Below are 86,771 nucleotides of genomic sequence, written 5' to 3' on the forward strand. Positions count from 1 at the left end.
TGAAATCTGCGAGGCCATGGCCGATGCTTGCATCATCAGCAAAAACTGGCTGGTCAGGGCCGGGTAGACCTTCTCGATCGACGGCTGCAGCATCACATGCCAGCCGATGCGCCACTTCGACAGGCCCAGGCATTCGGCCGCCTCAATCTGCCCCTTGGGCACCGATTCCAGCCCGGCGCGGATGATCTCGGCGGCGTAGGCGGCGATGTTGATCACCATGGCCAGCACCGCCGCCACAAAGGTCGGCATCCGGATGCCCACACTGGCCAGGCCAAAGTACAGCAGAAAGATTTGCACCAGAAACGGCGTGTTGCGCACCACCTCAATGTAGGCTGAGCAGATGCCAGACAAGGGCTGAACCCGGCTGCGCTTGGCAAACGCCACCAGCGTGCCCACCGCCACACCCACCACCACGGCCACCGCCGTCATCTTCAACGTCAGCCAGGCCCCATTCACAAACACCGGCCAGTAGGGCAGCAGGGTGCTGAAGTCGATCGCGTACTTCATGGGCGGGGCGCAGCTCGGGGAGGGTTGGGGTGCATAAAATTTGTTATCTGTTGTCGTACAACTTCCGAAGGAATTATGGGCGGCAGAACGGCCTGGGGGCCCGGGGGTTATCCCTTGATGCACCTGGCTTGCGCGCAGCCTGGTGTGTGCTATCAAAATAGCAATAAAAGTTAGATGAAAAAATAGCCTCTAGCGTATTTACTATCTACGCAAGAAGCTATTTATTTGATAGTGAAAATGCAGAAACTTTGCACACCCCCATGCTTAGCGCGTGCTGGTCACCTTCAACAAATGGCGCGGTTTGTCCGGGTCCTGACCGCGGGCGCGGGCCACGTCTTCGACCAGCAGGTAGAAGCTTTGGATGGCGGTGATCGAGTCCATGTCTTCGTGCGGGGCGGTGGCCGGGGTCAGGTCGCGGCTGGCGCCGGTTTTGCAGTTCGGTACGCCGCAATTTGCTATCGAGCTGAGGGATTTGCGGGGAGGGCTTATGTCGGCTTGGGGCAAAGGTGGAAGACCGCAGTGGGCCCGTTGCAGCCCTTCGCCTTGGAGAGCATGGTGCTTTAAAGCAGTCATCAGAACGCTTAGCGCCATCTTTCTCTGGCATGGGGTACGCTTGGTAAAGACATAGTGCCAAGAATTACGAATCGCTTCAGGTCTCAATTCCCGCTACCCTTACTCATACGATCAACCTTAACGCAGCAAATTCAATATCAATCATACCGATAACGCGATCCATCACCCTCCCGCGCCACGGAGCAGCCGACGAGAGGATTGCAACCGGTAGGAATTTGCTTTTTGTTGGTGCCAATGGCTCAGGCAAGACTCGCCTCGGTACCTGGCTAGACATGAGCTCGCCAGAACAAGCCCGCGTGTTCAGAATCTCCGCGCAGAAATCGCTGTCAATGCCTGACACGACGACACCGATCTCTATCGATCTGGCGGAACAAGATTTAGTGTTTGGTCACCCCAACGCGGGACAAAACAAGAACAATCGATGGCAAAACAAGCCCGCCACGTTTTTCCTAAACGACTTCCAGAAGCTGATGGTTTTTCTATTCTCGGACGAGACGGAGGAGAACGCCAAATTTAAGGCCGCCCAGCGGCAGTCAGCCATCAAGCTCGAGCCGCCGCCGACTAGGATGGACAAGGTGAAGCAAGCATGGGAGCGGATTCTTCCTCACCGCGAACTCGTGATCGGTGGGTTACGAATCCAGACCCAGGTGCGCGGCGACGCAAGCAAAATCTACAACTCGTCTGAGATGAGCGATGGCGAGCGCGTCATCTTCTATCTCATCGGACAGTGTCTCGCCGCGCCTAAAGACGGCATTATTGTCATCGACGAGCCCGAGCTGCACCTACACAAGTCGGTGCAGGCCCCTCTGTGGGCTGAGGTCGAGAGACTGCGCCCCGATTGCCTGTTTGTGTACCTCACCCACGATGTCGACTTCGCCGTTGCCCAGGAAGGCGCGCAGCGCATCTGGCTCAAGTCTTTCGATGGAACGTCTTGGGACTGGGAGCTTATCGAGGACAAGGATGATCTTCCAGATGATCTTTTGATTGAGGTGCTCGGCAGTCGAAAGCCTGTTGTTTTTGTTGAGGGTGTGAGCGGTAGTCACGACGTTTCGCTCTACCGCGAGATACTCAACGGATTCTTGGTCATCCCTCGCGGCAGCTGCGACCAGGTCATTCAAGCTGTCCGCGCTTTGCGTTCGAACACTCAGCTTCACCATCTGCAGGTCTATGGCCTTATTGACCGTGACCGGCGTACGGCACCAGAAATCGCAGCGCTACAAATCGACAACATTTACACACTTGACGTTGCAGAGGTTGAAAACCTCTTTTGCACACAGGAAGTGCTAGAAGTTGTCAGCACTCGCCTAGCTCGCGACACCAACAAAGACTTCAATCAGGCCGTCACCCAGGTTTTCAAACAACTGAAAACCGAACTCGACACCCAGGTCTCGTTGCGGGTCATCTCGGAAGTGAAGTTCCGGCTTAATTACTTCGATGCGTCAGCACGTGGAGTGCCCGCCCTTTCCACAGCTTTGCAACAACTAACCCAAGGCATCGACATTTCTGACCTATACGCTCAGTTTTCCGGAGAATTTCAGTCTTTGATCGATGCAGCAGACTACCGAGGGCTGCTACGTCTCTACAACCGCAAGTCTCTGCCGACCCAGATCGGAAACGCGCTAGGACTGAGGACGGGAGAACTCGTCGAGCTTGTGGTTCGCCTTGCGCGAACTGATGCGCGCGGCGCTGTCGTTACAGCCATCAAGCCCTACCTCGGTGCCTTTGCGCCCTTTGTGGCGTGAGGCTTCAGGCTCGGCATCCAACTGCACACTACACAACTGCGCTGCTACAGACACTCGTGATTCACCCGCGACGTGAGCGCAGATAAAAATGCAGTCCGAAATCCGCGTTCGCTTGTGGCCGAATGTAGCCTAACCACTGACAGCTTCAAGAGCAGCTACCGCCGTCACCACAGCCAGCATCGCCACTGTCGGCTCCTACGGCCCCGGTCGGGTCAGCCTGGAAGGGCACGGCCGGAAATGGCCGCATATGCTTTGCGTCTTGCGACGCCTTCCTGGAGAGTCGCCGGTGGTCCCACACAAGGAAAAGCACGACAGGAAGAACGAGGACCACGAAGACAGTGAGAAAGAAGTTCATCTTGACGAAACCCTTGTGGAAACTCGATGCTCTGCGGCCGCTCCTGGCCGAATTCTGCCGTAGTTTTCTACTCCGATACGTCCTTGACGCTCACCCAGATTCCGGTTTGCGCATTCGGTTTGGAATCGCTGAAGTCCATCGAAGCGCTCGACCGACCAGTTTCTCTAAGTCTGCACGCGGCATTTGCAAAAAATCCCGCCAGCGCATCCAACTCACCCGCTGTAGCGACGATGTCGATGTCTTGAACGTCGATAGGGATAAGACCGTCTGCTTCATTCCACTCGGTGGGTGTCGCAACGATGCGCATAATTTGAACTTTTGCATTGGATGACAGCTACTTGCCGTATTCTGCCTTTGTCCGATGCGTTGGCACAGTGCAATTCGCGTTGCCGTAGCCGCCGCTGGAGGCGCATGTTCAAGTTGCCTGAACTCCGCCGGCTTCCAGCAGTCTGCGCAACCGAGTTGCTACAAAAAAGTGACTAATTTTTATTGATAAAAATATCTGCTAACGTAAGTATTACCTGCGGTAGCAGCTATCAAATTTATACCAAATTCTTCTAAAACCAGACCCAACTCTCAGCGCGTACTAGTTACCTTGGACAAATGGCGGGGCCGGTCCGTATCTTGGCTGCGCGCCCGGGCCACGGCTTCGACCAGCAGGTAAAAGCTCTGGATGGCGGTGATCGGGAGCAGGTCTTCGTGCGGTGCGGTGGCTAGGGTCCGGTCGCGGCTGGCGCTGGTTTTTGCAGTCCGGTGCGCCGCAATTTGCTGTTGAGTCGGGGGCGATTTGCGGGGAGGGCTTATGTCGGTTTGTGGCGGTTGGTCATCGCGGATCAATGACATCGAACTCGAACTGCACCGGCGCGGAATTTTCGATGAACGCGCTGATCAGGTAGTGGCCAGGAGGATCGCCATTGGCCACGTCCCACGACTTTGAGATGGTGCCGTTGTAAATAGTCAAGGTCACATCCAGCGAAATTGTCTTGCGATCCGCTGAGGTGCCGTACGGCTGGCCACCGGTGCCCCACGTCTTCGGGGCTTCCGGTAATGTCATGCGTTCGAGAACCCGGACCTTGCCCGTCATCTGGTTGAGTTTCAGGATCCACCCGTAGCTTTGGTTGGCCACCCGAGGGACTGTGTTTGAAACCTTGAAGTCCAGCACGTCGTTGTTCGGGGCGAGTTTGAAGAGCCCGAAGACCGCATCTAGCGGACACGCTCCATTGGATGTCGAAGCGACCGCGCAAGCTTTGAACACGGCCGCATTGGATGCCGAAATGGATCCGTACGACGCAGCGGGAATCGGGGAATCATTGAAGCTGCGCGGCGACGCGCTCACCGTCTGCGCGTCAACGTAGTGGCACGCGACAGCTGCGAAAAGAACAAGAAGTTGGCGAAGATATTTCATGATGGATGCGGCTCGGCAAGAGACTGCCGTCACAGTGCTGAACGCAGCAAAGTCTATCTGCAGATCGACGGCTCCCAGCAGCCCAAGCAACCGAGTCACTACAAAAAAGTGACTAACTTTCAGTAATAAAAATAGCCGCTAACGCAAATATTACCTGCGGAAGTAGCTATCAAATTCATATCAATTTTTTATAAAGCCAAGCCGTGTTTCAGCGCGTGCTGGTCACCTTGGACAAATGCCGTGGCCGGTCCGGCTCTTGGCCGCGGGCCCGGGCTACGGCCTCTACCAGCAGGTAGAAGCTTTGGATGGCCGTGATGGGGTCCAGGTCTTCGTGGGGGGCGGTGGCCAGGGTCAGGTCGCGGGTGGGGATGTTGGCGGGGGCGGCCAGGAGCACATGGGCACCGCGCTGGCGCATGGCGGCGGCCAGGGCGACCAGGCCGGTCTGGGCCGGGCCGCGGGGCGCGAAGATCAGCATGGGGTAGGCGTCATCCACCAGGGCCATGGGGCCATGCTGCACTTCGGCACCGCTGAAAGCCTCTGCCTGGATGGCGCAGGTTTCCTTGAACTTCAGGGCTGCCTCATTCGCAACCGCCAGGCCGGGGCCACGGCCAATGACCATCAACCGTTCGGCCTGCAGCAGTGGCGCGATGGCGGCCGACCAGTCTTGCTGGCAGGCCTGGTCCAGTGCGGCGGGCAGGTCGGCCAGGCGGGCGGTGAAATCGGTGTTGTCGGCCCAGGCGGCGGCCAGACGGGCTCCGGCGACCAGGCTGCAGATGAAGCTTTTGGTGGCGGCCACGCTGTGCTCGGGGCCCGCATGCAGGGGCAGGGGCCAGCCCACCGCAGCGGCCAGGGGCGAGGCGACATCGTTGACCAGGGCGACGGTGGTGGCTCCGGCCTGCTGGAAGCGCTGCATGGGCTCCACCAGGTCCGGGCTGCGGCCCGACTGCGATACCGAGATGGCCAGTATCTCTGCCAGCGGCAGTGGGGCCTGGTACAGGGTGAGCAGTGACATGGGCAGCGATGTCACCAGTTGGCCGCTGCGCGCCATGATGAGATAGGCCATGTAGGCGGCGGCGTGGTCTGAGCTGCCACGGGCGATGGTGACGGTGCCACGCGGCGGGCGGGCGCGCAGGGTGGTACCCAAGGCGGCGTAGCGGTCTTGGTCGGCGGCCAGTTGCTGCTGGACGTGCTGGGGCGACGAGACGGCCTCTAGATACATATGGGTTTTCAAACGGGGCTCCTGGGGGAAAAATCGAGTTGCAAGGCACCGTCGAGTGCATCGCCCTGGGGCGTGACCAAGCTGGCCTGGAGGACGGGCGCCAGGCGGCTGGACAGGCGTTGGGCGATGCTGCCGCGCAGCACCAGGGGCAGGGCGTGGTCGGGGTCTACGGCCAGGGCCAGGCGCTCGATGTCATCGACGGCATCGCGCAGCAGTTGGGCGGCGGCGGGGTCATGCGCTTCGCAGTCAAACACCCAAGGCGCGAGGCTGGCGAAATCGCTTTGGTTGGCTTCGCAGCACCAGGCCAGCAGGGCACTTTCCGCATGCCCCACCGTTTGCTGCACCGCCAGGGTCAGCGGGCTGGGCGCGCGTCTGCCATCCGCGGCCTGCTGCGCCAAATTGACGGCCCGCAGGCCGAGTACCGCGCCACCGCCTTCGTCGCCTGACGGAAAGCCCCAGCCGCCTGCGGTCCTGCGGCTGCCATCGGCATGCAGGGCCAGTGCCACCGTGCCGGTGCCTGCAACCACCAGTGCACCGGGTTGGCCCCGGTGGGCTCCAAGTAAAGCGGTGAATGCATCAGTGTCTACCGCCAGGGTGGTGTAGCCCGGATTGGCAACCAAAAACGTAGCCCGCCAGGCGGCGTGGTTGTAGCCTGCGATGCCGATGCCCAGGGCGCAGTTGTGCAGGTTGGGCGGCGGTTGTCCGTCCAGCGCGCTGGCCTGTACAGCGTGGTCGATGGCCTGCAGGATGTTCCGCCAGGCCTGGGGAATGCCTTGCATCAGGCCCGAGGCTCCTGCCTGGCCTTCTCCCAGGACGCGGCCATCGGCCAGGGTGAGGCGGGCGCGGGTGCTGGTGCCGCCGCCGTCAATGCCGATGCGGTAGTGGATGGGGTTGGGCAAGCTCATAGCGCGTGGGCCGATCGCATATTGCCGGGGCGCAGGCGCGGGCAGGCGCTGCCATCGGCACGGAACAGGTACATGGCCTCGGGCACGGCGCGGATGATCACCGAGTCGCCCAGGCGCACGGCGGCATTGCCGTCGCCGCGCACGATGAGCTCTTGGCCGTCGTCGGTCTTCAGGTACAGCAGGTTGGATTCGCCCAGGTGTTCGACCAGGGTGATTTCGGCATCCAGCGCGGCATCGTCCAGGCCCGGTGCGCGTTCACCGGTGAGCACTTCGCAGTGCTCGGGGCGCAGGCCAATTTCCACCGATTCGCCGATTTGCAGGCCGGTCGGGTCCACGGTGGCCAGGAATTTGCAGCCGTTGCCCAGCTGCACACGCACGCCTTGCGCGGCCACTTCAGCCACCCGTGCGGGCAGCAGGTTGATGGTGGGCGAGCCGATGAAGGTGGCCACAAAGCGGTTGGCGGGCTGCTGGTACAAGGTGAGCGGCGTGCCCGCCTGCTGCACCCGGCCCTCGTGCAGCACCACGATCTTGTCGCCCAGGGTCATGGCCTCGATCTGGTCGTGCGTCACGTACACCATGGTGGCGGCTAGGTCGCGGTGCAGGCGGGCCAGCTCGATGCGGGTTTTGGCGCGCAGGGCTGCGTCCAGGTTGGACAGGGGTTCATCGAACAAAAACAGCCGCGGCTCGCGCACGATGGCCCGGCCAATCGCCACCCGCTGGCGCTGGCCGCCGGAGAGTTCGCGCGGCAGGCGCTGCAGCAGGTGGTCGATGTGCAGCACCTTGGCGGCCTCCACCACCCGGCGTTCTATTTCGGCCTTGTCGGCACCGTGGATCTTCAGGCCGAAGGCCATGTTGCGGTACACGCTCATGTGCGGGTACAGCGCATAGCTTTGGAACACCATGGCAATGCCGCGTTCGGCCGGGGGCATGCCGTTGACCACGTCGTCGCCGATGCGCAGCGTGCCGCTGTCGATATCTTCCAGCCCGCACAGCACCCGCAGCAGGGTGGACTTGCCGCAGCCGCTGGGGCCGACCAGCACAACCAGCTCGCCGTGCTCGATTTCCAGGCTCACGTCCTGCAGCACCGGTGTGCTGCCGAAGGATTTGGAGATGTTTTGGATGGATACTTTTGCCATGGTGGTGTTTTAGTGCTGACTTATGTGGTGCCCGAATGACCGGCCCAAAGGCCCGTCGTTCGGGCACCGCATAAGTCGTTGTTTATTTGACTGCGCCTGCGGTGATGCCGCGTATCAGTTGGCGTGAAAACAGGGCGTAGAGCACGACCACGGGGATGATGGCCAGCGCCAGGGCGGCGAGTACGGCGTTCCAGTCAGTGGCGTACTGGCCCACAAACTGCTGGATGCCGAGGGTGATGGTCTGGGTTTTTTCCGACGGCGCCAGTATCAGCGGAAACCACAGGTCGTTCCAGATCGGCACCATGGTGAACACAGCCACCGTGGCAATGGCGGGGCGGATCAGCGGTACCACCACCTGAAAGAAGATGCGGAACTCGTCAATTCCGTCGCAGCGCGCCGCGTCCTTCAACTCGCTGGGCACCTGGCCCATGAATTCCGACAGGATCATGATGGCCAGCGGCAGGCCCTGGGCCACGTAGACCAGCACCAAGGCAGTGAGGGTGTTGACCAGCCCCAGGCTGACCATGGTTTGCAGAATGGACACCGTGCCCAGGCGGATCGGCACCATGATGCCGAAGGCAAAGAACAACTTCAGCCAGCGGTTGCCCCGGAACTTGTATTCCGACAGCGCCCAGGCTGCCATGGCGCCAAACAGCAGAATGAAGAACAGCGAGGCTACGGTCACGGTGAAGCTGTTGCCAAAGTACAGCCACACATCGGAGCGGCCCAGCACCTTGTGGTAGCCGACCATCGAGAAAGTCTCGGGCGTGGGCCAGGCCAGCGGGTCGTCAAAGATGGCACCGCGCTCCTTGAACGAATTCATGAACACCAGCAGGATGGGTGCCATGGCCAGCACCAGATAGCCTAGCAGGACGGCGTGCACAAACAGGCGGCTGGGCGCGACTTTAGAGAGAGATTTGGCCATCATGTGCTCACAGGGCAAAGCGTTGCAGGCGGCGCTGCACCAGCAAAAAGTAGGCGGCGACACCCAGCAAAATCACCAGAAACATCAGCGTGGCCACTGCTGCGCCCATGGTCGGGCTGGCCACCTGCGACTGGTAGCCGAAGAAGGTGCGGTAGAACAGCGTGCCCAAAATGTCGGTGCTGTAGTTGGGCCCGGCCAGCCCGCCCTTGACGGTGTAGACCAGGTCAAAGGCGTTGAAATTGGCCACGAAGGTCAGGATGGTGACCAGGCCCAGGGTGGGCAAGATCAGCGGCAGGCGGATCTGCCAGAAGATGCGCCAGGGTGAGGCGCCTTCGACCACGGCGGCTTCGATCACGTCCTCGGGGATGGCAATCATGGCGGCATAGATCAGCATCATCGGGATGCCCACGTACTGCCATACCGACATCAGCGACAAGGTGATCAGCGCCGACGATTCCAGCCCTAGCCAGGGAGCGAACCAGCTCTCCAGCCCGACCCAGCCCATGATGCGTTCGGACACGCCCCACAAGGGCGACAGAATCAGCTGCCAGACAAAGCCCACAATCACCACCGACAACAGCGTGGGCAGAAAGAACACGGTCCGGTAGACCGCCGCAAAGCGCACATTGCGCAGCGACAGCAGGGCCGCCAGCAGAAGGCCCATAGGGTTTTGCGCCAACATGTGGATGCCAAAGAACTTCAGGTTGTTCAGCATCGCGTTCCAGAAGCTGGCCGACCATTGCGGGTCGTGCAGGATGGTGGCGTAGTTGGCCAGGCCGGAAAACGTGCGCACGCCCGTGTCATCGGTGCTGTAGAGGCCGAGCCGCAGGGTGTCCAGCAGCGGCAGGGCGCTGAACACCGCGTAAATCAGCAAGGCGGGCGTGATAAACACCAGCACCCGCCAGGAAAAACCTTGTCTCATAAGCTTTTTGCTCATCCCCAGGCTACAGCGCAAGCGCTTTCCGCCCACCCCCTTGCAGGGGGCAACACCAGCAGCTTGGCAAAGCCAGTTCTGCGGTGTTTCTGGGGGCGCGCGTTCTGGCTGAATGCTGGGTGGTTAATAGTTAATGGGGTGTGTGAGAAAACAGGCAAACCCCGCAGGATTTGCCTGGCAGTCTTATTTAGCTGCCGCGTACCACTTGGCAAACCCAGCCTGGATTTGCTGTGCGGCATCCTTGGGGGCCATTTTCAGGTTCATGACCTGCGAACTGACGTTCCAGAGTTCGTTCTCCATGCTGGGCGTGCCGCGGTTCATGATCTGCGCGTTCAGGCGAATCGTGCTCTTGCACTGGTTCCGCCAGCCGATCATTTCCTTGGCGACCGGGTTCTTCACCTCGATGGCATGGCTGGACAGCGAGAAGAAGCCGGTCGCCTTGTTGGTGTACAGGTCGGCAAATTCCTTGCTGGACAGCCAGGTCAGGAAGGTTTGCGCGTCGGCCTTGTTTTTACTCTTGCTGTTGATGCCCATGCCAATGTCGGTGTGGTCGGAGATGTAGCAAGGGTCACCGGCTTTTTGCACCGGTGGCTTGAAGGCACCGAAATCGACCTTGCTGTTGGCTTCAAAGTACGAGATATCCCACGAGCCAGTGGGGTAGATGGCGGCGCGGCCCGAGCCAAACAGGTTTTGCGAATCGCCATAGGTTTGCGCCTGGTAGCCTTTGGACAGGTAAGGTGCCCACTTGGCCATGGTTTCCCAGGTGCTGACGAAGGCCGGATCGGTGAACTTCTGCTTGCCGCTGATCAGGCCCTTGCGGCCTTCTTCGCCCTTCCAGTGGTTGGGGCCAATGCCGGTGAAGACGATCTGGTTGGTTTCCCATTGGTCGGCGGTGCCCAGTGCCAGCGGGGTGGCTTTACCCGCGGCTTTGATCTTTTCGAGAGCGGCGAAGAAGTCTGCCTCGGTCACGGGCACGGACAGGCCCAGGTCGGCGAAGATTTTCTTGTTGTAGAAAAAGCCATGGATCACCGAGGCCATGGGCATGCAGTGGGTGCTTTTGCCGTCGTCCGACTGCCAGGCCACCTGGGCTGATTCGGGAAAGTTTTTCAGGCCCGGGATGCCGTTGAGCTTTTCCAGGTAACCCTTTTTGGCCAGATCCAGCGACACATCAAAGGGGCGGCAGGTGATCAGGTCGCCTGCGGTGCCTGCGGTCAGGCGCGTGTTCAGGGCCGAGTCGTATTCGGGCGGTGAGGTGGGCGAGAACTTGACGGTGATGCCGGGGTTGGTCTTGTTGAAGGCGGGCAACAAAACCTCTTCCCACAGGGCTTTGTCGTCCACCCGCCAACTTTCAATGGTCAGGTTGCCCGCGTGGGCAAAGCCGCTGCAAACCAGGGCAAGGGCGGTAGCCGTAAGGTGGAATGGGATGCGCATGGACGGTGTTCTCCGAGGGGTGGCTTGAATCCTGCACGGGATGTGCAGGCCTTCAATAGGCCGGAGGTTATGCTGTGCCACCTGTAATATCAAACCACCACCAATTGGCTGCATTCATCTTCTAAGTGCTTGATTTTGTTGAACTTAACTCTACCGCTGGCACCTTGGCATTACGTTTCATTACGTTGTCCCTGCCGCACCAGGGCTGGTGCTAGTACAAGCCGTGGGTCCGTGATAGATAACATTACATTTCGATAGGAAATGAAAGCTCTCGCCGTCTTGTTACTGGGTTGGGCCGCGCTGGCAGTGCCCGCCTGGGCGCAAGCACCCGCCCAGCCGGTGGACGTGCTGCACTGGCTCACCTCGGCCAGCGAACGGCGCGCCGCCAACCAGCTCAGCACCATCCTGGCGGCCAACGGCGTGCAGTGGCGCGATGCGGCCATTCCCGGCGGTGGCGGCATGGCGGCGGTCAAGGTGTTGAAGAGCCGGGTGCTGATGGGCGACTCGCCCGACGTGGCGCAGCTAATAGGCACCACCCTAACCGAATGGGCCGATGTGGGCTTGGTGCTGCCGCTGAACGCCGTGGCCAACCGCCAGCGCTGGGCGCAAACTTTGTTTCCCACCGTGATGGACCTGGTCAGTTACAACGGCATGGTGATTGCCGCGCCGCTGGGTATCCACCGCATCAACACCTTGCTGTACAACCGCCGCCTGTTCGCGCGCATCGGCCTGCCGCCGCCCACCACCTGGGCCGAATTTGAAGTGGCGGTACACAAGCTGGCAGCGCAGGGAATCCAGCCGCTGGCCTGGAGCGACGAGCCCTGGCAGATTGCCACCGTGTTCGAGGCCGTGCTGCTCAGCGATGCCGGCCCGGCGCTGTACCGCGAGCTGATCGTGCAGCGCAAGAGCAACGCCTGGCTGGACCCGCGGGTGGAGCGTGCCCTGGCCCGGCTGCGCTGGCTGCGCAATACCAACGGAGAACCGCCGCGCGAAAAGCCCTGGACCGATGCCGCCCGCGAGCTGCTGGCGGGCAAAGCCGCCATGCTGGTGATGGGCGATTGGGCCAAGGGCGAGCTGATCGCCTGGGGGGCCAGCCCCAGCAAAGACTTTGGATGCGTGGTGCTGCCCGGCACCGAGAATGCGCACCTCTACAGCATCGACACCCTGGCCATGCTGGCCAACGGCCACCACCGCGAGGCCACGCAGGAGAAGGTGGCCGAGCTGGTGTTCAACGCGTCCACCCAGTTGGCCTACAACCGTATCAAAGGCTCGGTGCCGGTGCAGCGCGATATCGACGTGGCCAGCCTGGACAGTTGCGCCCGCGACTCCTGGGCCAGCTTTGCCGACCCGCGCACCGCCCGCGTGCCCAGCCTGGCCCACCGCATGGCCGCCGACGAATCCATCAAGGACGCCGTGGCCCAAACCCTGTGGCGCTACCTGACCGACCCGCGCATGGAGCCCGCCGAGGCGCAGCGCCGCCTGGCCGCCGTAATCCGCGCACCCAGCAACACGCCGTAAATCTATGAACCGCACCATCCTGGTCGTTGACGACGACCAAAAAACCCGCAACCTGCTCAAAACCTACCTGGAAAAGCACCAGTACGAGGTGCGCGTGGCGCACGATGGGGCCAGCTTTCTGGCCGAGTTCGAGCGCTTTCGCGACCTGCTCAGCCTGGTGATCCTGGACGTGATGCTGCCCGACACCGACGGCTTTACCCTGTGCCAGACCGTGCGCCGCCAGTCGCCCGTGCCCATCATCATGTTGACCGCCAGCGCCGACGACACCGACCGCATCGTCGGCCTGGAGCTGGGGGCCGACGACTACATCGCCAAGCCCTACAACCCGCGCGAGCTGCTGGCCCGCATCAAGGCCATCCACCGCCGCATGCAACTGGGTGGTGCCGGGGCGGCAGTGCGCTTTCTGCGCTTTGCCGGGTTCACCATGGATCTGCTGGAGCGCCAATTGACCGACGCAAGCGGCGCGGTGGTGGTGTTGACCAGCATGGACTTCAACCTGCTGCGCTTCTTGGCCGAGCACGCGGGCGAAACCCTGGACCGGGGCCGCCTGATGGAGCAAACCCGTGGCCGCGACCTGGGGCCGCTGGACCGCTCGCTAGACGTGCAGGTCAGCCGCCTGCGCCAGCGCCTGAGCGACGACGGCAAGCAGCCGCTGCTGATCAAGACCGTGCGCGGCAGCGGCTATGTGTTCTCTGCCGACGTGGTGGCTGCTGATGCCTAGACCCTCCGGCATATGGCGCTGGCTGCCCGACAGCCTGCTGGGCCGCATCGTGCTGGTGGTGGCGCTGGGCGTGGTCAGTGCGCAGCTGGTGGGCACCTTGCTGTGGGCGCGCCAGTTGCGCGAAAGCGCCCGCACCGAGGCCCTGGGCGCGGCGCACCACTTGGCGGTGAATGCGGCGGGCACACTGCGCTTTTTTCGTGACCTGCCGCCCAAATACCGGCCCATCCTGATCGAGCAACTGCGCACCATGGGCGGCACGCGGTTTTTTGTCAACGTGAACCGCGAGCGCGTGCCCATCACCCCGCTGGGCGGCAACGCTCTGGTGGACGCGGTGGTGAGCGTGGTGCGCGACGATCTGGTGGCCAATCTGCACCCGGCCCAGGCCCCCGATGTGGCCTTTGCCTGGCCCGATGGCCTGCGGGTGTCGGACGATGGCCGCACAGTGAACGACCTGCCCGAGTCCTGGGTCGAGGCCACCTTGTTGCTGCGCCCGCGCCCTGCGCCGGTGCTGGTGATCCAGTCTGAATTTGAGCCGGGGCGCTGGCTGTACCTGGCCGCGCCCATGCCCGATCCGTATTTTTTGGACAACGCCAATCCGCTCACCTGGGACCGCGTGGCTTTGCAACTGGTAACGCTACTGACCGTGCTGTTGCTGGCGGTGCTGCTGGTGCGCGGGCTGATCCGCCCGCTGAACCGCATCGCGTCCGCCGCCAACGCCTTTGGCAGCGACAGCGCGCCCGAACCCGTGCCCGAAACCGGCACCGCCGAGCTGCGGCGTACCGCACGCGCCTTCAACGAAATGCAGGCCCGTATCCAGCGCTACCTGGTGGACCGCGAGCGGCTGTTTCTGGGTATCTCGCATGGCCTGAAAACGCCCATCATGCGGCTCAAGCTGCGCACTGAGCTGCTGGACGACGAAGCCCTGCAGGCCGACTTCCACGAGGACCTGGACGACCTGGACGTGATGGTCAAGGCGGCGCTGCAAAGTGTCAAAGACACCGACATCCACGAAAACCTGACCCCGGTGCGGCTGGACACTCTGCTGGCCCGGCTGGCCAAGCGGCCCATCCACCCCAACGCCAGCATCGAATTTGTGTCCGAACCCGTGAGCGTGCAGGGCAAGCCGCTGGCGCTGGAGCGGGCTTTGAGCAACCTGCTGGACAACGCCGTGCTGTACGGCGAACGGGTGCAGTTGCGCCTGAGCGACCGGGGCGCGCTGGCGGTGGTGGAAGTGCGTGACTTTGGCCCCGGCATTGCGCAGGCATCGATGTCGGCAGCCTTTGAGCCGCACGTGCGCCTGGGCCACGGCCAGCAGAACAACCGCACCGGCACGGGCCTGGGCCTGGGCATCGCCCGCAACATCATCCAGGCGCATGGCGGCGAAATCCGGCTGCACAACCACGCGGAATGCGGGCTGGTGGTGACGGTGCTGCTACCTGCCGTAGCCCCGTTGGCCGACTAAAGAGGGACGGCTTCGCCTTCCACGTAGACTGCCCGCAAGGCCAGGTCGCGGTCCAGCACCACCACATCGGCCCAGGCACCGGCCACCAGTTGGCCCCGGTCGGTGAGGCCCAGGTGTTCGGCGGCAAAGCGCGAGACGCGGTTGGACGCATCCGCCAGGTCCAGCCCCACGCTGTCCACCAGGTTGCGCAAGGCCTGGTCCATGGCCAGCGAGGATCCGGCCAGCGTGCCGTCTTCCAGCCGCACGCCGCCCAGGCACTTGAACACCTTGTGGCGGCCCAGCGTGTATTGGCCGTCGGGCATGCCTGCAGCCGAGGTCGAATCGGTGACGCAATACAGGCAGGGAATGGCCCGTAGCGCGGCGCGGATGGCACCGGGGTGTACGTGCAGCAGGTCAGGGATGATTTCGGCAAACCGGGCGTGCGCCAGCGCCGCGCCCACCATGCCCGGCTCGCGGTGGTGCAGGGCGGACATGGCGTTGAACAAATGGGTGAAACCGGTGGCCCCTTGCTGCAGCGCGGCCACACCGTCTTCGTAGCTGCCGGTGGTGTGGCCGAGCTGCACCTTGTAGCCGTCGGCACACAGTCGGGCCACCATCTCCAGGTTGCCAGCCACCTCGGGGGCCAGGGTGATCAGGCGGATCGGGGCCAGGGCGTTCAGGCGGTGGATTTCCGCGTGGCTCACGGGCCGGGCAAACGGCGGCTGCGCGCCCAGCTTGGCTTCGCTGATGTACGGGCCTTCCAGGTGCACACCCAGTACGCGCGCCGCCCCCGCCGGGCGCTGCTGGTAGACGCTACCCAATGCGCTGAACGCGGCTTCCAGGTCGGCCATCGGCGCGGTCATGGTGGTGGCCAGCAGTGCGGTGGTGCCGTGCCGGGCGTGCAGCCGGGTCACGTGCAGCACGGCATCGCCGGCTTCCATGATGTCGTGGCCCGCACCGCCGTGCACATGCAGGTCGATAAAGCCGGGCAGCACCAGCGGCAGGCCCGCATCGCGCACGCTGGCCGTGGGGGCTGGGGTGCCGGTGATGTCGGCAATGCGGCCTTCAGGGGTGAAGGCGATGTCCCCGGTGATGAAGCCGCTGGGGGTCAGAATGTTGGCGTGCAGGGTGCGCATAGGACGGTTTTCAAAAGGCCGGGCCGCAGACCCGTAAGGTTAGAATCCTGAGCTCGCTACCCATAGCTCAGTTGGATAGAGCATCAGCCTTCTAAGCTGAGGGTCACAGGTTCGATCCCTGTTGGGTAGACCATAGCGCAACCCCGCTCCATGGAAGCATTTTAGGCATTAAATCGGCCTCTGGCGCATATTCAACATACGCAAGCAGCTATATATTTTATAGCATACGCCCTTGCGCCGTTTGGGCTGCTGCACACAGTAGCCCCCACAAAAGAAAGCAGGCGCGCATGCTCAAGCGCATTAAAAACTGGGTGGGTCGGGCGATGGGCTCGGCTGCCAACGCTGACGACCTGGAGGCCGTCAGCGGTTGGGCGGATTCGCAAGGGCTGGCGTTTGACCGCCTGGCCGACGGCACCGGCTTTGCCCTGATTGGCACAGTGGATGGGCGCCCCTGGCGGATGGAGCAGAGCCCGGCGGGCCGGGACTTTATCGTGGGTGCCGAGCTGCGCGCCCGTGCCGAACTGGGCCTGCCTGAGCACCTGGCCATCATGCTGATCAACCGCCCGCTCAAGGAGTCGTTGGAAAAACGCGTTTATGAGGAGGTGACCCACGGCGTGCAAACCACGGTGGATGTGGCCTTGCCCGAGGAAGCGCGTTGGCTGACGCTGTACGACCAGGTGGGCTGGAACACCGCGCCGCTGGCGTTCTGGGACTATTACGCCCTGGTGGCGGACAACCGCGCCCACGCCCAGCAGTGGCTGGACGGGCCGCTGATGGATCTGCTGCAGGCCTGGCCGACCAATGCGGTGCAGCAGGCCACGCCGTTCATCCTGCAGGTGCAGAGGGGCCGGGTCTACCTGCGCATGGAGTACCCGCAAACCGATGTGCCCACACTGCGGCATGCGGTGGCGGTGTTCACGCAGGCCTGTGTGTCGGCCCAGTTGCTGAACAACGGCTGAGCGCCTGGCGGCTCAGTGGTCTGCGTCCACGATGCGCAGCAGCGCCGTGCGGTCGCGGATCATCAGACCCGCGGTTTCGATGCCGATCACGTCGTCGCGCTCCATCGCTTTCAGTTCCTGGTTGACCCGCTGGCGCGAAGCCCCTAGCAGCTGTGCCAGCTCTTCCTGGGCCAGCTGCAGGCTGATGCGGATCTCGTTGGCGTTGGCCAGGTTGGGGATGCCGTAGCTGCGCGCCAGGTGCAACAGTTGCTTTGCCAGCCGGGCGCGCAAGGGCAGGGTGTTCAGGTCTTCCACCAGACCAAACAGTTGCCGGATGCGCCGTGCCTGCAGCCGCAACATGGCTTCGTACAGTTCTGTGTGCGTGGCGAGTATCTTTTTGAAGTCGGCCTTGGCCACGCACAACAAGGTGGTGTCGCCATGGGCGTAGGCATCGTGGGTGCGGCGGTCACCGTCAAAGATGGCGATATCGCCAAACCAGGTGCCGGGCTCCATGTAAGTCAGCGTGATTTGCTTGCCCGAGAGCGAGGTGGAGCTCACCCGTACCGCGCCTTTGGCGCAGGCCACCCATTCCTCGGGCGGCTCGCCACGGGCGGCAATCAGGCCATTGTCCTGGTAGCGCTTGACGTAGGCGCAACGCAGGATGTCGTGCCGCAACGACGGCGAAAGAGATGCAAACCAGTGCCCTGCATTGATGGCCGCGCGTTCTTCAATCGTTAGGATGGGTTCGTCCATGGGCTTTGTCTCATCTGTCTCTGGTGTGTCTAGGGTGTCTGGTGGGCTGCACATTGTCATCCCACGGTCATGCTTGCAACGCACAAACACACAAAGTATGTCACCTGGGTGTCTGGCCAGGCCAGTGGCTTCGTACCCACAATCTCTGCAGATAGCCCGATAATTGCCGTTGTTCAATTGATCACATGCTGAAATCCAATGGTATGGTGTGTCTGAACACCCTCAAACGTAATAAATTGCAGTGAAACTACGCAACACCCTTCTTGGCTCGACCCTCTTGGTCGCCGCATTTGGTAGCTCAGCCCTGTCTCTCGGACGCGCGAGGGGCGCTGTGGTGTTGGGCCAGCCTCTTGACTTGGCGGTCGATGTTCGTCTCGACTCCAGCGATGACACGGGCAGTGCCTGTTTTGAAGCCGACGTGTTCCATGGTGACGGCCAAGTGGCCCCCAATCGTGTGCGGGTCATCGTGGTGGGTGGTGGGCAAGGGCAAGACGCCGTGGTGCGGATCCGTTCTTCCGCCGTGGTGGACGAGCCTGTGGTGGGGGTGGTGCTGCGCTCCATATGCGGCCAGAAAACCTCGCGCCGGTACGATTTTTTAACCGACTTTCCCGTGGAAACGCGTGCCGCGGCCGTGCCCACCATCATTCCTGCCACCGTTACTGCGCAGAACGCAGCGCCCGTGGCGGACGCGCCGTCGGCGGCCCCTGCTCCAGCGCCCGTGGCGGCACCGCGTTCCGCACCGATTCGCAGTGCTGCCAATCCCGCTCCGGTGGTGCGTGCACCCCGGCCGGCCCCGGTGTCCAAGCCCATCGTGGCCAAAGAGCCCAAAGAGCCCAAAGAGCCCAAAGAAACCGTGGCCGTACCAAAACCGATAGTCGCCAAGGTCGAAACCAAAGCCGAGGCACCCGATAACAAACCCCGCTTGAAGCTGGAGTCGCCCGAGACGCCCGACGAGCGGCTGGTGCAGCTCAAACCTGCCAGCGATGTGGTGCTGGCCCCTACCGACGATCCGCAAAAGCGCGAAGCTGCTGCTGCTGCCTGGCGCGAACTGAACCACCTGCCGGTGGAAAACCCCCAGGAAAAACAGCGTTTGCTGGCCCTGGAGGCCGAGTCCAAAACACTCAAGGCCTTGTTGGCAAAAAGTGAAGCCGACTTCAAGTTGCGCCTCGACAAGCTGGAAAACAACCGCTACAGCGAGAGCTTTGTGTACAGCCTGCTGGGCTTGCTCTTGGCCGCGATTGCCGCAGCCGCTTTCTTTTGGAACCGTGCCCGCCAACGCATTCACACGGTAACCACCGACTGGTCGCACCATGGCGAGCCCAGTGCCGAAGAGCTGGGCCGCACCGCGCCTATGAGCCGCCCGGCATCGTTGGCATCGCAGTTGCCACCCAACACCTTGCCTGGCCCCAACCACGATGCCGATGTCGACGAGTCGCTGTTTGACGACCTGAAGAAGTTGACGGCGGTGACCATGCCCGCCAAGCCATTCCCGCCCGTGGCCCGCTCTGGTGTCACTGCGATGCCAGCACGCAGCATTTACCCAGAAGATTTTCTGGACGTGCAGCAGCATGCTGACTTTTTTGTCTCGCTGGGCCAATACGACCAGGCGATCGAGGTATTGAAAAAGAGCATCCAAGACAGCGCCGATGCCAGCCCCTTGGCCTATTTGGAGCTGCTCAAGATTTACCACACGCTGGGCCGCCAGGCGGAATACCAGCAGCAGCGTGATGTGTTCAACCGCATCTTCAATAGCCAAATACCCGAATTCCCCGCATTCACCCAAGAAGGTCAGAGCCTGGAAGGCTACCCTGCGGTGCTGCGCAGTATCGAGAGCCAGTGGGGCACGCCCAAGGTGCTGGAATTCATCGAAGCCTGCCTGTTCCGCGATACGGCTGTCAACGCTGCTAGTGCAGGCAAGCCATTTGACCTGGCCGCCTACCGCGAACTTCTGCTGCTCTACGCGATGGCCCTGGGCACAGTTCGCCAAGCGGATGGCTCTTTGTATGCGGCTGTGCCGAAGGTCCGCACCGCGCGCATCAGCCGCCCCCAAGAGTTGGAGTTGGACGTATCCAAGCCCGCGCCTTTGGAGGTTTCGGCTCCGCGCGAAACCTCGTTCACCCAACCGATGTTGTTGATGTCGGAGATGGCTCCGTTGGAAGCGCAAGACACCCATCCAGAGCCTTTGGTGCCGTCGTACCGCGCACCGCTGGATTTGGACCTGGACTTGAACCTGGACTTCTCGAATTCTGAGTTGATGGCGATGCAAGAGCTGCCAGCCGTGCCAGCCGTGGTGGCTCCCCCCGTACCTGCACGCTTGGACCTGGATCTTGACTTGGATCTGGATCTAGCAGCATCCCTGTCCAGCCCGGCCGCTGCACCTGCGCCTATCCCACCGGTGATTCCCGTCATCGACAGCAACATGCTGGAGTTCGACCTGTTCGATCCCAAGGTCGAAGCCAAGATTTCGCCTAAAAAAGGCTGACTCCCCAGGCTGCGCTGCGTTACGCCAACCCCCTTGAAGGGGGCGATACCAGTCGCTCGGCAAAGCCGATTCCACGGTACTTATGGAATGCTTGCGTTGTGGCTGTGGGTTGGTTTATAAAATTGAAAAAACGGCCAAAAAACCTGTGCTTTTTGGTCGTTTGCGTTTGAAGCGTCTGCGCAAGCTGCTATCAAATAATTTTCAAAATAGATAGCAATAGCTACGTGGCTTAACGCCGAACCTGCAAGGCCGCTGGATTGACGATGTTGGTCGGCGTGCCCTTGATAAAGTTCAGTACATTGTCAAAAGCCGCGTTGAAGTACAACTCGTAGCTGTTTTGCTCCACATAGCCGATATGCGGGGTGCAGATGCAATTCTCTAGCCGCAGCAGGGCGTGGCCTTGCAAAATCGGCTCGCTCTCGAATACGTCAATCGCCGCCATGCCGGGATGGCCCCGGTTCAGGCCGGCCAGCAGTGCGTCAGGCTCGATCAGCTCGGCCCGCGAGGTGTTGACCAGCAGGGAGGTGGGCTTCATGCGCGACAGGTCTTCCAGGGTGACGATGCCACGGGTTTCCTCGTTCAGCCGCAGGTGTAGCGACAGCACGTCCGATTGCGCAAACAGGGCTTCCTTGCTGTCCACCACTTCCACCCCGTCGGCCAACGCCCGGGTGCGCGAGGTGTCGCGGCCCCAGACCAACACCTTCATGCCGAAGGCGCGCGCGTAGGTGGTGACGATCTGGCCGATGCGGCCATAGCCCCAGATGCCCATGGTTTTGCCCTTGAGCACGGTACCCATGCCGAAGTTGGGCGGCATGGACGCAGTCTTCATGCCCGACTGCTGCCAGACCCCGTGCTTGAGGTTACTGATGTACTGTGGCAAGCGCCGGGACGCAGCCAAAATCAGTGCCCACGTCAGCTCGGCCGGGGCGGTAGGCGAGCCCACACCCTCGGCCACGGCAATACCGCGCTCGGTACAGGCGGTGACATCCACATGGGCACCGATACGCCCGGTTTGCGCGATCATCTTGAGGCGCGGCAGTTTTTCGATCACCGCGCGGTTGAGCTGGGTACGCTCGCGGATCAGCACGATGATGTCGGCATCCTTCAGCCGCACCGACAACTGGCCCAGCCCCTTGACGGTATTGGTGTAGACCTTGGCGGCGTAGGGTTCCAGCTTGGTGGCGCAGTCGAGTTTGCGCACGGCATCTTGGTAGTCGTCGAGGATCACAATGTTCATGCCCTGATTGTGCCTTGGTGCTGGAGACTGCTTGCGGTGGTCTTGTGGGCCGACAGCAGGTGGGGCTTGGTTTTATTGCAGCACTGCGCCGCCGCGGGGCGCGGATTCCAGGGCGGCCATCCGCTCTAGTTCAGCGCAGACATCGGCCATGCGGCCCGAGATGCGCATGCGCCCGGCACTGGCGTTCGACTGGGGCGTGTCGATGACCCGTAGCACCCGTACCGGGCGGCGAGCAACGGCCGGGGGCGGGGTGCTGCAGCTGGGACGGGCGGGCCAGGCGGGTGCCGGGCTGGGGTGGTTGGCACAGTGGGGTGGCCACACGGCAGCAGGGCGTGAAGCCTGGCTGGGGCGCTGGACGGGCTTGTGCGGTGCACTAGCGGTGAGCCAGCCCACCAGACCCTGGAACGAACCCAGTAAACCCGTAGGTGAAAACGATGCGATTCCCATAGGACCTTCCCAACAAGCGGTGTTGAATACGGACGAAACGGTGGCTGTAAACCTGGATTTACGCGGACAGTGGCGGCGGCGGGGCGCTCCCGCATGCTGCTGCGCTTTACACGAAATTACGTTTAGCGCAGTGGCACCATGGCGCAGGTGGCGCGGCTACATCAGCAAAGTGTTGCGGATGAGCCCGACCGCCAAGCCTTCGATGGCGAAGCTTTCTTCCGGGTCGACCACGATGGTGGGGTAGTCGGGGTTTTCGGGCAGCAGCTCGACCAGGTTTTTGGTGCGGCGGTAGCGTTTGACGGTGACATCGTCGCCCAGGCGGGCCACCACGATCTGGCCGTTTTTGGCGTCGGTGGCGGATTGCACGGCCAGCAGGTCGCCGTCGAGGATGCCGATGTCGCGCATGGACATACCGCGCACCTTGAGCAGGTAGTCGGGCTTGTGGCGGAACATGCTGGCTTCGACGTGGTAGGTTTGGTCTACATGTTCCTGCGCCAAAATCGGGGAGCCTGCGGCGACCCGGCCGATCAGGGGCAGGGCGAGCTGGCTCAGCACGTTGTGCAGGCGCGACTCGTTGATGGAGCGCAGGGCTTCGCTTTTGAGGCGGATGCCGCGTGAGGTGCCGCTGACCAGCTCGATGGCACCTTTGCGAGCCAGGGCCTGCAGGTGCTCTTCGGCGGCGTTGGCCGACTTGAAGCCCAAGGTGTTGGCGATTTCGGCCCGGGTGGGCGGCGCGCCGGTACGGGCGATAGCGGACTGGATCAGCTCCAGAATCTGCTGCTGGCGGGCGGTGAGTTTGGCGGGGAAAAATGGAAGAGGGGGCAGATCCATGGGTGACTCCTAGGCGGAAACGAAGTGGCGGGCTGTTTTAATATCCAGTGACTGTATTTTTAACCAGTTTTTGAAAGTTTGCAAGCATGGCGGTGAATTCAAGTTCTTCCAGGATCGTGGTGTTGGGCACGGGGGGCACGATTGCGGGCCGCGCCAGCCGCGCGGGCGACAACCTGGGCTACACCGCGGGCGAAGTGGGTGTGGCGCAGCTGTTGGAGTCGCTGGGCGGCTTTGCGGCCGGGGTGGATCTGGTGGCCGAGCAGGTGGCGCAGGTGGACAGCAAGGACATGGGCTTTGCCCTGTGGCAGCAGTTGGCGACATGCTGCGACCACTGGCTGGCGCAGGCCGACGTGGCGGGCATTGTCATCACCCACGGCACCGACACGCTGGAGGAAACCGCGTATTTTCTGCAGGCGGTGCTGAACCCGGCCAAGCCGGTGGTGCTGACCTGCGCCATGCGCCCGGCCACGGCCCTGGTGCCCGACGGGCCGCAGAACCTGCTGGATGCCGTGGCGGTGGCTGCCACCCCGGGCGCACGCGGCGTGGTGGCGGTGTGCGCGGGCAACATCCACAGCGCGCGCGATGTGCAAAAGGTACACAGCTACAAGGTGGATGCGTTTGCCTCGGGCGATGCGGGGCTGGTCGGGCTGGTGGAGGAGGGCCGGGTACGTCTGTTGCGGCCCTGGCCATCGGCGGTAGATTTTTATGAAGAAAATCGACCTCTAGCGCAGGTTCTATCTACACAAGTAGCTATCAAAAGTGTAGTTCTGGGTGGTACGTCTGCCAGCGGCTGGCCGCGGGTGGAGATCGTGCTGAACTATGCCGGGGCCAGCGGTTTGCTGGTGGATGCGCTGGTGGCCCAGGGCGTGCAGGGTATGGTGGTGGCCGGCACTGGCAACGGTACGCTGCATGTGGAGCTAGAGGCGGCTTTGCTGCGGGCCATGGCGCATGGGGTGCGGGTGCTGCGTTCTACGCGCTGCGTGTTCGGCCGGGTGCTGGGACTGGGCTCGGACGCGATCCCCGATGCGCAGGGCTTGTCGCCGGTCAAGGCGCGGATTGCCTTGCTGCTGGAGCTTTTGGCCCCGCAGGCGTAAAAAAGCCGCCTAGCATCACGCCGGGCGGCTTTTTAGAGGCGTTGAAGCTCAGGCTGCCAGTGCGGCAAAGGCCCTGGAGGTGATTTCGTCGACGCTACCGGTGCCGCTGATGGCGCGGTACTTGGGGGCAGCGTGGGGTTCGTTGCGGGCCCAGCTGGAGTAGTAATCGACCAAGGGGCGGGTCTGGGCGCTGTACACCTCGAGTCGCTTGCGCACGGTTTCTTCCTGGTCGTCGGGGCGCTGGACCAGGGGCTCGCCGGTGATGTCATCAATACCCTCGACTTTGGGCGGGTTGAACTTGACGTGGTAAGTGCGGCCCGATGCCGGGTGCGAGCGGCGGCCGCTCATGCGTTCGATGATGGCATCGAAGGGCACGTCGATTTCCAGCACGTAGTCGAGCTTGACACCGGCGGCCTTCATCGCGTCGGCCTGGGGCAGGGTACGGGGGAAGCCGTCGAACAGGCAGCCGTTGGCGCAGTCGGGCTGGGTCAGGCGCTCCTGGACCAGGTTGATGATCAGGTCGTCGCTGACCAAGCCGCCGGACTTCATCACCGCGTCGGCCTGCAGGCCCAGCGGTGTACCGGCCTTGACGGCTGCGCGCAGCATGTCACCGGTAGAGATTTGCGGGATGCCATATTTTTGGCAGATGAAGGTGGCTTGCGTGCCCTTGCCGGCGCCGGGTGCGCCCAACAAAATGAGTCTCATGGAAATATCCTCGAAGTGTTTAAAACTGCGCGGCGTTGCTGGCGGGCTTGTTGTATGCAGGACCGGCCGCAACGCTTCATTGCGCGTGAGGATACCAGAGGCTTTAGTACAGTTTGCTTACGCGTTCCAGGTCTTCGGGCGTGTCCACACCGGGGCCGGGCGCGTGCTCGGTAACGTGTACTGCGATGCGGTAGCCGTGCCATTGTGCGCGCAGCTGTTCCAGCGCCTCGCTGACCTCGATCGGGGCCTGTGGCAGGGTGGGAAACAGGCGCAAAAATCCGGCGCGGTAAGCGTAAATCCCTATGTGGCGCAGTGGTGCCGGGCTGGGCAGGCTTTGGAAGCTTTTGTCGGCTGTGGCCCCGTCGCGCCACCAGGGGATGGGCGCGCGGCTGAAGTACAGGGCGTGCTGCTGTATATCTAGCACCACTTTGACGACGTTGGGGTTGGTGAAGTCGGCCAGGCAGTCGATGGCGTGGGCGGCGGTGGCCATGCTGGCGCCGGGGCGCTGCTCCAGCAGGCGAGCTACGTCGTTGATCAGGGCGGGGTCGATCAGCGGCTCGTCACCTTGCACGTTGACCACCAGGTCGTCGCCGTCCAGGACCAGCAGGGCGCAGGCCTCGGCCAGGCGGTCGCTGCCGGAGGGGTGGTCGGCGCGGGTCAGCACGGCCTCGATGCCGTGGGCGGCGCAGGCCTCCAGGATGGACGGGCTGTCGGTCACCACCACGCTGCGTTGGGCCTGCGACAGCAGGGCGCGCTGGGCCGTGCGGACCACCATGGGCACGCCGCCTAGCAAAGCCAATGGCTTGTTGGGCAGGCGGGTGGAGGCCAGGCGGGCGGGGATCAGGACGGTGAAGCGCATGGGTTTACAGGCCGAGTTCTTCGTCGCTCAGGGTGCGGGCTTCGTTCTCCAGCAGCACGGGGATGCCGTCGCGCACCGGGTAGGCCAGGCGGGCGCTGCGTGAAGTCAGCTCTTGGCGTTCGCGGTCGTATTGCAGCGGGCCTTTGGTCACGGGGCAGACCAGCAGCTCCAGAAGTTTGCTATCCATGGGGAAATCTCAATCTGTGTGGGGTGTGGATGATATCCAGGGATCCACGCGTTGGTCCAGGGCTTGCCAGAAGCCAGCGTCGATCGCCAACACCAGGGGCACGGCCAGCGCGTCGGGCTGGTGTTGCCATAGTTTGAGCGCATCTTTTTCAGTGCAAATCATGGTCTGGCGCATATTCTGTATGCACTTCCAGCTATCAAAGTTGTAGTGATCGGGTAAGGCCTGTGTTGCCGCAAGCGTTAATCCTGCAGCGCGCAGCATGCTGAAAAAATGCGCTGGCTGGGCGATGGCGGCCACGGCCAGCAAAGATTTGCCTTCCAACGAAGCCAGCGGCACGCGCGTGCCATCGGCCTGCACAGCGTAATCGGCCAGCGTGCGCTGGCCGCGCCAGCCGGAAAATGCCGGGTTCGCGCCGCTGTGCAGCACCAGGTCCACCGGGCGCGGCCAGACTTCGCGCAGGGGGCCAGCGGGCAGCAAAAAACCGTTGCCCACGCCGCGGTCGTCAAAAATACAAATTTCCAGGTCGCGGTGCAGGGCGTAGTGCTGCAGGCCGTCGTCACACACAATGAGCTGGGTGGCTGGGTAGGCGGCCAGCAGGGCTTGTGCGGCCTGCAGGCGCTGGCTGGCTACGAACACCGGCACCTCGCAGCTGCGGTGCACCAGGGCGGGCTCGTCGCCCACCTCTGACGGTAGGCTATCGGGCCGCACTTCACGGCAGTCGGTGCTGCTGCGGCCATAGCCGCGTGAGACCACGCCAACGCGCACGCCACGTACCGTCCAGTGCTGCACCAAGGCCATCACCACCGGGGTTTTGCCCGAGCCACCCGCGACGACATTGCCGACGACGATGACCGGAACGGGCACGCGGCCCGATTTTTTGAGATGCAGGCGGTACAGCAGCCTGCGCAGTCGAACCAGTAGTCTGTAGAACAGCGACAAAGGCCACAGCAGCCAAGCCTGCCAGCCGCGCCGCTGCCAGATGCGCAGCAAGGCCTGCTCCATGCTATTTGGGCGTGGCCTGGGTGGCAAAGGTGATCTGGTTCAGGTTGGCACGGCGGGCGGCTTCCATCACGGTGATGACCGACTGGTGGGTGGCACTGGCATCGGCGCTGATGATGACGACCATGTCTTTGCTGCTACTGCCGTTGGTATTTGCCGCGTTGACCAGGGCCAGGGACAGGGCTTCAATGCTGCGGCCATCGACCGGGCCCTTGTTGATGGCGTAGCGGCCGTCGCTGCTGACAGCGACGATGATTTCCTTGGGGTAGTCGCGCTGGGCATCGGTGTTGGCCACGGGCAGGGTGATCTGCAGTTCGGTGAACTTGCTGTAGGTGGTGGACAGCATCAAAAAGATCAGCACCACCAGCAGCACGTCGATGAACGGGATGAGGTTGATCTCGGGCTCTTCCTGGCGGCGGTGGCGAAAGTTCATGGGGAGTGCCCTCGCGGTGTTACGGGCGCTTGCGCACGGCGTTCAGGTGGCGGGCAAACTGGTCGGCAGCCAGTTCCAGGGTCAGCAGGTATTCGTCTACCCGGGCCCGGAAGTAGCGCCAGAAGATCAGCGACGGAATCGCCACGATCAAACCAAAGGCGGTGTTGTACAGCGCCACCGAGATGCCGTGGGCCAGTTGCGCCGGGTTGCCACCCATGCCGCCGCCATTGCCCTGCGAGCCAAAGATGTCGATCATGCCGATTACCGTGCCCAGCAGGCCCAGCAAGGGGGCGGCCGAGGCGATGGTGGCCAGGGCGCTGAGGTATTTCTCCAGCTTGTGCGCCACCGCGCGACCGGCGCTTTCCATGGCGGCACGTACATCCTCGTCGCTGCACTTGGGGTGGGTGTTGAGCACCCGCAGGCCGCTGGCCAGCACTTCGCCCAGGCTGGAGTTTTGCGCCAGCTGGTTGACGATACCAGGGGCAGGAATGCTGGTTTGCGAGACCGTCAGCACCTCGTTGAGCAGCTTGGGCGGCACAATTTTGGAAGTTTTGAGGCTCAGAAAGCGCTCAATCACCAGGGCCATGGCCAGGATGGAGCAGGCAACCAAGGGCCAAATCGGCCAGCCTGCGGCTTGTATGATCGAAAACAATATAGCTTCTCCGCACGCACCTGCGGGCTTCGCCAGCGGGGTGCCAGCGGGGCCAACAAGTTGTTTCAAGTTGATAGATGCATGTCGATTATGGCTTAGCCGCCCCGGTGCCTGCCGCTTTGTTCCATCCGTTGTGCGGGCCCACAGTTCACCCACATTTCCTGTGGATAACTTTGTGAAGAACTTAGCCGTGACCGCTGCAAATCCAGCGCCCATGCGGGCTTATGACACTTCGATGAAAAATTAAGCAGAAAAATTAAGCAGAAAAATTCCAATTGAAATCAAGCACTTACCACAATAAATCAGCTTTCTTGAGAATGCCCTGGGTGTTTTTGGGCAGTTTGGAGACCAAGTCCGCGCCTGTGGAGCACTCCGTATCCGAATGTCGCTTTTGGGCGCGCCAACACTGATGGTCGGCCACCCAAACCCAGCATCGGTGCCGCAAATCTGGCCAGTTGGTGCGCTGTGCCGCGCCATTGCTGACACTTTGGAGGCGCGCTTCAATCCTGTCGCGGTGCGCGGGGAGATTTCGGGCTTCTCGCGCGCATCTAGCGGGCATTGCTACTTCAACCTCAAGGACGGACAAGGCCAAATCCGCTGTGCCATGTTCCGCCGCGCCGCCAGTTTGCTGGACTTTGCGCCGCGCGACGGCGAGCTGGTCGAGGTGCGGGGCCGTCTGGGCGTGTACGAGCCGCGGGGCGATTTACAACTGGTTGTGGAGAGCATGGGCCGGGCCGGGCAAGGGGCCTTGTTCGAACAGTTCTTGCGGCTCAAGGCGCAGCTGGAGGCCGAGGGCCTGTTCGACCCGGCCCGCAAGCGTCCGCTGCCGCTGCTGCCGCGTGGCATCGGCGTGGTTACGTCCCTGGGGGCCGCGGCTTTGCATGACGTGGTGGCGGCCTTGCAGCGCCGCGTGCCGCACATCCCGGTGGTGCTGGCCCCGGCCTTGGTGCAGGGTGCCGCGGCACCGGGCGAGCTGGTGAAGGCGCTATTAAATCTATACCAGTATGCGCAGGCAGAATCTACGCAAGAGGCCGATTTGATGCCTAAAAATGGCGTGCACATCGACCTGATCCTGCTGGTGCGCGGCGGCGGCTCACTGGAGGATTTGTGGGGCTTTAACGACGAGCAACTGGCCCGCACTATTCGCCGCAGCCCGGTACCCGTTGTTAGTGGGGTGGGGCACGAGACCGACTTCACGATTGCCGACTTTGTGGCCGACCTGCGCGCCCCTACGCCCACCGCAGCCGCCGAGCTGGCAGCCCAGCCGCGCGAGGTCTGGCTGGGAGCCTTGGGCCTGGCCGGGCAGCGCCTGCAAGATGCCGTGACGCGCCAGCTCGACACCCAGGCCCAGCGGCTGGACAGCGCGGCCCAGCGCCTGGGCCGTCCGTCTGGCCTGGTGGCGCGCCAGCAGTGGAAGCTGGGCCAGCAGGCGCAGCGGCTGCGGTACGCGGCGCTATCGAATATGCAGCGCAAGGCCATGGTGCTGTCTGCGCTAGAAGCTAATTTGCCTGTTAAATTAAAAACGGCGATGGAGCAGCAGCACGCGCGTCTGGACCGGGCAGGCCGCAGCCTGGCTTTGCTCGACCCGCTGCTGGTGCTGCAACGCGGCTACGCCTTGCTACGCACAGCCGAGGGCACACCCCTGACCAGCGTGCGGCAGGCGACGCCTGGACAGGCTGCAACGGCCGTCTTGGCCGATGGTGAGGTTGATCTCCATGTCCTACAGACGCGACGCAATTAGTTCCTACAATTGGTCCGTTAGACACACAACCACCACCCACCCACGAGGAAAAATATGGAACATACCCTGCCAGCACTGCCTTACGCGATCGACGCTTTGGCCCCTGCCTACTCGCAAGAAACCCTGGAGTTTCACCATGGCAAGCACCACAACGCGTACGTGGTCAACCTCAACAACCTGCAAAAGGGTACCGAGTTTGAAGCGCTGTCGTTGGAAGAAATCATCAAGAAGTCCAGCGGCGGCATCTATAACAATTCTGCCCAGATCTGGAACCACACCTTCTTCTGGAACTGCATGAAGCCCCAGGGCGGCGGCGAACCCACCGGCGCGCTGGCTGCCGCCATTAACGCCAAGTTCGGCTCCTACGCTGAATTCAAGGCCGCTTTCGTCAAGTCCGCCGTGGGCAACTTCGGTTCCGGCTGGACCTGGCTGGTGAAAAAGCCTGACGGCACGGTAGACATCGTCAACACGGGTGCTGCCGGTACACCCCTGACCACCGCCGACAAGGCCCTGCTGACCGTGGACGTGTGGGAGCACGCCTACTACATCGATTACCGCAATATGCGTCCCAAGTTTGTCGAAACCTTCCTCGACAAGCTGGTGAACTGGGAATTCGCGGAAAAGAACTTCGCTTAAGTTCCAGTCCCCACAAAAAAGCCCGTCTTGGACGGGCTTTTTTATTTGGCCGCGTCAAACGGCTTGCCGCCGAGCTTGCTGCCCGCCTTGATGCCTTTCTTGGCAAACCAGCCGACGTTCATCTCCAGCACGTAACGCACCGGTTTGGCCGAGCAATGCGAGTCGGTGGTTTGTGGCTTCATGTCGGCCAGGTTGACAATGACCCCATGATCATCTACGAAGGCTGCCGTTAACGGCAGGATGGTGTTTTTCATCCAGAAGCACTGGGTGCCTGGCTGCTCAAACACAAACAGCATGCCCTCTTGCTGCGGCATCTCGCGGCGAAACATCAGGCCGATTTCGCGCTGCTCGGGGGTCAGGGCCAACTGGGTGTCGATCTGGTAGATGCCCGCCGTCAGCGCGGTGCGGGGAAGGTTCATTTGCGGGCCTTCCTGGGCCAGAGCCAGGGTGGATGCCCCGACCAGCGATAGCACCAACACGGCGTGGGAGAGGTTTTTATGCATGGCTAGGCGTTTTGTGAAATAAAAGGATTTTGGCAGCACTGCGGCACCTATTCGCTTACTTTACGAGGGGTTGACGGATTGCCGGGTTACAAGCCTGCGACAGCACAAAGTTAAACTTGATTGGCTATCCATTTTTCGCCATCCCCCGGAGCTCCCATTTCCATGTACCAGCACATCACCATCCCCGCTGAAGGCACAAAAATCACTGTCAACGCGGATTTTTCCCTGAACGTGCCCGACCAGCCCATCATCCCCTTCATCGAAGGCGATGGCACGGGCCAGGACATCACGCCGGTGATGCTGAAGGTGGTGGACGCCGCCGTGGCAAAGGCCTATGGCGGCCAGAAAAAGATCCATTGGATGGAGGTTTTTGCCGGTGAAAAGTCCACCAAGGTCTACGGCCCCGACGAATGGCTGCCCAAGGAAACTCTGGATGCCATCAAAGACTATGTGGTGTCCATCAAGGGGCCGCTGACCACGCCTGTGGGTGGCGGCATCCGCTCGCTCAACGTGGCCCTGCGCCAGGAGCTGGACCTGTATGTCTGCCTGCGCCCGGTGCAGTACTTTGACGGCGTGCCCTCGCCGGTGAAAGAGCCGCACAAAACCGACATGGTGATCTTCCGCGAGAACTCCGAAGACATCTACGCCGGGATCGAGTTTGAAGCAGAGTCCGACAAGGCCAAGAAGCTGATCAAGTTTTTGCAAGAAGAAATGGGTGTCAAGAAAATCCGCTTCCCCAACACCTCCGGTATCGGCGTGAAGCCCGTGTCGCGTGAAGGCACCGAGCGCCTGGTACGCAAGGCCCTGCAATACACCATCGACAACGACAAGCCCAACCTGACCATCGTGCACAAGGGCAACATCATGAAGTTCACCGAAGGCGGCTTCCGGGACTGGGCCTACGCGCTGGCCCAAAAGGAGTTTGGTGCCGAGCTGATCGACGGCGGTCCGTGGATGCGTTTCAAGAACCCCAAGTCGGGCAAGGAAATCGTCGTCAAGGATGTAATTGCCGATGCGTTCTTGCAGCAAATCTTGCTGCGCCCGGCCGAATACAGTGTGATTGCCACGCTGAATTTGAACGGCGACTACATCTCTGACGCGCTGGCCGCCCAGGTGGGCGGCATCGGCATTGCACCGGGTGCCAATATGTCGGATTCTGTGGCCTGTTTTGAAGCCACCCACGGCACCGCGCCCAAGTATGCAGGCAAGGACTACGTGAACCCCGGTTCCGAAATTTTGTCGGCCGAAATGATGCTGCGCCACATGGGCTGGCTCGAAGCCGCCGACCTGATCATCGCGTCCATGAAGCGCTCCATCGCCAGCAAAAAGGTCACTTATGACTTTGCCCGGCTAATGGAGGGCGCGACGCAGGTGAGCTGCTCGGGCTTTGGTGAGGTGATGATCGAAAATATGTGATCGCGTACAAAGGCCGCTAAAGGCCTACAAAAAAGAGCCCCAAGTGATTGATTTACTTGGGGTTTTTTGTTGTCTACGTACAAGGGCTGCTAAGGACTGCTAAATCTTTTGGAGCCGTAAGTCAGCTTATACGGACATTACGGCACCCAGCAATGGTGTTCTGACAGGCTATTGGGTTAACCGTGAATTACCCGATGCACCAGCATATCGACCGTGCCGTCATGGATAAATCCTTGCGCCACCGCTTGCGGGGTTTGTAGTGGCGGATAGGATGCGAATAAGCGTTCAATGTGGGCATCGGGCGCGTACGCAATAAGCGCCTTGCGCCCATCCCCAAAACGCGCTGCCAGGGCGGCCACTACCTGCGCCACGGACAGATGCAGCGCTGGCATTTGGAAAACGCGGCGTGCGTCCAGTGGCAGAGTATCCATGCAGGCGGCATGCAGCAGGTTATCCACACAGGCCCCTACCGAGATCCACCAGGCCGTGCCCGCAGCCGGCACCGGCACGGTCAGCGACTCACCCGCCTGCATGCGCCAAAATACTTGGCTCATGAAAGCCGACAACAAGCCCGCACCGTCTCCTGGGCGTGCCACCACACCGGGCACACGCAGCGAGCAGCCTTCTATCCAGCCCAGCCGCGTGGCATCGGCTACCAGCGCTTCACCAATGAGTTTGTGGGTACCGTAGGTGAGTGCAGGAGTGGGCGCAGTGGCTTCATCCACCACGGACGGCAAATGGGCACCGTACACCGCCACCGTGCTGGCAAACACAAACCGGGGCGGCTGGGGCTGGCTGCGCAGGTCTTCCAGCAGGCTCAGAGTGGCATCCAGGTTGATGCTGCGGCCCAATGCGTAATCGCGCTCGGCCAGACCGCCAGGGCAACTGGCCAGGTGGAACACCACGTCCACCGGGGCGGTCAATGCTTTTGCGCGTGCGGCCGGGTCGGCAATGTTGCCCGGGAAATGGGCCACACGGGCATCGGTGGGCGGGGTGGAAAATACCAGGTCCATCAGACCCAACGAGGCTACCGGTTGGCCTCCCAGGCCGTCGTTTAACAGCCGTTGCACCAGTGCGTGGCCAATGAAACCGGCGGCCCCGGTTACGATTACGCGCATCAGCGGGCACTCCGGTCGGCCATGGGCACGATCTGCTGGTCGATGCTGCCGAACGGCCCGGCGCTGCCGTCGTCGAATAGGGCCTGCATGCGAACCCGTTCACCAAAACGCAGGAAGGGCGTGCTGGCAGCACCTCGGTCGATCATCTCGATCACGCGACGCTCGGCCAGGCAGGCCGAACCGGCAGCGCGGTCCACGTTCGAGACCGTGCCTGAGCCTACGATGCAGCCTGCGCTCAAGCGCCTGGTGCGTGCGGCATGCGCTACCAATTCGCCAAAGTTGAAGTGCATCTCGCGGCCATGCGGCTCGCCAAAACGCTCGCCGTTGCGTTCGACCTGCAGATGCATGTGCACACGCCCGTTTTGCCAGGCGGAGCCCAGCTCGTCCGGTGTCACCGCCACCGGTGCAAAGGCCGTGGAGGGCTTGGCCTGCAAAAATCCGAAGCCGGTTTTCATCTCGTGCGGCCCCAGTGCACGCAAGCTCCAGTCGTTGATCTGCACCACCAACCGCACCGCGGCCAGAGCCTGGGCAGGGGACGCGGCCATCGGTACAGGCCCGACCACCACGCCGAACTCGCCTTCAAAGTCGATGCCGTCAGCCTCGCTGGGCAGTGGTACGTCCGTGTACGGACCCAGAAAATCGTCGCTGGCCCCCTGGTACATCACGGGAACCGTGTCCATTTTTGGCATCGGCGGCGTGTTGAACGCACGCTCCATCAGCTGCATGTGGTTCAGGAAAGCCGAGCCGTCCAGCCACTGCGGACTGCGCGGCAATGGCGCCAGGCACTGCCGTGGATCGAAGTCAAATGCATCCGTAGTTGCACCCTGGTTGAGCGCATCGCTCAAGGCCTGTAGATCCGGCGCGACCTGGTCCCAGCGCTGCAAGGCCTCCAGCAAATTCGGAGCGATAGCCGTGGCATCCCGTGCGCGGGTATGGTCACGCGAAACGATGACAAGGCGGCCGTCCAGTTGTCCATTGGGGAGTGTGGCGAATTGCATATTGTTCCCGTTCAGCGCGGCAAAGCCATCAAGGCATCGTCAAAAATCGCCACGGCCCGCGTCCAGCCAGCGGAGCCACGACGCACCTTGTGCGGAAAGCAGCTGATGAAGAAGCCGTGGCCGGGCAAGGCTTCGAGGTTGTGCAGTTTTTCCAGATGGCAGTAGCCGATGTCGCGCCCGGCTTTGTGGCCTTCCCAGATCAGGGCCTTGTTGCCGGTTTCGGCTATCTTCTTAGCGGTGTAGGCAAACGGTGCGTCCCAGCTCCAGGCATCGGTGCCAGTCAGGCGCACACCGCGCTCCAGCAGGTACATGGTGGCCTCGTAGCCCATGCCGCAGCCGGCGGAAACGAAGTCACCGTAGCCATAGCGCGAACCCGCGCGGGTGTTGACTACCACGATGTCCAGTGGCGTAAGCGTATGGCCTATGCGTGTCAGCTCGTCGGCTACGTCGGCCGCAGTGGCGACGTAGCCGTCAGGGAAATGCCGAAAGTCTAGCTTTACGCCAGGCTGGAAGCACCATTGCAGCGGTACCTCGTCAATGGTGATAGAGGGTTTTTGTGCGCCATTTTTTGCATCCATCGTCGAATGGAAATGGTAGGGCGCATCGAGGTGAGTGCCGCTGTGGGTGGTCATGGTCACCCATTCGGCAGCAGCCGCTTCGCCGTCAGGGTAATCTTCAGCCGTGGTGCCGGGGATCATGGCCATGAATTCAGACAAGGTGTCCTGGTGTTTTTGGTAAGTGATCTTGGGGGCTAACGGGGGCGGATCGGAGAGGACCTCGTTTTCCAGGTAAATGGACAGGTCGATAAATTGTCGTGTCATATTTTTTAAGTCTCAGTTGCCGTCAGATACCAAAGTGCCACCATCCACCACCAGGTTTTGGCCGGTAATAAAGCCACCTGCGTTGCTGGCCAACATCACCGCCACGCCCGCAATTTCGTGTGCCTCACCTACCCGGCGCAGGGGGGTCTGCGCCAGGCGGCGCTGCATGAAGTCCGGATTGCCCATCAAGCCGGAGGACAGTGGTGTGCGGACCAGGCCTGGCGAAATGGCGTTCACACGTACCTGCTGCGGCCCCCATTCCACGGCCAGGTTGCGGGCCAGTTGGGCCAGTGCAGCTTTGCTCAGCCCGTACAAGCCAATCGCCTTGTTGCCGCGCAAACCTGCAATGCTGGACATCAAAACAATGCTGCCACCACCGCGCTCGGCCATCTGTGGCGCGAGTCCTGCAGTCAAGCCCATGGCGCTGCGCAGGTTGATGCCCATCACCCGTTCCCAATCGGCACCATCGCACTGGCCAATCGGACCGGCGGGCCCTTGTACACCGGCATTGCAGACCAGTACATCTACTGCACCGCAGCGTGTGATGGCCGTATTGGCCAGGCGGGTTGCCTCGGCGGGCTGTGACAGATCGGCAGCCAGCGCGATGCCGGATACATCTTCAGCCAAGGCCTCGCAGGCGGCCATATCTACATCGGACACGATGACGCAGGCACCCTGCGCCGCCATGGCCTGTGCGATGGCCCGGCCCAGTCCCCCGGTTGCACCAGTCACCAGAACTACTTTGCCCGTGAGATCAAACAACTTCTCAAAGGCCGGGATGTCTGGGGGGAGATCAGACGCTATCGACATCACACCGCATCCAACGTGCTGCGCACAGTGGGTTCATACCGACCATCGACTAGCACGAACAGCATGCGACAGACTTTGCTGGAGCGGTTGGCCCAGGCGTGGTTGGTGCCACGCTGGACGACGACACTGCCGGGCTTGAGTTGCACTTCAGAATCGTCGAGCACCAAGGTGAGTTCCCCCTGGATGACCACGCCGTAGTCCACCGACTCGGTACGGTGCATGAGAGGGTGCGGCGAGTTGCCCTTGACGGTGGAAGCCGCTGCATCGCCAATCTGGGTAAAGGCCGCCTCCATCTGGGACGCGCCATGGGCCAGAAACTCTGCCGTGTCGGGAGGAATATCCACAAAACGGATGCGCGTGCCATGCAGGGGGGGCGGCAGCTTCAGCGGGCCGACGGTGGGGTCAGGCCCGTTATCGACGCGCACAGGCGTGGTGTCGGTGCTCCAGACCTCATGGAATACGGTGCCGGGAATCGCCGCGATTTCGACGACGCTGGGCAGGGAACCTTCGCTGGTGACAACGGCTTTGCCGTATGCATCGTGGCCGGTGACCACGCGGTGGATAGGGGGAAAATTCATGGTGTGTCTAGAAATCAAGAGGTAACTGGTGTAGAAAGTGCCGACTCAGGCGATGGCCGTGCCAGGTACTACCAAGGGCCGTAGCCGCGAGAATGCGGCCACAGCACAGCTAGCAACCACTACGGCTGCAATACCCAGGCTGCTGTAGCTAAAAGTCTTTACCAGTGTCCCGCCCAGCAAAGGACCAATCGCTGCCCCTACCATCAACATGGCAGGTGTGGCGGCGACAGCGCGGCCACTGGCATCCAGCGCCGCCAGCAAGCCGAATGCAAAGGTATGGGTGAAGATCATGATGCTGACAAACATGGCCGTACCAATGGCGTAGGGAACAAAGCCCGAGCTCTGCGTAATCAGCAAGGCCAGGGCAGCCTGGGCAATCGGCCCGGCCATGACCACTTTGTGGGCCGGCAAGCGTTTTTGCAACAGCGCTGCCAGCGGCGAAGGCAGCAGATTGACGAATCCGAGCGCGATCAACACGCCAGTGACCGCTTCGAAACCGAAGCCCCGGTCGGTGCCAATGCGCTCGACGAAACTGAACATCATTGATTGCGTAAGCGCCAAACAGGCAACGCCGAACACCGTGAACCACACTGCGGGTTGGATGCGTGCGCCAGGTGTGCGCGCTGGCACCGCGTGGCCGGGTGCAACGGCATCAACCTCGGGAAACCCGAGCGAAGAAGCGACCATGGCTACCGCCATCACCCCACCGAACACCCGGAACAAGGCAAACCCGCCGAACGCGGCGACCATTTGCGGCGTGAGTGCCAGAAAGGCAACGGCGAAGAAGCCGATGCCGATGCCCACGACAGCGAACAGACGGTGCGGATTGGCGCTGCGGCCAATAGTGCCGTGGGTAAAGCTTAACGCACAGCCGGTCGATACACCGGTCAGTACGTGCAACAGCGCCATGGTCGCAAAATCGCTGGTAAACGACAGTAACAAAAACAACACCGCCGACACACCGAAACCCAGTACCGCCGCGACGCGCCCGCGAATCCGAGTGAAGCGCGGTGCAAAGAACAAGCTGCTGCCGACTGCGCCCACCAGGAATAGCGTGACCAGCCCTCCGGCTTGTTGGGGATCGAAGCCGTACCGCGAGATCAGCGTACCCACCCATACCGGCAATGCCACCAAATCCACCATGCCAGCGCAATGCGCCACGGTGAGAACGGCACGCCCGGTTTTACTGTCTGTTTTGACCATGTTTGTCTCCGATATTTTTTTGTTGTCGTCAGATGGGCTGGGCCAGCGCCATCATGGATTCGCGCATCAGGCGCGCGTGTTCTTCCTTGTCGCCGCCTTCAATCTCGATCTCGCCGAGGCGGCCAGAGTTCTCAACCACCATGCGGCAACGCTCCCAGCGGCGCGCCTGGAAGCCTTGCAGGCCAGACGCGACGCTGTTGGCGCGGGCCAGCTCATCCGCCAGCACCAGCCCGTCTTCGATGCCGATGCAGGCACCTGAGGCCAGGTGCGGCGTGGTGGCATGCACCGCATCACCGATCAGCACCACCCGGCCGGTGAACCAGGGCTGCGGCAGCAGCATGCTTTCCAGCGGGCGGTAGATGACCTGGGCGTTCTCGTCGATCTGTGCCCGGATCCGCTGCACCATCGGCGCGGGGAAAGGCGCCAGCATGTCGCGCAGGAAAGCCGGCTGCTCGGCCGGTGGCACATGGGCGTTCTCAGGGCGGTTTTCCGTCACGAACAGGTACATCAACTCGTGCGAAACGGGGTTGATGCCGGGCTTGACCTTGCCGCCCATCCACATCGTCGCCCGCACCAGCTCTGGCGGCCGCGGCAGCACCGCGCGCCAGACGCCCTGCCCGGTGTAGCGTGGCACTGGCGCAGCCGGAAACAGCAGACCCCGTACCTTGGAGTACAGGCCATCGGCGCCGATCACCACGTCATAACGGCGCGTGCTTCCATCGGTGAAACCCACGTCCACGCCTTCGGAGTCCTGCGTGATAGCACTGAAACTGCAGCCGAGTCGCACGTCTACGCCAGCGCGGCGTGTGGCCTCCGACATCAGCTTGGCCAGCGCCGGCCGCATGATGGCACCAGCGGCCGGCAGGTCCGGGCCTGCCAGGCGCGGTGTCGGCAGTTGACCCAGGTGCTGGCCGTGCGGCAGGTACAGGTCTAGGCCATCGCTGCCGTAGCCATGCTGAAAGAAGTCGTCCAAGATGCCGAGCGCGCGGAACGCCCGCAGTGTTGGGCTACCCAAGCTGATGCCGGCGCCGTAGGAGCGCCAGCCCGGATCTATCTCGACCAGGTCGACGGCCACGCCATGGCGGCGCAATTCGATAGCGGCCGACATGCCGGAAAAGCCACCGCCGATAACCAGTACTTTCTGCAAAGCGGGGGTGAATGTTGTTGTCATTGTTAAGTCTCCTGAGAAAAAATTTGTGGATCTTGTGGGTCTTTTGGAAAGGGGCGACAGGAGGTCGTTTCAATCTCTAGGAAGATGCAGCCATCGTCGGCCACCACCACGGGTACCCGGGTCAGTGATTGCCCTAGGCAAGGACCCAGAGTGCAAAGTCCGGAGCCGGGCTTGAACTGCGCGCCGTGGGCTGCGCAGACGATGCGGCTGCCATCGGCGTTGAGGTAGGCGTCGCGGCGCCAGGCCAGTGGCGTGTCGCCGTAGTGCGGACAGGCATCGCGCCAGGCATGCAGCCGACCCGCATAGCGCAACACGAAGACCTGCTCGGCGGCAAAGCCGATGGCCTGCCCTTCCTGCGGTTCGATGTCCAGGCGCAAACGCGTGACGGTTGACATGGCTTGCTCTTTTAATGCGGCTTGGCTGCGCCGACACCTGCGCCCGCTGGCGGACCGCCCGGCGCCCATTTCGCGGTCTGTTTAAACAGAAACAGCTGAGAGGCATCAGCACCCATCGGCACCTCGCGCGCCACCCAGGCATCGTCGTGCAGATCCATGTCTGCGTCGTATTCCACATGGCAGCCGAGCGGGCTGTTGAAGTACCAGAACCAGTTGGAACCGAACAGATGCCGCCCCGGCCCCCAGAATGACTGGTAGCCCTTCTCGACGAAACGTGTGCCGGCCCGCATCACGTCGGTCGGACCGCCCATGTGGAAGGTGAAGTGCTCGCAGCCCAACATGTGCGGCGGTGTCTTGATCAGAAACAGCGTGTGGTGGTCGGCGCTGCCGGCCGGCCGCAGGAAAGGCCCGGCATCGACGAAACGGTCGGTGCAGACAAAACCCAGCCGGGTGTAGAAGGCCTCGGCCTTGTCCACGTCGGGCACGAACAGTACGACGTGCGACAGGCTGCGCGGCAGCGGCGGTGCGCTGTCGTCGAAGGCCAGCACGTTGGCAGGCCGTTGGGTCAGTGCGCCGGGTGCGTTCACGGTCTCAGAAGGCAGCGAGATCGGGCGGCGCACGCTGACCTGGAAGCCCAGCATGAAGCCCATGTCGTCTTCGGCTTCGATCGAGCCGTCGTCAAGGCGGCGCACGATGCGGTCGCCGCGCAGTTCGGCGGCGATGCGGTCCAGGGTGGCCTGGTCGGCCACGCCGTAGACGGTCTTGCGCAGCATACTGGCGGTGGGCATCGCGGGCGGCAGGGAGGCATCGTCCTTGTGGGCGATGACGATGGAGGTACCGTCCAGCGCTTCGAAACGGCCGCCTCGGGCGGTCACGCCGACCGGCACCAGGCCATAGTCGGTGAGGTACTGGCAGCATGCGGCGACGTCGTCCACGCCGAAGACCAGGGAGTCGGGTCCGATGATTTTCATGGAATGTGTGGGGTTGAAAGTTGAAGAAAATGGGCTGAACCGCTGCGCTCAGCGCGGGCCGGCATGCAGTACGGCTTCATGGGCAAACAGGGTGAAGCTGCCGGCTTCTACAGCCAGGCCGTGTGCCACCATGTGTTGTTGGATGCTGGCCCGCCACAGTGGCAGCAGTGCCCAGGCCGCGGCCTCGTCGGCCAGCCAGAATTCGTCGATGCCGTCCACGGTGGCTGGCGCGCCGGGCTTGGGCAGCACCTCGTTCTGCACATGGCCTAGGATCGCGGCGGCAGCAGCTTGTTTCAGTGCTTCGGCGGCCGCGGTCCAGGCATGCGCAAACTGCGCGGCATCGGCACCGGGGGCCTTTTGAACGAAGCCGAACAGCTTGGTCGCGGCACTGCTGGAGAGCGGCTGCACTTCGCGCGGCCGAACCGGCATGAAGACCACGGTGGCCTGGTCGACGAAGTTGTCTTCGTCGCCCATCAGTTGCTCGCGGTAGAAGGCGGTTTCGCGCGACCGCGCCAGCGCGGCGAAGTCCTGCACCCAGACCTGGGTAACGAAGTCGCGGTTCAGTGCGAACGGATCGGAGCCCGGCGGCGTGGCGCGGTACACGCCGTCGAACACCTGGTGCTGCACGTAGCGCTGCGGCGCGTTGGTCGGATCAGTGGCGATGTAGCGCAGCACCAGTTCGCCGTGCACCTGGCGGATGTGGTGGCGGTGCTCGGCCAGCGTGGTGCCGGGCTTGCGGCGGCCGACGATTATCAGTTTCAGGCCGAGCGGATTGTTTGGTAAAGAGGTCATGAGGCTGTCGTTTTCAGAAAAGTGGTTTCAGGCCGTGTGGCCGCCGAGGGTTTCGGCGACCCAGTCGGCGATGAACATGCCGGCGTTGGCGCTGTTGTCGAAGCTGGAGTGCTGCACACCGCCTTCGCGGTCGGTGAAGATCTTCAGCTCGCGTTTCGGGCTGTTGACCAGTTGCTCGTAGGTGGCGTGGGCCCACTTGAGCGGAATCTGCGAATCCTTCTCACCGTGGGTCACGAGGAACGGCACCTTGATGCGGTCGAGGATGCCGTCGAGGTGCACGTCCTGCGCGATGCGCATGAAATCGTCCATGTCCTTCGCGCCCCAGACCCAGCAGACATGCGCCCAGTAATGCGGCACCGGCAGATCGCCTTCCTTGGCCAATCTGCGGGCCTGCACGTCACGCCAGTCGTGGTTCGCGCCCCAGACCACACCCATGGCGAAACGCGGCTCGAAGGCCACTGCGCGCGGGCAGTAATAGCCGCCGAGCGACACACCTTCCATGCCGATACGTTTCGGGTCCACATCGGCGCGGGTCTCCAGGTAGTCGACCACCGGGCTGGCCCAGTGCTCGCTGTCGAAACGGGCCGTTAGGCCGCGCTGGCGCAGGGCGTCCCCGGTGCCAGGCTGGTCCACGATCAGCGAAGCCACGCCGCGTTCGGCCAGCCAGCCGGGCAGGCCGACGAAGTACTTCAGCTCCTTGGTCGAATCCAGTCCGTTGACCTGCACCAGCAGCGGCGAGCGGCTGCCGGCCGCGGCACCAAGAGCCGGTACATAAAGGCCGGTCAGAAAGCTGTCGCCATACGGAATCTTCACGCGCTCGCAGGCCGCGCCGCTCAGAGTAATGCTCTTGTCGAACACGTCGATGGAGCGTTGGTACAACTCGGCGCGGCCGGGGCTGCCATGGCCTTGCAGGCGTTCGCAGGTCAGCAAGTAGATCGCAGCGCGGCGGTACTTCTGGCCGGCCGACAGTTTGCGGCCCAGGGCCTCGTCTTCCTCGGCCAGGCCGCAGAGCTTGTCGGCCATCTGCTGCCAGGTCTCGCGGAAGGCCTTGACGCCAGCGGCATCGGGTTGCTTGGCCGCCTCTTGCAAGGGTGCGCACATGGCCTGGATCTCGCCGATGCGGGCACCCATTTCGATGGCCAGGTTGATGGAAAGATCCCAGACGTAATTGGTAGGAAAGTAACGAAACATGGTAATGGCAGGTTGGGTGGATGAAATGGCTCAGGCTGTCTGGGGGCTGTCGAGCTGGTCTGTTTCCTGGTACTGCAGCGGTTTTTGCGTGGTGGCCGCCAACGATGCGGGCTTTAACAGGAAGTGCGCCAGCGCTGGCAGCAAAACCAGCGCGCCGAGCATGTTCCACAAGAACATGAAAGCCAGCAACAAGCCCATATCTGCCTGGAATTTGATCGGGCTGAAGCCCCAGGTAACCACGCCAATGGCCAGCGTCACGCCGGTCAGCATCACCACCTTGCCGGTGAACAGCAAGGCGCGGTAGTAGGCCTCGGACAGGCTTGCGCCTTCGCGCAGCCGGGCCAGGGTGATGCTCAGGATGTAGAGGGCATAGTCCACGCCGATGCCCACGCCGAGCGCGATCACCGGCAGCGTGGCCACCTTCACGCCCATGCCGAGCACCACCATCAGCGCCTCGGCCAGCACCGAGGTCAGCATCAGCGGCAACACCGCCACCAGTACCGCACGCCAGGAGCGAAAGGTGATGAAGCACAGCACGGTCACGGCCGCATACACCAGTACTAGCATCTGGCGCCAGGCCTCGTGCACCACGATGTTGGTCGCGGCCTCGATGCCCGCGCTGCCCGCGGCCAGCAGGAACTTCACGTCGGCACTGTCGTTATCGCGGGCGAAGGCCTCGACATGCTGCACCACCCGGGCTAGCGTGTCGGCCCGGTGGTCGGCCAGATAGACGTAGACGGTGAGCAGGCTGCAGCTGTCGTTGTACAGGCCGCGCGGCGCGCCGGCGGTCACGGTGTTGAGCATGTCCTGGTTGGGCAGGAACTCGTACCACTTGGGGTTGCCCTCGTTCAGGCCTGACAGCACGCGCCGGTTCAAGAGCGCCAGCGTGTTGGTGCCCTCCACGCCTTCGAGCTGGCGCAGCTGCCATTCGAGCGCATCGACCTTGTTCAGCGTAGCGTACTGAGAGCACTGGCCGTCCGCCGTCTGCACCATCACCGCCAGCACGTCGCTGGACGCACCGTAGGCCGCGCTCATGTAGGCCACGTCGCGGTTGTAGCGGCTGTCCGGGCGCAGTTCGGGCGCGCCGGGGTCAAGGTCGCCGATCTTCAGCTGCGTGCTGACCGCATAGCCACCCAGGCCCAGCAGCACGGCTAGCAGCACGGTGCCGGTGGCCCAGCTGCGCCGGGTGAAGCGGTCGAGCAATGCCCACAGCGGGTGTTTCGCGGCACCGGCAGCATCACCGGTCTCGGCCCGCAGGCTGCGTTCGGCGGCCTTGGCGCTGACGCCGGTGTAGCTGAGCAAAATCGGCAGCAAGATCAGGTTGGTGAAGATCAGCACGGCCACGCCCAGGCTGGCCGCGATGGCCAGCTCGCGGATTACCTGGATGTCGATCAGCAGCAGCACGGCAAAGCCCACGGCGTCGGCCAGCAGCGCCGTCAGCCCGGCCAGAAACAGGCGGCGGAAGGTGAAGCGCGCGGCCACCAGCTTGTGCATGCCGCGGCCCACGTCCTGCATGATGCCGTTCATCTTCTGCGCGCCATGGCTCATGCCGATGGCAAACACCAGGAACGGCACCAGGATCGAATACGGGTCGAGCACATAGCCGAGCATCGGCAGCATGCCGAGCTGCCAGACCACCGCCACCAAGGATGCGGCCACCACCAGCAGGGTCGAGCGGATGCAGCGCGTGTACCAGAACACCATGGCCGCGGCGATGGTCACCGCCAGCGCGAAGAAGGCCAGCACCGCGCGCACGCCGTCGATCAGGTCGCCGGTGAGTTTGGCGAAGCCGGTGATGTGAACCTGCACGCCTTGTTTTTCATAGGCGCTGCGTAGGACTTCCAGTTTTTCAGACAGAACGCGGTAATCGAGCGGCTTGCCGGCGCCGTCTTTGGCCAGCAGCGGCACATAGATTACGCTGGATTTCGCGTCGAGCGACACGGTCTGGCCGATCTCGCCGGAGCGGGCGATGTTGGTCGCCAGTTGCTGCAGCGATGCCGGTGAGCCGTCGTATCCATCCGGAATCACCGGGCCGCCTTCGAGTCCGTCTTCTGTCACGCCGACCCAGCGCGTGGTTGGCGTCCACAGCGATTTCATCTGCGTGCGGTTCACGCCCGGCAGCAAGAACACCTCGTCGCTGAATCTGCGCAGCGTCTCCAGGTAAGTCTTGTCATAGATTGTGCCGCCGTCCTGGTCGTTGGCCACTGCGATGCGCACGGCGTTGCCCAGGCCAGCCAGGTCGTTCTGGTGCGCCAGCAGGTTGCGGATGTAGGGGTGCTGGGCCGGAATCGTCTTCTCAAAACTGGCATTGAGCTCCAGCTTCGAGGCCTGCCAGCCGAGCAGCAAGGTGATCAGCGCGCACAGCACTACCACGGTGCGGCGGTGGTTGAACAGCAGGCGTTCGATGAACGAGCCTGAACGCGCATCGAAGTCGGCCAGGCGGCCGGACACTGTCGGCATGGAGGTCGTCGGCATCATGGCTGGGCTCCTGCGGGCAGCATGGCGGCGCCGTGGATGCCCAGGGCCAGCAGCGAGCCGTCGGCGCGCGCCAGCACGGCGTTCAGCGGCGGCAAGGCCGGGGTGTTGGGCGGCATTTTCAGCGGCGCAAGTTGGCCGTCGCGGCCCACCAGCACCATGCCGGCCTGGTTCACCAGTAGGAGGCTGCCGTCGGCACGCAGCGCCGAGCCAGTGATCGAAACGGGCACCGGCACCGGCAGTTGCGTCCAGGCATTGCCCGCGTCGGTGCTGCGCCAGACGTTGCCGCGCAGGCCTGCGACGACGATCTCGCCATCGGCGGGCAGTTCGAGCGTGAAGAAGCTGCCCTTGTAGGGCGTGGTGATGCGGCGGAAGCTGCGGCCGGCGTCGTCGGAGGCCAGCAGCAGCCCCTGCTCGCCAGCGATCACGATCTGCGCGCCGCGCGCGCGCAGCGCATACAGATGCAGGCCCTTGGGGTTGTCGAGCCGGGCCATCCACGGCGTCCACGTCTTGCCGCCGTCTTCGGTGCCGAAGGCCAAGCCGTAGGCGCCGACCACCAGGGCGCGTCGTTCGTCGAAGGCCAGCACGTCAAGGAACGGTTTGTCCGGGCCATCGCTCACCAATTGCTGTGCAGCCTTCAGCGCGGCGGGTTCACCGCTGGCCTGGGCCGCCTGCAGTGTGAGTTGCGCGGCCTGCACGCCATTCAGCCTTGGTTGCCAGGTGTCGCCGGCATCCTCGCTGGTCAGCACGCTGCCGCCATGGCCGACGGCGATGCCGCGGCTGCCGGTGAAGCGCACGGCGGTCAGGCCGACGCTGGTCGGTACGCTGGCCTGGCGCCAGTGGCGGCCATCGTCGTCCGACAGCACCACGATGCCACGCTCGCCCACGGCCACCAGGCGCTTGTCGGCCCGCGCCGCGCCGAGCAGCACCGAGGCCGCGGCCTGCCGCGTGGCGACGGCCGGCCGGGCCAGCGCGTCCGCTACTGGTGCGGCCTGGGCCAAGGCAAGCCAGGTCAGACCGCAACCCATTACAAGCAGAAATTTCATCAACGCACGCTCTCGCCGGCCATGGCTTCGGGGGTGAAGGTGGTGTCGGGGTAACGCGGCTGCAGGGTGTACTGCGCCGACTTGCTGTTGTACAGGTCGCCCACATAGGAGGTGCCGGACAGCAGGTCGTTGAAGCCGAACGCGCCGGTCACCGTGCCCGGCAGGTCGGGCGCCACGAAGGTGGCGGTCCAGATCGTTTTCCACAATTGCCCGTTGGCATCAAAGCGGTCAGCCAGCACGCAGGCCCAGGTGTCTTCGTCGCAGTAGTAGCGGCTCTTCACTGCCGGATGGCGCTGGCCAGCGCGCAGGGCGGCATCGACCACCCACACGCGGTGCAGTTCCCAACGCATGAAGTCGGGGTTGACGCCGGTCTTGCCCAGTACCTCGGCATCGGTCTTGGGCTGCAGCAGGCGGTTGCCGTTGTAGGGGATGTACATCTCCTTCTTTCCGACCAGCTTGAAGTCGAAGCGGTCCAGCTTGCCCGACCAGGTGGTCACTTCATCGAAGCTCATCAGCCCGGCCGTCACCGGCGAAGGGGTTTCGCAGCAGGGGTTGGGCAGCTTCCTCACGCGGCGCTGGCCGGTGAGGTAGACCCAGGCCTGTGTCTTGCTCGGGTCGAGCTGGTCGCGGCCGGTGATGGCCTCTCCCGCGCGAATCGGCGGGCCGACGTTGACCAGGCGGATCAACTGAATCTCGGGCGACTTGGCGAAGGATTCGAGCGTGACCTCGGGAAAGTAATACGGAATCTGGAAGTCGATGACGCCATCGGTGGTCATCACCGGTTTGCCTTCCGCTGTGATCTGGTATTGCGTTACCTTGGACTGGAAGGAGGTGCCGCGCCAGCGCAGCATATGGTTCCAAATTACCTCTGCGCCGAGCTTGGGCACCGGGAATGGAATGCCACCCACCACGTCGGCAGGCACGTCACCCACCAGCGTGCCGCGGGTAGCGTTTTTCAGCGTGTTGTCATAGACCCATTGCGGTGCAGCAGCGGTGCGATGCGTTTTATAGACATCGATCCGGTAGTCTGGATACTTTTTCAGCAGTGCTATAGCTCCATCGCTGAGCTTATCTGCGTATGTTTCGAGATTTTTTCCGGTAATAGTGATCAGAGGCTTCTCGTCTTTGAATGGATCACTGCGGCGACCGCCAACCTTGTCGCCGACGATGGCTGCGGTGATGCCGCCGGTCCAGGCCGGAATGCTGCCGTCTTTGTTGGCGGCGCGCTCGGCGCCCAGTGGCGTGAGCTCGGTCTTGAGTTTGGCGGCGTCTTCGGCACCAACAGCGGCCATTACCGGTGCGGCAACGGTACTGCAGATGAGCATGCCGCAAAAGGCTAATAAAGAATGGTGTGGGGTTTTCATCAATGTCTCCGAAGCTCTTATGTCACGGGTTTCAAAATGTGCGGCGCAGGTTCAACGAAACGTAGTCGCGGTCGCCCAGCGGATTGCCGTCACTGAACTGGCCCGCTGCATAGTCGTTGAAGGGTTTGCTGGTGCCGATGTAGCGGGTGTAGTTCAGGCCAAACTGCCAGCTATTGCGGACATTGCCCTCGATACCAATATTCGCGCTTCCGGTGCCCTTCGGCCCCCAGGCCGTCACGCTGGAGCGACCTGACAAGGTGTAGCGCACACCTACTGGCACGTTGATGTCCACGCCATCGAATACCTGCCGATAGCTTGGGGTATAGACCACTTGCAGGATGCTGGCATCGCGTGTGCGGCCCCGGTCCATTTCGTTATTCGGATCGTTCTTGCTCAACACACGGTTCCAGGCTATCTCAGCCACCACGCCACTTTCTTTGGCCAGAAAGTTCGGGCCAAAGCTCGCCAGAGTGGACAGGTTCAGGTGCGCGGTACGTCCCGTGGGATTGACTGGTCTGGAAGTGCCTGTGGGACCAAAATACACCGCGTTGTTGACGTTCAGCGGCATGTTGTCGCGCACCGAGGCTTCGGCCGCGACATTGAAGTCGCCCAGCGACCGGGAAATACTGGCACTGACCACGTCGATGTCGCTGCCAAAAACGTAGAACCAGTGGCTGTCGGTCGTAGGTGCAGCCGGGTTGAGCTGGGTGTAGAGCTGACCGTACTTGTCGTGGTAGCGGGCGTAATAAAAGCCCAGGTCGGTCTCGTCCAGGCGCCATTTCGCCTGCAGGCCAAACTGACCGCTATTGCTTGGTTTTACATCTGCACCGGGCTGGGCCACGTAATTGCCACCGACGAAGGGAACAGAAGTGGGAATGCCGACAAATTCAGGTCCCGTCGCCCCCCAAGGCACATTGGCGCTGGAGAAATAGCTGCCTGCAGCCGGCGCACGGCTCTCTTTCCAGCGGAACTGCAGATAACCGCCCAGGCTGAAATTGGGCGACAACTGCCACTGTGCTGACAACTGCGGTACCGGCGTGGCGATTTCCTTGAACTGCGCATTCGGCGAGGACAGCAGCTTGGAGATGTCCAGAGGCCCTTGCGCAGCGGCAACGCCGTTGTCGCCGAAGAACAAGCTTTCTCCGTACAGCAGCGTGTGCTGGCCCAAGCGGGCGCTTAGCTTGCTGCCGTTGGCAAACGTGGTCTTGCCGAAAATGAATGCATCTAGCAGGTCCGCTTTTTGACCAGAAATATCCTTGGTGTGATTGGCAAACTGGTTGTACGGTGTCTGGCCGTTGGTGGGGTCATTAGGCGCATCGGTGCTGCGATGGTAGGCACGGTCGTACCATCCGGCCGCACTGACACGCAGGCCCCAATTGCCCTGGTACACCGCATCGAACTCGGACAACAGGTCGACCCGTTGCGATACAAAGCCGCGCTTGCGAAAGTTCTGGTCGCCCGCATTCAGGTTCAGCGCCTGTGGGCCACCCTGTGCGTTGAAGGATTGCGTCAGCACCGGGTCCGCATCGTGCAGTCGGTACATGGCGCTGGCTTTGACGGTGTTGTCGAAGCGCAGTGTCAGGTCGGGGTTGCCGGTGTCCAGCTCCATGGCATGGGTATTGGAGGCCATACCCAGCACGGCACAGGCGATGGCCGTGCGCGCAGTCCATGGGGTTGAGGCAGCTGGTGGGGGGCTTGTGTCAGAACCGGCCTGTTTCGGATCCGTTGGGCTTTTTTGCATCGTTTGTCTCCGTGTAGATTTTTTATCAGTGGAGGCATAACTGTGTTTGCCGCCGACTTGGAGCACGAATGTAAATATGCGCAAAGCATTCGTAAAATGGATTCTTTAGATTCCAGAAATTGGTCCTGCCAATATCAAGGTTTACCCTAGACATGCGATTCAACAAACTGGACCTGAATTTATTGGTGGCGCTGAACGCTCTATTGACCGAGTGCAACATCAGCCGAGCCGCGGTGCGTGTGCATTTGAGCCAACCTGCGATGAGCAATGCGCTGGCACGCCTGCGGGTCTACTTTGAAGACGAATTGCTAGTGCCGTCGGGCCGAAAGTTGATCTTGACACCGCGTGCGGAATCCTTGGTGGAGCCGGTGCGCGAGGTATTGATGCGCATCGACAGCACCATTGCAGCCAAACCCCGGTTTGACCCTGCGACTGCTTCGCGCGCTTTCACATTGCTGGTGTCGGATTTCACCACCACGGTCTTCATGCCCGCTTTGCTGGAGCGCCTGTTTCACGAAGCGCCAGGGGTACGCATTGATCTACGGATGCAGCACGCCAATCCAAAAGAGTTGCTGGAGCAAGGCGATGCCGACCTGCTCATCATTCCCGCCCAGTACAACTCTCCCGATCACCCTTCGCAGCCCTTGTTTGAGGAGAGCTATGTGTGCGTTACCTGGGCGGGAAGCCAGCGCATCCAAGGCAGGTTGACGTTCGAAGACTATCTGGCTTGTGGCCATGTGCTGGCGAACTTCTCCGATGCCGGACGGGTGCCTGCATTTGACGGCTGGTTCATGGACCGCTTTGGCATCTCCCGCCGCGTCGAGGTCACGGCCCCCACGCTAGCCTCTTTGCCCAGCCTGGTCGTAGGCACTGACCGCATCGCCACTGTGCACCGCAGGCTGGCTGAACGCATGCGCCACCTGTTGCCTATCCACATCTGGGAGCCGCCGCTGGAGATTCCCAAGCTGGTTCAAATGCTGCAGTGGCACAAGTACCGCGACAATGATTTGGCGTTGATCTGGCTGAGAAATTGCGCAATCCAGGTGGGGCAAAGTATCTAAGACAAGCTCTAACTTGCCCAACCAAAGCACACCCGTACTGCGTTGAAACAGCCATTTCATCGAACGGGTCGGGAAATGGACTGGGCTACAGCTTTTGCGGCTTCTTGGGGAAGCGTTGCATCCAGGATTTACGCACCAAGTGCGGCACCAGCAGATGCATGGGCATGCGCAACGCGTGTGAGCGAACGTATAAAAGCCAGCGGGCCAGCCCGGTCCAGCGGCTATCACAACTAGGGTGGTCTGGGTGCAATGCCAAGCCCAGTATCCAAGCCATCAGCGCGCGGGCAAACTTGTTGGGCCCCATTTGGTCCACGCGGTCCATCAGTTGGAGTGGTGGACTGAAGTTAAAAAGTCGGCGCAAATGGAATAAAGCGTGGAACAAGGGTATTTGCAGACCCAGCTCATCTGCTCGGTCTAGCAAGAGGTTCCAAAACCCAACCTGGCTAGTGAAGTCTTTGAGCAGATCACGCAGATCCAGCAAGTCACGCAGACCGTGTCCAAATTCACCCTCTTGGAAGAGGTGGACCGCACTATGCAAAACCATGTCCATAGGCGCAAGTGTGTACAGCCCTGGGTAGCCTTGCAGTGGCTGGATGTTGCGCAGTAGTTTTCGACCATCTACCTTGAATCGCGAGGTCGGTGGCGTAATGGTGTGGTGCAAGTCAATATAGGAGTTGCGGTGCACATGCCGTAATGGCGGAATCTCATGCATCCACTGCCGGTAATAACGCTCGTTGTAGGTATCACGCTCATCGGAAATCCAACCCTCGGCAAACAATTTGCCTTCCACAGAGTCTATTTTTTCGCGTGCAACGAGGATGTCTATGTCAGCAAACAAGCGGCCACGCGCAGTAGAAAGATCGGCCATCAGATAGGCCGCACCTTTGAGCAAGACAATGGGTGTGTCGACACCGTGCAAAGCCCGGCGTATGCAGTCAATTTCCCAGCGAACCTCGTGCTGCTGTCGGTCTGCAAGCCTTAACGCTCCTTCTAAATGGGGGCGCGGGCCGTCTGGTACTTTGTCTAATAAGCCCGCATCAATATGGCGGTACGCCAGGCGCGATAAAAGACTTGCCTGGCGTGCTTGGCCAAACAACGACTCCCAATCGCGTACCGATAACTCTGGCTGCCAATCGGGATTGGCCCAGACATCTGTGAGCAGATTGGTACTCAATCGTTTCTCCTGGCGACCAGATCATCAAACACGGTTACTGCGTCGTCCAGTTGGCTGTATTGAAAGTCATAGCAATCGCTTGCATCAATAACTTTGGAGAGCACCTCAAACCCTTTAAGACCAAGCACCATGTAGTTGAATGAGTTGCGACCCAGTTCCAGCATGCTGTTAGCCTTGGAGCGAGGGGTCATTTGGGCAGATGAACCCGCCACGTATTTTGGAAAGATAACCCAGCGTGGATGGGCCGTTTCCTGGATGCGCTCTATATGCGCTGATGGCACTTTCATAAGTGAAACGCTGCCTTTGGAGGTGTCGTGTACCACTTTGCTGAATGTGGCTCCGGGAACGAACTTGCGCATCACATCAATCGACTGGTTCTTCAGGCTGATAGGCCGCCCTAAAGCTGTGATGGAAGTGTTTGTCAGGGAAATCAGTGCCAACTCGTCAGAAAGCAAACGCCAGCCGCGATGTACCAAACCAGCACACAGGGTACTTTTCCCAGATCCTGGCGGGGCCGGCATGACTACTGCGCAACCTTCTTTTTCGATCACCGCGGAATGGAGCAGAAGATAGTGGTGTGCATGCATGGAGATGCACCAGTTCATTGACCATTCCAGCAAAGGGAACGCATGGTCTTCTGGCAAAGGTACGAAGGGTTCTATGCCATCAAATATGAAATTAGCCTGGCGTCGCGCGCCCCGTCGCCAACCTGCACCTGAAGCAATCGTGACGGTGTAGTCTACGAAATGGCTTTCATCCAACACTATGTTGTGCGTGTACAAAGCGCAAATTCCATCTGCGACGGTACTGATAGGCGAAATGATTCGAAATGAAAATGGGCCGATTTTTAAAATCAGCCCATCTTTTTTGAGTTTATTTTGAACCGTGGAGTATGAGAGTTTTTCTAGTTTCACGCGTTAATAACTTCCACTAGGCTATTCATACAAAGTTCGTTCAAAATAGTTTCAACTAACACTATCAAGTTCGTATTTTCTGCCACTACGGCAGCGCTGACTAGCTCGATAGCCAGGCTGTGGGAATTATGCGCCTTGTCACAAAGACAATTGACCAAATATGCCCTAACTGAGTCTAGTTGATAGGTCTGGCCTGAACCTTGATCAAAAATTACGTACTCATCGTTCCATGCAGCCCAATGTAGATTGCTTGCTGGATTGACTTTGTAGTGGACTAAGTTATTGGAAATTTTTGAACTCTTTGAGGCTGGATTTTAGCCTTGCATATAGGTTGTGAAGAATTTAAACGCATCCGTTTTATTACTGCCGCTTGCTGTTTTGCAATAACTCACAACTTCTGTTGGGGAGTACGGATAATTTGCGAGTCCCGTTTTCGACATGCCCTTCGCTTGGCATACCGAATTCAATAGCGCGGTGGTCCAAACGCATTCAGGACTCGTGGGTGAAGTTTTTACCACGTCCTTCAATTTGGTTAAGCTGCCACAGCTGAATACATCTCTAAAAGTTGAATTTTCTGTACAGGTTGTTAAACCCACTTTAAATGAACAAGACCCAGTTCTGGAGTTGTAGCCTGGCCATGTGGAGCAATCGCTGTATCCACTTGGAGGGCATCCCGAGCAAATCGCTGAGCTTGTATCTCTGGAGTTTATGGCAGACGCCATGCTGGAGACAATACAGCGGGTGTTTTTATTGGTTTTGGTTAAGTTGGAACCGCCCGCCAATGTGTGCATGGGAAGTGCTGCGGCGGCAACGATGGAGGAGCCTTTGCCAAGGCTCTTCAGCAGCATGCGGCGGCGCGCGGTTACGTCCGACAAGTGCCCTGCATCGGTGTTTTCGGAGTTTGGCGTATTGAGGTTGTTTGACATAAGGTGTCCTGGGCGTTCTTTAAGCGGCTGCAAAATTCGGGCTTGTTACCACTCAGCAGCAAAATTTGTGCCTTGCTTGAATTATAAAAAAATCTTTAAACAATTCAACAGCTTAAAGGTGGCTTAGGAAGTTTTGTCCGCTTGTTTTGTGCAAAAGTTCCGACCATTGTAAGAAAAGTCGACAGTTCAATAATACTGATTTGAGCCTCAAGCCGTTTGCGCCAGTACGCCTTCTACCGCCATTTGGATGCCGCGTACAACGTCGCCCACGACCATTACGGACGGGCTGGTGAGTTGTTCACGCTCGATGGTTTCAAACAACGCGCCCAAGGTGGTTACGACGTGGCGTTGGGTGGCTAACGAAACGTTTTGCACCACCGCCACCGGCGTGCTGGCGGGCAGGCCGGTGAGCAGTTCGTCCTGGATGCGGCGGGCACCGCTGACACCCATGTAGATCACCAGGGTGAGCTTGGCACTGAAGGCGGTGGCGGCCAGGGCCTGCCAGTCGGTACCTTCGTCATTGGGTTTGGCGTGACCGGTGACGAAAACCACGCCGTGGGCGTGTTCTCGGTGGGTCAGGGGAATGTTCAGCGAGGTGACAGCGGCCAGGCCGGAGGTGATGCCGTTGATGACGCTGACTTGGATGCCTGCGGCCTGCAGGTGTTCGACTTCTTCGCCGCCGCGGCCAAAGATGAACGGGTCGCCGCCCTTGAGGCGGACCACGTTTTCGCCTTCGCGGGCGGCCATGACCATCAGTTTCTCGATAAAAGCCTGGGGGGTGGATTTGCAGCCACCGCGCTTGCCCACATGGACGATGCGGGCCGTGGGCGAGGCAAAGGCGGTGATTTCATCGCTCACCAAGTCATCCACCAGCAGCACCGTGGCGGCCTGGATGGCTTTCAGGGCTTTGAGCGTGAGCAGCTCGGGGTCGCCCGGGCCAGCACCGACCAGCGTGCACTGGCCGCCGTGCACGGCTTTGGCGGGGGTCAGCTGGTTCACGGTGCCAAAGCTGGTGGGGAAAGAGGTTTCGGTGGGCTTCATACGGTCGCCGTAGTGTTTTCGAGGATTTGTTGTGTCAACTGCAAGATGTGCGCCACTTGCTGGGCGATCGGGGTGGGCACGGGTTTGCGCCCGGCCAGCACGTCGCGGATGTAGGCAGCGGTGTTGTCGGCATCGATTTCCTTGGGCAGGTCGGGCACGGCCGCCAGCGGGCCGGACTGGGCTTCTTGCATTAGCTGGGGCTGGCCGCGCAGGTAGCCGGTCATTTGCGGGGCGCGGCGGGCATCGGCCACCACTTCGCCTTCGGTGCCACGCAGCAGCAGGGCGTTGGATTCCATCAGCGCGAAGGTGGCGGCCATGGACACGGCGTATTCGGGGTGGGTGTAGCTGCTGACCACCAGAGCCGGGCCGACACATGGGGCCATCAGCTTGACTAGGCTGTGCGCCGGGTTGCGCAGGCCGACCGCGCGGCGCACGTCCAGCAGCCGCTTGAGGCCAGGGCAGAGCAACTCGGTGGTGGTATAGGCCACTTCACCATTTGCTATTTTTCTAATAGCTGAAAGTGCAGGTATATCCAGCGCTAGAAGCACATTTTGTGCAGAAATTCGGGTGGATTCGGTGGCCGTGCCGTGTACCAGCACCGGCAGGCCTTCGCGGGCCAGCAGCAGGGCCAGCAGTGGTGTGAGTACTGGAAGCTTGCGGGCACCGTTGTAGCTGGGCAGCACGACCAGCGGGCGGTCGCAGGCGGGCACCATGTTCAACCGGGCGTAGGTGGCGTCCAGAAAGCCCGCCATTTCGGACTCGGTTTCACCCTTGATGCGCATGGCCAGGCAGAAGCCGCCCACTTCCAGGTCGGTGACGGTGCCGTCCAGCACCTGGCCGAACAGGTCGGCGGCTTGTGCGCGTGACAAGGCGCGTGCGCCATCTTTGCCACGGCCGATTTCTTTGATGTATTGGCTGATTCCCATGGCTCGATTGTCGTAGATGGCTGATAACAATAAGTTATTTACGCAATGAACTCGGGTGCGGCATCACGCGGCCTGCGCCGTGGGCATGCTGGCGCGCACCATTTTGCGCACTTCGGGCAGGCAGGAGCCGCAGTTGGTGCCGCACTTCAATGCCGTTTGCAACTGGCCCAGGCGCTCGTCTTCAAAGCCACGGCATTCCACCAGTGTGGCGCGGATGGCATCGTCGGTCACGTTGAAGCAGGTGCAGATTTGCTTGCCGCGCGTCTTCACCGCCACCGGGGCTTTGCTGCCGGGCACCAGTAGCAGGCGCCCGTAGGCGAGGGCGGGCAACTGGTTTTGCAGCAGGGTTTTGATCCAGACCTCGGCGCTGGTGTCGCCCGCCAGCACAAAGCCGGTGAGCTCTGCGTTGTCTGCCGTGCGCTCCAACCGGACGGCGCGGCGCTGGCCCCGCTTTTTGTCGGCGTAGCGCAGCACATCCAGGCCGCCAAGGCCCAGCAGGGTTTCGATCTGGGCGATGACCTCGTCGGGCACCGCCCCATGGCTGGCGGCGCGGAATAGCAGGCCAGTGCGCTCCCGGCCAAACGGCACCACGCTGGCAAACGGGAATTGCAACATCAGGCCCTTGAGCTTTTCGCGGGCGGCCAGTGCGTCTGCCTCGGGCAGCCAGGCCACGCCCAGCAGCGACCAGGGCATTTCGGCCTTCAGAATTTTGATAGCGGTGTGCTTGAGTTCGGGCTGCTTGGAGGTGGGGCAAAACGCCGAGTTGGTCAGTGCGTTCACGCCCATTAGGCGTTCGCCGGTAGCGCTCACGCCGCTTAAAAACTCTTCGCCCCAGTGCATGGCGATAAAGGTCTGGCCCATGGCGATTTCGGTGCTGGCCTGCAGCGGCACCAGGATGGAGCCGCGCTTGCTGGTCACGTGGACCAGGTCGCCGTCGGTGAGCTGGCGGCGCGCCATATCCTGCGGGTGCATCTGGATACTGGGCTCGGCCACGTGGCCGAACAGGCGGCCCAGCGTGCCAGTGCGGCTCATGCCGTGCCACTGGTCGCGCAGGCGGCCGGTGGTGAGCGAGAACGGGTAGCGGGCTTCACGCGGCTCGGCCACCGGTTTGTAGAGGGTATTGGCAAATTTGGCCTTGCCGTCGGCGGTGGGGAAGATACCGTTTTCGTACAGCCGCGCCTGGCCGATGGTTTCACCCGTGCGCAGCGGCCATTGCTGGGCACCTGCGTCCAGCATCGCGTAGCTCATGCCGGTGATGTCCAGGTCGCGGCCTCGGGTGGATTCGCGGTGCTCGTTCCAGATAGATTCGGGGGTAGGGTAGTTGAACAGCTTGGGCGGTTGGGCCAGTTCAGCCTCCAACAACTGGGCAAATTCCACCGCAATCGACCAGTCGTGCCGGGTCTCGCCGGGCGCGGCTACGGCGGGGCGCACGCGGCTGATGCGGCGCTCGGAATTGGTCACGGTGCCGACCTTTTCGCCCCAGGTGGTGGCGGGCAGCAGCAGGTCGGCGTATTCGCAGGTGGTGGTGGTGCTGAAGGCCTCTTGCACGATGACCAGCTCGGCGCGCTCTAGGGCGCGGCGCACGGTGGCCTGGTCGGGCATGCTCTGGGCGGGGTTGGTGCAGGCGATCCACAGGGCTTTGATTTCACCGTCGGCGGCGGCCTGGAACATCTCGATGGCGGTTTTGCCGGGCTTCGATGGCACATCGCGTCCCAAAAGGTCAAGGCCCCACAGCGCAGCCACTTCGGCCCGGTGCGAGGGGTTGGCCAGGTCGCGGTGGCCGCTGAGCAGATTAGCCATGCCACCCACTTCGCGCCCGCCCATGGCGTTGGGCTGGCCGGTGAGCGAGAACGGGCCCGCGCCGGGCTTGCCGATCTGCGCGGTGGCCAGGTGCAGGTTGATCAGCGCCGCGTTCTTGGCCGTGCCGCTGCTGGACTGGTTCATGCCCATGCAGTACAGGCTGAGCGTGGCAGGGCTGTTGGCAAACCACTTTGCGGCCTGGTGCAGCGCCTCTTTGGTGATGCCGCAGATTTCGGCCACCAGCTCGGGCGTGCAGTCGCGCACCGTGGCTTTCAGGGCATCGAAGTCGTTGGTGTGCTCGGCAATGTAGGCGGCATTCGTCCAGCCCTCCCACAGCATGGTGTGCAGCATGCCGTTGAACAGCATCACGTCGGTGCCGGGTTGGATGGGCAGGTGCAGGTCGGCGATCTCGGCGGTATCGGTACGGCGCGGGTCGGCCAGGATGATTTTCATCGCCGGGTTGGCACGTTTAGCGTCTTCGATGCGGCGGAACAGGATGGGGTGCGCCCAGGCGGTGTTGCTGCCGACGATGAAGATGCACTGCGTGTGGTTCACATCGTCGTAGCAGGCCGGGGGCGAATCCGCGCCCAGCGTGGTTTTGTAGCCTGCCACCGCGCTGCTCATGCACAGGCGGGAATTGGTGTCGACGTTGTTGGTGCCGATCAGCCCCTTGGCCAGCTTGTTGAAGACGTAGTAGTCCTCGGTGAGCAACTGGCCGGAGATGTAGAAACCCACTGCGTCCGGCCCATGGTCTTTGATCACTTGGGCGAATTTGCGGGTGGCCATGCCCAGGGCGTGGTCCCAGGACACACGCTGGGGTGCCTGGCCGCGCTGCAGGCGCTGCATGGGGTGCAGCAGGCGGGTCTGCATCGTCACCGCCGCCGTGGCGGTGTGGTGCAGGGTGGAGCCCTTGGTGCACAGGCGGCCAAAGTTGGCCGGGTGGTCGGGGTCGCCGCGCACGCCGGTGATCTGCGCGCCGGTGGATTCGATGATCACGCCGCAACCGACACCGCAGTACGGGCAGGTGGACTTTGTTTCTGTGGTCACGCAGATTCCTGTGTTGTCCGTGCCGGTCCGGCGGTCGCAGGCATAAATTCCAGCGCCAGCGTGGCCAGCTCTTCGGGCAGTAGGTGCACGTTGCCGTTGTCCACCTTGACGCTGAACTTGGGGGTGCAGCCCACGTCGGGCTCGCGTACGCAGCCGTCTTGGAGGTTGATATTCCAGTTGTGCAGCGGGCAGGCCACGCTGGTGCCAAAGACGATGCCCTGGCTCAGCGGGCCGCCTCTGTGGGGGCAGCGGTCGAGCACAGCAAAGATTTCGTCCTGGTCGTTGCGGAACACCGCCACGTCCATGCCCAGGGCGCGGCTGACGCGGCGGGCACCGAGTACGGGGATGTCATCGACGCGGCAGATAATTTTCCAGTCGCTCATTTTGCTATTCCTTTCGTAGCTTCTAGCGTAGGCGCTACCTGCGCTAGAGGCATTATTTTTATAAATTTAGGCTTGTAGCGCCGTGAACTGGCGGGTATCGACTTGCGCGTCTTTAAAGTCAAACCAGGGATCGGGCTCGCCGTCCAGCGCAAACTGCAGGCGTTCCCACAGGGCTTTGCGGCCGGCGTGGTCTTCCAGAATGCGCTGCCGGATGTGCTCCATGCCGACCCGTGCCACGTAATGCACGGTGCGTTCCAGGTACCAGCCTTCCTGGCGGTACAGCTCGCAGAACGCGCCGGTGTACTCCAGCACTTCGGCCGAAGTTTTTACCTTCACCAAAAAGTGCGCCACCTCGGTCTTGATGCCGCCGTTACCGGCGATGTACATCTCCCAGCCGCTGTCCACGCCGATCACGCCCACGTCCTTGATACCCGATTCGGCGCAGTTGCGCGGGCAGCCCGAGACGGCGAATTTCACCTTGTGCGGGGCGTACATGCGCCACATGGCGCGCTCCATGTCCTTGCCCATTTGCGTGCTGTCTTGCGTGCCCATGCGGCACCACTCGGAGCCCACGCAGGTTTTGACCGTGCGCAGCGCCTTGGCGTAGGCGTGGCCGCTGGGCATGCCGATGTCCTTCCAGACGTTGACCAGGTCTTCCTTCTTGACGCCCAGCAGGTCGATGCGCTGGCCACCGGTGACCTTGACGGTGGGGATCTTGTACTTGTCCACCACGTCGGCAATGCGGCGCAGTTCGCTGGCAGATGTTTCACCGCCCCACATGCGCGGCACCACCGAGTAGGTGCCGTCCTTCTGGATGTTGGCGTGGCTGCGTTCGTTGATGAAGCGGCTTTGCGGGTCGTCCTTGGCTTCCTTGGGCCAGCTGGAAATCAGGTAGTAGTTGACTGCCGGGCGGCAGGTGGAGCAGCCGTTGGGGGTCTTCCAGCCCATCCTTTTGAATACCATGTCAATGGTCAAAAACTTCTCTTTCACGATCGCATCGCGCACCGCTTGGTGGCCTTGCTCGGTACAGGCGCAGATCGCTTTGGTCTTGGGCGTGGCCGAGTAGTCGCCGCCTGCGGTGAACATCAAAATCTGCTCGACCAGGCCGGTGCAGGAGCCGCAGGAGGCGCTGGCCTTGGTGTGCTTTTTCACCTCTTCCAGGGTGAACAGGCCTTTTTCCTTGATCGCCTTGCAGATGGTGCCCTTGTTCACGCCGTTGCAGCCGCAGACTTCGGCGCTGTCGGGCATGGTGGCGGCTTTGTTGTGGCCTTCGTGGCCGGTGTCGCCGATGTTGGATTCGCCAAACATCAGCTTGTCGCGCACCTCGCCGATGCTGCGGCCATCGCGCAGCAGCTTGAAGTAGTAGCTGCCGTCCACCGTGTCGCCGTACAGACAGGCACCGATGAGTTTGTCGTCTTTCAGCACCAGCTTTTTGTAGACTCCACCAAACGGGTCGCTCATGACGATTTCTTCCGTGCCCTCGCCGCCGGTGAAGTTGCCAGCGCTGAACAAATCAATGCCGGTGACCTTCAGCTTGGTGGAGGTCAGCGAGCCCATGTAGCGGCCAATGCCGAACTCGGCCAAGTGGTTGGCCGCCACCTTGGCCTGCTCGAACAGCGGAGCCACCAGACCGTAGGCAATGCCGCGGTGTGCCGCGCATTCGCCCACCGAGTAGATGCGGCCATCGGTGACGGTTTGCATGGTGTCGTTGACCACGATGCCGCGGTCGATGTGCAGGCGCATGCTGGCGGCCAGGGCAGTGTTGGGGCGGATGCCCACGGCCATCACCACCAGGTCGGTGGCCACCTGGGTGCCGTCCTTGAACTTGACGGCGGTGACCCGGCCTGGCTCGCCGTTGACACCCGGTCCACCCAATAGCTCTTGCGTGTGCGCGCCGAGCAGAAATTTGAGGCCGCGCTCTTCCAGCGACTTCTGCAGCAGCTTGCCCGCCACCGCGTCCAGCTGGCGGTCCATCAGCCAGGGGTTGGTGTGCACCACGGTGACGGTCATGCCGCGCAGCATCAGGCCGTTGGCCGCCTCCAGGCCCAGCAGGCCGCCGCCGATCACCACCGCGTTTTTAAACTGGGTGGCGGTGGCGATCATTTCGTTGGTGTCGGCAATGTCGCGGTAGGCGATCACGCCCTTCAGGTCCTTGCCGGGGATGGGGAGGATGAAGGGATTCGAGCCGGTGCACATCAGCAGGCGGTCGTATTCGGCCTCGACCACGCTGCCGTCGGGGGCCACGGCCCGCACGATGCGGTTCACGCGGTCTACCTCGGTGACTTTTTTGCCAGCGTGCAGGGTGATGTGGTTGTCGCTGTACCACTCCCAGGAGTTCAGCACGATCTCGTCCAGCGTCTGCTCACCGGCCAGCACCGGCGACAGCAAAATGCGGTTGTAGTTGGGGTGCGGCTCGGCACCGAAGACCGTGATGTCGTACAGGTCCGGTGCCACCTTGAGCAGCTCTTCAATGGTACGCACACCGGCCATGCCGTTACCGACCATCACCAATTTGGATTTTTTCATCGAAGGTACTCCAGAAATGCTTTGACGTTGCAGTGCTAAACGACGGGCCTCAGCGCAAGCTGTATGCCAGACCTGAAAAAACGCCAGACCGGCCACGCTGCAGCGGCATAAAAATTTAAGAGTGAAGAATACGAATTAGCCGAAGCCCAACGGGAAAGTCGGCATCAGACCGGACATGCTGAAAAGCACATCCGAGAAAAATACATGCGTGCACACGGCGTTGTGTGCGGGCTCCGCGGCGCTTTGGCTGCGGGTGGACGCTTCGTTACGCCCGCCGTGAAATACGCAAAACTTGTGCCATATGATGGGCCGCCTTTTGGGATGGCCCCCAGTGGGTCTACCGGGCGGCGCTACGGCCTCCTTATTTCTCTCTAAGTGGTTGATTTGCATGACATCTGTGTTGTTTTACGGGGCAAGGCTGGGGACTGGGGCGGTGCAAGCCGCCCACCTGCAAGCCGCCAGCCTGGACCTGCTGGGCGAGGTCGCAGAGCGCAATAAGTTGGTGCACAGTGTGGTTCGGCATGCACCAGATGTGCTGGTCTGCGAGCTGGCCCGCCCGGATGCGGCGTTCTTCAAGCTGCTTCAGACCCTGGCTGACACCGCCCCGTGCGCCGTGCTGCTGTTCACCATGGATGCCGATGCCGAGCACATCCAGAGCGGCGTGGCCAGCGGTGTGCATGCCTACATCGTCGATGGCTACGCCCCGCAGCGCCTGCGCGCGCTGGTCCAGCTGGCCCAGGCCCGTTTCCAGCACGAGCACGGCCTGCGCCAGGCGCTGCAAGATGCCACCACCCGTTTTGAAGAGCGCAAGGTGGTGGACCGTGCCAAAGGCATCCTGATGCGCGCCCGGCATTTGTCCGACGACGACGCCTTTCGCATCCTGCGCACGGCCTCTATGCACACCAACCAGCGCCTGGGCCAGGTGTCGCAAAGCATCGTCCATTCGGCCCTGTACGCCGATGGCGTGAACCGCGCCGGGCAGTTGCGCATGCTGTCGCAGCGCCTGGTCAAGCTGTATCTGTTGCAACTGGCCGGAAACGCGCAACGCCTACTCCTGCAAGAGTCCATCCAGCGCGTCGATGCAAATCTGGCGCTGCTGGGTAAAAGCCTGTCGCAAGCCACCTTTGGCGACCTGGTGGAGCGGGCAGGGCAGACCTGGGCGCGCTTGAAGCAAGCTCTGCAAGCCCCGGCTCTGGTGGCCAGCACCCAAGCTATCGACGCGCTGGCCGAGCAGCTTTTGCAAGAAGCCGAGCGCTTGACCGCCGCGCTGGAAAGCTCGGGTGGCGTGCCGCCGCTGCACATCCTCAACACCGCAGGCCGCCAGCGCATGCTGTGCCAGCGCTTTGCCAAGTACGCGCTGCTGGGTCCCTCGGGTGCCGCCGCAATGGCCGAGGCGCAGACTGCCTTTGACCAGGCGCAAAACTACCTGCAGCAAGTTCCTCTGGGCACGCCCGACATCCGCCGCCTGCTAGAAGCCGCCGCGTTGGGCTGGCAGCAGTTGCAGGTAGGCAGCACCGAACTGCAGCGCCCGGCGGGCTTGGCGCAGGCCAGCGAAGACCTGCTGGACATCTACGAGCAGTTGTCCAACGCGTATGAAACGAGCATGCAAATGCTCATGGGCTGAAATTAGAACACCCCCAGGCTACAGAGCTGCGCTTCTTTCGCCAACCCCCTTGCAGGGGGCGATGCCAGTGGCCCGGCAAAGCCGGCTCCACGGCATCTCACGCGACCGTGCGTTCTGCCTGAAGTCGGGCGTGCGGTCACCCACAGCCTCGGGTGGATAACATCCAGTCCTTATGGCTTTTCAACTCGATATCGGTTTCACGTCCCTCGCAGGTACCAAGCCCATCAACGAAGACTTCTGCGCTGCCATGCTGCCCGAGGCGGGCCAGGTGGACATGGGCTGCATCGTGGCCCTGGCCGATGGGGTCAGTACCGGTGGCATGGGCAAAGAGGCGGCGCAAACCACGGTGACCAGCCTGGTGCGCGACTACTACTGCACGCCCGAAACCTGGGACACCACGGTCGCCTTGGACCGCATCATCGGCGCGCAAAACGCTTGGCTGGCGGGCATTAACCGCCGCCGCAAACCGGCCATGGGTCTGACGACGCTGACCGCCGTGGTGCTGCGCGGCCAGTCGTACACGGTGGCCCACGTGGGCGACTCGCGCGCCTACCTGCTGCGAGGCGGCCTGTGCACCCAACTCAGCCACGACCACGTGCCTGACCACCCCGACCTGCGCCACCAGCTTCTGCGTTCAGTGGGCGTGGACGACCGGCTGGTGGTGGACTATTTCCAGGGCGACCTGCAGGTGGACGATGTGTTTATGCTGGTCACCGACGGCGTGCACGGCGTGCTCGATGACGCGCAGATGGCGCTGCTGGCCCTCGGGGATGATGCCAAAACGGCTGCCAAAGCCCTGGTGCAGGAGGCCTTGAAAGCGGCCAGCCGCGACAACGTCACTGCCATCGTGGTGCGTGTGCTGGGCCTGCTGGATGCCACACTGGAAGACGAAAACCGCGCCGCCCGTGCGCTGCCCATCCTCGGCCCGTTCCGGGTGGGCGACCAGTTGGACGGCCTGACCGTTACCGCCCCCGTGGCCGACAACGGCATCAACGTCGTCGTCCAGGTACGCCACCCCGGTACCCAGGCCCTGTACGCCCTCAAAACCTTGCACCCCAGCCGCGCCCACGACCCGCAAGAGCGCGCCATGCTGGCCCACGAGGCTTGGCTGGCCAAGCGCATGGGCTCCAGCCGCGCCGCCGAATACCTGGTGGCCTTGCACGACACCCACCCCGTCAACAGCACCACCGGCCAGGCCGCCAGCGCCTTCTACCTGCTGTACGACTGGCACGGCGGCGAAACCCTGCAGCAGATGCTGGACCGGCAGGCAAAATTCACCGTGCACCAAGCCGTCAGTGCGGCCCGCCAGGTGGCCCAGGCTCTGGGGCGTCTGCACCAGCAAAACGTCATCCACCGCGACATCAAACCCGCCAACCTGCACCAGGGCGAAGACGGCGTGCTGCGACTGCTCGACCTGGGCGTAGCCCTCAGTGGCCGCGAGCCCGAGGCCATGCGCAAACTGCACGCGGGCACGCCGAGTTACGTGAATCCCGAGCAATGGGGTTTCAATGCCTTCGGTGGCGATGCGGTAGAGGAACTGCCCACCACCCAAAGCGACCTGTTCGCCCTGGGCGTGACGCTGTACCAGTTGTTGACCCACAAGCTGCCTTACGGCGAAGTGCTGCCTTACCAAGTGGGCCGCTACTACCGCGACCCCATCGCGCCCAGCCGCCACAACCCCGAAATCCCCATCTGGCTGGACCACGTAGTGCAAAAAGCCGTGGCCCGCGACCAACGCCAGCGCTTCGAGACCGGCGAAGAATTCCTGCTGGCCCTGGAACGCGGCGCATCCCGCCCCCTGACCGCCCCCGCCCCGTCACCCCTGCTGAACCGCGACCCGACCTCGGTGTGGAAGCTGGGGCTGGTGGTGTCGCTGCTATTGAATTTTTTGCTGGTGTTCTGGCTGCTGTTTTTGCCGAAGTAAGGGTTTAAGACTTTTCGGGCATTTGCGCAGGATATACCTGCGTATGTAGCTATGGTAATAGGAGCATTCTGGTGTGCTTTGGATACCTACTGACATACCGTTGTCAGCAGCAGGTGGGCACCATAAAGGCCTTCTTCAACTGAAACGAAAGGCCTACCCCATGTCCAATCCCAACGCCCTTCTCAGCGCTATCAGCTGGTTCGAAATCCCCGCCACCGACATTGATCGCGCCCAGGTTTTTTACGAGACCGTTCTGGCCAAAACCCTGCACCGCGAAGTCTTCCCCATGGATGGACAAAGCTATACCCTGGCCATCTTCACTGCACCCGAAGAGGGCGTGAAAGGCTGCCTGCAAAGCGGGGCCGACACGTCCCAACCCAGCACCGAGGGCACCCTGGTCTATCTGGACTGCTCGCCCAGCATCGACGCCGCGCTGGCCCGCGCCCAGACCCTGGATGCCAAGCTCCTCAAACCCAAAACTGCGCTGCCGCCGGGCATGGGTTTCATTGCCCACATACAGGACCCAGACGGCAACCGCGTGGGCCTGCACGCAATGGCGTAACGCGGGTCAAAATGATATCATTCAGTATATTTGATATCATTTATCCCGATTGAACAGGAGCGCCGCATGTCCGCCGTCACCGTCCGAAACCTCCCCGAAGCTACCCACCGCGCCCTCAAGGTGCGCGCCCTGCAGCACGGACGCAGCACCGAGGCGGAGATACGCGCCATTCTGGAAGCGGCGGTGCGGCCCCGGCTGGGCATGGGTACGGCGTTGTCGGCCATCGGGCGCAGCCTGGGCGGCGTGGAGCTGGAGATTCGGCGCGACACCACCCCCGTGGCACCGGCGGAGTTCGAATGATCATCCTCGACACCAACGTGGTGTCGGAGCCCCTGAAGCCGGTGCCCGACCCCCAGGTACTGGATTGGCTCAACGACCAGGCCTCCGACACCCTGTACCTCACCACCGTTAACCTGGCCGAGCTGCTGGCCGGTGTGGCGTTGCTGCCCGCCGGGCGGCGACGCACCGCCTTGCAGCAGGCCGTGGACGCGCAAATCCTGCCGCTGTTTGAAGGCCGGGTGCTGCCCTTTGACTGTCCCGCCGCCGAAGCCTTCGCCCGCATCCACGCCAGCGCCCAGGCTGCTGGCCACACTTTGACCTTTGCCGACACTGCTATAGCCGCCATTGCCTCGGCCCACGGTTTTGCCGTGGCCACCCGCAATGTGCGCGACTTTGCAGGCACGGGGGTGGCTGTGTTGAATCCCTGGAACACTGCCTGATTCGCCCAAAGCCACCATGCCCGCACCCCGCCAAAACTGGATCGCCGTGGCCAGTGCCCAGCACGCCCGGCGCGGTTGCGCGCCCAGCGATGGGCCGGGCTACATGCAGGTCTGCCACGGCAAGGCCGCGCCGCTAAAGCGGGTGCGGGCGGGAGACCGGGTGGCCTATTACGCGCCCACGCTGACCCTGGGCGGCAAGGACCGGTTGCAGTGCTTTGTGTCGATCGGCCTGGTGCTGCAGGGCGAGCCCTATAGTTTCGACATGGGCGGCGGCTTTGTGCCGTTTCGCAGGGACGTGCAGTACGTGGCAGCACGTGAGGCCTCCATCCTGCCTTTGGTGCCGCAGTTCGAGTTTGTCGAGTCGCCGCAGCGCTGGGGCTATAAATTCCGCTTTGGTTTGTTTGCTATCAGCGACCATGACATGCGGCTGGTTGCCCATGCGATGCAGGCCGATCTGGGTTTGCTATATTTTAAATAGTGGATAGTGATGCTAATGTCTGCTCTAGCCGCCTAAAAAGCCTATAAAAACCATGCGCCGTGCCGACCGCCTTTTCCATCTGGTGCAGCTGGTGCGCGGGCGGCGTTTGTCCACCGCCAGCTTTCTGGCCGAGCGGCTGGAGATCTCGGAGCGCACGGTCTACCGCGATGTGGCTGATCTGCAGCGCCAGGGCGTGCCCATCGAAGGCGAGCCGGGCGTGGGCTACCGCTTTGGCGCGGGTTTCGAGCTGCCGCCGCTGATGTTCAGCCAGGACGAAGCCAAGGCCCTGGTGGCGGCGGTGCGGTTGTCGCAGCCCTGGCTGGATGCGCCGCTGGCCCTGGCCGCGGAGGATGCGCTGGGCAAGATGCTGTCTATCCTGCCGTCCGCCGCCCGCGTAGCCGCCGAGAGCCTGGCGCTATACGCGCCGCCCACCAGCTACAACGGTCTGACGGCTCCGGTGCGCGCCCATTTGCAGACCCTGCGCGAGGCGATTGGCCTGCGCCGCAAGATACTCATGGACTACAGCGATGTGAAAGAGGCCACCAGCCAGCGCACGGTGCAGCCGTTGGGCTGCTTTTACTGGGGCCGCACCTGGACGTTGGTGGCCTGGTGCGAGGCGCGGCAAGACTTTCGCAGCTTCCGGGTGGACCGCATGCACAGCGTGGCGGTGCTGGACACGCCGTTCCGCCCCGAGGCAGGCCGCACCCTGGCCGATTTTTTGCGCACGGTAGCGTGTTAGGGTAGTGGGCAGTGAGTCTGTAGATTTGCTATTTTTTTAAGAGCTGAAAGTGTAGGCAGAATATGCGCCGCGGGCCTTAAAGCTTATAAATATCACGGGAGTAGGATGCGCTGGTGGGATCCGGTGTTTAGGCCCGTTACAGCTTGCGGTTACAGTTCAGGTTCGTTGATACATATAGTAACGTCTCAGGTTTCTGCGTATACAGCCCATGCCCTTGCAATCCCGGGCCGGGCCTGGCGCGGCCCACACCCACCGGAGAGGTTTCGCATGGATTGGAATGTTGAGTAGACATTTTGCAGAGCCACGGGTTTTTCTGTGGCGCTCGCTGAAAACCCGGATCACGCTGAGCACCCTGGCGATCTTTCTGGCGGGCATCTGGTCGCTGTCTTTCTATGCCAGCGATGTGCTGCGCGACGACATGACGGCCATGCTGGGCGAGCAGCAGGTGGCGGCCGTCAGTTCTGCCGCCACCGCGGTAGACAGTGAACTGGAGGAGCTTCTGCGCCCATTGGGGGCTTTGGCCGCCATGCTTACCCACGTTGCGCCCGCGCAATGGGGGGTGCTGCAAAGCTATTTGGATACTAGTCCGGAGCTGGCCAGCCTGTTCAATGGCGGCTTTATCGTCTACGGGCTGGATGGCCTGCCAAAGCACGCCGACGGGTTGGCCGTGGGCACCGTACCGGGCCCGCCGGTGGCTGCCGATGGCATCCAGGCGGCGTTCAAGCGGGGCGAATCCAACGTCGGCCAGCCCAGTTTCTACCCTCCCTTGCAGGCCCCGGTGTTCCCGGTGGCCGTACCCATATGCAATGCCGAGGGCGCGGTGGTGGGTGTGCTGGTGGGCCTGACCAATCTGCACCGGCGTAACTTTCTGGACCGCATCACCGACAACCGCTACGCCAAGACCGGTGCCTACCTGTTCACCGCACCCGCGTCGCGGCAGGTGATTACGGCCAGCGACAAAACCCGGATTCTGGAGACGCTGCCCATCTCGGGTGCCGACCCGGTCACCGACTACATCCTGCAGGGCCACGAGGGTTTTAGCCTGATGCGGGACTCTGCGGGCGTGCAGGTGCTGGTGTCTAGCAAGTTGATCACCGAATCGGGCTGGACGGTGGCGGCTGTGCTGCCCACCGACGTGGCCTTTGCGCCGATCCGTACCATGCAGCAGCGCATGCTGCTGGCCACGCTGGGGCTGACCTTGCTGGCCGGTGTGCTGACCTGGTGGATGCTGCGCCGCCAACTGGCCCCGATGCTGGAGGCCGTGCACACCCTGGCCCGCCTGTCCGACCCTGCCCAGCGTGCGCTTCCCCTGCAACCGTTGACGATCCAGCAGCGGGACGAAGTCGGTGAACTGATCGGCGGACTCAACCATTTGCTGGCCACACTGGGCCAGCGTGAACAGGCCCTGCGCGACAGCGAAGAGCGCTTTCGCACTTTGGTGGAGTGGTCGCCCGAGGCGGTGGTGGTCCACGTCGAAGACCGCATCGTCTACGCCAACCCGGCGGCGGTGCTGCTGTTTGGTGCCGCTTCGTCGCAGGATCTGGTGGGGCGGCTGATGGCGCAGCTGTTGCACCCCGAGTCGCTGGGGCTGGCGCAACAGCGAGCACGGTATGTGGCCACCAGCGGCCAGCGGGTGGGCGTGGCGGCATTGCGCTTCTACAAGCTGGACGGTACGTTGATCGACGTGGAGGCGCAGGGCACACCGATCCAGTTCGACGGTGCCAAGGCGGTGCACACGGTGCTGAGCGATATCACCGGGCGCAAGCTGGCCGAGATCGAGCTGCGCATTGCCGCCACGGCTTTCGAGTCGCAGCAGGGCATGCTGGTCACCGATGGCAACTGGGTGATTTTGCGTGTCAACCAGGCATTTACCGACATTACCGGCTATTCGGCGCACGAGGCAGTGGGACGCACCCCTTCGGATTTGCTGCGCTCAGGGCTGCACGACGCGGTGTTTTTCGACATGATGGTCTCTAGCCTGGTGCGTATCGGCACCTGGCAGGGTGAAATCTGGGACCGGCGCAAAAACGGCGAGCTGTTTCCGGGTTGGTTTGCCATTACCGCCATCAAGGATGAGCACGGCCAGGTGACCCATTACGTGGACACCTTCAACGACATCACCGAACGCAAAGCCGCCGAGGACCAGATCCAGAATCTGGCTTTTTTCGACCCACTGACCGGCCTTCCGAACCGCCGCCTGCTGATGGACCGCCTGGCCTTGACCATGGCCAACCACGCCCGCGACAAACGCTTTGGTGCGCTGCTGTTTGTCGACCTGGACAATTTCAAAACCCTGAACGACAGCTACGGCCACCACATGGGCGACCTGCTGCTGCAAGAGGTGGCCCGGCGCCTGTCCACCTGCATCCGCAAGGGCGACACCGTGGCCCGTCTGGGCGGCGACGAGTTCGTGGTGATGCTCGAAGACCTGGGCCAGCAGCCCATGGAGGCCATTACCCATGCCGAGGCCGTGGGCGACAAGATTCTGGCAGTGCTGAACCAGAACTTCCTGCTCGGCGCCGCCGTGCACCACAGCACGCCCAGTATCGGCATCACCCTGTTTGGCGAGATCGAAGAGAGCATCGAAGAACCCCTGAAGCGCGCCGACATGGCGATGTACCAGGCCAAGAGCGCAGGCCGCAACACGCTGCGGTTTTTTGACCCCCATATGCAGGCCGTGGTGACCGCCCGCGCCGCCCTGGAAATGGGGCTGCGCGAGGCCCTGGTGGACGACCAGTTGCAGCTGTATTACCAGCCGCAAGTGGTGGGCGAATGCCAGTTGACCGGCGTGGAAGCCCTGGTGCGCTGGCTGCACCCCCAGCGCGGCATGGTGCCGCCAGCCGAATTCATTCCGCTGGCCGAAGACACCGGTTTGATCCTGCCGCTGGGCCTGTGGGTACTGGAGACCGCCTGCAAGCAGCTGGCGCTGTGGGCGACCCAGCGCGCGCTGGCGCACCTGACGGTGGCCGTCAACGTCAGCCCGCGGCAGTTCCAGCAAGGCGACTTTGTCGACCTGGTGCTGGCCGTGCTAGCCCGCACCGGTGCACGCCCGGAGCGCCTGAAGCTGGAGCTGACCGAGAGCATGCTGGTAGACAACATCGACAACGTGATCACCAAGATGGACGCGCTCAAGGCCGTGGGCGTGGGTTTTTCGCTGGACGACTTTGGCACCGGCTATTCATCGCTGTCGTACCTCAAACTGCTGCCGCTGGACCAACTCAAAATCGACCAGGGCTTTGTGCGCGACATCCTGACCGACCCTAACGATGCCGCCATCGCCAAAATGGTCATCGCCCTGGGCGACAGCCTGGGCCTGGCGGTGATGGCCGAAGGCGTAGAAACCGAAGCCCAGCGCCTGTTTTTGGCCCACCAGGGCTGCTACGCCTACCAAGGCTATCTGTTCAGCCAACCGCTGCCGATTGCGGAGTTTGAAGCGTTCGTAGGGACGATGGCGCGGATGCGCGGGTGAGTTTTAGCCACCGCGATTGAATGCGGTGCGCAAACCGTAGCACCATGGATGCAAGCCCCTTGCCTGGCATCACGTAACAGGCCAGCAAGCCCCATCTGCACGCCAGGCCCAGCAGCTTCACAGGGCGTGCTTTCTTAAAGCATTGCCTTGGCAAAGGCGCGGAAGTCATCCAGATGGGTGTGGGCGATGGAGAAGACGATAGCCCAGTTGATGGCATCGTAATTGTGCACGGCCAGGTTGCGAAAACCGACTGCGCCGCGCATGCGCGTGCAGAGCGCGGCATCTATCAAGCCTAGCTGTTGTAGTGCTAAAAACGCGTCCCCCATGGTGTGCGGTATGGCTGCACCCGAGTCGCTGAGGTGGTGCATGGCGATATCTACGCAGAGTTGTACGGCCCGGCTGAGATTGAGCACGATGACATCTTGCATATCCAAATCATCCACCAAAGCTTGCAGCGTGCTTGGGCATTTGCTCTGCACACGGGCAATGCAACGGCGCAAAGATTCAAGTTTGCTCTCCAGTACTAGTCTATCCATGCCAGCCTCCGCTCTGCCATGGTGCGTTGCACATAGGGTAAAAAATCGTTGGTATCCAGCAGCGTGCGGGTAGCCCAGGTGGCCTGTGCCGCCGCGGTGCCCAGCAGTCGGTGCCCGTGTTGCAGGATTTGGCCTGCCAGCGGCTGGCCGACCGTGGCCAGATCAACCAGGTCCACGGCTCGGCCAGTGGTGCGCGCGATAGTTTCCACTAAGCGCATTTTTCTCTCGGTATCCAGCGGCGCATCAGCCAGAACGGCGACATCGATGTCACTGTCTGCCCTGGCGGTCTGGTTGGCGACCGAGCCAAATACCATCACCAACCGCAAGCCGCTTTGGGTCTGTAACACGTCGCTTAGAACTGAGAGTTCGGTGGATGGGATTGGCATCACGGCATTATCTGTCCAGTTGACGACAAGAACGGGGCTACCACTGCCGTTCCACGTCCACCAGCACCAGCGCGGGTTGGTGGTTCCAGCGCAGGGTGATGGCGTAGGGGTGGAGGCGCACCGTGGGCTGCAGGGCGGCGCTGCCTTGGCGCGTGGTGGGGACGGAAATTTTCAGGTCCTCGCCGAGCTCTTTGCGGGCGTTACCCGCCAGGGTGTTGGCGATCTCGCCGACGGCATCGAGCAGGTTGGCATCGCTGAAGTCAGTGGCGTGCTGTAGCGCCAGCAGCTCGCGCAGCAAGGGGCCGGGCATGGAAACCAGTACCTGGCCGTGGTAGCTGCCCGAAAACTGTACGGTGCCCGTAAATTGGTGGCCAGGCACGGGGGCGGTGCCCAAGAAGGCTGAGGTGATCTGCGGTGTCTGGGCGGTGGTGGTGTCGAAGTAGCGGCGCACCGAGTCCACGAACAGGCGGAGTTCGGTCTCAGTCAGGGTTTGCATCATGGCCCCTGGGTCACGTCGAGAAGGGCCAGGCGCAGCTCGTCGTCGGTAAAAGGCTTGGCCACAAAGCCGCGCGCGCCGAGTTTCAGGGCAGCGATGGCGGTGCCTTTGTCGTTTAGCGCGCTGACCACCAGAATGCGGGTGTGTGGCAGCAGGCGCAGCATTTCCCGGATGCATTCCACGCCGTCCATCTCAGGCATGGTCAAGTCCATGGTGACCACGTCGGGCTGGGTGGCTTTGGCGATGCGCAGGGCCTCCACGCCGTTGCGGGCCAGGCCGACGAGCGCGATCTTGCCCAGGCCACCGTCTTGCACGATTTTGCTGATGCGCGTGCGGATCATGTTGGAGTCGTCTACAACCAAAAGGCGCATATTGGGCTCACCCCCAGGCTGCAGTGCTGCGCATCTGTCGCCAACCCCCTTCCAGGGAGCAATACCAGTGGCCCGGCAAAGCCGGTTCCACGGTATTCCTGGAAGGTGTGCGTCCTGTCTGTTGCGTGGTGGGTGTCATTTCAAACTTCAAATCGAATGGTTATTTCCGTAAATTCTCCGGGCGTGGAGGCCAGCGTCAAGCGTCCGCCCAGGCGCTGCACGTTGGCCTGTACTACGTCTAATCCAACACCGCGCCCAGCATGCACATCGGCCGCATCGGCGGTGGAGAAGCCAGGCTTGAAGATGTGGCCGACGATCTGGCGGTCATCGAAGCTCTCCAGTTGCAAGGCGGTGTACCAGCCCAGGTCGAGCAGCTTTTGCCGCAGGCTGTTGGCGTTCAGGCCTTGGCCATCGTCTCGCACACGCAAGATCCATTCCGTACCGTTTTTGCCCAATTGCACTTCCAGCCGACCGGCTGCGGCCTTGCCGCAGGCTTGGCGGATGGCGGGTACCTCGATTCCGTGCACCACGGCGTTGCGGGCCAACTGGGTGCTGATTTCGCGCACCAGATCGGCCGCATCGGCACCCAGCTCACCGTGGTGGTCCATCTGCACCAAGGGGGCTACGCGTTTGCCGAGGGCGTTGGCGGTGTCCAGGGCCAGCCGGGTCAGTGCCGCGTTCAGACCGGTGCCCGACAGACGGCTATTGCGCTGGATGCTCGCCAGACTTTTCAGCGCCGCCATCCGGGTCAGCAGTGCCTCTAGTGGCAGCGGCAGGGCCAGCAGTGGATCGCCGCTTATGTCGTCGAGGTTTTGGCTGCGGGCTTGCAGCAGGGCGGACTCGAAGGCATGCGCCTGGTGCACCAGTGAATCCAGCCCCAGCGCGCCCGCGTCGCCCTTCAAGGCGTGGATGCGGCGGGCGGCCTGGTCCAGCGCGTGGCGCAGGGCGGGTCGGCCCTGGGCACTGCCGCGCAGCAAGTCGTTGATCTCCAGCAGGCTGGCCTCGGAGCGGGCCACAAACTGGCGCAGCAGGGCCGGGTCGGTCTCGCAGGCGGCCAGCAGCAGAGCCAGCTCTTTTTGTGAGCGCAGGCGCTCGGCCTGTAACTGGGTTTGCAGCAGGGTGCGGTCGGAAATGTCTTGCACCGTCACCAGCACGTGGTGGATGACCGCGCCGGTGCCCGTGCCCTTGTAGACGCGGTTGAAGCGAAAGGCCAAGGTGCGGGGTACGGCCTGCCCGAGCCGGTTGGTGACCAGGGCGTGCACCTCTAGCAGCGGATTGATGTCTTGCACCAGCGCCTCTTTGACGTGCGGGGCAAACAGCAGGGCCACGTAGTCTTGCGCATCTTGCAAGGCCTGGCCGTCCACCATGCCCGCCAGCAGGTCGAAAAAGCCGTCGCCGGGTTGCAGTGGGCGGCCAAACAGCAGGTGGGCAGATTGCGATAGCTGCGAGCCGAGCCGGAAATCCGGGGTGATCAAAAACAGGCCTTCGCGCACGCTGGACAGGATTTCGCGGTTCTCGCGGGTGACTGCCTCCATGCCCGCATCCAGGCGGCGCAGGCGGCGTAGAAACTTGAACAGGATGAAGGCAAAGTTCAGCAGCGCCAGCACGATGCCCGCCGTCTGCACCTGGCGCAGGGTGGTGGCGCGCTGGGATGCGGTGGTTTCCAGTGCGCTGGTCAGGCGGTTCATCAGGTCCAGCAGCTCCAGGTTGTGGGCTTGGGCGTAGGCGCTGGCGGCCTGTAAGGTCGCTGGACTGGCCTGGCCGTTCAATACCGGCGACAAGGCCTTCTGGAATGGTGTCCACAGGGCCTGGGCCTGTTGCAGCGCCTGGAGCGCTACCGGGCCCTCGGCAGCTTTTAAAAACACCGGCTGGCCGCTGCCGCTGGGCAAGACGGCACCGCGCTGGAAGCCTTGCAGCGTTGCATCGAACAGGCTGACGGCATCGCGCAGCTCGGCCAGGTCCTGGCTGGCAGGCAAGCCTTTGGTACGCGCCGCTTCCACCGCCAGCAAGGCTTTGGTCGTGCGTTGCGACAGCATGCGCTGGCGTCCGGCCAGGTTGATGCTGTGCGCGTCCTCGCTGATCTGGTACGAGATGGCAAAGTTCAGCACCAGCACGCCCAGGTCAAACAGCAAAAACAACGCTACCGCCAGCACGATTCCCCGGTATTTTTCTGAAAACAAAAGGCTGCTAGCGCTTGCTGCGTCTGCAGGCGTAGCTACTTTTTTGGTAGTGACGGAATGGATGGGAGTGCGGGACACGGGCTGGTTTCACTTCAATGGAGGGCGGGGCATGCACAGCGCAGGCAAAAACAGGGCCAGCCCGTGGACCCCCGGCTGCACCAGAAAGGGTAGGCCCGCGCGCACCATGGGCGGGTTTAACATTGCCAGCTGCCCATTTTTCTAAAAACCCGCCATGCCCGAATCCCTCACCGTTCAAATGCCTGCCAATGCGCCGCGCCAGTTGTTTTTGCTGTTCCATGGCGTGGGCGGCACGCCGCACAACCTGGTTCCGCTGGGCCAGCGGTTGGCGCTGGAGTTTGCGCAGGCGGCGGTGGTCTGTGTGGCTGGGCCGGATGCGTCAGACCTGGGCGCTGGATTCCAATGGTTCTCGGTACAGGGCATCAGCGAGGACAACCGCGCGCAGCGCATTGCCGAGACCATGCCGCGCTTCGTGGCGACCGTACGCGGCTGGCAGCAGCGCACCGGTTTGACGGATGCCGAGACGGCGCTGGTCGGTTTTTCGCAAGGTGCCATCATGGCGCTGGAGGCCACGCAGCTGGGGGAGTCGCTGGCGGGCCGGGTGGTAGCGCTGTCAGGGCGGTTTGCCCAGCTGCCCGAGCAGGCACCGGCGACCACCACGCTGCACTTCATCCATGGCAAGAACGACGAGGTCGTGCCCTACGGCCATACCGTGGCCGCAGCCGAGCGGCTGGTCCGCCTGGGTGGCGACATCACGGCCGATGTGATCCCCTTCCTGGGGCATGCCGTGAACGAGGAGGTGGTGGAGCTGCTGGTTGAGCGGCTGAAAGGCCATATCCCCAAGCGCATCTGGGCGCAGGCCGAGCAGAGTGCCCCATCCCAACCCTGAGGCAGCCATGCTATTTTTATGATAGCTACCAGTGCAGGTTATGCCTGCGCTAGAGGGCTAAAACATGCTCAGGCTGTGATCTTTTCCACGTGGGCTTGCCGGGTGTACAGGAAGTCGATCACCGCCTTGCGGTAGCCCTGGTAGTCGGCGTTGTCGGCCAGTTCCACGCGGTTGCGCGGGCGTGGCAGGTCCACGCTGAGCACTTCGCCGATGGTGGCGGCGGGGCCGTTGGTCAGCATGACGATCTTGTCGGACAGCAGTACGGCTTCGTCCACGTCGTGGGTCACCATCACCACGGTGCTCTGGGTTTTTTGCACGATGGCCAGTAGCTCGTCCTGCAGCTTGGCGCGGGTCAGTGCGTCTAGCGCGCCGAAGGGCTCGTCCATCAGCAACACCTTGGGCTCCATGCTCAGGGCGCGGGCAATGCCCACGCGCTGCTTCATGCCACCCGAGATTTCGCCGGGGCGCTTCTGGGCGGCGGCGGTCAGGCCCACCAGGGCCAGCACCGCGTCGGTGCGGGCTTTGAGCTGGGCCTTGTTTTCCGACGGCGCGCCAGTGGATTTGTTGGCTGCGCCGAAGACGCGCTCTACCGCCAGATACACGTTTTCAAAGCAGGTCAACCAGGGCAACAGCGAATGGTTCTGGAACACCACTGCGCGCTCGGGGCCGGGGCCCTTGATCTCGCGGTTGGCGCACAGCAGTGTGCCGCTGGTGGGTTCGGTCAGGCCGGCGATCAGGTTCAGCAAGGTGGACTTGCCGCAGCCCGAATGGCCGATCAGCGCCACAAACTCGCCCTTGGCAATGTTCAGATTCACGTCGCGCAGGGCCGGGAAGATGCCCTTGGCAGTTTTAAAGGTTTGCTCGACACCTTGGATTTCGATGTACTTGCTGCTGAAACTGGTGGGGGTGGAGCTCATGATTTGACTTCCTCAAACGTAAATGCGGTGGCCAATTTGATCAGCGCGTGTTCCAGCAGCAGGCCGACGATGCCGATGACGAAGATGGCGATGATGATGTTCTTGACGTTCAGGTTGTTCCACTCGTCCCAGACCCAGAAGCCAATGCCCACGCCGCCGGTCAGCATCTCGGCCGCCACGATCACCAGCCAGGCGGTGCCTACGGCCAGGCGCACGCCGGTCAGCATGTAGGGCAGCACGGCTGGGAACAGGATCTTGGTGACGATCTTCCATTCGCTCAAATTCAGCACCCGGGCCACGTTCATGTAGTCCTGCGGCACGCGTTGCACGCCCACCGCGGTGTTGATGACCATCGGCCAGATCGAGCAGATGAAGATGGTCCAGATGGCGGCCGGGTTCGCACCCTTGAACACCATCAGGCCGATCGGCAGCCAGGCCAGCGGCGACACCGGGCGCAGCAGGCTGATCAGCGGGTTGAACATGCGGCCCATGAACTCAAAGCGGCCAATCGCAAAGCCCGCCGGAATGCCCACCAGCGCCGCCAACCCAAAGCCCAGCGCCACCCGCTCCAGCGAGGCCAGCACGTTCCAGCCCACGCCCTGGTCGTTTGGGCCCTTGCGGTAGAACGGGTCGCTGAACAAGACCACGGCCTGCTTGAAGGTTTCAAAAGGCGATGGGATGTTGCTGGCGGTGGTGATGGACACAATCGCCCAGATGCCGATCAGCATGCCCAAGCCCAGGATGGGCGGCACCACCTGGCGCCAGAAGCCGCGCCAGTCGAACGGCATTTTGGGTGTCGCCATTTTTACGTCTTTCAGGGGGCTAGCGCTCGTATCCATTGCGGTAGCAGCTAGCATTTTGGGAGTAGATGGGCTGTCTGCGGCATCGAACGATGCCTCTCGGGGGGAATGGAATACGGCACTGACCATGGTTTTCTCCTAGGGATGTGACTAATGAAAGCGGTGGACTTATTCGTGGATAGCTGGCCCTGGCTTTGCCAGGCCACTGGTATCGCCCCCCGGTAGGGGGTTGGCGCAGCGCAGTCTGGGGGGGAGCCAAGCCCTAGGCGTGGATCTTGAAGCTGTCGGCGTACTTTTTAGGGTCTTTGCCGTCCCACACCACGCCGTCCATCAGCTTGGCAGTGCGCATGTCGCTCTTGGGCAAGGGCGTGTTGCTGGCGGCGGCGGCCTGCTTGTAGATGTCGATCTGGTTGATCTGCTTGGCCACGGCCAGGTAGTCGGGGTGGTCTTTGAGCAAGCCCCAGCGTTTGTGCTGGGTCAGGAACCACATGCCGTCGGACAGGTAGGGAAAGTTGACCGCGCCTTCGTTGTAGAACTTCATGTAGTTCGGGTCGTCCCAGGTCTTGCCCAGGCCGTTTTGGTAGCGGCCCAGAATGCGCTGGTTGATGGCGTCCACGCTGGTGTTCACGTAGCTCTTGTCAGCGATGGTTTCGGCCATCTTGTTCTTGTTCGCCAGGCCGGCATCGATCCACTTGCTGGCTTCCAGGATGGCGGCGGTCACGGCGCGGGCGGTGTTGGGGTTCTTTTTGACGAACTCGGCGGTGGTGCCCAGCACCTTTTCGGGGTGGTCCTTCCAGATGTCTTGCGTGGTGGCAGCGGTGATGCCGATGCCGTCGATGATGGCGCGGTGGTTCCAGGGCTCGCCTACGCAGTAGCCGTCCATGTTGCCCACGCGCATGTTGGCCACCATCTGCGGTGGCGGCACGGTGATGACCTTGGCATCGCTCAGCGGGTTGATGCCGTTGGCGGCCATCCAGTAGTAGAGCCACATGGCGTGGGTGCCGGTGGGAAAGGTCTGGGCAAAGGTGTATTCGCGCTTCTCTGCGGCCATCAGTTTGGCCAGGCCGGGGCCATCGACCGCGCCCTTGTCGGCCAGCTTTTTGCTCAGGGTGATGGCTTGGCCGTTGTTATTCAGCGTCATCAGCACGGCCATGTCTTTCTTGGGGCCGCTTTCACCCATGTGCACGCCGTAGACCAGGCCGTACAGGGCGTGGGCAAAGTCCAGCTCGCCGTTGACCAGCTTGTCGCGCACGCTGGCCCAGCTGGATTCCTTGCTGGGGATGATCTTCACGCCGTATTTTTTGTCGATGCCCAGCACCGAGGCCATCACCACGCTGGCGCAGTCGGTCAGGGGAATGAAGCCGATTTTGACTTCTTCTTTTTCAGGTTTGTCGGACCCGACGGCATACACCAGCGCGCGCAGGGCAGGGCTGACACCCACGGCACCCACGGCGGCGGTTTGCAGTACCGAGCGGCGGCTGAGTTTTGTCTTCAAAAGATCAGTCATCTAAAGGCTCCCAAAAAGTTAAACAAAACGATCACGGCCCAGTTCCCAAGCAGCCTGCAGAACAAGCCTTCCAGAAACACCGCAGAACTGGCTTTGCCAGGCTGCTGGTGTTGCCCCCTGCAAGGGATTGGCGAAAAGCGCTTGCGCTGCAGCCTGGGGGTGAGCCAAAACCAAAAAAAGGCGTCCTCACCGCGCAGCGCGCTGCAAGTTGCAGCCTCTAACGGGTGGGGACGCCTTTGTCCGAATACGTGGCGGTTCGCACCCGCCATTGGGTGCTCGCTGCCATGGGACCATCGGTGGTCTTGCTTTGGTTATGCAAGCACCGTGCCAGCAGTTTTACAGTCTGCGTGCTATTTAATAAGTAGCAGATGGTACAGGTGCATGCTGCGCCAGCGGCCTATTTTGTTTGTAAGTAAAGGTTTGGCACTGTTTGTGTGCAGTGCACCATTTCAGCGGGTGGCGTGTTTCAAGGCAGGCGCGCGGATGAAGCCGCCGTCTTGTGCCAGCAGCTGGCAAAAGGCGGTGTTGGCCATCGGCTTGGCCAGCAGGTAGCCCTGAAATTCGTCGCAGCCCTGGCCACGCAGCAGGTCGAACTGGGCCTGGTTTTCCACGCCCTCGGCGACCACGGTTTTGCGCAGGTTCTGGCACAGGCCGACCATGGCGCGGGCGATCATGGCCACGTCGGCATCGGACTCGATGTCGGTGACCATGGAGCGGTCGATCTTTACCGTGTCCAGCGGCAGATGGCGCAGGTACGACAGGCTGGAGTAGCCGGTGCCAAAGTCGTCCATGGCCACCCGAAACCCCTGCGCCTTGAAGGCATTGAGCACGCTGATGGCGCGCGCGCTGTCGTCCAGAAACACGCCTTCGGTGATCTCCAGCTCCACCCGCTCGGGCGGCAGGCCGCTGTCGCGCACCAGCGCGGCCACGCGCAGCACCAGGTCGTCGGCCAGAAACAGCCGGGCCGACAGGTTGACGGCAATCACCAGCTTGGCACCTTGCGGCCCCTCCCACAGCGCGGCGGCGGCAAAGGCCTGGCGCAGGATCAGGTCGGTCAGCTCGCCAATCAGCCCGGTTTCTTCGGCGATCGGGATGAAGCGGTCGGGCCCTACCATGCCGACGCTGGCGCTGTGCCAGCGGGCCAGGGCCTCCACGCCGACGATGCGCCGGTGCTGGTCTACCTTGGGCTGGAAGGCCACGGTGAATTCGTTGTGCTCCAGCCCGGCGCGCATGGCGGTGGCCAGGTCGAGCCGCTCGTCGGCCACCTTGTTCAGCTCGGGGGTGAAGAACTGGAAGTTGTTACGGCCCCGCTCCTTGGCGGCGTACATGGCCACGTCGGCGTGCTTGAGCAGGCTTTGGGCGTCCTCGCCATCCTGCGGGTACAGCGCCACGCCCATGCTGGCACCCACCTGGAATTCGCGCCCCAGCAGGCTCACCGGCTGGTTGATTTGCTTGAGCACGCGCTGCAGGTGCGAGATGACGCTGTTGGCCCGAAAGTGCTCGTTGAGCAGCAGCACAAACTCGTCGCCGCTGTGGCGCGACACGGTGTCGCTGGCACGCACGCAGTTGCGCATGCGCTGGGCAATTTCGACCAGCAGCTGGTCACCTGCATCGTGGCCCAGGCTGTCGTTGATCAGCTTGAAGTGGTCCAGGTCGATGAACACCACGGCCAAAAAATGGCCCATGCGTTCGGCGTGGGCAATGGCCGGGCCGATGCGGTCGCGCAGCAGGTTGCGGTTGGCCAGGCCGGTCAGGCCGTCGTAGTTGGCCTGGCGCTCCAGCTGTTCGCGCTGGCTGCGGCGCTCGGTGATGTCCTGCACTGTGCCCTCAAAGCAGACAAAGCCGCCTTGCGCATCACGCACGCTGTGGGCGTTTTCCGAGATCCAGATGGTGCTGCCGTCGCGCCGGTAGACCTCGGACTCGAAGTTGCGCACCTCCCCGTGCGCTGCCATCAGCTTTTGGAAGCGTTCGCGCCGCTGCGGCTGCACGTACAGGCGGCGGTCGATATCGGCCAGGTCCGCAATCAGCTCCTCGGCGGTGGCGTAGCCGTAGAGCTGGGCCAGCGCCGGGTTGGCCGACAGGTAGCGGCCTTCCAACGAGGTTTGGAAGATGCCATCGCGCGCATGTTCAAAGATCTGCCGGTAGCGGGCTTCGGCATGGGCCAGCGCTTCCAGGGTCACAAAGCCCTCGGTCACGTCTTCGATAAAGCCCTCCAGCACCTGCTGCTCAGCCTCGTCTACCACCATCACGCCTTGCTCTTTGACGCGGCGGATGGCACCGCTGCGGGTCTGGATGGCGTAGTGCACCGTGAAGCGTTGTTCGGCACCGGCGGCTGCCAGAATCTCGGTGCGCACCCGGGTGCGGTCGTTCGGGTGGGTGATGCTCTCCCACGACACGGTCTGGTTGTCGATCAGCTCCAGCGCCTGGTAGCCAGTGAGCTTGAAGCAGCCCTGGCTGACGAAGCGCATGGTCCAGTGCAGGTCCGGCAGGCAGCGGTAGGCCATGCCTTCCAGGTTGTTGACCAGGGTGTCGAGGACCTTGTGCAGATTCACCGACCGCGCAATCAGCGGGCTCGAATGGTGTGAGCGGGCAGTGGGGTGCGGGGCAAATTCCATTTCCAGAGGGGCGGGCAACAGAGACTGCATAAAAAGGATAGGGAGCGAGAAGGGGCATGGCCACCTTGGGGTGGAGCGTTCTTGCTATGAAATAAGTAGCTGCTGGTGCAGTCAGATACTGCGCTAGAGCCTTATTTTATTTCAAAAATAATTGAAGACAAAATTGTGCACCGATTGTGTGCGCCGCACTATTTTCGGATGTTTATCCCAGCAGGTCGGCCACGTCGAGGATGCGCTGGGCCACATCCACCAGCTTGAGGCTCTTGTCCATGGCGGCTTTGCGCAGGCGGTCGTAGGCCTGTTGCTCGGACAGGCCCTGGCGCTGCATCAGCAGGCCCTTGGCGCGGTCGATCACCTTGCGGTTGAGCAGCTCGGTCTTGTGGCCGTCCAGCTCCTGGCGGGTGTCGGCCAGCTCCTTGCGCAGCGCCTGCTCGTGCTCGAAGCGGGCCATGGCCACGTCCAGAATGGGCCGGATGCGCGCCGCCGACAGCCCGGCCACGATGTAGGCCGACACGCCCGCCGCTACCGCGTCTTTAACAACCGAGGTGTCATCGTCGTTGGTGAACATGACGATGGGGCGGCGCGCATTGCGGGTGGCCACCACCACGTGCTCCAGCGCGTCGCGGGCTTCGCTTTCGGCATCCACGATCACCATGTCGGGCTGCAACTGGGCCAGTCGCTCAGTCAAAAACACGTCGGCAGGCAGGCTGGCTACCAGGTTGTAGCCGTTTTCCAGCAGGCCAATGCGCAGCGCCCGCGAACGCTCGGCCTGCAGCAGGGCCGTATCGTCCTGGGGGTCCAGCACGTCCAGATCGGGGGCAATCACTACGATGCGCAGGGCTTCATTCATGGATAAAAACCCGCAAGATTCGCGCCAAGATGGTGCGGGCCTACACTCCAAGCCTGTTTGACAGAGGGAACGCTTGTGCTGGTATTGGGTATTGAATCATCGTGTGACGAAACCGGAATTGCGCTGGTGCGCGCTAACGGCCAAGGAGAAGGCGCGGCTTTGCCGGTGCTGCTGGCGCATGCCCTGCACAGCCAGATTGAAATGCACCAGGCCTATGGCGGCGTGGTGCCCGAGCTGGCCAGTCGCGACCACATCCGCCGCGTGCTGCCGTTGACCCGCCAGGTGCTGATGGAAGCTGCCCACACGCTGCAAGACGTGGACGTGGTGGCCTACACCCGCGGCCCCGGCTTGGCCGGTGCACTGTTGGTGGGCGCGGGCGTGGCTTGTGCACTCGGCGCCGCTTTGGGCAAGCCGGTGCTAGGTGTGCACCATTTGGAAGGGCATTTGCTGTCGCCGTTCTTGAGCGAGGACCCGCCGGAGTTTCCGTTCGTGGCGCTGCTGGTGTCGGGCGGCCACACCCAGTTGATGCGGGTGGACGGCGTGGGCCGCTACGAGATGCTGGGCGAGACCATTGATGACGCGGCGGGCGAGGCCTTCGACAAATCCGCGAAGCTAATGGGCCTGGGCTACCCCGGCGGCCCAGCCTTGTCGCGGCTGGCTGAAAAAGGCGACCCGGTGGCGTTCAAACTGCCACGGCCCCTGCTGCACAGCGGCAATCTGGATTTTTCGTTTGCCGGTTTGAAAACGGCAGTGATGACACAGGCCAAGAAACTGGGCGACGACCTGGAAGCGCGCAAAGCCGACTTGGCCGCCAGCACCCAGGCGGCGATTGTCGAAGTGCTGTTGAAGAAATCGATGACGGCGCTGCAGCGTACCGGCTTGCGCAGGTTGGTGGTGGCAGGCGGCGTGGGGGCCAATAAGTCGATGCGCAACCAGCTGAATGCCGTCTGCGCCAAGGCAGGTATCCGCGTGCACTACCCCGAGCTGCATTTATGCACCGACAACGGCGCGATGATCGCCATGGCCGGTGCCATGCGCTTGCAGTCGGGCCTGCAGGCACCCACGCGGGCTTACGCTTTTGACGTGAAGCCGCGTTGGCCCTTGGACTCCCTTTAGTTAGTTGATCGTCAGGTTCGACACGTTGCTGACCGGGGCCTTTTTGGCCAGCTTCAGAGTCAGCACACCATTCTCCAGCCGCGCATCGCTGGCCGACACATCGATGTCTTGCGGCAACTCGTAAGCGGCCTTGTAGGTGCGGGGTGCATCGGGCTGGCTTTCAATGCGCACCACACTGCCTTCGATGCCGATGGAGAGTTGCTCCTTGGCGATGCCGGGCACGTCGAATTGCAGGCTGTAGGCGTGCTCGTCCTGGGTGATTTGATAGCCCGCAGAGCGTTTTTCGTCCAGCAGATGCTGCAGGGCGCGCAGGTTGTTGTGGCGGGAAAAAGCGGGGTGGGTAGCTGCGATAAACATAGTAGGCTCCGTTTACATTACGCGGCGCTCACATCGATTGCCGCTTAGGAATCACATCTGCGTGCGCCGCCCCCTATTTCAAGGAAGTTTTTAGATGTTTAAGTTTCGACGTGCGCTCTTGAAATCGTGCGCTGTGGCGCTATGTGTACTGGTTTTTGTCTCCGCCCAAGCCGCCCCCGCGCCCATCAAGCTGGCCCTGGTCGAAGGCCTGAGCGGCCCGTTTGGCAACACCGGCGAGGCGGTGTTCCGCAATCTCATCTGGGCTGTGGAGCGCGTCAATGCACGCGGCGGTGTGCCGCTGCCCGATGGCAAACACCTGCTGGCGCTGGAGCGCTATGACAGCAAAGGCCAGAACGAAGAAGCCCTGTCGGCCCTGCGTGCGGCCATCGACGACGGCGCGCAATACATCCTGCAAGGCAACTCCTCGGCCACTGCCGCGGTGCTGATAGACGCCATCAACAAGCACAACGACCGCGAACCTAGCAAGCGCGTGCTGCTGCTGAACTACGCCGCGGTCGACCCCACGCTGACCAACGAGAAATGCAGCTTCTGGCATTTCCGTTTCGACGCGCACGCCGACATGCGCATGGCCGCGCTGATGGCGGTGTTCAAAGATGATGCCGCGGTCAAAAGCGTCTACATCCTGGGCCAGGACTACAGCTTCGGCCAGGCCGTGGCGCGCGAGGCCAAGCGCCAACTGGCCCTGCAGCGCCCCGACGTGCGGGTGGTGGGCGACGAGCTGCACCCGCTGGGCCGCGTCAAGGACTTCATTCCTTACGCAGCCAAGATCAAGGCCAGCGGCGCGCAGGCCGTCATCACCGGCAACTTTGGCAACGACCTGACCCTGCTGGTCAAGGCCGCCCGTGAGGTGGGTTTTGAAGGCAAGTTCTACACCTTTTATGGCAATGCGCTGGGGGCTCCGGCGGCGCTGGGTGAGGCGGGTGTGGGCAAGGTCATCGCCGTGGCCGATTGGCTGCCGAACACGCCTACGCCGCAGAGCCAGGCTTTTGTGCAGGCCTTTCGCCAGCGCTTTCCCAAGCCCGCCGACGATTATTTGCACATGCGCATGCAGTTGATGGTGGAGGCGCTGGCCCAGGCTGTCGAGAAGGCCGGTACTATGGATTTGATAGCTGTAGCCACAAGCTTGGAGAGCGCTAGCCTTAGTTTATATGGCCAAACCGGTCGTATGCGTGCCGCCGACCACCAGTTCCAGCAGTCCTTGTCCGTCGGCACCATGGACCGCCAGGGCACGCCGGGCGTGCAGTTCGATGTGGAAGGTTCGGGCTACGGCTTTCGGGTCATCAAACAAACCAGCGCAGCCCAAGCCGAAATGCCCACCACCTGCAAGATGGTGCGGCCTGGCTAGCGCGTGTAGCCTGCACAGGCCCCGGCATTGGGGCGGCCTTTGCACTCACGCAGCAGGCGGCGGTTGCGCTCGGCCGTGCTTTCCGACGAGTCCTTGAGGATGCGGACCTGGGAGCCGCCTTTAGCTTTTTTGGTTTTGGCCAAGCTGGGGCCGCTACAGGCCAAAACCAGCGCTATCAGGCAGCAATGCAGAGTCTGTGTAGCCATGGTTCGAATCTCCAAAATAGCCCACGGTGGGCCCGCATAATCATGCCTCTACATCCTCCATCCGTCTATGCGCCAAGCCATCCTGAATCTCGAAGAATCCAAAATCCGTGAAGTTGCTAACGCTGGTATGGGGCGCCGCGACGTGCTGGCCTTCTGGTTCGGCGAAAGCGACGAAGTCACGCCCGATTTCATCCGCCAGGCGGCCATCGCCTCGCTGCAACAGGGCGAAACCTTCTACTCCCACAACCTCGGCCTGCCCGAGTTACGCCAGGCCGTGGCCGATTACATGGGCGGGCTGCATGGCCCCATCGGTGCCGACCGCATCGCCATCACTTCCGGCGGTGTGAATGCGCTGATGCTGGCCATCCAGATGCTGGTGGACGCGGGCGACGAAGTGGTCGCCGTCACCCCGGTGTGGCCCAACCTCACCGCCCAGCCTGCCATCCTGGGTGCGCGGCTGCGTTGCGTGGCACTACAGCCGCAGGCCGACGGTGCTTGGGCGCTGGATATGGCGCAATTGCTGGCCGCAGTCACGCCCGCCACCAAGCTGCTGGTGTTTAACGCCCCGAACAACCCCACCGGCTGGACGCTGACCCGCGCCGAGCAGCAAACCATCCTCGACCATTGCCGCCGCACCGGCACCTGGATCCTGGCCGACGAAGTCTACGAGCGTCTGTACTACGCCCCCAGCGCCAACGGCTGCGCGCCCAGCTTTCTGGACGTGGCCGCGCCCGAAGACCGGCTGGTGGTGGTGCACAGCTTTTCCAAAAGCTTTTTGATGACCGGCTGGCGGCTGGGTTGGCTGGTGATGCCCGCCAGCGCCACCCCCCACATGGGCAAGCTGATCGAGTTCAACACCTCGTGCGCCAGCGTGTTTGTGCAGCGCGCCGGTATCGCCGCCTTGCAGGGCACCGACAACATCACGCCGCGCGTGGTGGCCCACCTGAAAACCTGCCGCGACACCCTGGTGCCGCTGCTGCAAACCGTGCCCGGCGTGCGGGTGGCTCTGGCGCAGGGTGGCATGTACGCCTTCTTCCAGCTGGCAGGCCATCCGGACTCTTTGGTCACCGCCAAGCGCCTGGTGACCGAAGCCGGTTTGGGCCTGGCCCCCGGCAACGCCTTCGCCCCCGAGGCCCAGGGCTGGTTGCGCTGGTGCTTTGCGTCCAAAGATCTGCACCGGTTGGAGCAGGGTGTGGAAAGACTCAAAAAGTGGGCTATAATATGAAGCTCGCTGCAGCGCACTTGGAGTGCAAAGCAGCAAGCGATAAGAACCCAGGTTCAAGTCAAAATCAGTCCAAAGTCATGTTATGATTTCAGGCTGAAAACGCGGGAGTAGCTCAGTTGGTAGAGCGCAACCTTGCCAAGGTTGAGGTCGAGAGTTCGAGACTCTTCTCCCGCTCCAAATTGGTAAAAAGGGAAGCTTCAGGCTTCCTTTTTTTATGATGATTGTGATGAGTGCGGCGCGATAACAAAGCGGTTATGTACCGGATTGCAAATCCGGCTAGCCCGGTTCGACTCCGGGTCGCGCCTCCAAAATTTAAAACCCGATTTGATTCGGGTTTTGCTTAAAAAGCCATGCTAGAATATGAGGCTTGAAACGCGGGAGTAGCTCAGTTGGTAGAGCGCAACCTTGCCAAGGTTGAGGTCGAGAGTTCGAGACTCTTCTCCCGCTCCAAATTGGCAAAAAAGGAAGCTTAGGCTTCCTTTTTTATGCCCGTTTGTTTTTGTGTTTTACGGCGGTGAACACCAGGCTTTCAGAGCCAAAACCACCCTCCCTGCGGGTTACAATGCGACTGCTTTTCAGCTGCAGTGCGACGAGACAGGAGGCTTATCTTCTGGTCTCGGCACCGAGGTTGGTGCAGCAGGCTCGGTGGTGTAATTGGTAGCCACAGCAGACTTAAAATCTGCCGACGCAAGTCGTACCGGTTCGATTCCGGTCCGAGCCACCATTTGCCCAACCCCCCAAAAAAAAGCGCAAAGCACCGTTCTCTTCCATGAGAGCGCTTTTTAAAATAGTTTTTTGACCTGAGCACACGGAACGGTTTTCAAATGCTATTGAACCAATAGCTGCTGGCGTAGCTCTGATGCGCGTTGGATGCCTGACTTCCTCCAAAGTCTGTCTGCCGTACAAGCCAACAAGCCAACAAGTCAGCCAACGCCTACATGCCCACGTCATGGCTGCCGCTGTGTCTTTTCTGTGTAAGCGTCCGGCGAACCCATCTTGAACTGAGCCCTTTCCACTCGCAAGATCGTGTGCACGCAACAGATCGTGCACACCATGCTTAAAGATTCAGAGATTTCCAGAGATACAAC

Annotated in this window: 81 protein-coding genes and 5 tRNA genes (1 of these 86 only partly in view); 28 read left to right on the forward strand and 58 right to left on the reverse strand. The window is 62.1% G+C overall.

What is annotated here, in order from left to right; all coding sequences use genetic code 11:
- Both AC097L_RS18815 and AC097L_RS18820 read right to left on the reverse strand, forming a co-directional pair.
- A protein-coding gene (locus tag AC097L_RS18815) for an amino acid ABC transporter permease (RefSeq protein WP_479588249.1) crosses the window boundary here: on the reverse strand, positions 1–507 show its 5' portion. The gene continues 213 nt to the left of window position 1, outside the view; 507 of the gene's 720 nt are visible here — the first part of the coding sequence; its start codon is at positions 505–507; the stop codon falls past the left edge of the window.
- 264 nt (positions 508–771) lie between these two features.
- Entirely contained in the window at positions 772–1,080 is a 309-nt protein-coding gene (locus tag AC097L_RS18820; protein ID WP_479588250.1) for a hypothetical protein, read from the reverse strand.
- A gap of 272 nt (positions 1,081–1,352) precedes the next feature.
- Here AC097L_RS18820 and AC097L_RS18825 point away from each other — a divergent pair, with 272 nt between their 5' ends.
- Complete coding sequence (locus tag AC097L_RS18825; RefSeq protein ID WP_479588251.1) at positions 1,353–2,822, forward strand: DUF4435 domain-containing protein; 1,470 nt, start codon at positions 1,353–1,355, stop codon at positions 2,820–2,822.
- Between the two features lie 422 nt (positions 2,823–3,244).
- Here the strand turns inward: AC097L_RS18825 and AC097L_RS18830 are convergent, their stop codons facing one another.
- The 9 genes from AC097L_RS18830 to AC097L_RS18870 form a co-directional block, all read right to left on the reverse strand.
- Positions 3,245–3,484, reverse strand: a complete 240-nt coding sequence (locus AC097L_RS18830) for a hypothetical protein (protein WP_479588252.1) — start codon at positions 3,482–3,484, stop codon at positions 3,245–3,247.
- Between the two features lie 269 nt (positions 3,485–3,753).
- On the reverse strand, positions 3,754–4,020 hold the full coding sequence (locus AC097L_RS18835; protein ID WP_479588253.1) for a hypothetical protein: 267 nt from the start codon (positions 4,018–4,020) through the stop codon (positions 3,754–3,756).
- Positions 4,001–4,582 (reverse strand): hypothetical protein, encoded by a 582-nt coding sequence (locus tag AC097L_RS18840; RefSeq protein WP_479588254.1) that lies wholly within the window; start codon positions 4,580–4,582, stop codon positions 4,001–4,003. Before AC097L_RS18840 ends, AC097L_RS18835 begins: the two co-directional genes overlap by 20 nt.
- Before the next feature lie 208 nt (positions 4,583–4,790).
- Complete coding sequence (locus tag AC097L_RS18845) at positions 4,791–5,801, reverse strand: SIS domain-containing protein (RefSeq protein WP_479588327.1); 1,011 nt, start codon at positions 5,799–5,801, stop codon at positions 4,791–4,793.
- A gap of 8 nt (positions 5,802–5,809) precedes the next feature.
- A complete protein-coding gene (locus AC097L_RS18850) occupies positions 5,810–6,706 on the reverse strand; it encodes a glucosamine kinase nucleotide-binding domain-containing protein (RefSeq protein ID WP_479588255.1) in 897 nt (298 codons plus the stop codon).
- A complete protein-coding gene (locus tag AC097L_RS18855) occupies positions 6,703–7,842 on the reverse strand; it encodes an ABC transporter ATP-binding protein (RefSeq protein ID WP_479588256.1) in 1,140 nt (379 codons plus the stop codon). The genes AC097L_RS18850 and AC097L_RS18855 overlap by 4 nt, the downstream gene beginning before the upstream one ends.
- Before the next feature lie 82 nt (positions 7,843–7,924).
- Positions 7,925–8,767 (reverse strand): carbohydrate ABC transporter permease, encoded by an 843-nt coding sequence (locus tag AC097L_RS18860; RefSeq protein WP_479588257.1) that lies wholly within the window; start codon positions 8,765–8,767, stop codon positions 7,925–7,927.
- Between the two features lie 7 nt (positions 8,768–8,774).
- Positions 8,775–9,689 (reverse strand): carbohydrate ABC transporter permease, encoded by a 915-nt coding sequence (locus AC097L_RS18865; protein ID WP_479588258.1) that lies wholly within the window; start codon positions 9,687–9,689, stop codon positions 8,775–8,777.
- A gap of 195 nt (positions 9,690–9,884) precedes the next feature.
- Positions 9,885–11,132 carry an ABC transporter substrate-binding protein gene (locus AC097L_RS18870; protein WP_479588259.1) on the reverse strand — a complete coding sequence of 416 codons (1,248 nt, stop codon included), beginning with the start codon at positions 11,130–11,132 and terminating at the stop codon, positions 9,885–9,887.
- Positions 11,133–11,393: 261 nt separating this feature from the next.
- Between AC097L_RS18870 and AC097L_RS18875 the strand changes: the two genes are divergently transcribed.
- From AC097L_RS18875 to AC097L_RS18885, 3 genes are read left to right on the forward strand one after another with little or no spacing between them, the layout of a single operon-like run.
- Positions 11,394–12,650 carry an ABC transporter substrate-binding protein gene (locus AC097L_RS18875; protein ID WP_479588260.1) on the forward strand — a complete coding sequence of 419 codons (1,257 nt, stop codon included), beginning with the start codon at positions 11,394–11,396 and terminating at the stop codon, positions 12,648–12,650.
- A gap of 4 nt (positions 12,651–12,654) precedes the next feature.
- Positions 12,655–13,371: a response regulator gene (locus AC097L_RS18880; RefSeq protein WP_479588261.1), complete on the forward strand. Its 717-nt coding sequence runs from the start codon at positions 12,655–12,657 to the stop codon at positions 13,369–13,371.
- The gene (locus AC097L_RS18885) at positions 13,364–14,833 is read left to right on the forward strand and encodes an ATP-binding protein (protein ID WP_479588262.1); all 1,470 of its coding nucleotides are present in this window, start codon (positions 13,364–13,366) and stop codon (positions 14,831–14,833) included. The genes AC097L_RS18880 and AC097L_RS18885 overlap by 8 nt, the downstream gene beginning before the upstream one ends.
- Here AC097L_RS18885 and nagA read toward each other — a convergent pair.
- On the reverse strand, positions 14,830–15,948 hold the full coding sequence (gene nagA, locus AC097L_RS18890; RefSeq protein WP_479588263.1) for an N-acetylglucosamine-6-phosphate deacetylase: 1,119 nt from the start codon (positions 15,946–15,948) through the stop codon (positions 14,830–14,832). The two genes, AC097L_RS18885 and nagA, sit on opposite strands and share 4 nt — an antisense overlap.
- A 56-nt stretch (positions 15,949–16,004) precedes the next feature.
- Between nagA and AC097L_RS18895 the strand changes: the two genes are divergently transcribed.
- A tRNA-Arg gene (locus AC097L_RS18895) sits at positions 16,005–16,081 on the forward strand.
- Between the two features lie 154 nt (positions 16,082–16,235).
- Complete coding sequence (locus AC097L_RS18900; protein ID WP_479588264.1) at positions 16,236–16,907, forward strand: hypothetical protein; 672 nt, start codon at positions 16,236–16,238, stop codon at positions 16,905–16,907.
- 12 nt (positions 16,908–16,919) lie between these two features.
- Here AC097L_RS18900 and AC097L_RS18905 read toward each other — a convergent pair whose 3' ends face one another.
- The gene (locus AC097L_RS18905; RefSeq protein ID WP_479588265.1) at positions 16,920–17,639 is read right to left on the reverse strand and encodes a Crp/Fnr family transcriptional regulator; all 720 of its coding nucleotides are present in this window, start codon (positions 17,637–17,639) and stop codon (positions 16,920–16,922) included.
- Between the two features lie 337 nt (positions 17,640–17,976).
- On the opposite strand from AC097L_RS18905, the gene AC097L_RS18910 reads away from it, so the two are divergent.
- Positions 17,977–20,121: a hypothetical protein gene (locus AC097L_RS18910; protein ID WP_479588266.1), complete on the forward strand. Its 2,145-nt coding sequence runs from the start codon at positions 17,977–17,979 to the stop codon at positions 20,119–20,121.
- A gap of 229 nt (positions 20,122–20,350) precedes the next feature.
- On the opposite strand, the gene AC097L_RS18915 is transcribed toward AC097L_RS18910, so the two are convergent.
- The 3 genes from AC097L_RS18915 to lexA form a co-directional block, all read right to left on the reverse strand.
- Positions 20,351–21,358, reverse strand: coding sequence for a D-2-hydroxyacid dehydrogenase family protein (locus AC097L_RS18915; RefSeq protein ID WP_479588267.1), 1,008 nt, complete (start codon positions 21,356–21,358; stop codon positions 20,351–20,353).
- A gap of 72 nt (positions 21,359–21,430) precedes the next feature.
- Entirely contained in the window at positions 21,431–21,805 is a 375-nt protein-coding gene (locus AC097L_RS18920; RefSeq protein WP_479588268.1) for a hypothetical protein, read from the reverse strand.
- A 156-nt stretch (positions 21,806–21,961) separates the two neighbouring features.
- Complete coding sequence (gene lexA / locus AC097L_RS18925) at positions 21,962–22,636, reverse strand: transcriptional repressor LexA (protein ID WP_479588269.1); 675 nt, start codon at positions 22,634–22,636, stop codon at positions 21,962–21,964.
- A gap of 86 nt (positions 22,637–22,722) precedes the next feature.
- On the opposite strand from lexA, the gene AC097L_RS18930 reads away from it, so the two are divergent.
- Positions 22,723–23,730: an asparaginase gene (locus AC097L_RS18930; protein WP_479588270.1), complete on the forward strand. Its 1,008-nt coding sequence runs from the start codon at positions 22,723–22,725 to the stop codon at positions 23,728–23,730.
- 48 nt (positions 23,731–23,778) lie between these two features.
- Here the strand turns inward: AC097L_RS18930 and adk are convergent, their stop codons facing one another.
- From adk to AC097L_RS18960, 6 genes are all read right to left on the reverse strand, one after another.
- Positions 23,779–24,435, reverse strand: coding sequence for an adenylate kinase (gene adk / locus AC097L_RS18935; RefSeq protein ID WP_479588271.1), 657 nt, complete (start codon positions 24,433–24,435; stop codon positions 23,779–23,781).
- Between the two features lie 103 nt (positions 24,436–24,538).
- Positions 24,539–25,294, reverse strand: coding sequence for a 3-deoxy-manno-octulosonate cytidylyltransferase (gene kdsB / locus AC097L_RS18940; protein WP_479588272.1), 756 nt, complete (start codon positions 25,292–25,294; stop codon positions 24,539–24,541).
- A 4-nt stretch (positions 25,295–25,298) separates the two neighbouring features.
- Positions 25,299–25,481 carry a Trm112 family protein gene (locus AC097L_RS18945; RefSeq protein ID WP_295954268.1) on the reverse strand — a complete coding sequence of 61 codons (183 nt, stop codon included), beginning with the start codon at positions 25,479–25,481 and terminating at the stop codon, positions 25,299–25,301.
- Positions 25,482–25,490: 9 nt separating this feature from the next.
- Entirely contained in the window at positions 25,491–26,483 is a 993-nt protein-coding gene (lpxK, locus tag AC097L_RS18950; protein WP_479588273.1) for a tetraacyldisaccharide 4'-kinase, read from the reverse strand.
- Between the two features lies 1 nt (position 26,484).
- Complete coding sequence (locus tag AC097L_RS18955; RefSeq protein WP_479588274.1) at positions 26,485–26,913, reverse strand: ExbD/TolR family protein; 429 nt, start codon at positions 26,911–26,913, stop codon at positions 26,485–26,487.
- 19 nt (positions 26,914–26,932) lie between these two features.
- A complete protein-coding gene (locus AC097L_RS18960; RefSeq protein WP_479588275.1) occupies positions 26,933–27,565 on the reverse strand; it encodes a MotA/TolQ/ExbB proton channel family protein in 633 nt (210 codons plus the stop codon).
- Between the two features lie 409 nt (positions 27,566–27,974).
- On the opposite strand from AC097L_RS18960, the gene xseA reads away from it, so the two are divergent.
- The gene (gene xseA / locus AC097L_RS18965) at positions 27,975–29,306 is read left to right on the forward strand and encodes an exodeoxyribonuclease VII large subunit (RefSeq protein WP_479588276.1); all 1,332 of its coding nucleotides are present in this window, start codon (positions 27,975–27,977) and stop codon (positions 29,304–29,306) included.
- A 54-nt stretch (positions 29,307–29,360) separates the two neighbouring features.
- Positions 29,361–29,942, forward strand: a complete 582-nt coding sequence (locus AC097L_RS18970; protein WP_479588277.1) for a Fe-Mn family superoxide dismutase — start codon at positions 29,361–29,363, stop codon at positions 29,940–29,942.
- A 41-nt stretch (positions 29,943–29,983) separates the two neighbouring features.
- Here AC097L_RS18970 and AC097L_RS18975 read toward each other — a convergent pair whose 3' ends face one another.
- Positions 29,984–30,445 (reverse strand): DUF192 domain-containing protein, encoded by a 462-nt coding sequence (locus AC097L_RS18975; protein ID WP_479588278.1) that lies wholly within the window; start codon positions 30,443–30,445, stop codon positions 29,984–29,986.
- A gap of 156 nt (positions 30,446–30,601) precedes the next feature.
- Between AC097L_RS18975 and icd the strand changes: the two genes are divergently transcribed.
- Positions 30,602–31,861 carry an NADP-dependent isocitrate dehydrogenase gene (gene icd, locus AC097L_RS18980; RefSeq protein ID WP_479588328.1) on the forward strand — a complete coding sequence of 420 codons (1,260 nt, stop codon included), beginning with the start codon at positions 30,602–30,604 and terminating at the stop codon, positions 31,859–31,861.
- 176 nt (positions 31,862–32,037) lie between these two features.
- Here icd and AC097L_RS18985 read toward each other — a convergent pair whose 3' ends face one another.
- The 15 genes from AC097L_RS18985 to AC097L_RS19055 are packed head-to-tail and all read right to left on the reverse strand — an operon-like array spanning position 32,038 to position 48,535.
- Positions 32,038–32,979, reverse strand: a complete 942-nt coding sequence (locus tag AC097L_RS18985; RefSeq protein WP_479588279.1) for an NAD-dependent epimerase/dehydratase family protein — start codon at positions 32,977–32,979, stop codon at positions 32,038–32,040.
- On the reverse strand, positions 32,979–33,977 hold the full coding sequence (locus tag AC097L_RS18990) for a fumarylacetoacetate hydrolase family protein (RefSeq protein WP_479588280.1): 999 nt from the start codon (positions 33,975–33,977) through the stop codon (positions 32,979–32,981). The genes AC097L_RS18985 and AC097L_RS18990 overlap by 1 nt, the downstream gene beginning before the upstream one ends.
- A gap of 11 nt (positions 33,978–33,988) precedes the next feature.
- Complete coding sequence (locus AC097L_RS18995) at positions 33,989–34,798, reverse strand: cyclase family protein (protein ID WP_479588281.1); 810 nt, start codon at positions 34,796–34,798, stop codon at positions 33,989–33,991.
- A 12-nt stretch (positions 34,799–34,810) separates the two neighbouring features.
- Positions 34,811–35,608, reverse strand: coding sequence for an SDR family NAD(P)-dependent oxidoreductase (locus tag AC097L_RS19000; protein ID WP_479588282.1), 798 nt, complete (start codon positions 35,606–35,608; stop codon positions 34,811–34,813).
- A complete protein-coding gene (locus AC097L_RS19005) occupies positions 35,608–36,186 on the reverse strand; it encodes a cupin domain-containing protein (RefSeq protein ID WP_479588283.1) in 579 nt (192 codons plus the stop codon). Before AC097L_RS19005 ends, AC097L_RS19000 begins: the two co-directional genes overlap by 1 nt.
- A 45-nt stretch (positions 36,187–36,231) precedes the next feature.
- Positions 36,232–37,389 carry an MFS transporter gene (locus AC097L_RS19010; RefSeq protein ID WP_479588284.1) on the reverse strand — a complete coding sequence of 386 codons (1,158 nt, stop codon included), beginning with the start codon at positions 37,387–37,389 and terminating at the stop codon, positions 36,232–36,234.
- Positions 37,390–37,417: 28 nt separating this feature from the next.
- Positions 37,418–38,560 (reverse strand): FAD-dependent oxidoreductase, encoded by a 1,143-nt coding sequence (locus AC097L_RS19015; RefSeq protein WP_479588285.1) that lies wholly within the window; start codon positions 38,558–38,560, stop codon positions 37,418–37,420.
- Between the two features lie 2 nt (positions 38,561–38,562).
- Entirely contained in the window at positions 38,563–38,955 is a 393-nt protein-coding gene (locus tag AC097L_RS19020; protein WP_479588286.1) for a Rieske (2Fe-2S) protein, read from the reverse strand.
- An 11-nt stretch (positions 38,956–38,966) separates the two neighbouring features.
- On the reverse strand, positions 38,967–39,926 hold the full coding sequence (locus AC097L_RS19025) for a VOC family protein (RefSeq protein WP_479588287.1): 960 nt from the start codon (positions 39,924–39,926) through the stop codon (positions 38,967–38,969).
- A 48-nt stretch (positions 39,927–39,974) separates the two neighbouring features.
- Complete coding sequence (locus tag AC097L_RS19030; protein WP_479588288.1) at positions 39,975–40,718, reverse strand: EthD domain-containing protein; 744 nt, start codon at positions 40,716–40,718, stop codon at positions 39,975–39,977.
- Between the two features lie 27 nt (positions 40,719–40,745).
- The gene (locus AC097L_RS19035; RefSeq protein ID WP_479588289.1) at positions 40,746–41,909 is read right to left on the reverse strand and encodes an alpha/beta hydrolase family protein; all 1,164 of its coding nucleotides are present in this window, start codon (positions 41,907–41,909) and stop codon (positions 40,746–40,748) included.
- A 30-nt stretch (positions 41,910–41,939) separates the two neighbouring features.
- Positions 41,940–44,387 carry an efflux RND transporter permease subunit gene (locus AC097L_RS19040; protein ID WP_479588290.1) on the reverse strand — a complete coding sequence of 816 codons (2,448 nt, stop codon included), beginning with the start codon at positions 44,385–44,387 and terminating at the stop codon, positions 41,940–41,942.
- Complete coding sequence (locus AC097L_RS19045; protein WP_479588291.1) at positions 44,384–45,430, reverse strand: WD40/YVTN/BNR-like repeat-containing protein; 1,047 nt, start codon at positions 45,428–45,430, stop codon at positions 44,384–44,386. The genes AC097L_RS19040 and AC097L_RS19045 overlap by 4 nt, the downstream gene beginning before the upstream one ends.
- A complete protein-coding gene (locus AC097L_RS19050) occupies positions 45,430–46,794 on the reverse strand; it encodes a DUF1329 domain-containing protein (protein ID WP_479588292.1) in 1,365 nt (454 codons plus the stop codon). The genes AC097L_RS19045 and AC097L_RS19050 overlap by 1 nt, the downstream gene beginning before the upstream one ends.
- A gap of 31 nt (positions 46,795–46,825) precedes the next feature.
- Positions 46,826–48,535, reverse strand: a complete 1,710-nt coding sequence (locus AC097L_RS19055) for a DUF1302 domain-containing protein (protein ID WP_479588293.1) — start codon at positions 48,533–48,535, stop codon at positions 46,826–46,828.
- 152 nt (positions 48,536–48,687) lie between these two features.
- Between AC097L_RS19055 and AC097L_RS19060 the strand changes: the two genes are divergently transcribed.
- Entirely contained in the window at positions 48,688–49,596 is a 909-nt protein-coding gene (locus tag AC097L_RS19060; RefSeq protein WP_479588294.1) for a LysR family transcriptional regulator, read from the forward strand.
- An 85-nt stretch (positions 49,597–49,681) separates the two neighbouring features.
- On the opposite strand, the gene AC097L_RS19065 is transcribed toward AC097L_RS19060, so the two are convergent.
- The 8 genes from AC097L_RS19065 to nirB form a co-directional block, all read right to left on the reverse strand.
- Complete coding sequence (locus tag AC097L_RS19065) at positions 49,682–50,770, reverse strand: nucleotidyltransferase domain-containing protein (protein ID WP_479588295.1); 1,089 nt, start codon at positions 50,768–50,770, stop codon at positions 49,682–49,684.
- The gene (locus tag AC097L_RS19070; RefSeq protein WP_479588296.1) at positions 50,767–51,684 is read right to left on the reverse strand and encodes an HprK-related kinase A; all 918 of its coding nucleotides are present in this window, start codon (positions 51,682–51,684) and stop codon (positions 50,767–50,769) included. The genes AC097L_RS19065 and AC097L_RS19070 overlap by 4 nt, the downstream gene beginning before the upstream one ends.
- 314 nt (positions 51,685–51,998) lie before the next feature.
- Positions 51,999–52,610 (reverse strand): hypothetical protein, encoded by a 612-nt coding sequence (locus tag AC097L_RS19075; RefSeq protein ID WP_479588297.1) that lies wholly within the window; start codon positions 52,608–52,610, stop codon positions 51,999–52,001.
- Positions 52,611–52,817: 207 nt separating this feature from the next.
- Positions 52,818–53,651, reverse strand: a complete 834-nt coding sequence (gene cobA / locus AC097L_RS19080; protein ID WP_479588298.1) for a uroporphyrinogen-III C-methyltransferase — start codon at positions 53,649–53,651, stop codon at positions 52,818–52,820.
- Entirely contained in the window at positions 53,648–54,577 is a 930-nt protein-coding gene (ybiB, locus tag AC097L_RS19085) for a DNA-binding protein YbiB (protein ID WP_479588299.1), read from the reverse strand. Before ybiB ends, cobA begins: the two co-directional genes overlap by 4 nt.
- Positions 54,578–54,640: 63 nt before the next feature.
- A complete protein-coding gene (locus AC097L_RS19090) occupies positions 54,641–57,424 on the reverse strand; it encodes a nitrate reductase (protein ID WP_479588300.1) in 2,784 nt (927 codons plus the stop codon).
- Positions 57,421–57,807 carry a nitrite reductase small subunit NirD gene (gene nirD, locus AC097L_RS19095; protein WP_479588301.1) on the reverse strand — a complete coding sequence of 129 codons (387 nt, stop codon included), beginning with the start codon at positions 57,805–57,807 and terminating at the stop codon, positions 57,421–57,423. The genes AC097L_RS19090 and nirD overlap by 4 nt, the downstream gene beginning before the upstream one ends.
- Before the next feature lie 66 nt (positions 57,808–57,873).
- Positions 57,874–60,333: a nitrite reductase large subunit NirB gene (nirB, locus tag AC097L_RS19100; protein WP_479588302.1), complete on the reverse strand. Its 2,460-nt coding sequence runs from the start codon at positions 60,331–60,333 to the stop codon at positions 57,874–57,876.
- A 388-nt stretch (positions 60,334–60,721) separates the two neighbouring features.
- Between nirB and AC097L_RS19105 the strand changes: the two genes are divergently transcribed.
- From AC097L_RS19105 to AC097L_RS19140, 8 genes are all read left to right on the forward strand, one after another.
- Positions 60,722–61,957, forward strand: a complete 1,236-nt coding sequence (locus AC097L_RS19105; RefSeq protein WP_479588303.1) for an ANTAR domain-containing protein — start codon at positions 60,722–60,724, stop codon at positions 61,955–61,957.
- A 172-nt stretch (positions 61,958–62,129) separates the two neighbouring features.
- Entirely contained in the window at positions 62,130–63,881 is a 1,752-nt protein-coding gene (locus AC097L_RS19110) for a bifunctional protein-serine/threonine kinase/phosphatase (protein WP_479588304.1), read from the forward strand.
- 160 nt (positions 63,882–64,041) lie between these two features.
- Positions 64,042–64,443: a VOC family protein gene (locus AC097L_RS19115; protein ID WP_479588305.1), complete on the forward strand. Its 402-nt coding sequence runs from the start codon at positions 64,042–64,044 to the stop codon at positions 64,441–64,443.
- Positions 64,444–64,509: 66 nt separating this feature from the next.
- Positions 64,510–64,743, forward strand: coding sequence for a FitA-like ribbon-helix-helix domain-containing protein (locus tag AC097L_RS19120; RefSeq protein ID WP_479588306.1), 234 nt, complete (start codon positions 64,510–64,512; stop codon positions 64,741–64,743).
- Positions 64,740–65,162: a PIN domain-containing protein gene (locus AC097L_RS19125; protein ID WP_479588307.1), complete on the forward strand. Its 423-nt coding sequence runs from the start codon at positions 64,740–64,742 to the stop codon at positions 65,160–65,162. Before AC097L_RS19120 ends, AC097L_RS19125 begins: the two co-directional genes overlap by 4 nt.
- A 16-nt stretch (positions 65,163–65,178) precedes the next feature.
- Positions 65,179–65,640 carry an EVE domain-containing protein gene (locus AC097L_RS19130; RefSeq protein WP_479588308.1) on the forward strand — a complete coding sequence of 154 codons (462 nt, stop codon included), beginning with the start codon at positions 65,179–65,181 and terminating at the stop codon, positions 65,638–65,640.
- A gap of 52 nt (positions 65,641–65,692) precedes the next feature.
- Entirely contained in the window at positions 65,693–66,379 is a 687-nt protein-coding gene (locus AC097L_RS19135) for a helix-turn-helix transcriptional regulator (RefSeq protein ID WP_479588309.1), read from the forward strand.
- A 280-nt stretch (positions 66,380–66,659) separates the two neighbouring features.
- On the forward strand, positions 66,660–69,848 hold the full coding sequence (locus AC097L_RS19140) for a bifunctional diguanylate cyclase/phosphodiesterase (RefSeq protein ID WP_479588310.1): 3,189 nt from the start codon (positions 66,660–66,662) through the stop codon (positions 69,846–69,848).
- A 134-nt stretch (positions 69,849–69,982) separates the two neighbouring features.
- Here AC097L_RS19140 and hepT read toward each other — a convergent pair whose 3' ends face one another.
- From hepT to AC097L_RS19165, 5 genes are all read right to left on the reverse strand, one after another.
- A complete protein-coding gene (gene hepT, locus AC097L_RS19145; RefSeq protein WP_479588311.1) occupies positions 69,983–70,384 on the reverse strand; it encodes a type VII toxin-antitoxin system HepT family RNase toxin in 402 nt (133 codons plus the stop codon).
- On the reverse strand, positions 70,372–70,770 hold the full coding sequence (gene mntA / locus AC097L_RS19150; RefSeq protein ID WP_479588312.1) for a type VII toxin-antitoxin system MntA family adenylyltransferase antitoxin: 399 nt from the start codon (positions 70,768–70,770) through the stop codon (positions 70,372–70,374). The genes hepT and mntA overlap by 13 nt, the downstream gene beginning before the upstream one ends.
- A 37-nt stretch (positions 70,771–70,807) precedes the next feature.
- A complete protein-coding gene (locus tag AC097L_RS19155) occupies positions 70,808–71,266 on the reverse strand; it encodes a chemotaxis protein CheX (RefSeq protein WP_479588313.1) in 459 nt (152 codons plus the stop codon).
- Positions 71,266–71,637 carry a response regulator gene (locus AC097L_RS19160; protein ID WP_479588314.1) on the reverse strand — a complete coding sequence of 124 codons (372 nt, stop codon included), beginning with the start codon at positions 71,635–71,637 and terminating at the stop codon, positions 71,266–71,268. The genes AC097L_RS19155 and AC097L_RS19160 overlap by 1 nt, the downstream gene beginning before the upstream one ends.
- A 140-nt stretch (positions 71,638–71,777) precedes the next feature.
- On the reverse strand, positions 71,778–73,895 hold the full coding sequence (locus tag AC097L_RS19165) for a type IV pili methyl-accepting chemotaxis transducer N-terminal domain-containing protein (protein WP_479588315.1): 2,118 nt from the start codon (positions 73,893–73,895) through the stop codon (positions 71,778–71,780).
- A 154-nt stretch (positions 73,896–74,049) separates the two neighbouring features.
- On the opposite strand from AC097L_RS19165, the gene ypfH reads away from it, so the two are divergent.
- The gene (gene ypfH / locus AC097L_RS19170; protein WP_479588316.1) at positions 74,050–74,724 is read left to right on the forward strand and encodes an esterase; all 675 of its coding nucleotides are present in this window, start codon (positions 74,050–74,052) and stop codon (positions 74,722–74,724) included.
- A 68-nt stretch (positions 74,725–74,792) separates the two neighbouring features.
- On the opposite strand, the gene AC097L_RS19175 is transcribed toward ypfH, so the two are convergent.
- The 5 genes from AC097L_RS19175 to AC097L_RS19195 all read right to left on the reverse strand — a co-directional run bounded on the left by AC097L_RS19175 (position 74,793) and on the right by AC097L_RS19195 (position 81,413).
- The gene (locus AC097L_RS19175) at positions 74,793–75,641 is read right to left on the reverse strand and encodes an ABC transporter ATP-binding protein (protein ID WP_479588317.1); all 849 of its coding nucleotides are present in this window, start codon (positions 75,639–75,641) and stop codon (positions 74,793–74,795) included.
- Complete coding sequence (gene ntrB, locus AC097L_RS19180; RefSeq protein WP_479588318.1) at positions 75,638–76,444, reverse strand: nitrate ABC transporter permease; 807 nt, start codon at positions 76,442–76,444, stop codon at positions 75,638–75,640. Before ntrB ends, AC097L_RS19175 begins: the two co-directional genes overlap by 4 nt.
- Positions 76,445–76,703: 259 nt before the next feature.
- The gene (locus AC097L_RS19185) at positions 76,704–77,948 is read right to left on the reverse strand and encodes a CmpA/NrtA family ABC transporter substrate-binding protein (RefSeq protein WP_479588319.1); all 1,245 of its coding nucleotides are present in this window, start codon (positions 77,946–77,948) and stop codon (positions 76,704–76,706) included.
- Positions 77,949–78,397: 449 nt separating this feature from the next.
- Entirely contained in the window at positions 78,398–80,581 is a 2,184-nt protein-coding gene (locus tag AC097L_RS19190; protein WP_479588320.1) for a putative bifunctional diguanylate cyclase/phosphodiesterase, read from the reverse strand.
- A gap of 184 nt (positions 80,582–80,765) precedes the next feature.
- Entirely contained in the window at positions 80,766–81,413 is a 648-nt protein-coding gene (locus AC097L_RS19195; protein WP_479588321.1) for an ANTAR domain-containing response regulator, read from the reverse strand.
- A gap of 75 nt (positions 81,414–81,488) precedes the next feature.
- Here AC097L_RS19195 and tsaD point away from each other — a divergent pair, with 75 nt between their 5' ends.
- Positions 81,489–82,529: a tRNA (adenosine(37)-N6)-threonylcarbamoyltransferase complex transferase subunit TsaD gene (gene tsaD / locus AC097L_RS19200; RefSeq protein WP_479588322.1), complete on the forward strand. Its 1,041-nt coding sequence runs from the start codon at positions 81,489–81,491 to the stop codon at positions 82,527–82,529.
- Here the strand turns inward: tsaD and AC097L_RS19205 are convergent, their stop codons facing one another.
- Positions 82,530–82,886: an Hsp20/alpha crystallin family protein gene (locus tag AC097L_RS19205; RefSeq protein ID WP_479588323.1), complete on the reverse strand. Its 357-nt coding sequence runs from the start codon at positions 82,884–82,886 to the stop codon at positions 82,530–82,532.
- Between the two features lie 94 nt (positions 82,887–82,980).
- Between AC097L_RS19205 and AC097L_RS19210 the strand changes: the two genes are divergently transcribed.
- A complete protein-coding gene (locus AC097L_RS19210; RefSeq protein WP_479588324.1) occupies positions 82,981–84,252 on the forward strand; it encodes a branched-chain amino acid ABC transporter substrate-binding protein in 1,272 nt (423 codons plus the stop codon).
- Here AC097L_RS19210 and AC097L_RS19215 read toward each other — a convergent pair.
- Positions 84,249–84,458, reverse strand: a complete 210-nt coding sequence (locus AC097L_RS19215; protein ID WP_479588325.1) for a hypothetical protein — start codon at positions 84,456–84,458, stop codon at positions 84,249–84,251. The genes AC097L_RS19210 and AC097L_RS19215 overlap by 4 nt on opposite strands.
- A 67-nt stretch (positions 84,459–84,525) precedes the next feature.
- On the opposite strand from AC097L_RS19215, the gene AC097L_RS19220 reads away from it, so the two are divergent.
- The 5 genes from AC097L_RS19220 (at position 84,526) to AC097L_RS19240 (ending at position 86,407) form a co-directional block, all read left to right on the forward strand.
- Positions 84,526–85,683, forward strand: coding sequence for a pyridoxal phosphate-dependent aminotransferase (locus tag AC097L_RS19220; RefSeq protein ID WP_479588326.1), 1,158 nt, complete (start codon positions 84,526–84,528; stop codon positions 85,681–85,683).
- Between the two features lie 101 nt (positions 85,684–85,784).
- Positions 85,785–85,860, forward strand: a tRNA-Gly gene (locus AC097L_RS19225).
- 57 nt (positions 85,861–85,917) lie between these two features.
- Positions 85,918–85,991: transfer RNA gene (locus AC097L_RS19230), tRNA-Cys, on the forward strand.
- A 66-nt stretch (positions 85,992–86,057) separates the two neighbouring features.
- Positions 86,058–86,133 (forward strand) — tRNA-Gly (locus AC097L_RS19235).
- 189 nt (positions 86,134–86,322) lie between these two features.
- Positions 86,323–86,407, forward strand: a tRNA-Leu gene (locus AC097L_RS19240).
- Positions 86,408–86,771 lie beyond the last annotated feature (364 nt).

This window comes from Rhodoferax sp. RT5P35 (assembly GCF_056521385.1).

Bases quoted from the DNA above. Each gene is read 5' to 3' on its own strand.
- AC097L_RS18820 (WP_479588250.1), bottom strand. From the start codon at position 1,080: ATGACTGCTTTAAAGCACCATGCTCTCCAAGGCGAAGGGCTGCAACGG.
- AC097L_RS18825 (WP_479588251.1), top strand. From the start codon at position 1,353: ATGAGCTCGCCAGAACAAGCCCGCGTGTTCAGAATCTCCGCGCAGAAA.
- AC097L_RS18830 (WP_479588252.1), bottom strand. From the start codon at position 3,484: ATGCGCATCGTTGCGACACCCACCGAGTGGAATGAAGCAGACGGTCTT.
- AC097L_RS18835 (WP_479588253.1), bottom strand. From the start codon at position 4,020: ATGTCATTGATCCGCGATGACCAACCGCCACAAACCGACATAAGCCCT.
- AC097L_RS18840 (WP_479588254.1), bottom strand. From the start codon at position 4,582: ATGAAATATCTTCGCCAACTTCTTGTTCTTTTCGCAGCTGTCGCGTGC.
- AC097L_RS18845 (WP_479588327.1), bottom strand. From the start codon at position 5,801: ATGTATCTAGAGGCCGTCTCGTCGCCCCAGCACGTCCAGCAGCAACTG.
- AC097L_RS18850 (WP_479588255.1), bottom strand. From the start codon at position 6,706: ATGAGCTTGCCCAACCCCATCCACTACCGCATCGGCATTGACGGCGGC.
- AC097L_RS18855 (WP_479588256.1), bottom strand. From the start codon at position 7,842: ATGGCAAAAGTATCCATCCAAAACATCTCCAAATCCTTCGGCAGCACA.
- AC097L_RS18860 (WP_479588257.1), bottom strand. From the start codon at position 8,767: ATGGCCAAATCTCTCTCTAAAGTCGCGCCCAGCCGCCTGTTTGTGCAC.
- AC097L_RS18865 (WP_479588258.1), bottom strand. From the start codon at position 9,689: ATGAGACAAGGTTTTTCCTGGCGGGTGCTGGTGTTTATCACGCCCGCC.
- AC097L_RS18870 (WP_479588259.1), bottom strand. From the start codon at position 11,132: ATGCGCATCCCATTCCACCTTACGGCTACCGCCCTTGCCCTGGTTTGC.
- AC097L_RS18875 (WP_479588260.1), top strand. From the start codon at position 11,394: ATGAAAGCTCTCGCCGTCTTGTTACTGGGTTGGGCCGCGCTGGCAGTG.
- AC097L_RS18880 (WP_479588261.1), top strand. From the start codon at position 12,655: ATGAACCGCACCATCCTGGTCGTTGACGACGACCAAAAAACCCGCAAC.
- AC097L_RS18885 (WP_479588262.1), top strand. From the start codon at position 13,364: ATGCCTAGACCCTCCGGCATATGGCGCTGGCTGCCCGACAGCCTGCTG.
- nagA (WP_479588263.1), bottom strand. From the start codon at position 15,948: ATGCGCACCCTGCACGCCAACATTCTGACCCCCAGCGGCTTCATCACC.
- AC097L_RS18900 (WP_479588264.1), top strand. From the start codon at position 16,236: ATGCTCAAGCGCATTAAAAACTGGGTGGGTCGGGCGATGGGCTCGGCT.
- AC097L_RS18905 (WP_479588265.1), bottom strand. From the start codon at position 17,639: ATGGACGAACCCATCCTAACGATTGAAGAACGCGCGGCCATCAATGCA.
- AC097L_RS18915 (WP_479588267.1), bottom strand. From the start codon at position 21,358: ATGAACATTGTGATCCTCGACGACTACCAAGATGCCGTGCGCAAACTC.
- AC097L_RS18920 (WP_479588268.1), bottom strand. From the start codon at position 21,805: ATGGGAATCGCATCGTTTTCACCTACGGGTTTACTGGGTTCGTTCCAG.
- lexA (WP_479588269.1), bottom strand. From the start codon at position 22,636: ATGGATCTGCCCCCTCTTCCATTTTTCCCCGCCAAACTCACCGCCCGC.
- AC097L_RS18930 (WP_479588270.1), top strand. From the start codon at position 22,723: ATGGCGGTGAATTCAAGTTCTTCCAGGATCGTGGTGTTGGGCACGGGG.
- adk (WP_479588271.1), bottom strand. From the start codon at position 24,435: ATGAGACTCATTTTGTTGGGCGCACCCGGCGCCGGCAAGGGCACGCAA.
- kdsB (WP_479588272.1), bottom strand. From the start codon at position 25,294: ATGCGCTTCACCGTCCTGATCCCCGCCCGCCTGGCCTCCACCCGCCTG.
- AC097L_RS18945 (WP_295954268.1), bottom strand. From the start codon at position 25,481: ATGGATAGCAAACTTCTGGAGCTGCTGGTCTGCCCCGTGACCAAAGGC.
- lpxK (WP_479588273.1), bottom strand. From the start codon at position 26,483: ATGGAGCAGGCCTTGCTGCGCATCTGGCAGCGGCGCGGCTGGCAGGCT.
- AC097L_RS18955 (WP_479588274.1), bottom strand. From the start codon at position 26,913: ATGAACTTTCGCCACCGCCGCCAGGAAGAGCCCGAGATCAACCTCATC.
- xseA (WP_479588276.1), top strand. From the start codon at position 27,975: ATGGTCGGCCACCCAAACCCAGCATCGGTGCCGCAAATCTGGCCAGTT.
- AC097L_RS18970 (WP_479588277.1), top strand. From the start codon at position 29,361: ATGGAACATACCCTGCCAGCACTGCCTTACGCGATCGACGCTTTGGCC.
- AC097L_RS18975 (WP_479588278.1), bottom strand. From the start codon at position 30,445: ATGCATAAAAACCTCTCCCACGCCGTGTTGGTGCTATCGCTGGTCGGG.
- AC097L_RS18985 (WP_479588279.1), bottom strand. From the start codon at position 32,979: ATGCGCGTAATCGTAACCGGGGCCGCCGGTTTCATTGGCCACGCACTG.
- AC097L_RS18990 (WP_479588280.1), bottom strand. From the start codon at position 33,977: ATGCAATTCGCCACACTCCCCAATGGACAACTGGACGGCCGCCTTGTC.
- AC097L_RS18995 (WP_479588281.1), bottom strand. From the start codon at position 34,798: ATGACACGACAATTTATCGACCTGTCCATTTACCTGGAAAACGAGGTC.
- AC097L_RS19000 (WP_479588282.1), bottom strand. From the start codon at position 35,608: ATGTCGATAGCGTCTGATCTCCCCCCAGACATCCCGGCCTTTGAGAAG.
- AC097L_RS19005 (WP_479588283.1), bottom strand. From the start codon at position 36,186: ATGAATTTTCCCCCTATCCACCGCGTGGTCACCGGCCACGATGCATAC.
- AC097L_RS19010 (WP_479588284.1), bottom strand. From the start codon at position 37,389: ATGGTCAAAACAGACAGTAAAACCGGGCGTGCCGTTCTCACCGTGGCG.
- AC097L_RS19015 (WP_479588285.1), bottom strand. From the start codon at position 38,560: ATGACAACAACATTCACCCCCGCTTTGCAGAAAGTACTGGTTATCGGC.
- AC097L_RS19020 (WP_479588286.1), bottom strand. From the start codon at position 38,955: ATGTCAACCGTCACGCGTTTGCGCCTGGACATCGAACCGCAGGAAGGG.
- AC097L_RS19025 (WP_479588287.1), bottom strand. From the start codon at position 39,926: ATGAAAATCATCGGACCCGACTCCCTGGTCTTCGGCGTGGACGACGTC.
- AC097L_RS19030 (WP_479588288.1), bottom strand. From the start codon at position 40,718: ATGACCTCTTTACCAAACAATCCGCTCGGCCTGAAACTGATAATCGTC.
- AC097L_RS19035 (WP_479588289.1), bottom strand. From the start codon at position 41,909: ATGTTTCGTTACTTTCCTACCAATTACGTCTGGGATCTTTCCATCAAC.
- AC097L_RS19040 (WP_479588290.1), bottom strand. From the start codon at position 44,387: ATGATGCCGACGACCTCCATGCCGACAGTGTCCGGCCGCCTGGCCGAC.
- AC097L_RS19045 (WP_479588291.1), bottom strand. From the start codon at position 45,430: ATGAAATTTCTGCTTGTAATGGGTTGCGGTCTGACCTGGCTTGCCTTG.
- AC097L_RS19050 (WP_479588292.1), bottom strand. From the start codon at position 46,794: ATGAAAACCCCACACCATTCTTTATTAGCCTTTTGCGGCATGCTCATC.
- AC097L_RS19055 (WP_479588293.1), bottom strand. From the start codon at position 48,535: ATGCAAAAAAGCCCAACGGATCCGAAACAGGCCGGTTCTGACACAAGC.
- AC097L_RS19060 (WP_479588294.1), top strand. From the start codon at position 48,688: ATGCGATTCAACAAACTGGACCTGAATTTATTGGTGGCGCTGAACGCT.
- AC097L_RS19075 (WP_479588297.1), bottom strand. From the start codon at position 52,610: ATGTCAAACAACCTCAATACGCCAAACTCCGAAAACACCGATGCAGGG.
- cobA (WP_479588298.1), bottom strand. From the start codon at position 53,651: ATGAAGCCCACCGAAACCTCTTTCCCCACCAGCTTTGGCACCGTGAAC.
- ybiB (WP_479588299.1), bottom strand. From the start codon at position 54,577: ATGGGAATCAGCCAATACATCAAAGAAATCGGCCGTGGCAAAGATGGC.
- nirD (WP_479588301.1), bottom strand. From the start codon at position 57,807: ATGAGCGACTGGAAAATTATCTGCCGCGTCGATGACATCCCCGTACTC.
- nirB (WP_479588302.1), bottom strand. From the start codon at position 60,333: ATGAAAAAATCCAAATTGGTGATGGTCGGTAACGGCATGGCCGGTGTG.
- AC097L_RS19105 (WP_479588303.1), top strand. From the start codon at position 60,722: ATGACATCTGTGTTGTTTTACGGGGCAAGGCTGGGGACTGGGGCGGTG.
- AC097L_RS19110 (WP_479588304.1), top strand. From the start codon at position 62,130: ATGGCTTTTCAACTCGATATCGGTTTCACGTCCCTCGCAGGTACCAAG.
- AC097L_RS19115 (WP_479588305.1), top strand. From the start codon at position 64,042: ATGTCCAATCCCAACGCCCTTCTCAGCGCTATCAGCTGGTTCGAAATC.
- AC097L_RS19120 (WP_479588306.1), top strand. From the start codon at position 64,510: ATGTCCGCCGTCACCGTCCGAAACCTCCCCGAAGCTACCCACCGCGCC.
- AC097L_RS19125 (WP_479588307.1), top strand. From the start codon at position 64,740: ATGATCATCCTCGACACCAACGTGGTGTCGGAGCCCCTGAAGCCGGTG.
- AC097L_RS19130 (WP_479588308.1), top strand. From the start codon at position 65,179: ATGCCCGCACCCCGCCAAAACTGGATCGCCGTGGCCAGTGCCCAGCAC.
- AC097L_RS19135 (WP_479588309.1), top strand. From the start codon at position 65,693: ATGCGCCGTGCCGACCGCCTTTTCCATCTGGTGCAGCTGGTGCGCGGG.
- hepT (WP_479588311.1), bottom strand. From the start codon at position 70,384: ATGGATAGACTAGTACTGGAGAGCAAACTTGAATCTTTGCGCCGTTGC.
- mntA (WP_479588312.1), bottom strand. From the start codon at position 70,770: ATGCCAATCCCATCCACCGAACTCTCAGTTCTAAGCGACGTGTTACAG.
- AC097L_RS19155 (WP_479588313.1), bottom strand. From the start codon at position 71,266: ATGCAAACCCTGACTGAGACCGAACTCCGCCTGTTCGTGGACTCGGTG.
- AC097L_RS19160 (WP_479588314.1), bottom strand. From the start codon at position 71,637: ATGCGCCTTTTGGTTGTAGACGACTCCAACATGATCCGCACGCGCATC.
- ypfH (WP_479588316.1), top strand. From the start codon at position 74,050: ATGCCCGAATCCCTCACCGTTCAAATGCCTGCCAATGCGCCGCGCCAG.
- AC097L_RS19175 (WP_479588317.1), bottom strand. From the start codon at position 75,641: ATGAGCTCCACCCCCACCAGTTTCAGCAGCAAGTACATCGAAATCCAA.
- ntrB (WP_479588318.1), bottom strand. From the start codon at position 76,444: ATGGCGACACCCAAAATGCCGTTCGACTGGCGCGGCTTCTGGCGCCAG.
- AC097L_RS19185 (WP_479588319.1), bottom strand. From the start codon at position 77,948: ATGACTGATCTTTTGAAGACAAAACTCAGCCGCCGCTCGGTACTGCAA.
- AC097L_RS19195 (WP_479588321.1), bottom strand. From the start codon at position 81,413: ATGAATGAAGCCCTGCGCATCGTAGTGATTGCCCCCGATCTGGACGTG.
- AC097L_RS19205 (WP_479588323.1), bottom strand. From the start codon at position 82,886: ATGTTTATCGCAGCTACCCACCCCGCTTTTTCCCGCCACAACAACCTG.
- AC097L_RS19210 (WP_479588324.1), top strand. From the start codon at position 82,981: ATGTTTAAGTTTCGACGTGCGCTCTTGAAATCGTGCGCTGTGGCGCTA.
- AC097L_RS19215 (WP_479588325.1), bottom strand. From the start codon at position 84,458: ATGGCTACACAGACTCTGCATTGCTGCCTGATAGCGCTGGTTTTGGCC.
- AC097L_RS19220 (WP_479588326.1), top strand. From the start codon at position 84,526: ATGCGCCAAGCCATCCTGAATCTCGAAGAATCCAAAATCCGTGAAGTT.